The organism is Gulosibacter sp. (genome assembly GCF_052090685.1).
GTDB lineage: Bacteria > Actinomycetota > Actinomycetes > Actinomycetales > Microbacteriaceae > Gulosibacter.
The window spans coordinates 1-114,009 of the sequence record NZ_JBQDBE010000010.1; the positions used below are offsets into that span (position 1 = coordinate 1).

The window sequence follows — 114,009 nt, forward strand, 5'->3', positions numbered from 1 at the left end:
GGGTGTCATCTTCATGGACACCGACACGGCGCTGCGCGAGCACCCCGAGTTCTTCGAGGAGTACTACGGCACCGTTATTCCCGCCGGAGACAACAAATTCGGTGCGTTGAACACCGCGGTGTGGTCCGGTGGCTCATTTGTGTACGTTCCCAAGGGCGTACACGTTGAGATTCCACTCCAGGCTTACTTCCGGATCAACACGGAAAATATGGGCCAGTTCGAACGGACGCTCATCATCGCCGATGAAGGAAGCTACGTGCACTACATCGAGGGTTGCACGGCTCCTATCTACAAGACCGACTCGCTGCACTCTGCAGTCGTGGAGATCATCGCGAAGAAGGACGCCCGCGTTCGCTACACGACCATCCAGAACTGGTCGAATAACGTGTACAACCTCGTGACCAAGCGCGCGATTGCTGAAGAAGGCGCCACCATGGAGTGGGTCGACGGCAACATCGGTTCGAAGGTGACGATGAAGTACCCATCCATCTTCCTCACGGGCGAGCATGCCAAGGGTGAGACGCTTTCGGTGGCCTTCGCCGGCCCGGGGCAGCACCAGGATGCTGGCGCGAAGATGATTCACATGGCACCGCACACGCAGTCTTCGATTACCTCGAAATCGATTGCGCGTGGCGGTGGTCGCGCGGGGTACCGCGGTGAGGTCCGGATTGACGCGAAGGCCCACACTTCGAAGAACTCCGTGATCTGTGACGCGCTGCTCATTGATACCGAGTCGCGATCAGACACCTATCCGGCAATTGACATTCGAGTTGACGATGTGGAGCTTGCTCACGAGGCGACCGTGTCGAAGGTATCGGCGGACCAGCTCTTCTACTTGATGAGCCGCGGCCTTGAAGAAACTGAAGCCATGGCGATGATCGTTCGTGGCTTTATTGAGCCGATTGCTCGTGAGCTGCCGATGGAATACGCGCTCGAACTCAACAAGCTTATTGAACTGAGCATGGAAGGATCGGTGGGCTAACCACATGACCGCGACTCAAACACCGGCTACCAAGCCGGAAGGGAAAATCGTCCCCGTTCAGACCCGATCGGAACGGCCCGCTTCTTTCAAGGTCGAGGACTTCAAGTCCGTCACCGGCCGCGAAGCGGAGTGGAAGTACACCCCGGTCCGGGACATCAAGGATCTCCTCGAAGGCAAACTCGGTGCCGATCTGCCCACGGTGCAGACACCCGAGGTTGCTGGGATTGAAACCTCATTCATCGGACGCGATGATGACCGTCTCGGCACGATTCACGCACCCGAGGACCGTGCGGCTGCCAACGCCTGGGAGTCCTTCGAAAAGGCACTGCTCGTTTCTATCTCTGGTGAAGACGAGAAGGAAGCGGTTATCCGACTCAACGGCTACACCGGTGAAGCGCAGGCCGCGCACACCTTCGTTGACATCGCGCCGCATGCGCGGGCACTTGTTGTGCTCGTTCAGGAAGGGCGGGGACGCGTCAGCGAATCGGTGGAGATCCGTGTTGGTGATGGCGCGAACGTGACGCTCGTCACGGTCGGGGAGTGGGATGATGACGCGGTAAACGTGTCGGCACACCACGCTCGTGTCGGCCGGGATGCCTTCCTCAAGCACATCGTCGTTTCGCTGTCGGGCAAACTTGTCCGGTTGAACCCCTCGATTGCACTTGCGGATTCCGGTGCGGACGCCGAACTGTACGGCCTCTACTTTGCCGATGCCGGTCAGCACCTGGAGCACCAGGTGTGGGTGCACCACATTGCAGAGAAGACCCGTTCTCGCGTCACCTACAAGGGTGCGTTGCAGGGTAAGGATGCGCACACCGTGTGGATCGGTGACGTGCTCATCGACAGCAACGCCGTCGGCACCGATACCTACGAAGAGAACCGCAACCTGCTGCTCTCCCGCGGACCGAAGGCTGATTCGGTACCGAACCTTGAGATCAAGTGCGGCAATATCGAGGGTGCCGGTCACGCATCCGCAACCGGTCGCTTCGAAGAAGAACAGCTGTTTTACCTCATGGCTCGCGGTATCGACGAGCGCGCCGCGCGCCACCTCGTGGTGCACGGCTTCCTCAACGAAATTATTCAGCAGATTGACAATGAGGAAATCACTGCGGAGCTCAACGAGCGCCTAGAGGAGGAACTCGAGATTGCAGACCGCGCATTTGCCGCAGAGGTGAATGCGTAGTGGCTTTTGAACGCGCCTGCGCGGTTGAAGACGTGCAGGTAGATACACCTGTGCGCATCGAACTCGGTGACCAAGCGATCGCCGTAGTCCGTGATTCCGCTGGGGAAGTGTTCGCAATCGGTGATCGCTGCACACACGGCGACATTTCATTGTCCGAGGGATTCGTTGAAGACGACACCCTCGAATGCTGGGCACACGGTTCGCAGTTCTCGCTGCGAACCGGGTGGCCGCAGTCCCTCCCGGCGTTTGAGCCGGTACCGGTCTTCGACGTCAAGGTCGAGGGCGACGACATTCTTATTGATCCGACTCCGATCTACAAGGAGAACAACTAACCATGAGCACACTTGAAATTAAGGACCTCCACGTTGAGGTCGAAACCGACCAGGGCGCGAAGGAAATCCTCCGCGGCGTTAACCTGACCATCAACTCGGGCGAGATTCACGCCATCATGGGCCCCAACGGCTCGGGTAAGTCGACCCTCGCATCGACGGTCGCCGGTCACCCCGCATACGAAGTCACCCAGGGCTCGATCACGCTCGACGGTGAAGATGTCCTGGAGATGTCTGTGGATGAGCGTGCGAAAGCAGGACTCTTCCTGGCAATGCAGTACCCGGTCGAGATTCCCGGCGTGAGCATGTCAAACTTCCTCCGCACCGCAAAGACCGCGATCGACGGCGAAGCACCCGCACTTCGCACCTGGCTCAAGGACCTCAAGGGCTCGATGAGTAACCTTCGCATCGGTGAAGAGTTCTTGCAGCGCAACGTGAACGAAGGCTTCTCGGGTGGCGAAAAGAAGCGCGCCGAAATCATGCAGCTTGAAGTACTCAAGCCGAAAATCGCACTGCTTGACGAGACCGACTCAGGTCTGGACGTCGACGCGCTGCGAGTTGTCTCCGAAGGCGTCAATCGTGCCCACGAGAACAACGGCCTCGGTATCATGCTGATTACCCACTACACCCGCATCCTGCGATACATCAAACCGGACTTCGTACACGTGTTCGTGGCTGGCAAGATGGTTGACCAGGGTGGTCCTGAACTCGCAGACAAGCTCGAAAGCGAAGGCTACGACAGCTACCTGCAGGCTCAGCCCGCACAAGCATAGGGAGACCCCACATGTCACTCGTGTCGCTGGCGCCCGAGCGCTATGACGCAGTCGAAGATGCACTGAAAGACGTTGTTGACCCCGAACTTGGGGTGAATATCGTCGATCTCGGTCTCATCTACGACCTCCACTGGGAAGACGACCTCGACGCGCTCGTCGTATCGATGACGCTGACGTCGGCAGGCTGCCCGCTCACCGACGTCATCGAAGACGAAATGGCCAAGGCGCTCGATGGCGAAGTTGAACGGTTCAAGATCAACTGGGTATGGATGCCGCCTTGGGGTCCGGAAAAGATCACCGATGACGGACGCGAAATGATGCGTGCGCTCGGCTTCAACATCTAGCCGCATCCTCCGAACCACGGCGAGTGGCCGGTCTCCAAACCACGGAGCCCGGCCACTCGCCGTTTCCACTCGCTATTTCCACTCACCATTGCTGAGCCCCACCTTCGGGCGATAAGCAGTTCTGAAAAAGTGCCACGGATGGGTGCGACACGCGACGACACGCCCGGCGAAGTCCCCACCGCGGCACTTTTTCAGACGGGTGGGATGCCTGGGGGAGTTTCCTTGGGATGGGTTGGGTTACCCGGACGCTTGGGGCGGGTTGGCGCGTTGGCGGGTCGGACGCGCTGGCGGAATAATACTGGCCGGTCGGCAGTTTCTCTTCCCGTACGCATTCGCATCCGATTCGAGGAGGCGCCTCGGTGGCATCTCAACTGTTCAGTCCGCTCACACTGCGCAATACGGAGTTCCGAAATCGGATGTGGGTATCACCGATGTGTCAATATTCCGCATTTGAGCGGGATGGCATGCCGACCGACTGGCACCTTGGGCACTATGCCGGAATGGCTCGTGGGGGAGCGGGACTGGTCATTGTGGAAGCCACAGGGGTGGTACCGGAAGGTCGAATTAGCCCCGAATGCCTCGGCCTGTGGAACGACGAACAGCAAACTGCTTTTGCGCGCATTGCGGAACTCGTTCACGCGGCTGGCGCAAAGGCTGCGGTGCAGCTCGGGCACGCCGGAAGAAAAGCGTCGACCTATCCGATGCTTCCCGATGCTAAGGACGGTTCGGTTCCCGAATTAGAAGGTGGCTGGGAGACGGTCGCGCCTTCCTCGATACCCTTCGGCGAACTCACGACACCGCGCGCCCTGTCTGTTGGTGAAATTGAGCACGCCGTGCAAGCGTTCATCACAGCCGCTACGCGCGCGAAAGCTGCCGGTTTTGATGCCGTGGAGATTCATGGTGCCCACGGTTATCTCGGTCACCAATTCCTTTCGCCGCTGAGCAATGTGCGCGAGGACGAGTACGGTGGCGATCTGTGGGGACGTTCACGATTCCTCCGTGAAATTGTTGCGGGAGTGCGTCACGAGCACCCCGAGTTGCCGATTCTCGTGCGACTGAGCGCCACAGACTGGGTTGACGGCGGACTCACCGCTGAAGACATTCGCGAGGTCGCTGGCTGGCTGCAGGAATCGGGGGCTGACCTGATTGACGTTTCCAGCGGCGGCAATGTGCCCTCAGCGAAGATTCCGGTTGGTGCCGGCTACCAGGCTGCACTCGCAGCCAAGGTGCGTGAAGCTGGTCTGCCCGTCGCCACGGTTGGCATGATTACGACCGCGCAGCAAGCGGAGACACTCATCCGAGTAGGTACTGCCGATGCCGTATGCGTGGCACGCGAGTGGCTGCGCAATCCGTATCTAGGACTGCACTGGGCGAAAGAGCTTCGCGGAGATCTTGACAGTTTGCGACCGGCCCAGGTGTGGCGCGCGTTCAGGTAGCGACTTACCGACGCGGCAAAACGCGGTGGTCAGTCCACGCCACGCGCGGTGAGGGCATCCGCCAACTGATCACCGTGCTGCAGCGACGCAACTAATAGCGGTAGCACGATACGGAAGCTCATCCGCGGACCACCGCGCGCGAGCATGGCCTCCCGAATCTGCCCGAATAAGTTCGCGATCACCGGAATCGTGGTGATCGTGAGGGAGAGCAAAAGCCCCACCTTCGTAGGTGACACACCAAAGCGCGCCAAGGGGGATACCAGCCGCTCGATCACATCGAGCAGCGCCGCCATCGGTGTCGTGAGTGTCACGAGTGCGGCGAGCAGGACGACAATGCAGACGCGAGTCGTGTTGATTAGGGCGAGCTCGGGGCCGAGAAAGATCAGTTGCGGAATCACCATAATGAGCACAAGCCATCGCAGTGCGACACACTGCCGCCAGAACTCGCCGATTCCAAATCCGGTAGCGAGGAATCCGGTCCCCACGAGCATCCCGATCGCGCCCAGTACCCACCAATCCTGGGCCCAGAGGGAAATGACCAGTGCTATCAGGGCGAGCAGTGCGAGTTTGACCCAAGCTGGAGCGCGATGCAGGATGCTGTGGCCCGGTCGATACAGCGAAATCACGCGTAGCTCCGGCGGTACTGTGCGATCACTTCATCTGGAGCACCGTCGTTGACGACTCTGCCGTCGGCAAAACATATGGCGTACTCGCACTGAGCTGCTAATTCGAGATCGTGGGTCACGAGTACGACCTGTTGTTCGCTTTCCTCGAGCAAGATGCGAGCGATCGCTTTGGCGTTGCCGAGGTCGAGAAGTGCAGTCGGTTCATCGGCGATGACAAGCGTTGGATTGCCGACGAGGACGGCGGCGAGTGCAATCAATTGCTGCTGTCCGCCCGAGAGCGTATAGACCGAAGCATCCGCGTAATCACTCATGCCAACGCGGGTGAGGGCCGCATCCACTCTTGTCGAAATCGCTATTGGTGACAGCTTTCGACCACGAAGCGTGAACGCGAGGTCCTCTCGCACTGTCGGCATAATGATCTGTGCGGCGGGATTGCTGAAGACCATGCCGGTCTGTTTGCGGAGTTGTTTGCCGTCGCGACGCGGATCGAGACCGTGCACCAGGATGTCACCGGAGGCGATCGGCACAAGTCCATTGAGGATGCGTGCGAAGGACGATTTGCCGGATCCATTCGCGCCGATGACGGCTATTGTTCGTGCCTTCAGCGACAACGAAAGGTCATGCAAAACGGTGCGGCCTTCACGAACCACAGTGACCTCGCGCAGCGTGATCTTGCGTAGCTCGGTCATCTCGTTATGCCTCGTCATTGCCTCGGTCTCGAGAGCAGCGTCATGTCTGGATGCGGTCATGGGAATAGTCAGCGGTGCAAGCGGCCTAGGCCTGGGCGGCATTCTTCGGTTTGGGTTGCGACCACGCAAATGCGCGGGGGTAGGCACGCCACAGAGCCATCGTAATGATGACGGCAAGCACCACTTTTACGAGGTCTCCAGGCAGAAACACAAGGCTTGCAATGAGAGTTTCTCCGAGCGGGAGCCCGGTGAGTGCGGATTGGATTGGAATCCCAAAAAGGTAGATCACGAGAATGCCACCGACCACCGAACCGAGCGCTACCCGCCACCACGTTGGTTTCGAGGCTCCGAGCCGCACGATGAGCCCAATCACGATGACGCCGAAGAACCAGCCGATCAGATATCCCGCGGAAGGCGCCACGAACACGCCTAAGCCACCACGACCACCAGAAAGAAGCGGGAGACCCACCGCGACAAGCACCATGACGACGAGTACCGCGAGCCCGCCTCGTCTCGCACCCAGGATTGTGCCCGCGAGCATGACACCGAGGGTCTGGGCCGTGATGGGAACGGCGCCGACGTTGATCGCACCCGGTAGCCCAAGTACCGCGATCAGTGCGGCAAATACCGCGATGCGGGCAATGTCGGCGGCTTCGAGCCGACGACTTCGAGCTGCTGGTGCAGCGGATGCGACGTTCACGGAAACTCCTCGTTGAAATTCTCTCCTGAACGGTGTTCAGGTTGTACGATGGGAACGATAATACAGATTCGTGGAAAGGGAAACATGGCGGCGACGCGCGAATCGCGAGTGAGACACACCCGTGATGATGTCCTCGCCATGGCGCTCCGTCTGCTTCGCGAGTGCGGTTTGCCGGAGCTGTCTATGCGCGCTCTCGCTCGCGAATTGGATGTGCAACCGAGCGCGCTCTACTGGCATTTTGCGAGCAAACAGTTGTTGCTTGCGGGGGTCGCGGAAGAGATTCTCTCGCCCATGAACGCTCTCGATGAGAACGCCGATGCTGCCGCAGTGGCCACGGTGTTTCGCGACGCGATGCTTTCGGTGACCGATGGTGCCGAAGTTGTGGTGAGCACGGTTGCGCTCGGACTCGGGGCAGACCGAGCATTCGAACGGCTTCGTGACGCGCTCATCCGTGAGCACCACGAATTTGATCGCGCAACCTCCATTGCAACGACGCTGCTGCACTATTGCATCGGACACACCTCGCACGAACAGCAGCGAGCACAGGCCCTTCGTCTCGGAGTCGAGCTCGAAGACAGCCCGATCATGGCCAACAAGGACTCGTTCCTCGACGGTCTCCACCGCATCCTGCACTCGCCTCAATCGAGCGCCTGACCTCGGTGCCAGCTGACCTGGGTATCACCCGAAATCGGTATCACCTGACCTCGATTCCGAGTGGCCTGGGTGCCAGCTGACTTCGGTACCTCGTGACCTGGGTACCACCCGTAGTGCGGTTTACCACTTTCCTGAAGGTGGTAAACCGCACTACGGGTGGTCGCCGGGAAGAGTGTCGGGGAACGGCAGCAAGGAATGGTGAGCTGGGCGTGATCGATGGGCCTGATGGCTGGGCGTGATGGATGGGCGTGATCGCTGGGAGTGATCGCTGGGCGTGGTGAGCGAGAAGAGGCACGGGCACGATGGGCGGAGGAGGAAGTGATGCTTCCGCTGTCGACGCAGTATGAGAAGTTGGTAGTATTGATCGGTTGACCATCGCGTGATGGTCGCTTTGCGTTCAAACTGAGGAGTCCCACAACGTGCTAGCCGTCCACGATCTCGAGATCACCGTGGGAGCACGCACCCTCATGAGCGAAGTCAACTTTCGTGTGCAAGACGGTGACAAGATCGGCCTTGTCGGTCGTAACGGTGCCGGAAAGACCACGCTCACCAAGGTCCTCGCGGGATGGACCCAACCCACTGACGGCAAGATCGAACGCGTGGGCGAAATCGGCTATCTGCCGCAGGACCCTCGAAGCGGTGACCCGGAACAAACTGCGCGAAATCGCATCCTGGATGCACGAGGCCTAGGCTCGGTGCGTGATCGGCTTTCGGAAGCAGCCACGGCAATGTCCGAGGCTGAAACGGATGCGGCGCGGGAGAAAGCGATGCGCCGCTATTCACGACTCGACGATGAGTTCGTGACGCTCGGCGGCTACGCAGCAGAATCAGAAGCGGCAGCAATCGCGTCTAACCTCAGCTTGCCCGACCGCATCCTGGATCAAAAACTCGAGACCCTATCGGGCGGGCAGCGGCGTCGAATCGAGCTGGCGCGCATCCTCTTTTCGGATGCCTCGACCATGATTCTGGACGAGCCGACCAACCACCTCGACCTTGACTCGGTGATCTGGTTGCGCGAGTTTCTCAAGGGCTATCGAGGCGGACTCATCGTGATTTCCCACGATGTTGAACTTGTTGGTGACACGGTGAATCGAGTGTTCTACCTCGACGCGAACCGCCAGCTGATCGACGTGTACAACATGGGCTGGAAGCAGTACCAGCGCCAGCGCGAAGCCGATGAAGAACGGCGCAAGAAGGAACGCGCGAACGTCGAGAAGAAAGCATCGGTGCTGCAACAACAGGCTGCCAAGTTTGGTGCAAAGGCGACGAAAGCCGCCGCCGCACATCAGATGCAGCGGCGTGCCGAGAGGATGCTGGGCTCCCTCGAAGAGGTCCGGCAACAGGATCGCGTAGCGAAACTTCGTTTCCCGACACCCGCCGCGGTGGGGAAGACGCCCATTCAGGCACAGGGACTCTCAAAGTCCTACGGCTCACTAGAAATCTTTGCGGGTGTGGACCTCGCCATCGACCGCGGCTCACGCGTGGTGATCCTTGGGCTCAACGGTGCGGGTAAGACCACACTGCTGCGCATTCTTGCGGGTCAGGATGAGGCGGACACGGGAAAGATTGTTCCAGGGCACGGACTGCGAGTCGGCTACTACGCGCAGGAGCACGAGACCCTCGACGTCGATAAGTCTGTCAAGGACAACATGATGCGCGTCTCCCACCACCTCACTGAAACCGAGGCGCGCAAGGTGCTCGGTTCCTTCCTGTTCACCGGTGACGACGTCAATAAGCCCGCCGGGGTGCTTTCCGGCGGTGAAAAGACGCGTCTTGCCCTCGCGATGCTGGTGGTGTCGAGCGCGAACGTACTGCTGCTAGACGAACCGACGAACAACCTCGACCCGGTATCGCGCGAGCAGATTTTGGATGCATTAGCGCACTATGAGGGCGCGGTCATCCTCGTCTCCCACGATGAGGGAGCAGTGAGCGCACTCAATCCAGAGCGAGTACTCATCATGCCGGATGCGATCGAAGATCACTGGAGCCCTGAGTATTTCGACCTCATCGAGATGAACTAGCGTGGCAGGCGCTACGCGTCTTCGTAAGAATTGAGATCCTCCACGACCGGAATATCGGTGCGGTCGTGCGCGACCGGGCTCGGCACTCGCTCGTGCGGGTCAATCAGGGTGACCACGTGACCATCTTGGCCGAGCCTTCGGAGGCCTTCGCGGAGCATCCGATCGCCGACCTTGTTGATGCGTGATACGAAGGTCAGATCGACCACCACTTCGGTTTCGTCCTGGGGGATCTCTTCGAGGCGACGCAAGACGAGCTCGGCCGTCGGAAAGGTGAGTGCACCCTGGACCGCCACGAGACGCGCACCGGACTCTGTCCTGGATTGCTGACCGATCTCTTCGATCGACGGTGCCGGCAGCTCCATGATGTGGAGGCCCAAGTCTCTCGAAATGCGCTCACATGCCTCCACACCGCGGACACTATTGCCGTGCTGATCAAGCCGCGGTGAGAACGTGCCAATACCGATCTGACCGGGAAGCGCTCCGATGATGCCGCCGCCGACACCGCTCTTGGCGGGGATCCCGACGCTGGATAGCCAGTCACCCGCGGAGTCATACATGCCGCAGGTCGCCATGACACTCAGCACCTGGCGACACACCCACTCGGGCACCACCCGTTCGCGAGTGACGGGGTTGATGCCACCGTTGGCGAGTGTCATCGACATTACGGCGAGGTCGCGGGCCGTTACGATCACGGCACTCTGACGGGTGTACCCCCACACCGCGTCATCCGGTTCGATGCCGATGAAGCCGTTACTGCGCATCATTGAGGCGAGGGCGACGTTTCGGTATCGATGCGAGTACTCACTTTCGAGGACTTCTTCGTTGACGGCGAGTGTTCGCCCGGCGAACTGCGACAGTACGTCGATGATCTGATCCGAGCGTTGCAGCGGGGTGAACTCCGGCTCACCCACGAGGCAGTGGGTCGTGATGGCGCCCATATTGATCATGGGGTTGCTGGGTTTGCCGGTTTCCGGATCCACCGACATGGCGTTGTAGGGGTCACCACTCGGTTCGACATCGACGTAGGCATTCACCACTTCAAGTCCGCGGTCACGGAGCGCCATCGCATACACAAACGGCTTCGAGACCGACTGGATCGTGAATTCGGACTGCGCGTCACCCTCTTCGTAGACCGTGCCGGCTGGCATGCAGATTGCCATGCCGAACTGATCTGGATTCACGCGAGCAAGCTCAGGGATATACGAGGCGACCTCACCCTGATTGTAGAACTGACAACTGCGGAGGATCTCGTTGAGGTAGTCGGGAACCGGTGTGTGCACGCTGCCATCCTTAGTGCCGTCCTGGGCTAGTGACTAACCCTGTGAATCGATGAGTTCGTCTTCATAGTCTGCATCAGTCTTCTTTGCGCGAGCCGCACGAAGCCGGTCCCGCTCGCGCGATTTGACCACGCGAGGGTCATCCTCGTTCCGTTCGCGGAACTCTTCTCGAAGTCCGTAGATGAGTCCTACCAGAGCGATGATTGCGAAAATAATCCACTGGAACGCATAGCTGAGGTGGTTGCCCTCAGTGGGCTCGGGTTTGGGTACGAGCGCGCCGGTTTCGGCGTTGGCAGACTCACTACGAAGCAGCCCATACGCACCGGTGTACGTGCGGTCTTCCCCCAGTGCTGCCGCGAAGGACTCCAAGTGAATGGTGGCGATCTGCCCCTCTGGTGCACCGCGGCCGGGGATCTCCGGCTCACCCGGCTTGAGCCTTGCCGACACGGTGGTCGGACCTTCTGGCGCTGCCGGACGGTGGTCGGGCAAATCCTGTTCCTCACCCGTTGCGATCCAGCCACGGTTCACCACGAATACGGTGCCGTCATCGGTGAGAAACGGCGTGAGTATTTCAAATCCCGGCATGCCGTCTCGAGGACGTGCGCGGACGAGCAATTCTTCCTCCACGAGATACTCGCCTTCGAGCAACACGGGGAACCATTCTTGATCGGCTGCGAAGGAATCAAGTTCGGGTAAGACCTCGTCAACAGGCTGCGGCTCGGCATCGAAGTTGGTGGCCACCAAGTTATTTTGGTCGACGCGCTGATCGCGCCGGTCAAACTGCCAGGAGGACAGAAACCCGCAGGCAATAGCGAAAACAACGAGGAGCGCAATGTAACCAAGCCAGCGTCGGCTGAGCAGAAACCGCCAGCCTTGAGATTTGGAAGACTGTGCTGTGGAACTACTCACTGAATCGGGGCCTCATCAACTGGATCGTGGATGTCGTGTACTCGGACTGGGAAATCACGACTATTGAGAAAAGCAAGCAAAAACTCTTGGTGTTCTGTGCATGCAAGCCATATCTTAATGCGCTCTTCCCCGTGAATCCGGGGATTACGCCATTCTATGCGGCTTACTGCGGTGAGGTCGCAACTCGCTCTCGAACACGTCGGAACGCTGGATTCTTGGGGGAGATACCCGGCAAGCCTGCCTCGAAGGTCAAATTCCCCGGAACTCAATTTGGTGCCTCCTTGCTTTTCTGGGTGTGATCCTCGGCATTTTTCGATGTGCCAGCATCCTGGTCGTCATCATTGACGTCTCGCTGTGGCTGCCACTGTTCCGAAACCACGGGCTCGTGATACACCACCACTGCGGCTCGGTCTGGGCTCTCCACTGGTTGTAGCTTTCGCTGCCGAACGTGATTGGCAATCACCACGGCAATCCAGGGCAGGAAGATGGCGCCAGCCGCCACGAACCAAAGGAGTGGACCGCGAACGAACACCATGAGGAGAACGCACGCAGTACGGATCGCCATCGTCATGAGATATTGGCGAGTCCGGTGCTGGCGTTCTTCCTCTGCCGACTCCTCCATGGAGGTAATGTTTGGCACCTGCCGGGTCATAAGTGGTAACTCGCTCCGTTCGACTCCTCCAGACTACTCCTGTGGCCAGTACCATGGCGAGATATCCCTCACTGGACTAGGAGCATAATGACCACGCAACGCACTGTTTTGATCACTGGTGGCAATCGCGGTATCGGCCGCGCCATTGCGGAGGAATTCGTGGCTGCCGGTCATCGCGTTGCCGTCACCTCGCGATCCGGAGAGGACGGTCCTGAAGGTACGCTCACCGTCGCCGCCGATGTCACCGATGCTGCTTCTATCGACGAAGCCTTCAAAGTAGTGGAAGCGGAGTACGGTCCCGTTGAAGTGGTCGTTGCGAACGCGGGCATTACGAAGGATGGGCTGCTGCTGCGAATGAATGAAGACGACTTCACGAGCGTGCTCGATACGAATCTTTCGGGAGCGTTTCGCATCATTAAGCGCGCCACGAAGGGGATGCTTCGCGCAAAGTTCGGACGCGTTGTCTTGATCTCTTCGGTGGTTGGCCTCTACGGATCACCCGGGCAGATTAACTACGCCGCCTCAAAATCTGGGCTCGTTGGGATCGCACGTTCGCTCACTCGCGAACTTGGTAGCCGCGGCATTACCGCGAACGTGATCGCCCCAGGATTTATCGAGACGGAGATGACTGCGGTACTGCCCGAAGATACGCAGAAAGAATATCTCGCGTCGATTCCCGCCGGTCGCTTTGGTCAGGTGGATGAAATCGCCAAGGCGGCGCGTTGGATCGCATCCGACGAAGCGGGATATATCTCCGGTGCCGTGATCCCGGTGGATGGTGGCCTTGGGATGGGGCACTAGGGGACACCGGCCAGACCAGCGAGATTAGCCGCGCAGGCCCAGGAGTGGAAGCAACTGGGTCATGTCGCGGTCTTGAAGCACCACAGAAGCCTGCTCGCGAACAACGGGTTTTGCGTCAAAGGCGACGGACAATCCGGCGATCTCCATCATGCCGAGATCATTTGCGCCATCCCCGACGGCCATCGTGCGCTCCATGGGTACACCCAGCGACTGTGCCCAACTGCGCAGGGTGTGCGCTTTTGCTTGCTTGCCGATAATTGGGCCGGTGACTGCACCCGTGAGGTGACCGGACGCATCCACCTCGAAGCGATTCGCGCGCCAGAGGTCGAGTTGCAGATCCGCGGCGAGGGAATCGAGAATCTCATGGAAGCCGCCGGAGACGGCGCCCACTCGGCCGCCGCCTGCGTGTACCGCCTCGATCATTTCGGGGACGCCACGGGTCACGGTAATCCGCTGGCGCACTTCGGTGACCTGATCAACCGTGACACCTTTGAGGAGTGCCACGCGCTCTCGAAGGCTGCCTTCAAAATCAAGTTCGCCGCGCATCGCGCGCTCGGTAACTTCAGCGACGCGATCACGAACTCCGGCGTAGTCGGCAATGAGTTCGATGACTTCGTCTTCGATCAGTGTGGAATCGACGTCCAGAACTACGAGGAATTTTGCACCAGAGGTAACTCGCCCTTCGCCGTACTTTGGCGAAAGGCTGAACTGCGCGCCGCTCAACGTTCGATCACTGCGTTTTTCGGCACTACCGTGATGCCGGAATCGGTCACGGTGAAACCACGAGCACGATCGAGCTCAACGTTTTCACCCACCGACGCGCCTTCGCGAACCACGACGTTCTTGTCGAGAATTGCGCGCCGGACAACCGCGCCGGGCTCAACCTGCACTCGGTCGAAGGTCACTGAATCCAGTACCAAGGCACCGGACATCACACGTGTCCAGGGCCCGAGCACGGAACGCTCGACATGGGCACCGTTGATCACGGAACCAAGCGAAATGATCGAATCAATCATCGTGCCGGTGGAACCGCGACCGTCCCGCACAAACTTCGCCGGTGGCGAGTTGAGCTGCTGCGACATGATCGGCCATTGCTCGTTGTAGAGGTTGAAGATCGGCAGCGTCGCGATGAGGTCCATGTGCGCGTCATAGAAGGAGTCGATCGTACCGACATCGCGCCAGTAGTCGCGGTCACGGGCAGTGGACCCAGGCACGTCATTGTGGATGAAGTCGTAAACGCCAGCATCGCCGGCATTGACAAAGGCAGGGATGATGTCCCCACCCATGTCGTGCTTCGAGGTCTCGTCCTCGGCATCCCGAGTGACATATTCGACGAGCTTGTCCGCGTCGAATACGTAGTTACCCATGGAAGCAAGAATCTCGTTCGGGCTATCCGGGAGTCCCTCTACGGTCTCGGGCTTCTCCAGGAACTGGCGGATGCGTGTCGGATTATCCGGCTCAGTGTCGATGACACCGAAGGAGGTAGACATTTCGATCGGCTGACGAATAGCAGCGACTGTCGCGCCCAAACCGGATTCAATGTGCTGCTGCACCATCTGCGAAAAGTCCATGCGGTACACGTGGTCGGCACCAACCACGACCACAATGTCGGGCTTTTCATCCTGAATGAGGTTGAGTGACTGGAAGATCGCATCCGCCGAGCCGGAGAACCAGTGCTTTCCACGACGCTGCTGCGCCGGCACACTCGATACGTATGCGCCCAGAATTGCCGGCAGGCGCCAAGTTTGGGAGATGTGACGGTCAAGTGAATGGGACTTGTACTGCGTCAGGACGACAATTTGATTCAGTCCCGAGTTCATGAGGTTCGCGAGTGCGAAGTCGATGAGGCGGTACTGCCCGGCAAACGGTACAGCGGGCTTTGCCCGATCCGCGGTGAGCGGCATGAGCCGTTTTCCTTCGCCGCCAGCCAAAACGATTCCGAAGACTTTTTTCTGCGCCTGTGCCATGTGGCCATCGTAGACCGGAAAGTGAACGAGTTTCGTAGGAATTGTCACGTACGCTGTGGCCATGAAAATCGACGTGATTTCTCGAGAGTATCCGCCGCAGGTTTATGGGGGAGCGGGGGTGCACGTCACGGAGCTTGTGAGAGCGATGCGCGAGGACATTGAAGTTCGAGTTCGTTGCTTTGGCGAGGATCGAGACGAAGAGAACACCTTTGCCTATCCAGTTCCGTCGGCACTCGCTGATGCGAATGCAGCCCTTGGATTCCTGGGCACCGACCTGCTTATTGCGGGTGATATTGAGGGTTCCGACCTTGTCCATTCACACACCTGGTACGCAAATCAGGCCGGAAACATTGCAAAATTCCTGCACGGAATTCCACACGTGATTTCAGCGCACTCGCTAGAACCGCTTCGACCATGGAAAGCGGAGCAGCTCGGTGGCGGCTACCGCCTCTCGAGTTGGATGGAGCGTGATGCGTATGCGAACGCCGATCGCATCGTGGCGGTGTCGAACGGAATGCGCGCCGATATCCTCCGCAGTTATCCGGATCTTGACCCTGACAAAGTGGTGACGATTTACAACGGAATCGATATTGATGAGTGGCAGCCCACGCACGACCCTGAGTCGGTTCGCGCACTCGGGATCGACCCGGATGCGCCGACTGTAATTTTCGTTGGTCGCATCACCCGCCAAAAAGGTCTGCCATATCTCCTTCGGGCGCTTCGCGAACTGCCCAGGGAAGTACAGATTGTCTTGTGCGCCGGCGCCCCGGACACCAAAGAGATTGAGGAAGAGGTTCGGAATCTCGTCGCAGAGCTGCAGACCGAACGCGAGGGCGTGCACTGGATTTCGGAACACCTGCCGCGTCCGAAGATCATGGCGCTGCTCACCGCTGCGGATGTATTCGTCTGCCCGTCGATCTACGAACCGCTCGGCATCGTGAACCTTGAAGCGATGAGTTGCGGAACTGCGGTTGTCGGGTCCGGAACCGGCGGCATCCCGGAGGTTGTCCAGGATGGAGTGACGGGCCGGATTGTGCCGATTGAGCAGGTCTCGGACGGCACCGGTACGCCCATTGATCCGGATAAGTTCATCGGGGACCTCGCGGCCGCGCTCAATGAGGTGTTGAGTGATCCGGATAAGGCGGCCGAATACGGCCGGGCAGGTCGCGAGCGTGTGGAACGAGAGTTCACCTGGAAGCAGATCTCGCAGCAGACCCAAGCGCTGTACCGTTCGCTCATCGACGGATAGCGTTCGCGAGTCACCCGATGCAACACACCAACGCGCGTTCACGGAGTTTTTCGCTGTCGCGCCGGTAGCCTTGGCTCATGGCAGAAGTGGTGAAATTCGAGGACGTCCGGGTTATTCGATCCGGACGTCCAATTCTTGATGGAATTAATTGGACTGTTGATGAGCGTGACCGCTGGGTGATTCTCGGTCCAAACGGTGCGGGAAAATCCACACTGCTCGGGATCGCGTCGGCCGCGTTGCATCCGACTTCCGGCACCGCGACGATTCTTGAGGAGCCGCTGGGGCGCACGGATGTGTTTGAGCTGCGTCCTCGAATCGGCATCGCTTCGAGTGCAATGGCAAAGCGCATCCCGGACAACGAAACGGTGCTCAACTCGGTACTGACCGCGAGCTATGCCGTCACCGGGCGCTGGAACGAAGAGTATGACGAGATCGACCTCGAGCAGGCACAGACCATCCTCTCAGAGTGGCATCTCGAGGCCTTTGCAGAACGCACTTTCGGCACGCTCTCCGATGGTGAGCGCAAGCGGGCGCTTATTGCTCGCGCGGTGATGACCGATCCTGAGATTCTGCTGCTCGATGAGCCGAGTGCCTCGCTCGACCTCGGAGCTCGCGAGAATCTGCTCGCGTCACTGACCGAATATGCGGCGAGTGACTTTGCTCCCGCAATTGTGATGGTGACCCACCACGTCGAAGAGATCCCGCTCGGTATCACTCACGCGCTCCTGCTCAAGGACGGGAAGACCGTGGCGGCAGGGCCACTCGAATCGACACTGACTGCAGAAAACCTGACACGGACATTCGGGATCCAGCTCACGCTCGATCAGCATGACGGACGTTACGCGGCCCGTGCCGCGAATTAGACCTCAGACTCAGAGACGTGCCGGGCAAATGACCCGCCGGAGAACGCAAATGCGTGCTAAACTCGTCTCTTGGCTTGCCTCAGGATTGCTGCAATAGACGTCGCTCTGATTGCGCAACTCCCCGGCACTTGTATATTTACCCGACTTTTTCAAAAGGAAACCCGATGAAGGCAGACATCCACCCAAGCTACGACTACGTGGTGTTCAATGACCTCGCCTCGGGTGAGAAGTTCCTCACCCGTTCCACGGTGAAGTCAGACAAGACCATGGAGTGGGAAGACGGCACCACGTACCCCGTGATCGACGTCGAGATCTCGAGCGCCTCGCACCCGTTCTACACGGGTAAGCAGCGCATCATGGACTCGGCAGGTCGCGTCGAGAAGTTTAAGAACCGCTACGCCAAGTTCGGTAAGAAGAACTAACACTCTGATAAAACTGGCCGGGTCTCGTGTGCGAGACCCGGCCAGTTTTTAGTTTGCCGAGGATGGAGTAGCGCGGTACTGCACCGGGCTATCGACGTACCGGCCAGTCGCCGTCCGCCGTGAAGTTTGGATCCTTGGTGCGGCGCATGTATGACTGAAAATCTTCCGCTTGAGCACGGGCCCAGTCCACCTGCATCCGATGCAATTCGGCGATTGGCACCTCGAGCTGGTCCGGATACTTGCGCGCAATGGCCTGCGCAATCTGACCCGCGGCAACTGAGTCCGCCGCGGCGTCGTGTGCACCGATCAGTTCCACCCCGTACACCGCGGCGGTATCGGTGAGGGTACGCTTGCCTTTGCGGAACTTGTCTACGGCCCGGTCAATGATGAGTGGATCCACAACCTGCTCGCCCAGAGCCGGGGGAGTGATGCCGTGGCGTTTGCACTCGGCCTCAATCAGGGTGAGATCAAAGGGTGCGTTGTAAATCACGAGCGCGAGATTGTTCTTCGCGATCCAGTTCAGTGACGCGACGACCTTTTCGAGGACAACTGCGACTGGCTCACCATTCGCCTGCGCAATTTCAGTCGTAATGCCGTGGACAGCGGCCGCCTGCTCCGGAATCTCAACGCCCGGGTCGGCGAGCCAGTCCGTACCGCGTTCAATATCACCGTTCGCATCCAGCATCCCCACAAAGGCGGTGACAAGGCGTGCCTCCGCGGGGTTGACACCTGTGGTTTCCGTATCAAATACTGCAATCTTCTCGGTCCAGCTCACGCCGCATCCTCACCTTCGCTCTATTGGGTCGCATACACTCTTCCACGATGACCCCTTTGAACCCGCTGCAAACGCTCCTTAAAGAAATTCCAGTCAGAACTCGTACCCAGTCTCTGCGTGGCAGTTCGACGGCGATTTGGGAGTTTGGGCCGGCGGATGCGGAACACACGGTCGTGATCGTCCACGGGTTTCGGGGCACGCATCACGGGCTCGCCAACCTCATCGCGCTGCTTCCCGAGGTGCGGTTCATTGCCCCGGACTTGCCTGGTTTTGGCGAGTCCAGTCCAATGGTGGGAGATCATTCGGTGAAGGAGTACGCGCACTGGTTGCTTGAACTCCTCGCCATCGAAGATGATGATCACTCGAGCACTGTGCTTGGGCATTCGTTCGGGTCGATGATTGTTGCTGCGGCAGCAGCGCAACTCGAAGGTCGAGACGTGATTCTCGTCAACCCCATCGCGGAGAATGCCTTACAGGGGCCGGAGCGGATACTGACCAACCTCGGCATTCTCTACTACCGCTTGGGTGCAGCATTGCCGAGCAGCCTCGGTCAGACCCTTCTCGCTTCACCCGTAATCACCCGTGTGATGAGTGAAGTGATGGCGGTGAGCCGCGATCGGAATCTTCGAGCCTGGATCCATGCTGAGCATGAAGCCCACTTCTCCGAGTTCGCAAATCGCGAGGTACTGCTCGACGCATTCCGTGCCTCGGTATCCACCGACGTGAGCGCCTTCGCGAAAGATCTGCCGAGCGGCACGACGCTGATCGCGGGCGAACGGGACCAAATCGCGACCTTGGATGCGGCCAAGCGCCTGCACGCGAACGTGCCAACCTCGACCCTGCACGTCATCAAAGGTGTTGGACATCTCATCCACTACGAAACACCGAAGCCGCTCGCCAGACTCGTGTGGGCGCACCTCGACGCCAAATCAATGCGCGTCACCGACGAGAACAGAAGGACTCCATGATGAACGACTCAACCCCCACCCTTTCGCAGCCCCTGCCTAACGACGTCGCCATTGTCGGTGGCAGCGGCCAGATCGCTCGACTGCTCACAGAGCTGCTGGTTGCGGATGGCGTGCAGGTGCGATCGATCATTCGTCATGAGAAGCACTCCGAAGCAATCCGCGCGCTCGGTGGGGAACCGGTGCTGTGCGATATTGAGTCGGCTTCGGCAGACGAGCTCGCAAACGCATTTGGGGATGCGGAGGCGGTCGTATTTGCTGCGGGTGCCGGGCCCGGGTCGGGAGCACCGCGAAAATACACGGTGGACCGCGATGGCTCCATCAAGTCTGCGGAAGCGGCTCTCCTGTCCGGCGCGATGCGATTCGTGCAGATCAGCTTCATCGGGGCCGGTGGCCCGACTCCCGAATCTGGGGATGAGGTGTTCGCCGCCTATTGGGATGCGAAACGGGAGGCCGACCAGCACCTGCGCGCGGCTGCGCTCGATTGGACCATCGTGAACCCCGGCGGCCTCATAGACGACCCGGCCACGGGACGCGGCGAGGTCTCGGTCACCGGCCTCGAACGTGGCGTCAAGACACGCCGAGGTGACGTGGCGCACCTGATACGGATCGCACTCGCCCATCCCGGTACCATTTGGCGCGACTTGGACCTTGCAGAAGGCGACGCGCCACTCTCAGAAGCGGTCGATGCCGCACTTGCTGCGGCACCACCCGTGGCATAAGCGCTAGCGAGTGGCCGCCAGCATCTCTTGTGCGCCCGCGACCACTTCACTGATCCCCGCATCCACCCGGAATGAAGCAAGGTGGTCAACCGGTGTCGCACCTCGATTCACGATCGCGAGGGGCTTGCCCTGCCGGTGAGCGCGATGCACCAGCCGCACTGCCGTATTCACGGCAAGGGATGAGCCGATCACTACAAGCGCCTCGGCTTCATTCACGAGATGTTCGGCGGCACGGGAATCTTCTGCGCGGACGAACTGACCAAACATGATGACATTGGGCGCCAACATGCCACGACACACCAGGCAGGTCGGGATCTGAAACTCGTCGACGATTGCCTGCGGAATCTCCGCGTCGCCGTCGGGATTCTGTTCGGCCTGATGCGCAATTGGTGCAATCGCCGGGTTCAAAGTGCGAAGTCGAGCGACGATTTCATCGCGGGGTTCTTGCGCGCCGCAGTCAAGGCAACGCACCGAGCGAAGATGGCCGTGCAGCTCAATGACGCGGCGCGAGCCAGCACGGAGATGGAGTCCGTCAACATTCTGCGTGGCGATCCCGTTCACTCGGCCGCTCGCCTCAAGCTCAGCCAGCGCGAGGTGGCCAACATTGGGGGAGTATTCCTCAAATTTGCTCCAACCGAGCGCGGCCCCGGACCAATACCGGCGGCGGCGTTCCTGAGAACCGGTGAAGTCCTGCCACGTCATGGGCGTGCGTTTCGGCGCGCCAGGGGAGCGATAGTCGGGGATTCCCGAATCGGTGGAAAGGCCCGCGCCGGTAATGACCGCTGAAACGTGGGATGCGAGAAAGTCGGCGAGTTCCTCGGCTCCGGCTCGGATATAGCCCGCTTCATCCACGTCATACCTCCTCAAGAACAAGTCATTTGAACATACCGGGACCCACCGACATAGCTCGTGAGAAAATCGGGGGATGCGCATCCTTCCGATTACCTCCCTCGACGAGCCCGGCCTCGAGGACTATGCCCGCCTCACGGACGTGGCGTTACGCCGCAAACTGGAACCAGCGGGCGGGCTGTACATGGCGGAATCTGAGAAGGTCATTCGGCGCGCTTTGGCGGCCGGCCATCGACCGCGATCGCTGCTGACGCAGGAGAAGTTTCTGCCACAAGCGGAATCACTGTTCGCCAAATTCGATGATATTCCGGTCTATGTCGGTAGTGAAGCGCTTCTCGAACAGCTCACGGGATATCGGATGCACCGGGGCGTGATGGCAGCGATGCATCGGCCGGTCATGCCGGATCCGCGCACGATCCTGCGGGAGGCAAACACCGTACTTGTCCTCGAGAACATTGTTGATCACACCAATGTCGGGGCGGCATTTCGCAACGCTGCGGGGATCGGCGCGGATGCGGTGCTGGTGACGCCGGAATGCGCGGATCCCCTCTACCGCCGCAGTGTTCGAGTGTCGATGGGTACCGTGCTGCAGGTGCCGTGGACTCAACTTCCGGAGTGGAAGGAAGCAGGGCCGTTCCTTCGCGAGTACGGTTTCGAAATTGCCGCACTCGCCCTCGACGATGCGGCCGTGACCCTTCGCGAGTTTGCCCGAAACCGGCCGGAACGGGTGGCATTACTCCTCGGCACCGAAGGGCACGGGCTCACGCAGTCGGCACTTCGCGAGGCGGGGCATAAGATTGTCATTCCCATGCACCACGACGTTGACTCGTTGAACGTCGCCGCTACCTCCGCAGTGGCACTCTACGCATTGCTCGATGACATGTCGGTGGCTAGGGATACGGTGACTACGTAAGAATTTCAATCACGAAAGCGAGGCCGAGTAGCTGCATGAGTCACGCTCCTTCCGGAACGAATCGTTCAGCTCATCAGGTTGGCACCTACGCTGCCGAGCACCTCTCTCCGGCGTTCCCAGGGCGCGCTCCTTGGGGGACAGCGGGGAATCTGCGTGCTTGGCAGCAAGAAGCAATCAGCCTCTACATGGAGACCCAGCCGCGCGACTTTCTCGCATCCGCAACACCGGGCGCTGGGAAGACCACCTTCGCCCTGCGACTTGCCACCGAACTGCTCGCCGACTCGACGGTGAACCGCATCATCGTGGTCGCGCCGACTGAACACCTCAAAACGCAGTGGGCAGAAGCTGCCGCCCGTGTCGGCATCCGGCTTGATCCAAAATTCTCCAACGCACAGGGCGGAATCTCGCGTGAGTACCACGGCATCGCGGTCACCTACGCGCAAATTGCCATGAAGCCCTACCTGCATGAGCACCTCTGCGGTTCGGCGCGCTCACTCGTGATCATGGATGAGGTCCACCACGGTGGTGACAACCTTTCCTGGGGTGATGCGCTTCGTGATGCCTACGAACACGCCGACCGCAGACTCGCACTCACCGGTACGCCCTTCCGATCGGATACTTCACCGATTCCATTCGTGCGGTACGAACCCGACAGCGCGGGAGTCCGAGTCTCGAAACCCGACTACAGCTACGGCTACGGTCGCGCGCTTGCGGACGGCGTCGTCCGTCCGGTCATGTTCATGTCCTACGCCGGAAATGTGCGCTGGCGGGATACCTATGGCGAAGAGATGGCCGCGGGCCTCAGCGATGACAATACGAAGGACATTATTTCCCAGGCGTGGCGAACCGCGCTTGACCCAAATGGTGACTGGATGCAGCAGGTGCTGCACGCAGCGGACCGTCGTCTGAGCGAGATTCGCGAAACGGTGCCGGACGCCGGTGGGCTCGTGATTGCCACCGATCACCAGGCGGCGCGCGGCTACGCGGCGCTGATCGAACACGTGACCGGCGAGAAACCCGCACTCATTTTGAGCGATGATAAGGGCGCCTCAGATCGCATCTCCAGTTTTGCGGCGTCTCAGGAACGCTGGATGGTGGCCGTGCGAATGGTGTCCGAAGGCGTGGACGTGCCGCGCCTCGCAGTAGGCGTATATGCCACGAGTTCTTCTACTCCACTGTTTTTTGCCCAGGCAATCGGACGCTTTGTGCGCGCCCGTCGCCGTGGCGAGACCGCGACGGTGTTTATCCCATCCGTGCCAAAACTCGCCGCACTTGCGCACGAACTCGAGCTTGAACGCGACCACGCGCTTGATCGCCGCACCAAGGATGACGAAGACCTCGGTGCGGGTATGACGCCCGAGGAAAAGGAACTCGCGGAGGCGCAAAAAGAGGAACAGGCCTCGAGCGAACTGACGAATTTCCAATTCGAAGCGCTCTCTTCCGAAGCACAGTTCGACCGCGTGCTCTACGACGGTGGCGACTTCGGCTATGCCGCGGAAGTGGGCTCCGTAGAAGAGCTCGAATATCTTGGGCTTCCCGGCATTTTGGAAGCCGATGAAGTCAGTGCGGTGCTCAAAGCACGTGCTGAGAAACAAGAAAAAATTCAGCAGTCGCGCGCAAATAAGCAGTTCCATGACGGCCACAAAACCGTGCAACCGCTCCACCGCTCGCTTAAAGAGCAGCGGTCAGTGCTCAACTCGCTCGTTGGCCTGTATGCGCGACAAAAGGACATGCCCCACGGGAAGGTTCACGGTTGGCTCCGCGCGGCGTGTGGCGGCCCCGCCGTCGCGCAGGCTACGTCACATCAAATTCAGCAGCGGATTGACCTGCTGCGAAAAAAGCTGCATTAGCCCTTCGAGCGCTGCTCGCGCCGCGCCTTGATGATCTTGTGCACGATGTACCAGATCACGAGCGCCACGACGGCGGCGATGACGATGTACTGGAACCAGCCGGCAACCTCCTCTAGGACCTGCCAGTTATTGCCGAGCACGAATCCGCCGTATACGAAGATTGTGTTCCAGATGGCAGAACCCGCGAACGTGAAGAGTCCAAATCGCCACCAGGACATCCTCTCGACGCCCGCGGGGATGGAGATCAGCGACCTGAAGATTGGCACCATTCGGCCAACGAACACCGTCCAATAGCCGTGCTTATTGAACCAGGCGATGGTTTTATCGATGTCCTCGCGATCCACCAGCGGCAGATAGCTCAAGAGCTTTACGGTGCGATCGTGTCCCAGCCAAGCGCCGAGCCCGTAGAGCAGGTAGGCACCGATGACCGAACCGGCAGTTGCCCAGATCAGGGCTTCCACCCAGGTGAACGATCCGTCGGGGCTACCGGCGGTAAATCCTGCGAGCGGGAGAATGATCTCGGAAGGAATTGGTGGAAAGAGGTTTTCGAACAGTACGAGTAAACCGACTCCCGGAGCCCCGAGGAAATTCATAATGGACACGGCCCAGTCGCCGATCGCGCCGAAGGCGGAGCCACCGTCGGCAGCTGGGGTCAGGGGAGCGAGAGTCTTAAGCACCTGAGCAGCCTAACGAAACGGGCATCTGCAAACAGTGGGGTTTCCAGGAATCTTGCGGTCTGGCGATCCAGAATCGGTCCGTCTGAGTCGCCGTTTAGGCCTCAGCCGGATACTCGAAGCGGACCTTTCGTGTTTCGACATCGGCCTCGACGAGTCGCACTTGGATTGGTCTACCGTGCGGGACATCCCCGCGGCACTGCGCAATCACCGGCGGATTGAATACAAAGATTTCGGCGTGATGTTTCTCATCGGCGCTGCGAAGGAGTCCGGCGTCGAATACTTGACCCACGGCATCCTGCAGTGCGACTGCCTCAGCGAGGTTGATTGCTTCATTGTCAACCGAATTTGCTTGCTGAGAGGAACGCTTGAGGAGTCCGGGAAGCTCTGGCAGCACGGCGACAACATCCGCCGGAACAGTGCCTTTGAGCTGCTCGTCTCGATTGCTGAGATTCACCCAGTCGCGGCCGAATTCGAGGCACGCCTCGCTCGCGTATCGATCGCCCAATCGGCGGATGGGTGCCGTGGCGTGCGCGTACTCACTTGCCACACCGGCATGCCACGCTTCTGGGCGCTCAGGCACAGGTTGATCGGCCACATCGAAGGCGAGATAACCAGAACCGCGCAACAGTTTCGTGGCTGCGGAATGCAACGCCATCGCGCTGAGATCCGCGGGGTCGAGTGAGGCGAGCAGCGTACCAGGAGATTCCGATTCCTCAGTTGCAATGCCAAGGGCACGCGCGGCGGCAAAAAACTGCGCGACCGTCTCTTCGTTCGGTGATGGCAAGGTACGCAGCAGCCCCGTGCCGCCGGCGAGCATGATCCGTGCCGCAGCGAATCCGGTGGCGAGCGAACACTCGGCATTCCAGGCATCCATTTGTGTGCGTGGCTCGAGCCGAAGCGTCCAATTCTGACCGTCAAAACTCAGATCCTGTTCGGGAAGCTGGAGTTCAACCGCACCACGCTCGCGGGCACGCTGCTGTCTGACTGTGCCGAACTCGGGCAATGCGGAGATCGGCTCGGGCAGCGGCTCGCCGACATCGTATCGAGCTTGCAGGGCAGGGTAGTCGAGCCGTTCGCGCACGTGCACGACGGCACGACGGACGCGTCCCCGCAGCAACGCACCGTCCGCCGCGGTTTCGAGCTGCCACAGGACGGCCGGTCGGTCCTGGCTCGCGACAAGACTCGCGATTTCTTCGGTGAGGATGCGCGGGTACAGCGGAACGCTGCCGTCCGGCAAGTAAATGGTTTCGCCACGTCGACGCGCTTCCACGTCGAGCGCGCTGTCAACCGGAACGAACGCCCCCACATCGGCAATCGCGTAGAACAGGGTGAACCCCTCGGCACTGTCCTCGGTGCCGCGTTCAATGCGAACGGCCTGGTCGAGGTCCTTTGAGCCCGGCGGGTCGATCGTGACCAGCTCGAGATCGCGCGCGTCGAAGCGCTCCGTGCTAAACGCATCCGACGCTGCGGCTGCGGCGTGTTCAAGCTCGGGGACGAACTCTGCGCTGAGCTCGAATTTCTCTCGGATGTACTGGAAATCGAGTTCTGCCATACTCCGGGGTGGTGCGCCAAGGCCGTTCTCGACGCTCGATTCCTTGGCATTGCCGGGAGTGTGAGTCATGCGGGGAGGCTACCGCACCGTCGCCGAATTAATACCGAATTCTTTGGGCTCTACACTCCGGAAGGTGACCACGATGCGGCAGCAGCGCACGGACGATGACTCGGCGAGCGCCGTCACCAGGGGCCCTGCGCCGAAGAGTCCATCCCTCGCAGCCAACCTTCCTCGAATCATCGCGGCGGTACTGAGCGGTGTATTGCTCGCCTGGTCATATGCCCTGGAGCCGAGCGTGGTGGCGGCATGGTTCGCACCGATTCCCCTGCTGATCGCGGCAATGCGGGTTCGCTGGACGCATTCGCTCGCCTTGGGTGCTCTCGCGGGCGCAATCGCATCCGCCTCGCTGTTTGGGTACATGGTCGGGCTTGGCGGCCCGGTGGATGCGCTGCTCATTACCGTCGCTCGTGCGGCGCAATGGGCACTCTTCGCCGTCATTGCCAGAGTGGTCGCGGTACGACTTCGATCGGCACCGGGGGTGTGGGTGCTGCCGGCGCTCATGGCCGGTTTCGAAGTGCTTACGGCGGCGGTATCGCCCCACGGTTCGGGCGGCTCGATTGTGTACAGTCAACTCGACGCGATACCGGTAATCCAGATTGCCTCCGTCGGGGGAGTTGCCGCGATCGCCTTCCTACTCGGTCTGTGGGCCAATATCGTGGCCTATCTCGCGGTGCTGGGTCTCGAACATCGATGGCGCGAGCTACCCAGTGTGGTGGCTCACGTACTGATCGTCTTGCTGTGCCTCGGATACGGTAGTTGGCGAGTCGCCGCACCATCGCCGACAACTGAGGCGAAGGGTCCGGTTGTAGCCATGATCGGGACAAGCCGATTCGAAGGCGTCCCGGAGAATTGGCAAGAGGTGTGGGAAGCGTATATCCCTGCTATCACCTCGGTAGCCGAAGAACAGGGCGCTCAGATCGCTGTGCTTCCCGAGAAAATCTTTCAGGTGGATGCGGATGAAATCAATCTCGTCCTCGAGGAATTCCAGGGGCAGGCAGCACAAGACAACCTCACGCTCGTGGTGGGCGTCGACGAACGAACCACGGCGGCGGATGGCAGTGAGATCGCCTACAACCGTGTCTATTCGGTCTCACCGGAGGGGGAGATCGCCGTCTACGACAAGCGGCACATGATCCCCGGAGGCGAATCGCATTTCACTACCGGTTCCGGTCCCAAGGTGACCAGCGCTGCAGGAGCGTCAGCGAGCTTGCTGATCTGTAAGGACATGGACTTCCCGAATACGGTGCGCGACTCCGTTGCCGGGGCGGCAGTGATATTGGTACCGGCTTGGGATTTTTTCGAGGATGCATGGTTCCATTCCCGGATCGCGGTGCTGCGCGGGGTTGAAAACGGCGTGCCGATCGCGAGAGCCGCGCGGGATGGCTTCCTTACTCTGAGCGATGCGACCGGCCGCATCATCCTCGAGGAGACCGCTGAAGTTGAAGAGGTCCGCGCGTTAGTCGGGCGGATCCCGCCTGCGACACCGACGGCCTATGCCTTGGTGGGGGATGTATTCGGTTGGGCTGCGCTGGGCTTTTTCGGTGTGGTGATGCTGGTCTTGCTCAGCCGGAATCCTCACCGAAATGAGCATCCTTCGAGGGAATCAACAGGAGCGACGCCAGTGGAGCAACCGCAAGTAGCGCGAAACTGATCGGATAGCCAACCAGCGTAATGAGCGCACCGAGTGCGGGCGGCGCCACGGAAGTGGTGATGAATTGCCCGGTGTTTTGAATGCCGAGCGCTTTACCGGACCATCGCGGTCCCGCAGCTTCCGCGACGGAAGTGAAGGCGAGTCCGTTATCGGCAACGCTGATCGTGGTTGCGAGGATGAACAGCACGGCAGCAGCAACCTCAATTTGTACTGCTGCGACACCAGCGAGTGCGAGAAACAGCAGGATTCCCGTGAGCGCAACCCAGCGCAAGACTCGTACTCGACTTCCCACTCGGTCGCTCAGCGCTCCAATGGCGATGCGGCCGAACGCACCCACAAACTGTGCCGCAGCAACAATGCCCCCAGCGAGCGCAGCATCCATTTCGAGACCGACCACAAACCAGACCAATCCGAAGGTGGACAGGGTGAACTGGGGCACCACCAGCAGCACCGATACGGTGTGAATGCGCAGGAGGAATGTGCTGCGCCGGTAGGGGTTGGTCGATTTTCCGTTCATCACTGTCCCACCCGCGGTAACCGTGGTCGCGATGATCGGCGGATTGTGAATGCCAATCAAACACACTACGGCGAACGCGAGTGTAACGAGCCCGGAGACCAGCAGCGTGGCGGATATTCCATGGGCCTCGGCGGCAGGTGGAATAACGAGCGCCGCGATGGCAACGCCAAGTGGCTGAGACATCTGGCGTATGCCCATGGCGAGGCCGCGTCGGTGTTGCGGAAACCAGCCGACGACCACGCGACCGCTTGCGGCATTCACGCTGGCGGCACTCGCACCGACAAGGACCAGCACCGCACCGAGGAGAATGAAGTTGGCGGCGAGCGGCGCGAGCATCGCGAACAGGCCAGCGAGCCCGGTACCGAGCGCGATTACCATCCGCTCGCCTCGGCGGTCGGCAAGCCAGCCCCAGGCAATGAGCGTGAGCATCATGCCGAAGTTTGGCGCCGCGGCAAGCAGGCCTGCTTCCGCGAGGGTCATGCCCTCTTGAGTGTGCAGCAGCGGTATGACGAATACCGGAACCGAAACGAGCACGGTGCCCGCGGCCTGGGCGAGGACGCTAAGGAGAAGTGCCCACCAGGCTTTGGGATGGATCATATTCCCCGATAGTAGTGAGCGACGCGAATTCCCGCGTAGGCATTGCACCTAGCGCTCATCATGGTTCGTACTTCAACCATGATGAGCGCCAGCTGCAATGACAACGGCGCCCAAACCCACCACTGGAAAACAAAAATCTCGGCACACCGTGAGAACGATGTACCGAGATTCCACTTCGTGCGCGAAGGGGGACTTGAACCCCCACGACCTAATGCGGTCACTAGCACCTCAAGCTAGCGCGTCTACCAATTCCGCCATCCGCGCGAAGTGTGTCTGACATAACTTTCGTTGTGTCGGGCACGAGGAACTACATTAGCACCGTATTTTCGAGATCTGCAAATTACGTCGGTGTGACGCCAAAATGACTCCAGCCAACGCCAATCTGTGCGCCTCAGTATGGTTGGCATTATGACCTCTGAAAATCCGCTGCTTAACGACCCAACGGTGATCGCAACGCGAGAGCTGATCCGCATTGACACCACGAACTGGGGCAACGGTCGAAGCGAGGGGGAGCGGGAAGCCGCGGAGTACCTCGACGCGCGGTTGAAAGCGATGGGGCTGGAAACCACGGTGTTTGAATCGGAGCCGAGGCGAACATCCCTTGTCGCCCGCGTCCGCGGCGCAAACCCGGAAAAGCCCGCGCTGGTCCTGCACGGACACACCGACGTCGTGCCGACGAATGCGGCGGATTGGAGCGTGGATCCGTTTGCGGCCGAGGTGAAAGACGGCTGCATCTGGGGCCGCGGCGCGGTCGATATGAAAAACATGGATGCGATGATCATCACCGCTCTCGAGCAGATTTTTGCGACAGGAAAGCTCCCAGAACGGGATCTCATCATCGCGTTTTTTGCGGATGAGGAAGATGGCGGAAAGCTCGGCGCGCACTACGCGGTGAATGAGTTCCCCGAGCTCTTCGAAGGCGCAACCGAGGCGGTGAGCGAGGTCGGTGGCTACTCAATCGCGATCGATGGGAAACGGGCCTACCTCTTGCAGACCGGCGAGAAGGGAATGGTGTGGCTCAAGCTGCGGGCAAAGCGCCCAGCAGGGCACGGCTCCCGATTCGTCGCCCGTGAGCACAACGCGGTGACCAGTCTCGCCGAAGCGATCGTTCGGCTGACACATCACGACTGGTCGCTGCGGCTGACCGACACCACGCGAGACATGATCGACGCACTGTGTGCCCTCACCGGCGAAGACGCCACCCAGATCTCACCGGATGAGCTGGTGTTGCGCACCGGCTCCGCAGCGAGCTGGCTGACCGCGGCGCTGCGAACGACCGTGAACCCGACCCAGCTTGATGCCGGCTACAAGCACAATGTCATTCCTTCGGAAGCAACTGTGGCGATTGACGCCCGTCCGCTTCCCGGTGAGGAAGAAGCATTCCTCGAGACCGTTCGCGAACTGGTTGGGCCCGGTATCGATGTTGAAATTGACTGGAAATTCCTCGGTGCTGAAGCCCCTTCATCCGGCCCAATCGTCGACGCCGCCACGGCGGCACTCGACCGTCATGACCCCGGCGCCATCGTGATTCCATATCTCCTTCCCGCGGGAACGGACAATAAATCCCTCGCGCGACTGGGCATTAATGGCTACGGCTTCGCACCGTTGAAGCTGCCGCTGGATCTGGATTTCCCCGCAATGTTCCACGGGGTGGATGAACGGGTGCCGCTGGAATCCCTCGTGTTTGGCCGCGAGGTGCTTGCCGACTTTTTGCTCAACTATTAGGGCGTAGACTCTCTCGCTGGTCATTACGCAAATAGAAAGCTGAGCGCATGAGCTGGTTTGATGCGATCATCCTCGCCATCGTGCAGGGTCTCACGGAGTTTCTCCCCATTTCTTCGAGCGCGCACGTTCGGATTGTGGGGGAACTCGTCGGCACGGCCGACCCCGGTGCGACCTTTACCGCGATTATCCAGATCGGTACGGAACTTGCCGTGCTGGTGTACTTCTGGAAGGACATCGTTCGCATCATCAGACAGTGGCTTGGTTCGCTGCGCGGCAAGGTGCCTCGGAACGACCCGGATGCCCGAATGGGCTGGCTGATAATTATCGGCTCGATTCCGATTGTGGTGCTCGGCGTGCTGTTGCAAGACCTCATTCGCGATCAGTTCCGATCCCTGTGGATCATCGCCACCACGCTCGTCGTGTTCGGTATTTTCCTCGGCATTGCGGATGTGCTGGGCAAACGCGAGAAGCAACTCGACAAGCTCAATATGAAAGACGGCCTGATCTACGGATTCGCGCAGGCAATGTCCTTGATCCCCGGTGTGTCCCGATCGGGTGGCACGATTACCGCAGGACGCCTGATGGGTTACGACCGGCCATCGGCGGCGCGATATGCATTCTTGCTCGCCGTCCCCGCAGTGCTCGGCTCCGGTGGCTACGAGCTCTATAACGCACTCACCGAGACGAGTGAGGCAACGGCCATTGCCTGGGGGCCAACGATCCTGGCGACGATTATCGCCTTCGCGGTCGGCTGGGCCGTGATCAAATTCCTCATGAAGTGGATCGAAACCCGTAGCTTCATGCCGTTCGTGATCTACCGAATTGCGCTCGGGACGCTGCTGTTTGTGTTGCTCGCCTTTGGCGTAATCGACCCGCTTTCCGGTACTGCCTAACAACTGCGTAGACTAGGCGAGTGATTCGCACTACGACTTGGACTTCGCCTGAGGTACCCAAACTCTCAGGAAACCCCGTTCCCGTTTCGCTGTTCAATACCGCGACCGAGGAAATCGAGCCGGTAAAGACCGTGTCGGGGGTCGCACGCTTATATGTCTGTGGCATCACCCCCTACGACGCGACTCACCTCGGGCATGCCGCGACCTATCTCGCGTTTGACACGCTGGTGCGTGCGCTCAAGCAGGCCGAGGTGCAGGTCGAATACTCTCAAAACATCACCGACGTTGATGACCCACTCTTTGAGCGTGCGAATGCCACGAATGTTGACTGGCAAGAGCTTGCTGCGAGCCAGACGGATCTTTTCCGCGGCGATATGGCAGCGCTTCGGGTGGTGGCGCCCACGGATTATGTCCGCGTTCAGGATGTCATTCCTGAGATCGCGGAAGCGGTCGGCGTCTTGCTCGAAAAGGGCGTGGGCTACACCGTTGCGACACCCGAGGCGACGGGGGAGGACGTCTATTTCGACCTCGCCGCAGCGCAGCAAGGTGATCTCTATGACCTCGGTGGCATGAGCCACTTCTCCCCAGAACAACTCGCGGAGTCTTTCGTCGAGTTTGGGGGCGACCCCGAGCGACCTGGCAAGCGTTCCCCCCTTGATCCGCTGCTGTGGCGTGCGGCGCGGGATGGCGAACCGAGCTGGGATTCGCCCGCGGGAATGGGGCGTCCCGGATGGCATGTCGAGTGTGCCGTCATCGCGACTCGTACCCTCGGGGATTCGGTCAGCGTCCAGGCAGGTGGCCGCGACCTGCGGTTCCCGCACCATGAGATGACCGCCGCGCACGCGGCCGCGATCACCGATGAACGTTTTACCGAGCACTACGCACACGCGGGACTGGTTGCCTTCGAAGGCACGAAGATGTCGAAATCCCTCGGCAACCTCGTGCTCGTCTCGAAGCTGACGGAAGCCGGTCACGATCCGGCCGCGATCCGGTTGACGGTACTCGCGCACCACTACCGGGAGAACTGGGAGTGGTTCGACACCGAACTGCTGAGAGCAACCGAGCGTCTCGAGACCTGGCGCGCCGCGGCGAAGCGCGCCACACAGTCGGAGGAAATCACTTCGGCTCCCGATAGCTCGGCACAGATTCGGGCAGCAATCGCGAATGACCTTGATACGCCGCGGGCGATCGAGCTGGTGGATGCGTGGGCTGCTGTGGAGCACCCGGATGCCGCGCTCATCGAGGTCGTGGACGCGATACTCGGGATCGACCTGGCGGGCTAGAGTTCGAAACGCGCTGTGCAGCGCTTATTCGCTCCGTAGCGCCGTGACCTTCGGCGAGCGCTAGCGCTCCCTAGCTCCGCGGTTCGTTGCCGCGACCTGCAGCCCCGTCCTCGTCATCGTCTCGAGCGAGGAAGCGCTCAAATTCGGCCGCGATCGCGTCACCGGTGGCCGCATCCGAGTCAACAACGTCTCGAGCCTCTTCGAGATAACGCACGTAGGTCTGCAGATCCTCGTCAGACTCCACCGCATCCGTGATCTGTTTCTCCCAGGTGATCGCTTCGGCGAGCAGTTCACTGCGATCAAATTCGAGACCGAGCAGATCGCTGAGCTTGTCCATGATCGCCAGCTGCGCCTTCGGCGAAGAGTTCTCGGTGCCGCCGGTGTAGTGGGGCACCGACGCCCACATCGACACGACCTGCATGCCAGCTTCGCGGGCAGCGTGTGCGAGCACTCCGGGGATCCCGGTCGGCCCCTCGTACTTTGACTCTTCAAGTGCGAGTTCCGTACGGGTCTGGTCGTTATCGCTCGTGAGGAAAACCTGGATATCGCGGGTGTGCGGCGCATCCGCGAGCAGCGCCCCCACGATGACGATGCGAGTGATCGACTCTCGTTCGCACGCCTCAATCACCTCGCGAGCGTAGGTGCGCCAGCGCATGGACGGCTCGGTACCGGTCAGGGTGTAAATCCGTTGCGGTTCGGGCGAAATCTCGGCGTCATCGATACTTTGCGGAACAATTGGGCCGGTCAGCGTGGTCGCTGGCCAGCGGATGACACGCCGACCTTCGTCGTTGAACTCTGAGCGGGGTCGATGCGTCGCGTATTCGTAGTAGTCCTCATCGTCGATGCGTCGGATGACACGATTCACGCCGATGTGCCGTCGCAACTCTTCGACGGCCTCGCTCGCAGCTTCACCAGCATCACTCCATCCGAGCATGGCGAGCACGAGCGTGCGACCTGCGCGAAATGAGTTGGGGGTGGCGGAATGAGGCACAGTTAAAACTCCTGAAGTGGTTAAGCGGTTCTCTCCAGCCTAAACGCGATCACGGTCCCGCGTAGACTAGGGCGCTATGACCGCCAATTCTCCGGCGGCCGTTCTCTGGGATATGGACGGCACGCTTGTCGAAACCGAACCCTATTGGATCACTGCCCAATCAGGCCTTCTGGAACGCCACGGGCTGCCACCACTGACACCCGACCAAGACCTCCAGCTCGTCGGGAGTTCGCTTCCCGCTGCTGCAGAGCTTTTTCGCAGCCTCGGAGTGCCCATGGCCATCGAAGAAATTGTGGCCACCATTTCCAATGAGGTCATTGATCTCATCAGCGGTGGCCTTATCGTCCGCCCAGGTGTGCACGAGCTGCTCGCAGAATTGCACGCACATGACGTGCCGACCGCGATCGTCACGAATTCGGGTCGAGACCTGGTGGATGCGGTGCTCCCGCACCTGAATGGCCACGAGTTCGACACCATCATCACCAGCGAAAGCGTCAGCAACGGCAAGCCCCATCCCGAGGGGTACTTGCTCGCGGCTGAACAACTCGGCGTCAGGAGCGAGCACTGCGTCGTTCTCGAAGACTCAGTGAACGGACTCGGGGGCGCGATTGCGGCCGGTGCGGTGCCAATCGGGATTCCCTTTGAGATAGCCCTCGAACCAAACCCAAGTTTCATTCGCGTGGAATCGCTCGAAGAGTTGGACTGGATCTCGCTCCAGGCCCTCTTTCGAAATTTCCTCAGTGCCGGCGCTCGTCGCTAGCTGCCACACCACTATCTTTGCCACCCCAATCAACGAAACGAGATCAATGCACGCTGCCCCAGCATCCGGCCCTTTTCGAGCCGGAGAACGAGTTCAACTCACCGATCCAAAGGGTCGGCTCACGACCATCTGGCTTGAGTCGGGGAAGCAGATGCACTCGCATCAGGGCACGATTGCGCACGATGAGCTAATCGGCCTCGCGGATGGTTCGGTCATCGCCAGCAGTGAGGGCACTCAGTACTTGGCGCTGCGGCCACTGCTGACCGACGTCATCATGTCGATGCCACGAGGCGCCGCGATCATCTATCCGAAGGATGCGGCCATGATTCTCGCGAAGGCCGATATCCGGCCCGGTGCGCGCGTGGTGGAAGCGGGAGTTGGTTCCGGGGCACTGTCACTGTGGATTCTGCGAATGCTTGGCGGTACAGGATCACTGAAGAGCTTCGAGCGTCGCCCCGAATTCGCCGATGTTGCCCGCGGCAACGTTGTCAGTGTTACGGGCGCCGAACCCGAGAACTGGGAGATCGTGCTGGGCGATCTTCAGGATGCGCTTCCCGGCGCCTGTGAGCCCGGCTCCGTCGATCGCGTGGTGCTGGACATGCTCGCGCCATGGGAATGCTTACCTGCAATCTCAGACGCGCTTGTCCCGGGCGGTGTGCTGCTCTGCTACGTCGCCACGGCAACCCAACTTTCGCGCGTGGCGGAGGAGATTCGCGCATCGGGAAACTACTCGGAGCCGGATGCGGAAGAAACGATGGTGCGCGGCTGGCACGTGCAGGGACTCGCTGTCCGCCCGGACCATCGGATGGTCGCCCATACCGGATTTCTGATTTCGGCGCGTCGGCTCGCCCCCAACACCGTGCTCCCGGCAAAGCAGGTGCGCGGGTCGAAGACTCCCGCTTCGCTGGCGGATACCGAAGCCTGGACCCCGAGCGATGATGCGGCGTGGACCTCCGCTGCACTTGGTGAGCGCCAAGTCAGCGATAGGGTGCTCCGTAAACGCGGACGAGAAGCCACCAACGGCGCGGAACGAACCCGCGCGGCAGCTTCGGGGGACATAATGGACTCCGGCAGCCAACAGCCAACCGAACACAACGAAGGGAAGGCGACCGAGTGATCGTCGCGAAATTCCGTAAGCCAGCCATCGCAGCCCTGGGAGTAGTGGCACTTGCCGGACTCACCGCTTGCGCACAGATTCCCGCGAGTGACAACGTCACCAATTGCGAGCCGGCGACAGCCTTCGCGGTAGAAGTGACCGGGGATGGCGAAGGCCAGGTCATTAACGAGAATGCGATCGCTTCGTTCGGACTCTCCATCGCTCTGGAAGACGGCACCGAGATTGTCTCGCCGACCGAACTCATGCAGATGCCCGACGGCACGGTGGGTCCGGTAAACCTCAACTACCTGAGTAGCTTCCCCGCACCCATGTTTGGCGGCATGCCCGTGGACTTCTCCTCGGTGGGTGAAGCAATGAAGTGCGCTCAGGCGGGCGAACAGGTTAACGCGACGATGCGAGTTGACCAGCTCTTCCCTGAAGAGATGGCGGCGTCGCTTCCGGAAGACCTTGCCTCCCAGTCAGCCATCGTCTCGGTCGACGTCAACCAGGTCTATCACTCCGCTGCATCCGGTCGTATCAGCCCCCAGCAGAATGGCATTCCCGCCGTTGTCACCGCACCCGACGGCACTCCCGGAGTGACGATGCCGCAGGAGCAAGCACCGACTGAGCAGCGAGTCGGTGTCACCATCAACGGCTTCGGGCCCAAGGTTGAGGAAGGGCAAAAGCTCACCCTGCACCTGAGTGCATTTGGTTGGACAGACGGAACCCAGCTGCTGACCACCTGGGGCAACCAGGGTCCCGCGCTCCAGCTTCCCGCCGGTCCTGGCGACGCGGTATACGACATTACGACGCAGCTGGTTGGCAAAAGCGTCGGTTCCCAGGTCGTCGTAGTGGTGCCTGCGAGCGCGATCGCCGCGGCGCCGGATAGCTCCTTCGGTCCGGACCTGGGTCAGGGCGACGCTGTCGTTTTTGTCGTCGACATTCTCGGGGCCGAATCGCTCGACGCACAGTAGCGCAGCGTCGAGTAATTCACCTCACTGCCACGGCCTCAGCGGCACACCGTCGCAATCAACACCTCGTAGAAATTGGACCTCATGCGTTCTCGCTCATCACTACTCGTTGCTGGTGCACTCAGCCTTGCGCTCATCCTTAGCGGATGCGCCGGCACAGACCCGGAGTCTTCGACCGGCCCGACACCAGATATCGGCGCGTCACCGAGCTTCGAGATCATCGAGGACGGTGAAGCCATTTCCAACGCGGTCATTTCAGAGAACTTCGGCGACACTCCCGAGGTGACGTTGCCAGCTGCAGATCTTGTGGGCGAGCAAATGGAACGAACCATTGTCGTGGAGGGCGACGGCGAGCCACTGACCAGTGAGTCGATGGTCGTCATGAAGCAGGGTGTCTACGACCTGGGCACCGGCGAGGGCGGTGAGTTCATGCCAATTCAGGGTGGTGTGCAACTCAACAATCCACAGCTTCCCGCGTATATGGCAGCAATGCTCGCTGATGTGCCGGCAAACTCGCGAATCGGGGTGATTGTTCCGGCCGAAGTCATGCTTGGCAGCACCACGGGTGCCGAAAATGTGTCGCCGATGCTGCTGGTCCTCGATGTGCAGAGCATCGCAGCCGGGGACGCTGCCGATGGCGAACCGCAAGAAGCAACCCAGGATCTAGTGACGGTCACGGGGGAACCGGGTGCGCAGCCCACCATCGAGGTGCACTCGGATCAGCCGGAACCCACCGAGCAGGTCATCGACGTCACAATCAAGGGTGACGGTGCCACCGTCGAGGCCGGTGACTTCGTGACCGTGCAGTACACGGGCTTGCTGTTCAGCGACGGCACGGAATTCGACTCGAGCTGGACCAACGGGGGGACTCCGATCTCCTTTGAAACCACCGGGGTAGTGGAGGGATTTGCCAACGCACTGGTAGATCAAACGGTCGGCTCCCGTATCACGACCGTGTTCCCCTCGGAGCTGGGCTACGGCGACCAAGACACCGGCACCATCCCTCCCGGTTCCACGCTCGTGTTCGTCGTCGACATTATTGCCACGATGTAGCGTCGAATTATGGCCGCGAAACCAAACCCCGCCCTTTCTGCAAGCCACCAACGCCAGATGCGATTGCTCGTCCGACTGCTCGAGGCCCCGCATCCGATCACCTCGGAAGAAATCTACCAGTCGGTCGCGGAATATCGTCAGCGTTATGATGCCGAAGGCCGAAGCGACAGTCTCGAGAAGATGTTTGAGCGCGACCGAGCGCTGCTGGCAGATACCGGCATTGAGATTGAAACCGTGGCCGATCCAACAGCTCCGGGGGATCGCGCGCGCTATCGGTATCAGGTGAAGCAGGATGCGGCCGGTGGTACCAGCATTGAACTCACAGCCGAAGAGATTTTGCTGGTCAATGAGGCCACTTCGGCGTGGCTCGACCCGAACCTGCAGTCTGCCGCTCGCCAGACCTTCGTAAAGCTGCTCGGTCAGGGCGACTCGGGCGCCGAACTCCAGCCATCCTCGCCCCGCACGGTGGTCTCGACTGCGCCGCAGTTTGGTGCGCTTCGTGACGCGGTGGCGAATCGACGCCGGATCGGATTCGAATACCTGAAGCAACAGAGCGCCACCCCTGAGCAACGGGACGTGGATGCCCTGCACCTCTTTGTCCACCGCGGCCGGTGGCTCCTGCACGGCTATGACCACCATCGGAGTGCACCGCGAAACTTCCTCCTCACGCGCATCCTCTCGGACATCACCGATCTCGGTGCACACGATCGAAAGTTGCCGCGCGATAGGGATGTCGTCGCCTCGCTGGAGGCTCTCGCGGAAGAGAATCCGGTTTGGGTGCAAGTGAAAGTCGGCAGCGAGGCACAGGTCCGCCTCAGCGCGCGGGGAGAGCCGGTGTCGACGGCGGACAACCACGATGGTTGGCAAGAACTCCTCGTACGCGATTGGGACCACGGTTTGCTCACGGATGAGCTCGCCGGTCTCGGTACACAGGTGCACGTGGTGAAACCAGCTGCCGTGCGCGATGGCGTCCGCGAACGACACGAAACAATGCTGCGCGTACATTCCGACGCCGCGGCAGCGCATCCGAACCCGGCGGAAGAAGGCGAGTGATGGCGCAATCAACTCGAATTGACCCGGTGCTGATCATGTCGGTGCTCACCTTCCTTCGCCGACACGAACACGGCTACGATCTCGCCGACATGGCGAGCTATTTCGGTGTCAGTAGCGAGCGGATGCTCGAGGTGATCGAGTTTCTTTGGGTACTTGAATTCCCGGACACGGTGCTGAGCGGTTCGGAGAACATGTTTGACTTCGATGCCGAGGGACTCGAGGCGGAAGAACCGTGGGTGAAACTCACCCACGATCCCGCTGCCAGAGTGGCACGACGTTTCGACCCGCAGGAACTCGCGACGGTGCTGATTGGACTCGACGCGATTCGAGAGCACCGAAGCGAATCCGAACGGGAAATCATTGACCGGCTCTCCGCGAAATTACTCGGTCGTGATCCCGAGACCGGTGCGAAAAACCGTGACGAGAACCCGGTGATCACCGCAATGCGTCGTGCACTTGATCGTGGCACGCAGCTCGAACTGGACTATTTTGCTGAACACGCCGATGCACCTGAACGACGGGTCGTTGACCCGCTTCGACTCGAAGTACATGGTGCGATGGTCTATCTCAGCGCCTATTGTCATCTGCGGCAGGGGATGCGCTGGTTCCGTCATGACCGGATTCTTTCCTTCAAAGAGCGTGACGAGCCGATCGGGACGTACAGCGAGACTGAACGCAATCACCCGCTTCAGGTGCGGGGAAAATCGATGCCGGAGCTGGAGCTAGCGATCGCACCGAGCGCGTTCTCCACGTTGCGACCGTATTTGAACGGCAAGAAGTTTCCGCCGCTCGACGCGGATGGCTTCTCACGCTGCCGAGTCTTCTTCCGCTCGTATCACGTGGCGGCAAAACTCGCTGCCGAGCATGCCGGTGCCGTCATCGTAGAAGGGCCGCCCGAGGCACGCGCATTTATGGCCTCTTGGGCACAAGCGGCACTTGCGAATGAGCGCACGGAATCCTAGTAGAGCGCGTAGACTTGATGAATTATGTCGTGGTGGTCGTGGGTGCTCATTTGGACGGGACTCGTAGTCCTGCTCATCGCAGTGCTCGTGATCGGTGCGCTCTGGCTATGGCGGAAGCTCACGGCGCTCATGCCGGAAATTGACCGACTGCAGCTGCTGAACGAAGAACTGGGCAGGCTTGCTGAAGAAGCCGCAGTGCCATACGAACCCCGTCGATCTGCCATCCTGCGACCTTCGCGCGAGGTGTTTGATGAGCGGGACGCGTTCGTCGAAGCAAGAGACGCACGCCGAGAGGAACGACGCGAGCGAAAGCTCGAACACGCAAATACACTGATACACGCCGATCCGATGCAGTACGCATATTTGGTCGAGCACCCTAGGAAGGGACAATAGATGCCACTGGGAAATATGGGGGGATGGACTTTTGTCATCCTCGTCATCATTATTCTGCTGCTCTTTGGCGCCACTCGACTGCCGAAATTGGCCAAGAGTCTCGGGGAGTCGATGCGTATTTTTCGCGGTGAGATGAAGTCGATGAATGCTGATGACTCAAAAGCCGGTACCGAAAATGGCACCGCACAACGAGCGTCCGACGCGGGCACGGCACCGAACAGCGCATCCGACACAAGCGATCGGAAGCCAACCGACTCCGCTTCGGACGGCCCCGACACCGCAGCTAGGTAGCGTCGATGGCGGCTACGCCGCGGAAGCGATCGAAATACTCGAATAAACGCAATCCGGAAGGACGGATGCGGTTTGTCGAGCACCTCATCGAGTTCCGCAACCGACTGATCGTGTGTGCGATCGCGATCGTAATCGGCATGATTGGCGGATTTCTACTTACCGACTCGGCGCTCGATCTCATCCGTCGCCCCATCGAAATCATCTCGGAGTCTCGCGACGGTCGAGTCTCAATCAACTTTGCCAATGTGACCACCGGCTTCGATCTGCGCATGCAGATCGCGTTGACGCTTGGCATCGTGATCGCATCTCCGGTGTGGCTCTACCAGGTGTGGATGTTTCTCATGCCCGGACTCAAGAAGACTGAGCGACGCTACGCCATTGGCTTCCTTGGCGCCGCGATCCCACTGTTTCTTGGGGGAGTTGCGCTCGGCTTCGTGCTGATGCCACGCATGATCGAAGTGATGGCGATGTTCGTGCCCACCGAGGATACGGTGTTTTATGACGCCAAGACCTACTACTCCTTTGTATTGACCCTGTGCCTGGCCGTGGGCGTGGCATTTGTCGTGCCGGTCATTCTGGTGATGTTGAATTTCGCCGGTCTGATTTCGGGAAAGTCGATTTTGAGTGGCTGGCGCTGGGCAGTGCTTATCGCGGCACTCTTTGGCGCGATTTCGACCCCGGCAGCGGATGTCCTGAGCATGATCCTGCTGATGATCCCGATGATCGCGCTCTACTTCATTGCGGTTGGAATTGCCCTCTTGCATGACCGGCGACAGCGAAAACGGGATGAGAAACTAAGTAAAGACCTTCTGAGCAACACCGAGGTGGGAGAGTAGCTTGACTGAGCCAAGCGCCGCTGAACGGTTCGCCCGTGCAAAGAAGCGCGCGACACTTCCCGAGCTTGAACTCTTTCGAAGCCTGCAACGCTTCGACCTCGACGACTTTCAAACAGCATCCTGTGAATCGCTCGAAGCGGGCCGATCGGTGCTCGTTGCCGCACCGACGGGTGCGGGAAAAACGATCGTTGCCGAGTTCGCCGTATTTCTTGCGATGCGGGACCCGAACGCCAAGATTTTCTACACCGCGCCCATCAAGGCGCTCTCGAATCAAAAATACCGCGAGTTCGTTGCCGACTATGGCCCGAGCGAAGTCGGGCTGCTCACCGGTGATGTCAATATCAACTCCCAAGCGCGCATTGTGGTGATGACCACCGAGGTGCTCCGCAATATGATCTACGCGGGCAGCGAGCTGATGACCGACCTCGCGTACGTGGTGATGGACGAAGTTCACTATCTCGCGGACCGTTTCCGCGGCGCGGTGTGGGAAGAAATCATTATCCACCTGCCCAGTGAAGTCCGGTTGGTGTCGCTTTCGGCTACCGTCTCGAACGCGGAGGAATTCGGCGATTGGCTCCAGGCCGTGCGCGGTGAGACCGACGTGATTGTGTCGGAGGTTCGACCAACACCGCTGTATCAGCACGTCCTCGTCGGGTCGCGACTGCACGACCTCTTCCGCACCAAACGCGAGCAATTGACCGACCAGGTCAACCCGGACCTCGTTCGAGCGGTGCAACAATACCGGGGCACCGGCGGCTACGGCCGGTCACGTCGCGGGCGAGACGTTCCACGGCACACCCCCAGGCTCGATCGGGGACCGTTCGTTGACATGCTCGACGAGTATGAGCTGCTTCCCGCAATCTTCTTTATTTTTTCTCGAGCCGGATGCGACGCTGCCGTGCAGCAGGTGGTTCGCACCGGAGTGCGGTTGACCTCTCGTCAAGAGCAAGATGAGATTCGCTGGATCGTGGAGGAACGCACGAGAAATATTCTCGAGGAAGACCTCGCGGCACTCGGTTTCTGGGAATGGCAGGATGCGCTGGAACGCGGCGTCGCAGCGCACCACGCGGGACTCTTACCCGCATTCAAAGAGATCGTTGAGGAGCTGTTTCAGCGCAAGCTCGTCAAGGTCGTCTTCGCCACCGAAACGCTCGCCCTCGGCATCAACATGCCGGCACGCACCGTGGTGCTCGAGAACCTCGAGAAATTTAATGGTGTCTCACGCGTGCCCATCACGCCGGGGGAGTACACACAACTCACCGGCCGCGCCGGACGCCGAGGAATCGACACCGAGGGGCACGCGATCGTGCAGTGGCGTGAAGGCGTGCAGCCCGAGGGTGTGGCGAGCCTGGCATCCAAGCGCTCGTACCCGCTCAACTCTTCATTCCGACCTACCTACAACATGACGGTGAACCTCACTGATCGCTTCGGACGTGAACGCACCCGGGCACTACTGGAATCATCATTCGCTCAGTTTCAGGCCGATCGAGCGGTCGTGGATATTGCCCGGCGAGTCAAGCAGCAGCGCGAAGCATTGGCTGGGTACGCCGAGGCAATGCACTGCGATCGCGGTGACTTTCTCGAATACTCGAAGATCCGCCGCCAACTCAGCGAACTCGAGAAACAAAAAATCCTCAAGGACGATCCGAAAGCGAATGCGCGTCGCGAGGAACGCAGCCAGGAGTTGCAGGCGCTGCGGTCCCAAATGCGCAAACACGGCTGCCACGACTGCCCAGAGCGAGAAGACCACGCCAGGTGGGCAGAACGCTATTGGAAGCTCATGCGCGATACCGATCGACTCAGCAATGAGATTTCCCGTCGAACCGGCGCGGTTGCGCGAACCTTCGACCGGCTCACCGATCTGCTTCTCGAACTTGGCTATCTCAAACAGGGAGAGACCGAGGATGAACTCAACACCACCGCACACGGGCAGCGGTTGAAACGGATCTTTGGTGAGCGCGATCTGCTGGTTGCCGAATGCATCCGCCGGCAGGTGTGGCTCAACCTCGAGCCGGAAATGCTCGCCGCGATGGCCTGTGCGCTCACCTATGAACCTCGCCGCGAAGAAGAAAATCCGCCCATTGGCCACCTGCCGAAGGGCGCATTTCGCGAGTCGCTCGCCCGCACTGAAGAGCTCTGGGAGCGACTCGACCACCTCGAACACGAGCACCGAGTGCCGCGTACGAACGAGCTCGCAACCGGACTCGTGCCGGCAATGTACCGGTGGGCCTGCGGTTTCCCGCTCGATCGGGTGCTTGAGAAAGCCGATTTGGCGGCCGGTGACTTCGTGCGCTGGTGCAAGCAAGCCATAGACCTACTGGACCAGATTTCCCAAGTGGAAACCGGCAAGCTGTCGACCGCAGCCCGTAAGGCTGGGGAGCTTATTCGACGCGGCATCGTCGCCTACTCCGAGGCGAATCAGTGAGCCAAATGCTCACGCAGCGAAGCCCATCGCTCACCGAGCACTCATTGGCTACGGTTCGGCACCCGACTCGGCCGCTCGCCATGCCAGCCGCAATAGCGGCGAGTCTTGCCGGGGCGCTGATTCTTCCGCTCGCGTTCCCGGATCGAGGTTGGTGGCCCTGCGCCTTCATTGGTGTCTTCCTTATTCTTTGGGGTGTCCGAGGGCAACGACCAAGGGATGCTGCCTCGCTCGGTTTCGTCTCCGGCCTCGTGTTTTACCTGTCGCATGTGCTGTGGACCTCACTGTTCTTGGGGCCGGTGCCCTGGATAGCGCTGTGCGTGCTCATGGGGCTCTGGTGGGCGGCAGCGTTTCCGTTTATCGCCCTCGCATATCGACGCCTACCCTCCCGCGCGGGAATGCTCCAACCGCTCGGTGCGCTGCCACTGGCTGTGGCCGGGTTGTGGACGCTCCGTGAGGCACTGTCATCGACCGTTCCCTACGGGGGATTTTCGTGGGGGAGACTCGCTCAGTCGCAATCGGATGCGCCCTTTGTGGAAATAGTGTCCTGGATCGGCCTCAGCGGACTCAGCTTTGTCATGGTGTGGTTGTGTGCCTTTGCGCTCGAGCTCGCGCACCTACCGAAGCGCACACCACTGGTGCCGAAGGGAACACCACTGAAGCCGGAGCGAGGCTTCGTGGAGCCGTTGTGGCGTCTTGGCGTATTCGCTTTGATTGCCTCCCTGCTCGCAGCCTGGCCGCTGTGGCCCACGCACGAAACGGGCACCGTGCGCATCCTCGCCGTGCAGGGTGACACACCCGGCGCGAGCTATTTCATCAGTTCGGAACGGGGGGAGATCCTCACCGCGCATGCCGATCAAACCATTGCTGCCGAAGACACGAGCGATATTGACCTGGTGTTGTGGCCAGAGGGTTCCGTCGACGTGAGTCCCTGGTACTCAGAAGCCTCGGCAGGCATCCACGATCAAATCGCCGAGTACCTCGATGCGCCGATTCTGGCGAACACCGTGACCATGACTGGCGACTACAACGACCCCGACACTGAGTTCTTTAATACCCAGTATCTCTGGGTCGCGGGCGAAGGACCGGTGACGGGCTATGACAAAGCGCATCCAATTCCCTTCGGTGAGTACGTGCCGCACCGTGACTTCTATATGGCGCTCGCCCCCGATCTGGTCGGGCTCATTCAGCGCGAGTACACGCCGGGAACCCGCAGCAATGTGATTGCGAGTGAAGGAGTCCGATATGGAGTGTTCATTTGCTACGACATTGTTGATGACGCGCTGATTCGTGCAGCGATTGATGATGGTGCCGAGGTGCTGCTGACTCCCACCAATAATGCCGATTTTGGGTATACCGATGAGTCCGGGCAGCAGCTCGCCACCGCACGGCTGCGAGCGGTAGAGACGGGTCGGGCGCTCGTGCAGGCCTCGACGGTGGGATGGTCGGCGGCCTACCTTCCGGATGGCAGCGAAATTGCCGCGCTCGACTGGTATACGCCGGGATCCTTCACCGCGGAACTCCCGACGACGGACCACACCACGCTCGCGATGTTCTGGGGCAAGCACCTCGAAGTGTTCCTCGCGGGCCTGGGCCTGGTTCTCGTGCTGACCAGCCCGAAAATCCGGAAGCGGGCTTAACTGCAGGTGCCCCCGTTCGCTGAGAACGGGGGCACCTGCAGTCTCGAAGGTATCGGAAGAGCGCTACTTCTTCTTGGCTGCCGCAGCAGCCTTCTTGCGCTTTGCGGCCTTCTCCGCCTTCTCGGCGGCGACCTTTTCTGCAGCCGTCTGCGCCCGGGCGCGGTTTGCGAGTTCCGGGACGTTTTCGGGCACGCCTGCGCGACCGGAGGTCTGAGGTGCTCCTGCGGTTGGTTCGCGACGGTCGGCACGCTGGGTACCGCGTCGCTCGCGGAGGTGGTCGAGACGAATCTGCAGGACTTCCTCGAGTTCCTCAGCGGTGCGACGCTCGAGGAGCATGTCCCAGTGCGTGCGCTGTGCTTTCTGCTCGGGAGCCTCGTAAGGAACGAGGTCACCTTCCTCATCAAGGAGGCGTCCCTCAACACCGGTCTTTGGCGAGACCCATACCTCGGGGGCCTCTGCATCCGCCGCGAATGTCACGACGAAACGTGTGCCATCCTCAGCGCGGTAGGTACGGAGCTGGTGGTCAACAAGTACCACGCCCTCATCGCTCTGGAGGCTCTGCGATCCAAGTCGCATGCCGCGCAAACTGCGATCTGCCATTGCGGGCTCCTTTCACATCAAAAACGTGTGGGCAAGGGATTGCCGCACACACATCCATCAATTCTAAACGCATTGGGGCTGGAAAGTATTCCAGCGGCCGACTACGTCACTAGTGGGATGGCGCGATCCGCTCGATCCGTGACGATGCCGTCGACGCCAGCGTCGAGCCACTGTTGCATCTCAGCGGGATCATTAATGGTCCAGACGTGTACTTCTTTGACATGTCGCTTGTATGCGGCCAAGCGCGTCGGTGTGAGGAGCTGGATGCGCGCCATCTGTGGTGGCACCTGGACTACGTCACATTCGCTCAAGATTCTTGCGAGCCGTCGTTCATTCTTTTGCGCAATCGCAATGAGCGCCATCACCATCCGGCGCGACGAGGTGCCGTGGAAGGCGAGGGGGAGTAGCTCCCGCATTACCCTGCAGGTGCGTTCGGTGAAGGAAGTGAGCACCACGCGATTTTGTGCGTTGACCCATTCGATCCCCTCGCATACCGCTTCTGCGGCATTGACGTCCTTTACATCAATATTGAAGTTTGCCTCCGGCAGCGCCTCGAGCGCTTCAGCGACAGTCGATATTTGATGCTCTTTCCGGCCGCGCTGTTGCAACTCACCGAGGGTGAGATCCGAGATACGAGCTCGTGTGCCATCCCAGCGCTCGAGCGTGGGATCGTGCCACAGTACGGCCACACCGTCTCGAGTAATTTGCGCATCCGTCTCCATGTGCGTGATGCCAAGATCGAACGCGGCCCGGAACGCGGCAATCGTGTTTTCGGGTACTTCGAGGGCCAGCCCGCGATGCGCCAAAATACGCGGAGGCGCCGGTTCAAAATAGCCCATGGCTCTAGTGTGCACCCGCACCAGCCACTTTCTCGTGCGACTCGCCTTGAAGCGTGCGTGGAACTGCACAGTAGAATCGCACTCATGTCTGAAGCTATTGAAAATCCGCTCGCGCCAGGTTCGTTGAATGGTAAGCGCGTGCTCGTGACCGGTTCCTCGCGCGGTGTCGGCGCCGACACTGTGCGTTATTTTGCGCAGGCTGGCGCGAACGTGGTGGTTAACTACCGCAATAAAGAAGCTCGCGCCAAGAAGCTCGTTGACGAAATCAACGCAGCTGGCGGTACTGCGATCGCCATTGGTGCCGATCTCACGGATGAGTCCTCAGTCAACGCGATGATTGCGACCATTCGGGATGAGTTCGGCGGTCTCGATATTCTCGTCTTGAACGCATCCGGCGGAATGGAGGCGAACCTGGGGGAGGACTACGCGCTTCGACTCAATCGCGACGCTCAAGTAGGGATGCTGCAGGCAGCCCGAGAGATCTTCTCGGCCGACGCACGCGTGGTTTTCGTGACGAGCCACCAAGCTCACTTCATCAACACCACGCCAACGATGCCCGAGTATGAGCCGGTTGCACGGTCGAAGCGCGCGGGGGAGGATGCGCTGCTGGCGCTCGTGCCGGAGCTTGAAGCGTCTGGAATCGGCTTTGTTGTGGTGTCGGCAGACATGATCGAGGGCACCATCACCGCGACACTGTTGAATCGGCTCAACCCGGGTGCCATTGATCAGCGCCGGGAAGAGGCCGGAAAGCTGCTGAACGTGGCCGAGTTTGCCGCTGAGGTCGCGAAAGCCGCCGTAGAACCGGTACCTGCAGATAATCTGCGGCTTATCGGCGACATTTCTAGTTTTAACGCGGAATAAGCTGCGTCGCCGCGGATAGTTCGCGCGCCAACATTATGACAATCTAAGTGCGTTCTGCAGGCAGAGAATGGCCTGTGGAACGCACTTTATTCTCGCGGATGGCTTCCAGCTATTTGTCGAGGTGGTCACTCAGCGCCGCAAGGAAGTCGCGCCAAAAATCCTTCGATTCTGCGACGATGCGGTGACTGTTACTCGTCTCGGGCAGGCCAGATTCTACAAGCCGCAGGCGCGACTTATTCTTCAGCTGCGAGACATAGATACGCAGCTCGGAGCGGAAATTATCCGGCTCGGATTGCAATGCAATACGGATCTCTTCACCGGGGATGACCTTGGTGATGGCGCCGCTGATCCGCGAGAAATGCTTGCCCTTGGACTTACTTTGGCTCTTGATGGCGAAGCTGCCCTTGGCATTGTTCTTGATACGGATGCGGTAGCCGGGCCACCACTTGGATGCGTTTTCTTCGTCGGTCAGTGCCGACCAGACCTCTTCGGCTGATGCCCGAAAGCGGACCGAGATGTCAAGGGAAGGTTCGAAAGCCATAGATTGCGGGTGGAGCGGTCGTAGGGACTTCGGACTTAAACCAATACGCCACCTCTCAATGGGTGGCGCTTGGGGTTTTGACTTTGAATTAGAGCTTATTTTCGACTGCGGCCGACGACCTGCCAGGGGATGAAAAATGCCAGGGAATTCAGGAGCACTCCGGCGATGAAGACGAGCAGCGACAGCGTGTCGGACTCCATGTGGAAAGCGAGCGGGTAGCAAGCAATACCGGCAGCGAATACGAGCATGCAGCCAATGGCGATGAGGGCGCTCACAGAGAATCTCCCAACGTGACGATTAAAAACTTCTCCGCATGACTGCGGCGACAATGGACATACTACGCGATTTCACAGCTTCGGCGCGCACGTAGGGACAGCGAGCCGCGAGCTCGATACCTCCAAGTAATATCCGATAATGCACATTATGACAATCTAACTTCGGTGCCACTCTCCCCGGGGCACACGATCCGGTCTGCTCATATGTGGGACTCCGTACGCGTAGGGTTGCACGACGCCCTACCGCGTGCAGTCGAGCTTTGGAATGCCCGTTTAGGAAGCCTCGGAAAGTGAGTCATGAACCGCCGCGATATTCGTTCAATAGCCGTCTTCCTCATCCTTGCATTTGGCCTGTCTTGGCTCATCGCATTACCGCTGTGGCTTGGCGAAGGGCTCCTGAGCCCATGGTTTCCGCTCATTTCCCTCGCAATGATGTTCACCCCCGCCATCGCCACGCTTCTGGTCGTGTTCTTCATTGATAAGCCGTCCCGTAGCGTGCGAGCACTCGGCATATGGCCATTGAAACCGGTAGGAAGATTTATCGGTTATCTCGCCCTCGGGCTCATCGTGCCGGTCGCGCTCGTCTTGATCGCACTCCCCATCGGCGCCGCGCTTGGCCTCTACCCCGCGGACTTCGAAAACTTTTCTGGATTCCAACAGCTCGTGGATGCGCAACTTGCTGACGCGGGAGTGTCCGACATGGCGATTCCAATCGGTGTCTTGGTCGCGGCACAGCTCGCCAATATCCCGATCGGCGCGGCGATCAATCTCATCCCAGCACTCGGCGAAGAGCTCGGCTGGCGCGGCTGGCTCCTCCCCAAGCTGATGAAGCTCGGCACAATCCCTGCGCTCCTGCTCTCCGGCGTGATTTGGGGGCTCTGGCACGCACCGCTGATCTTGCTGGGGTACAACTACGCCGGTGCGCCAGGCTGGCTGGCCCTCATCATGATGGTGGGCATGTGCATCATCATCGGTGCCGTATTTGCCTGGCTGCGCTTGCGATCAGAATCCGTGTGGCCAGCAGCGTTGGCCCACGCCGCGTTCAATGCCGCCGCAGGTGCCCACCTGGTATTCGCACAAGCAGGCGCAGAAATTGACACCACTCAGGCCACGATCCTCGGCTGGTCGGGTTGGATCGTGCCACTGATCCTCGTGGTGGTGCTGCTTGCGACCGGGCAATTCACACCGGCTCCGCAAAAGCGTCGCCTGGAAGAAGAAAGCACACACCTCCAATAACCAAGGTGCTGGCGTTCGTGTGCACAACGAGCAACAGGCGAACACCGACGCTGAGAAGCAATATTCAGTGTTATCTGCTTCACTGGCTGATTTCCAATTGCCGATTCAGTAGAGAAGTGTGATGTCAGTTACTAGCGAGATCATTCGCGAGAGTAATGCACCAGCAGCAACGCGCAAGCAATCGGGATCTTCCTTCCGCCCTGACATCCAGGGACTGCGCGCGATTGCTGTGGGCGTGGTGCTGCTCTATCACGCCGGCGTACCGCTATTTGGCGGTGGCTTTATCGGCGTCGACGTGTTCTTCGTGATCTCAGGATTCCTCATCACCGGCGGGCTTTTGCGCTCCAGCCTCGAGACCGGTCGCATCCATCTCGCCGACTTCTACGCAAAACGGGTACGGCGCATTATTCCTGCGGCGACAGTCGTGCTCGCCTTCACTGCGCTGGCAACCCTTGCAATCCTGCCAGTGACGCGTTGGCAGGACATCGGCAACGAAATCATCGGTAGCGCGTTCTACTTCGCGAACTGGGTCTTTGCGAGCAGCACCAATTACCTCGACGCGGAGAATGCAGCAAGCCCGGTTCAACACTTCTGGACGCTCTCCGTCGAAGAACAGTTCTACATCGTCTGGCCACTCATTATGATCGCCGGGCTCTGGTTCGCGCGGAAAGCCGGACGACGTAACGGGGCGGATGTTCCTGACGGTGCCCGAATTCGTCGATACCTTGAGATCGGCGTATGGATTGTAATCATCCCCTCGCTTGCCTGGTCCATCTACGAAACCGCGACCAACCCGGCCCCCGCCTACTTTGTGACCAGCACACGGCTCTGGGAACTCGGTATCGGAGCGGCGATTGCGATCTATGCTCCAACACTTGAACAGATCGGCGATCGACTGGGCCACCTGCTCGGTGTATTCGGACTCGGGGCAATCCTGCTGGCTTCAGTCTGGTTCACGGCCACTACCCCACCGTTCCCCGGTGCCGCGGCACTGCTCCCAACCCTCGGTGCCGCCGCCGTGATAATTGGTGGGATGCGAGGCCGCGCCACTCAAGGCGTCGGGAGCCTACTTTCACTCCGGCCAATGCGATGGATCGGTGACCTGTCCTACTCGCTCTACCTCTGGCACTGGCCGCTCATTGTGCTCGGCACGTTCCTCTTCGGTGGCTCGATCAACCCCTGGCAGGGGCTGATGATCGTGGCAATTTCCTTCCTGCCAGCCTGGTTGAGCTATCGGTATATCGAGGTGCCATTCCGCAATTGGGAGCTGCTCAAGCGACGGCTGCATTCGGCCTTGCAATTGGGACTCGCCTTCATGCTTGCGGCCGCACTTCTTGGTGCAATGCTCATTGCAATTCCCCACCAGCAAGCGGTGGCCGCCGCGGATGCTGCCGGGGCCGAAGTGCTTGTGGATGATCCCGATGCTGCCGAACCCAATGATCAGGCGGCCGCTTTCGCACCCTCACTCGCCGAGGTTGATGAGGATCTCCCCCGGATCTACGCCGATGATTGCCACGAGTCATCCGAGAACGCGGTCGCCAATCCGTGCGTGTACGGAGACCCAGACGGCGACACGACCGTGGCGTTGGTTGGCGATTCACATGCCGCCCAGTGGTTTCCCGCGCTCGAGCAGATCGCTGCAGATGAGGGCTGGCGACTCGTGATCTACACGAAGTCTTCATGCCCGCTGGTGGATACTCCCCTGCTCGATGGTGAAGATCGCACCAACACCGGTTGCGTGGACTGGAATGAACGCGTCCAAGAAGAACTCACCGAGAATGCGAAACCCGACCACGTGATTGTGAGTTCCTACGGCTATACGCCGGCTGAAAAGGAGTCCTTCGCCGATGGTCTCGCGGGAGCCTGGCAGCCGCTACTCAACGCGGATATCGAGTTGACGGTCCTCGTTGACCCACCGGCGGCGGGAGTGAACGTCCCCGAATGTGTGGCAACCAACCTCAGTTCGCTTTCGAACTGCACGCTCCCGCAGCATTCGGGAAATGCCGGTGGTGCTGAAGCGCAATTGGAGGCTGCGGAGGAAGTGGCTGTCCCGACCGTCGACATGAGCGAAATGGTGTGCCCTCGTGAAGAGTGCTCCCCCATCATCGGTGAGGTACTCACCTATCGGGATCAGCACCACCTGACGGCCACCTACGTCGAAACGTTGAAGAATCCGCTCGCGGATGCGCTTCGAGAGCAGACCTCGCTCCCCTTCGACGCTTAGAACCAGATCACCCTGGAGAACTCGGCTGCGACGACCCCGGTTGCCAGTGCGCAGACCAAGGCGAAGCTGAGATTCCAGATGAACTTCGGGACCGAGGTGAGCTGAGCGAGCACACCCGGGTCACTTTCGGGTCCGCCGCCAAGAAACACCGCACCGAGGTGACGCCACGCGCCGATGACGAGCACCGTCCCGAGCCCTAAGAGCACGGGCGCCTGGATTGCGTCTTCTCGCCACCACCACAGTGCTCCGAACGCGGCGATCGAAACGAGCATCACCACCGCGGTGAGAAAGGAGCGCACCCGAAAGAGCGCAATGATAAGGATCAGCAGCACCACCGTGATCACTGGCGCGGCCCACCCCTCGGCACCGAGCCATGCAAAGAGCGCGCCGATCACGGCGGGTGCGGGATAGCCAGCCCAAGTCGTGATGATTCGGCCAAAGCCTTTGACCGGACCCGCGGTCACGGCCGCCCCCGACATATCACCACGCAAGACGAAACCGGTGAACTTTCGGCCCACGAGCATCCCGATCACCGCGTGACCGAGCTCGTGGACGAGCGTGATCAGCAGCCGAAATCGAACCCACACGAAGTGCACACCAACCGCAATACCGGCAACGACCAGGACAATGATCAGCGTCTCGGCTGGGATATCACCGGAGTCACCGGTAGGTGCGATCCGCGCCCAGAGTTCCTGCAGCCAGGGAGTGTCGAAGAAATTCACGATGCTCGACGTTAGCCAACGCACCTGCGAACCACGAATGACACCCAGCTGCCGCGAGCGGGTACGGCGCGTGCGCCAGCCACCGCGCGCTACCCTGAGACGATGGCGATACTGATCGACCCGCCCCGTTGGCCCGCCCACGGCATCCTTTGGAGTCACCTCATTTCAGACTCAAATCTGGATGAGCTGCACGAATTTGCGGCTCGACTCGGTGCGCCCCGACGGAGCTTTGACCTCGACCACTATGACATTGGTGAATATAACTACGACCGGGCGATCGCACTCGGGGCCCGGCCCGTGTCGGGACACGACCTCGTGCGAGCGCTGCGAGAGTCCGGGCTTCGAGCCCGACAGATTGATCGGCCCCGTCTCGAACCACAGCATCGCCGCCGGTTTCTGGAGCAGGAATGGCGCCGACTGGGTGGGCTCTTTCACCTCAATCGAAGCACTGACTGGAATGCGCTCGGAACTGAGTTGCTCCAACGATGGAGCGAATCTCACCGGAGTTATCATGATGAGCGGCACCTGCAGGATGTCTTGCTCTCCTTGAATCACCTGCAGACGCTCGGGGAACGGATCTCCCCCACGACCCTGCTTGCCGCGTGGTATCACGACGCTGTGTATGCCGGCAGCGTGGGCGAGGATGAGCGCGCTTCGGCGCAACTGGCAGTCGCATCCCTCGAAGCGATCGGGCTCGACCCCGTGACAGTCACCCGGGTTCGCGATTTCATCCTCGCGACCACACCGGGTACTGATACTTCGAATGCTCCGCTCCCCCTTGCACACCTCTTGGATGCGGACCTTTCCATTTTCGGCGCGGGCAGCAAGCGCTACCGGGAGTACACGGAATCGGTGCGCAAGGAATACGCCCACGTCGACGAGAAAGATTTTCGGGCGGGGCGAGCGCAGATTCTCCGCAGCTATCTAGACCGACCCACGATCTATCGACTCGAGGCATCCATTTCGCTTTGGGAAGCCCGAGCTCGACAGAATCTCGAGGACGAAATTGCCACGCTGACCGCATGACGCACACGACGCAACTAGCACGAAAAACCTTGAGCCAACGCAGCGGTGGCCAGCGTCTTTTAATGCTTGAAGGAGTAACTTCACTTCCATGACCGTTGACGACTCCCAGCAGGGTAATCAAGCGAACGGTATGCCGCCACTGCCGCCTATTCCGCCGCAGTACGGTGTTCCGCCTGCTCCAGAACAATCTAATATCGCGGAAGGTGGCACCGACTCTTCGGGCCACGGGCAGGCACCGGGTTATGGTCAACCGCAAGGCTATGGGCAGCCGCAGAGTTACGGCCAATCGCAACACTACGGTCAGCCCCAGACCTACGGGCAACCACAGGGCTACGGACAACCACAGGGCTACGGACAGCCCGCGCAGCCCAATAGCTACCAGGCCCAGGGTCAACAGGACGCTAACGCAACCGCCGCGTACGGGTACACGTCCGCCGCACCGAGCTTCCAACAGCGTCCCGGGGGTGTTGATGCTGCGACCACGCGCGGCTCCACGCGGGCTAAAAAGCCTCGACGAAGCGGACCCTCTTGGACGGCAGTGATTGCTACCGCTGCAGTCGCCGGACTCATTGCCGGCGGTGCGAGCGCCTACGCAATCAATCTCGCGCAACCGATTATCGAAGGTGCATCCCCGCAGGTAATTCAGGCGGAAGGCGCAAACGTCGATTGGTCGGCCGTTGCTGAAGCGGTCTCGAGCTCGGTGGTGTCGATTCAGGTGTCGAGCCAGGATGGTGCCGGCCAGGGTTCTGGTGTGGTGTGGGATGAAGCGGGACACGTGGTCACCAATCACCACGTGGTGGAGACTGCCGCAGATGCCGGTCAGATCGCGATCATGATCGGAAATCGTGCCTACCCCGCCGAACTCGTGGGCTCGGATGCGGCAACCGACCTCGCGGTGTTGCAAGTAGATGACCCACCCGAAGGGCTCGCGGCGATCTCAAGAGGCGATTCGGAAACCATCGAAGTCGGCAGCGACGTGATGGCCGTGGGCAGCCCGTTAGGACTCTCGGGTTCGGTGACCACCGGTATCGTTTCTGCGCTGGAGCGACCGGTCTCCACGGGCCAGATTGAAGACAGCCTCGTGGTGACCAATGCCATCCAGACTTCGGCACCACTCAATCCGGGTAACTCCGGCGGTGCGCTGGTTGATGCCGCGGGTCAACTCATTGGTATCAACTCGTCGATTGCGACGCTCGGTGAGGCTGGCGGTACCTCTGGCAGTATCGGCATCGGCTTTGCGATTCCGGTCCAGCTCGTGGAAAACATTGCCGGACAGATCATCGAGACCGGCGAAGTGCAGCATGCATTCCTCGGCACGTCCACGACCACCGGTCAGGCGTCACTTCCGGATGGCAGCGTGGTCATCGGTGCCGAAGTGGCTGAGGTGATTGAGGATGGGCCGGCGGCAGAGGCCGGTATCGAGGAAGCGGATCTTATCGTCGGCATCAACGATTCCCCGATCACCAGTTCGGAGCACCTCGTGGGTACTGTGCGCGCGCTGAGCGTGGACGAGACCGCAACATTTACGGTCATTCGTGACGGCGAGGAAGTGGACGTCGAAGTAACGATGGGAGTCTCCCCCGATCTCGGTGGTTAGGGCTACCCTGACTAGACAATGAGTCACGACCACTCTCATCATTCGACGAACCGGATACGCCTGGCGTTTGCCTTTGGCATCACTGTTGTCATTTTGATCGCCGAACTCATCGGTGCCGTGATTACCGGCTCGCTGGCGCTGCTCGTCGATGCCGGACACATGGTCACCGATGCCGGTGGCTTGCTCATGGCGCTCGTGGCAGCATCCCTCATGCTGCGGCCGCCAACGAATCAGCGCACCTGGGGATTCCGCCGTGCCGAAGTGATCGCCGCGGCAGCCCAAGCCTCGGTGCTGCTCGTGGTTGGGCTCTATGCCGTCTACGAGGGGATTCGTCGACTCTTTGAACCCGTCGAAGTGCAATCGGCGGGGCTGCTGATTTTCGGGATCGTTGGCCTGGTCGGCAATATTGTTGCGATGGTCATCCTCGCGGGCGGTCGCAGTAGTTCGCTGAACATGCGGGCGGCGTTTTTAGAGGTTGTGACGGATGCGCTTGGCTCGGTCGCAGTAATTATCTCGGCAGTGGTCATCACGCTCACGGGCTGGACCGGAATCGATGCGGTCGTGGGTCTGCTCATCGCGGCACTTATCCTGCCGCGGGCCATCCGTCTCCTGCGCGAATCAACCGGTGTCCTGCTCGAAGAAACTCCGCCGGAGCTGAATCTCGACGACGTTCGAAAGCACATCCTGGAACTGCAGCACGTTATCGACGTGCATGACCTGCACGCTTCTCGAATATCGACCGACCTTCCAGTGCTCACCGCGCACGTGGTCCTCGACGACTCGTGTTTCCATGACGGGCACGCCACCAGAATTCTCCACGATCTCCAGGAATGCGTCGCGAACCACTTCCCGGTTTCGGTGAAGCACTCGACCTTCCAGCTTGAGCCAGCCGGCATGGTCGACGTGGAAGATGCCTGCATTGCCCCAGAGGCTCCGGATCAAACTCTGCCCAAACCGTGAAACAAACTTGCGCGCAGCTGCGCAAGAATATGGGTATGACTGTGCGACACGTGTTCTGGGACCTCGGCGGCACCCTCGTAGACAACTATCCCTCGATTCGGCGAGCATTTCTCAATGTGCTCAATGAGCACGAGTCCGCCATCTCCGAGTCCGAACTGCAGCGCATGTTGAACACCTCGATTCAGAATACGATCGACACCCTCGCCGAGCGATTCAATATCCCGCCTGAGACTTTTGGGCACGCCTACGAGGACTTGAAGGCAAAGTGGGCATCCAACCCGGCTCCGCTGATGCCCGGCGCACAAAGCGCCATGGCTGAAGTGAAACGGATGCGCGGGCTCAATCTCATCGTCACCAACCGTGACTACGACAGCGCCTCACTGCTCGTGCGGGTCACGAAACTGCGCGCCGATGACATGATTTGCGCATCCGATGAGATGCCCAGAAAACCCGACCCGACCATGCATCGCACGCTCCTCGAGCGTCACAGCCTCAATCCCGAAGAATGTCTCAGCGTTGGCGATCGCGATATTGACACGCTGGCGGCACAAGCAGCTGGGATGCATGCCGTGCAACTTGCGAGCCCCGGCGCGCGGGTGCCGGTGGGAGTGTCAACGATCGGTTCGCTCATCGACATTCATCACTATTTGCGCCCATAGCGGCCTGGCGCGGGTCTTTATCGCCTAGGTATCGATGAGTTGCGAATCGATCTCTTGCGCGCCGTCCACGATGAACTCACGGCGAGGCGCAACTTCGCTGCCCATGAGAATTTCAAATACGCTCTCGGCCTCGGCCGCATCCGACATGGTCATGCGACGAAGGATGCGGTGCTCAGGATTCATCGTGGTGTCCCAGAGCTGATCCTCGTCCATTTCGCCGAGACCCTTATACCGCTGAATCGGCTCCTGATATTTCTTTCCGGAACGCTCCAGCTTCTTCAACAACTGGGCGAGTTCGTTTTCGGAGTACGTGTAGATCGTGTCATTCGGCTTCTTGCCGGGATTCTGCACCACAACGCGATGCAGCGGAGGCACGGCTGCGAAGACTCGACCGTCCTCAAGCATCGGCCGCATATAGCGGAAGAACAGCGTGAGCAGCAGCGTCCGAATGTGCGCACCGTCCACGTCGGCATCGGACATGATGATGACCTTGCCGTAGCGAATCTGAGTCAGATCGAAGGTGCGACCGGAACCGGCGCCGAGCACTTGGATAATGTTCGCGCACTCGGCATTTTTCAACATGTCGGCAAGCGATGCCTTCTGGACATTGAGGATCTTGCCTCGAATCGGGAAAAGCGCTTGAAACTCGGAGTTGCGAGCGGGCTTCGCGGTGCCGAGCGCCGAATCACCCTCGACGATGAACAGCTCGGAACGCTCCACCTCGTTGGTGCGGCAATCCACCAGTTTTGAGGGCAGCGATGAGTTTTCGAGTGCGGTCTTGCGTCGCTGCGTCTCCTTGTGTGCGCGCGCCGCAATACGACTCTTCATCTCGGTAACCACTTTTTCGAGCAGCATCGAGACTTCAGTTTTATCCTGACGCTTGGTCGAGCCGAATCGCTCTTTCAAACCATCCGTCAGGGTCTTTTGCACGATGTTTCGTGCCTGGGGCGTACCGAGGACCTCTTTGGTCTGTCCTTCGAACTGCGGCTCGGGGATGCGCACCGTGACGACCGCAGTCAACCCCGCGAGGATGTCGTCCTTCTCAATCTTGTCGTTACCGACCTTGAGCTTGCGCGCATTTTTCTGCACTTCTTCGCGAATCGTCCGGAGCATCCCGGCCTCAAACCCGGCTACGTGCGTGCCGCCCTTCGGGGTCGCAATGATGTTCACGTAGCTTTTCTGGACCGTCTCGTAGCCGATCCCCCAACGCAATGCGAGGTCGACCATCATCACCCGCTCGACTTCGGTCGACACCATGTGCCCGGTGTTTTGATCAAGCACCGGAATCGTTTCCTTGTACGAACCTTCGCCCTCGATGCGCCACACATCGGTGAGCGACCCATCCGGAGCGAGATACTCGACGTATTCAGAAATACCGCCGTCGTATTTGAAGTCTTCAGTGGTGACATTTTCGGGATCGCGAAGATCCTCCAACACAATCTCGAGTCCGGGCACGAGAAAAGCGGTCTGCCGGGCCCGGTCGCGCAACTGTTCAAACTGAAAGGCCGAATCACGGACGAAAATCTGTGGGTCGGCCCAGTACCGTACCCGGGTACCGGTCACGCCGCGCTTGGTTTTCCCGAGGATGCGCAACTCGGCTTTTCCAGGATGTTCTTCGAAAGGTGCGTCGGGGCTCGGGTCCCCTGAATCCGTGAAGACACCCGCGTGGCCGCGCTTGAAGCTCATCGCCTGAGTCTTGCCACCGCGATCGACTTCGACATCGAGGCGCGCAGAAAGGGCGTTCACTACCGAAGCACCGACACCGTGGAGCCCACCGGCGGCACCGTAGTTTGCGGAACCGAACTTTCCACCCGCGTGCAGCTTGGTGTAGACAACCTGCACCCCACTCCAACCGGTGCGCGGCTCGATATCGGTCGGGATACCCCGACCCTGGTCACGCACCTCGACGGAACCGTCGGGGTGGAGAACGATGTCAATACGGTTACCGTGACCGGCGAGCGCCTCATCAACAGAGTTGTCGATGATCTCCCACAGGCAGTGCATGATGCCGCGTGAGTCAGTGGAGCCGATATACATACCGGGCCGCTTCCGGACGGCCTCGAGCCCCTCCAGTACTTGCAGCTGTGTTGCCGAATATGTATCCGTCACAATGCTCCTTTTCTCAGGCTCATAGGCTATTGCATCCGGGGTTGGGATGCGGGCACCACTCCGTACCGGGCGCGATCTCATGCTCCTGGCGATAAGATCGAGGTTTGGAAGGAAATCTATGAGCGTGACAGCACCCCCACGCGTTGCCGAAATCGACCTCGGTGCGCTTGAGCAGAATCTGCGAAGTCTTAGCCCGCAAGCGATCGACGTTCGCGCCAATGCCTACGGCCACGGTACCGCAACAGTGCTGCGTTGTGCACGAGAGCTCTCGCCTGGGCTGCGGCAGGTGCTGGTGAGTCGCGAGGAAATGGCTGGCATTCCGGCAGTGTTGCTGGACGGGCTCGAAGTCACGCACGCCGATGAACCCTCGCTCGATAGTGCCGCGCTCTACGGGCTCGGTGACCCGGCGTTGACTCCGGTCATGACACTCAAAGCACAGGTGGTGCTGCTCAAACCGATCGCCGCGGGCCAAGGGGTGTCTTATGGTGCGAGCTACCGCCCAGACACGGACACCACTATGGCGCTTGTCGCAATTGGCTATTCGCAAGGTGTGGCGCGGCAGGCCTCGAACCGCTGCGATGTTTTCGTGGCGGGGGCACATTGCCGCATCGCCGGCGCAATTTCGATGGATCTCATTAGCGTGGACGTGGGCGAGCTTCCGGTCCGCCCGGGGGATCACGTGGAATTCTTCGGGCAGCACAGCCTCCTACGAGACTGGTCCGCCGCGACCCGAATTGCGCCGCTCGCGCTGACGAGCCGCATCCAAACCACAATTCCACGAATCGAGGTGCGTGCATGAGCATTGCGACGCTCACAACGGATCTTGAGGCTTTACGGTTCAACCTCCGAACACTCCGCGAGCAATTTGCGCCTGCCCGCACGATGCTCGTGGTGAAAGCGGATGCGTACGGTCACGGGCTGCGCGCGGTCACCGATGCCGCCATTGCGGAACAGGTCACCGACTTTGCCGTTCTGGATGTCGAGACCGGACTCGAACTGCGTAAAGCGGGAGCAACCGGCACGCTCTTCGCGTGGCGGCTGACACCCTCGACGGATTTTTCGGCTGCGAAGCGCCAGCAAATCGACCTCGGAATCCAAAGCCTGAGTCAGCTGGAATTCATCGCGCACACCACACCCACTTCGATTCCGGCACGCATCCACCTCAAACTCGACACCGGCTTACACCGCGGTGGGGTGAACCCCGAGCAGTGGGATGAGCTGGTCATCCGTGCCGTCGAGTTGCGAGAGGCCGGGCTGGTACAGCTTGTCGGCGCGTGGACTCACTTTTCGGACAACTCACACGCAGAAGATCTCGCCTCGCTCGCGCTCTTCCACGAAGCCGTGGATCGTGCGCGCGAACTTGGGGCAGACTTTTCGGTGCTGCACGCAGCGGCTTCCGGTGCGGGTATTGATATCCCCGAATCACGTCTTGATTACGTGCGACTTGGGCTCGGCGGCTACGGAATTTCACCATTTGACGATCGCAGTGGCACCGACTTGGGACTGCGCCCCGCGCTATCGCTCACCACTCGAGTTACCACAGTCACTGACACGACCGCGACCATTGCGATTGGTTTCGGGGACGGGCTGCAGAGTCTGCCAGGGGTCGATATGTGGCTGAGTATCGCGGGCGAGCCGCACCCGATTTCTTCGGTCGGTGTCGATGGGACGCTGGTAGAACGAGTGCCGGGAGTTGAGATTCAGGCCGATTCGCTAGCGTATTGCTTCGGTAATGGCGACCATGGTGAGGCAACTGCTGAACAGTGGGCGAAGGCATTCGGCACCGTGCCCGATGAAATCGTAACCGGCGTCACCTCGCGCGTTCAGCGCATCACCACTTCACACGCGCATTAGTCAACACACAGAGAGCAGATTCTTGAGTATCAATCTTTCTTCCCGAGTGAACTACCTCATCTCGCGCGCCCGCGTGCTCGATTTCGGCAGCGTGGTCGAACGCGCGAAGCAGACCGCTCGGCAGCACTCGCGAAACTGGCCAGTTGTGCTGGGCGACATGCTGGTCGAGTCATTCGTATACGGCACAAACTTCCAGGACTACCTGGACTGGGACTTCGCATTGCTTAAGAAGGCTGAGCGACGCACGTACCTCACGAATGCCATTAGCGCGCACATGGTCAAGAAGTACAACGATCCTGACTTCTACAAGTATCTCGAAGACAAGGTCGAATTCAACAAGCGCTTCGGTGAATACCTGCACCGAGAATGGTTCCTCGTCACCGATCACACCGCCGATGAGCTCCGCGCGTTCATGGAACGCCAAAAGCGGGTTATTGCCAAAGTGCCCGTGAGTAACTCTGGTTACGGCGTCGACCTCTATTTCGCCAAGGATGTCGAGGACTGGGAAGAGTTCCGCGAGTTCCTCATCAAGCGGGAACAAATCCTGCTTGAGGAATACATCATCCAGCACGAAGACATCGCGGCGGTCTCGCCCGGTGTCGTGAACACCACGCGCGTTACGACCTTCCTGCGTGACGGCGAAGTGCACGTGGTCTCTTACGCCCAGAAATTTGGTGTGGGCAATGGTGCCAGTGACCAGCAGGCCTTCGGTGGGTTCTTCGTGTTGCTCGACGAGCACGGCCACGCCATCAGCCCCGGTTACGGTTCGCACCAGCACATTTACGCGCAGCATCCCGAGACCGGCGCTTCGATTGTTGACTTCCAGTTGCCACAGTCGGATGCGGTGATCGCGTTGGCAGCGGAGGTCTCGCGCAAGATTCCAGAGATCCCCTACATTGCCTGGGACATCGTGGTCACGCCAAACGGTCCGATTGTCGTGGAAGGAAACCGCACGCCCGGAGCCTACGAAAACAAGCCGAGCGCAACCGGAGTCTGGACCGGCTCACTCCCCCACGTTCGCAAATTCGCGGACATCTAGGGAGGACACCGCAAGGGAGTCAATTTGGCCCGAATGGGTGTTGATTCCATGCGTACAAGTAAAGAAGGTGGCTTCCCCAAACTTGGGGAAGCCACCTTCTTTACTTGTGGTGCTTAGCTGCTGTGCCTTGCGGCCGCGGCTTACCAGTGCCGCGCTTAGGCAGCGAGTGCCGCGTCCACAGCCTGCTCGAGCCGGTCAAGACCCTTGAGTAGCGTCTCGTCGTCACCAATGAGCGGCGGCATGACCTTGACGACCTCGTCGTGGGCACCGCTGGTCTCGATCACCAGACCGAGCTTGAAGGCCTCGCGTGAGATGGCCGAAGCAAGATCATTGTTCTGTTCCGAGACAAGGCCCTGCAGCAGACCCAGTCCGCGAACCGAGAATTTCCCTTCGTGGCGAGCCGCGATCGCGTTGAGTCGTTCAACCACCATCGCTGAGCGGTGCGCGATCTGCGATTCGATATTGTTCTCGCCGGCCCAAAACTCTTCGAGCGAACGCGCGGCGCCGACAAAGGCGATGGAGTTCCCGCGGAAAGTACCGGTGTGCATGCCCGGCTTCCAGACGTCGAGTTCCGGACGGATCAACACCAGCGCCATGGGGAAACCGTAGCCAGAAATCGACTTCGACAGGGTGACGATATCGGGCACGATGCCGGAGTGCTCGAAGCTGAAGAACTTGCCGGAGCGGCCGATACCGATCTGGATGTCGTCAACGATGAGCACGATGCCCTTTTCAGTGCAAAGCTCCCGAAGATCGCGCAGCCACTGATCGCTTGCGACGTTCACGCCGCCCTCGCCCTGGACTGTTTCCACGATGACTGCGGCTGGCAGATCGAGGCCGCTCGAGGGGTCTTCAAGGTGCTTTCGCAGCAGCGCAACCGTGTTGATGTCTTCGCCGTAGTAGCCGTCGTAGGGATGGAACACGACGTCGTTGAGGCCGACGCCGGCGGCGTCGCGGTACCAACTATTCGCAGTCGCCGCGAGGGCGCCGATGGAGAGCCCGTGGTAGCCGTGCGTGAATGCGACGATAGTGCTGCGGCCGGTGGCCAGGCGCGCGACCTTCATTGCCGACTCGACAGCATTTGCGCCCGTTGGGCCGGAGAACTGGAGCTTGTACTCGAGCCCCCGTGGCTCCAAAATGACATCGCGGAAGAGCTCTAGGAAGCGCTTCTTCACGCCGGTTGCCATGTCGAGCGCGTGCTGAATCTTGTTCCCCGAAAGGTACTCAATGATTGATTTCTGCAGCGCCGGGTGATTGTGGCCGTAGTTCAAGGTGCCCGCACCACAGAAGAAGTCGATGTACTCCCGACCCTCCTCGTCCTTGAGAATCGGTCCCTGAGCGGTGTCGAACACCGTCGGGAATGCCCGGACATAGCTACGCACTTCGGATTCCATGGTGGCGAAGACAGAAAGATCCACAACCACTCCTTTCATCTGAAGCTTCCCGGGGCACACTACCCCGGGAAGCAAAATCAGCTTCTACACTAGCCACCCTCGAACCAGTGGGTCTGAGTGGTGGATGCGTACCCTATCGGTTGGCTTCGGTCTTGCGAAGCACACCCATCGGTGTGGACTGGTGCCCCTGACCGAGCGGGTTGTCGTGGAGTACGCGCACCCAGTGATCGTTGAGCTCGGCATCCAAGGTCGAGCCGAGGATATTGCCGCCGATGTCATTGATGTCGACAACGAGCACGTCAACCTTGTTACCGAGCAAGATCTTGAGGTCACGTGCCACACGCTCCGGCTTGTCCGGACCGAGCACCACCGATTTGTTGTACGGCGGGATGGTATTCGAAGTGGGGCCGTCGATCGAGCGAGCCTTCTCCCCAGCAACGCGGTAAAAGTCACCCTTTCGCCCAAACGGCTTGGTGACAGCGGCGACACCGGCGGCGGCCAGGATGCGCGGAGTTCCGCACTCCTTCAGTGCCATCTCCATGGTCTCTGGCATCGCGAGGCCAATACCGTACGGGGTCTTCGTGACGTACTTCGCGAGGAAGTTTGCGAGCCCGCTTGGCTTGATTTCCTCAAGCAGCATTGAGCGACCCTGCGTAATTGCGACGATTTTCTCGGTCACAAACAGCACGTCACCGTCTTGGATCACTGGCTCAGCGTACTTACGAACGACTTGGTGGAGATCATCATCCGGCATCACAACGTGCGTCTTGATCGGGATGCGCTGGTAGGTCTTTCCATCAACGTTCGATTCGAGAGGCTTGCCTTCGTTTGGCTGCATAGTCCTACTTTTCTATCTAGTGCGAGCTGAGGGAAAGAGACTACTCGAGGTAGTCACGCAGCGATTGGGAACGCGACGGGTGACGCAATTTTGCCATGGTCTTTGACTCGATTTGGCGGATGCGTTCGCGAGTCACCCCAAACGTCTCGCCAATCTGGTCGAGGGTTTTCGGCATGCCGTCGCCGAGGCCGAAGCGCATCCGAATCACGCCCGCTTCCCGCTCGGAGAGCGAGTCGAGTAGAGATTCGAGCTGGCGCTGCAGCATGGTGAAGCTCACCGCATCCGCGGGCACCACTGCCTCGGTGTCCTCGATGAGGTCACCAAACTCCGAGTCGCCATCTTCACCCAGCGGGGTGTGCAGCGAAATGGGTTCGCGCCCGTACTTCTGCACCTCGACGACCTTCTCCGGGGTCATGTCGAGCTCGTGTGCGAGCTCTTCCGGCGTGGGTTCGCGACCGAGATCCTGCAGCATCTGTCGCTGCACTCGAGCGAGCTTGTTAATGACTTCCACCATGTGTACCGGAATACGAATGGTGCGCGCCTGGTCCGCCATTGCGCGGGTGATTGCCTGGCGAATCCACCAGGTCGCATACGTGGAGAACTTAAAGCCCTTGGTGTAGTCGAATTTTTCAACCGCGCGGATCAGACCGAGGTTTCCCTCTTGAATGAGGTCGAGGAACTGCATCCCGCGACCGGTGTAGCGCTTTGCAAGTGATACGACGAGTCGCAAGTTGGCGCCGAGCAGGTGGCTCTTGGCGCGCTTGCCGTCGCGCATGATCCACTTGTATTCGCGCTTGAGCTTCGGCTCAATATCCTGATTGCGCAGCAGCTTGTCTTCCGCGTAGAGACCCGCCTCGATACGCATGGCGAGGTCGACCTCTTCGGCAGCGTTGAGCAGCGGCACCTTACCGATCTGCTTGAGGTAGTCCTTCACCGGGTCAGCAGTGGCACCGGTGATCTGTGCTGAGTACACCGGAGTGTCATCATCATCGGTGTTCTTGAGCACAAGTGCGCCCGCAGCCTTCACTGCGGACTCGGCCTTGACCACGTCTTCCTCGGGGTCCTCGGACTTCTCGTCGCGCTTACCAAGGTCCTCATCCGGATCTTCTTCGGCGTGCTTTTCATCCACTTCGGAGACTTCGATGTCGTCTTCATCGACTTCGTGGTCTTCGTCGAGGTCAATAACGATGTTCTCGCCCTCCTCGCCGGTCTCAGGCTCAGCATCCTTCGCGGATGCGCGCGTCGTTGCCTTCGACGCACCGGTGGCGGCACTCTTCTTGGTGCCAGCGGCACCACCGGCTGCTTGGAATTCCAGGACGGCGTCGACGGTTGCCGCCTTGTTCAGACCGGATACTCCCTTGAGGCCAATTTCCTTCGCAAGGTTTCGGAGGTCGACAAGTTTCATTGCGTTCAGCTCGGACTTGGACTGGCTCATTGATTCTGCTGCCGCTTCGGTGGCAGCGCCCTTCTTGATAGTTGCCATAATCAACCCCTTCGCGTGGTTTGGGCAAAAGGAATGCCCAAGTCAAGCCCTATCTGATTCGATGAGGCCTGTTGGGACAGACAACAAGTATTACACGCGGCCGACCGGTTTTATTCCCAGGAGGGTAAACCCAGCTACTTTCGGCCCCGGCGGCGACGCACTATCACCGTCCACAACGGCGCGACGACAACACCTTCTTCAGCCGCCATTCGTGAGCGTGCGCGGTGTCGCTCAATCAGGATGAACCCGAGTCCGATGGCGGTCACGAGTGGAATTGCCCACATCGCAATTTGGTAGGACTGCCAGGATGACGCGCTGCCAGTAATCCGGTTTCCAAGGTCGATGCCCACGCCGATGAGAAAGAGTGTGAGGCTGCTCGCCGTGAATCCGCCCACGTTCACAATGCCAGAGGCGGAACCGTAGCTGGAGACCGGGTTGAACGTGCGCGCAAAATCGAAACCAATCGTTGACCCGGTGGTGCCCCCGCCCATGATGATGAGCACGAGGATGAAGAACCACATGGGCGGCTCCCCCGGCCAGGTGATGAGCGCGATCCAGCCGAGTGCGACGAGTGCCGCCATCGCAATGACGAGGTTCGATCGACGCAGTGGATATCTCGCCGTGAGCAGACCCAGGAACGGGCCCAACACCATCCCCGCAATCACTGGAAAGACGAGGAAGATCGATGCGAGCACCGGTGGGTAGCCGAGACCCTGCACCATCATTGGGTAGCCCCAGAGCAGTCCAAAGACCGTGCCTGAAAACTGCAGCGTGAAGTGTGACCAAAAGCCAAGTCGAGTTCCCGGACGGGTAAACGAATCGCCAAGCTTCACGAAGGCGCCGCGCAGGGACACGCTCTGCTGGGCATAGCGCTGCTGCGGCGTATCACGGAGCCAAATAAGACCGGCGATGAGCACGATCAATGAGAGCGAAGCGGCCGTGAGGAAGGCAATCGTCCAACCGCTGAGTCCGAGGAGGATCGCAAACGGTACGGCGGAGAGGAACTGTCCCATCTGCCCGACCGTGCCAAAAATCTGCTGCATGACGGGGACACGACGTGGCTTGAACCACGCCCCGATCACGCGCAAGCCCGATACGAAGGTGGTCGCATCACCAATACCTACGAGGATGCGACCCACCACCGCGATTTCAAGGCTCGGCGCGAAGGCGACGATTACTTGACCGACCACCATGAGGAATGCCCCGGCAAGGATGAGCCTGCTCGCACCCACGCGGTCAAGCAGCATGCCGACCGGAATCTGCATGATGGCGTACACAACCAACTGCATCACAGCCAGAGTGGATAGCGCCGTCGCACTGGCGTTGAACATCTCGGCGGCCTCGACTCCCGCGACCCCGAGCGAGGACCGTTGCGTGACCGCGATGATGTACGCAAAGAGGACCAGGGTGAACATCAGCCCCGGAAGACGTTTCGGGATAAGACTCAGCGACTGGGTGTTGGGCAGCGAATCAGACACTCACTCAGTGTGGCACTTTCCCGAACACTTAGCGCTGACTATTCGTCACGGTCGCGACGCGCCGAGAGATAGCGCTCGAGCTCCGCGGCAATTTCGTCCGCAGTGGGAAGCTCACCGTCCGCATCCGCAAACGGATTCTCCTGCGGGGTGCCCTTCAAGAAACCGTCGTGCTGATTCTCCAAGACGGAAATCAGCCGCTGCACTTCTTCATTCGACGCGATTTGCGCATCCACCTCGGCACGAAATACCCGATCCTTTTCGCGCAAATCTTCCGTGGGGATCAGCAATCCCGTTGCGGTGCCGAGTGCTTCGATCAGTTTCAAGGGACCCGCGGGAACGACCCCTTCAGCGAGATAGTGCGGGACGAGCACCACGAGACTCGCGACTGGTTCCTTCGCCTGCATCAAAGCGTGCTCAAGGAGGTGGAGGGCGTGTGCGGGTGCCTCGACTCGCGCCTTCCACACCGAAAGTTGCTCCACGAGATCCTCGCGGTTGCCGGTGGCAGTGAGGCGAAGGGGTCTCGTGTGCGGAACCGGCATCGGGATGGCATGTGCCCACGTCGTGGTGCTAACCCGGAAATGACGCACCAGCGTGACGATAGTTTTCGTGAACTCTTCCCAGCGGAAGTCCGGCTCGTAGCCGCTCAGCAGCAAGTAGCGCTGTCCAAGCGAGTCGTGCATCAGGCGTAAATCAAGTCTCGGGATGCGGTAGTCACGCACCTCGGTGCCGTCGATGGTGACAATGGGTCTGCGCGCACGATAGTCGAGGAGCGCATCCGCACTGAAGGTAGCGACAATATCGCTCTCGCCATGATCGATCATGGTCTCCATGGATTGCCGCACGGTTTGGCCTGAATCGCGATACCCGGTGAGCAATACCACCAGTGGCAGCCCTGCAGGTACATAGCCCCACGCACTCCCTGGGTGCAGTAGCGAACTGAGGCCATCCATAGGCTCCATCGTACGGGTCGGTGTCCTCAACCGCGCGACTGGTTCGCTGTGAGCGTGCCATCCAGGCTGATCTCGATAGGCTCGCAGACATGACCAACGCAGAATTTGAACTTGACGCAAAACCGTACACTTCGGCAACGGTGACTGTGGTGCCGGTACTTGCCGGCGATACCCCTGAGCTCCTCGGTGCGTCCGACCTTGGCCTCACTCCCGAGCGACTTGAATCCCTCGACGTCACCGGAAAGGCCGGCTCGACCCACCGCATCCTCGTCGCTGCCGAGGAAGGTGAGGGTGAGGCGACAGTGCTGTTAGTGGGTATTGGTAAAGAGCGCGAACTCGAAGCACTCCGACGCGCGGCAGGGATTGCCGCGCGTGCACTCAAGAAGAGCGCGGATGTGACCTATGACCTCGTGGCAGCCGCGCCGGAAGAGGCCGAAGCACTCGCGCTCGGACACGCACTTGGCGGTTATTCCTTTGATCGGTTCAAATCAACGTCCAGCGAAGACTCGGAGGCGGACAGTGCCGAAGCCGCGGATGCGGTGCAGCGAATCGGGATCGTCACGAACGGTGAAGACGCCGATGCGGCCGTGCAGCGAGCACGCGTGATTGCGGATGCCGTGCAGCTCACCCGCAACCTGGTCAATACCCCCTCAAACGCGCTGGTGCCGGAAGAGTTCGCGGAGCTTGTCACCGCGGAATTTGCCGACACTGCGGTCACGGTTAAGGTGTGGGACGAGCCGAAGCTTTACGACGAGGGATGCGGTGGCATCGTCGGTGTTGGGCAGGGATCAGTCAATCCCCCACGACTCGTGCACCTCGAATACGCGCCGGAGGGAGCGCAGCACCACGTTGCACTCGTGGGTAAGGGAATCACGTTTGACTCCGGCGGGCTTTCAATCAAGCCCGCAGCATCGATGGTCGGTATGAAATTCGATATGTCGGGTGCCGCATCCGTGGTTGGGGTTATGCGGGCGATCGCTGAACTGGGTCTTCCGGTTCGAGTCACCGGCTGGTGTGCCCTGGCTGAAAATATGCCATCTGCAACCGCCTTGAAGCCAGACGACGTCATCACGACACGGTCGAAGACGACCGTGGAAGTGACGAACACGGATGCGGAAGGTCGCCTCGTGCTCGCCGATGCGCTTGCACTCGCGACTGAGCAGCAGCCCGATGTGGTGATCGATATTGCGACGCTCACGGGCGCACAGGTCGTGGCGCTCGGTGACCGCACTACCGGACTGATGGGCAACGAGGACGACTGGCGTGAACGCATCCTGGCGGCCGCGAACCGCGTTGGTGAGCCCACCTGGTCGATGCCAATTCCGGAAGAGATCAGTGAGAAGCTCGACTCAAATATTGCGGACATTGTGAACGCCAAGCCAGGTGACCGTGCGGGCGGAATGCTGTTCGCCGCGGCATTCCTTGAAAAGTTCATCGGTCAGCGTGAGGACGCGACCGCGGTGCCCTGGGTGCACCTGGATATTGCCGGTCCGGCAGAAACCAAATCGGCATACGGCTATGTGGCCAAGGGAGCAACGGGAGTACCCGTTCGCACGCTCATTGACGCGATCGCCGCTCTGCCAATTGCGGGAAGCGGTAGCGGAAAATAAGAACGCTGCGCCTCGGCATCGGGACATACAGAGATTCAAGATGCCGAGGTGTAGGCTAATCACTGGCTTTTGCCGCGTTTTTGCAATGGGTAATCCCTGGTGCAAGCGCACTGTCCAACTCTTAAAGGGGAGCTTTCCGGGTGTCAGATCACAACTTTGACCTTGTCGTCCTCGGCGGTGGTAGCGCAGGCTACGCCGCCGCTATTCGTGCCAAGCAGCTAGGCCTCTCGGCCGCGCTTGTAGAAAAAGACAAGCTGGGTGGCACCTGCTTGCACCGAGGTTGCATTCCGACCAAGGCAATGCTGCACAGTGCTGAACTTGCAGACACTGTCGAAGAGGGTCTGCGTGCGGGCGTGAATCTCACGCTCGACAGCGTTGACGCTGAGAAGGTTGCAAGCTTCCGTGACGGCATCGTGGCGGGCAAGTTTAAGGGCCTGCAGGGGCTCCTCAAAGCCAATAAGATCGAGATCTTCAGCGGTGAAGGTCGACTCACCTCGCCGACCACCGTTCAGGTCGGTGATGACACGATCACCGCTAAGAACATTGTCTTGGCGACCGGCTCGTACTCAAAGTCGATTCCGGGCCTCGACATTACCGGCAATGTCATCACCTCAGACCAGGCACTGCAGATGGACTGGACGCCTAAGCGCGCGGTCGTCCTCGGCGGCGGCGTGATTGGTCTTGAGTTCGCCAGCATGTGGCGTTCCTTCGGTGCTGAAGTCACGATCCTCGAGGGGCTCCCCAACCTTGCCCCCGCAGAAGATGAGACGATCTCGAAGCAGCTCGAGCGCGCATATCGCAAGCGCGGCATCAACTTCCAGACCAACACGATGTTCGACTCGGTTACCCAGGATGAGTATGGCGTTCACGTCAAGACGAACAAGGGCGAAACCATCGACGGAGATGTCCTCCTCGTGGCCATTGGCCGCGGCCCTGTGACCTCCGGTATGGGACTCGAAGAAGTTGGTGTAGAACTCGACCGTGGCTTCGTGACCGTGGATGAAACCCTGCAGACCACCGTCCCTGGCGTCTACGCTATCGGCGACATCGTTCCCGGCCTCCAGCTTGCACACCGGAGCTACCAGCACGGCATTTTCGTCGCTGAGCAGATTGCTGGACAAAACCCCGTGCTCGTGCCGGACGTCAACATCCCCAAGGTGACCTATAGCGAGCCGCAGATTGGTTCGATCGGACTCACCGAGGCCAAAGCCAAGGAAGCGCACGGCGAAGAGGCGGTGCAGGCATACGAGTACAACCTTGCCGGCAACGGTAAGAGCTCGATCCTCGGTACCTCCGGATCGGTGAAGGTTGTCCGCGTCAAGGATGGCCCAGTCGTTGGTATCCACATGATTGGTGGACGTATCGGTGAGTTGATCGGTGAAGCACAGCTGATCGTGAACTGGGACGCCTACCCCGAAGACGTCGCACAGTTGGTTCATGCACACCCCACCCAGAACGAGTCCCTGGGCGAGGCAATGCTCATGCTCGCGGGCAAGCCGCTCCACACGCTCTAGAACGCGCCCTCGAAGCAGAAAATTTTAGGAGAATTTGTAATGAGTCAGGAAATTACGCTCCCGGCACTGGGTGAAAGTGTCACCGAGGGCACGGTCACTCGCTGGTTGAAGAACGTCGGCGACTCGGTTGAGGTCGACGAGGCACTACTGGAGGTGTCGACGGACAAGGTCGACACCGAAGTTCCCTCGCCTATTGCTGGCGTCATCGAGGAAATCCTCGTGCAGGAAGACGAAACCGTTGAGGTTGGCGCCGTCCTGGTCCGCATTGGCGACGGTAGCGGTGCATCCGATTCGGCAAGTGAAGAGCCCGCTCAGGAGGAGCCTGCGGCAGCAGAGGCACCCGCCGAGGAAGCTCCCGCTGAAGAAGATGCACCGGCTGAAGCAGCACCCGCCGCTGAGTCGGCACCGGCTGCAAGCGGCGATGCGGAAGAAGTGACGCTGCCCGCACTGGGCGAGAGTGTCACCGAAGGCACCGTGACCCGCTGGCTCAAGAGCGTCGGTGACGCCGTTGAGGTAGATGAGGCACTGCTTGAGGTTTCGACGGACAAGGTCGACACCGAGGTTCCCTCCCCCGTGGCAGGTACCTTGCAAGAGATCCTCGTGAACGAAGACGAGACGGTTGAAGTCGGCGCGGTACTTGCGCGTATCGGATCTGGTGCTGCCGCTCCCGCACCAGAATCGACGCCCGAACCAGCCGAAGAATCGAAGCCGGCAGAGGAATCGAAGCCAGCACCGGCAGCGGAAAAGCCAGCTCCGGCCGCACCCGCACAGCCTGCTGCCCCGGCAAAGCCCGCCGCACCCGCTAAGCCTGCCACGAGTGAGTCTGCCCAGGCAGCAGCACCGTCGGCACCAGCTGCGGCAAGCGGACCCAAGCCACCACAGCGTCCGGCAACCAAGAGCGACCCTCGCTACGTGACCCCGATCGTGCGCAAGCTTGCGAGCGAACACGGCATCGACCTCACCCAGGTGAGCGGCACCGGCGTTGGTGGTCGTATCCGCAAGGAAGACGTGCTCGAAGCTGCCAAGGCTAAGGAAACGGCTGCTCCAGTTGCAGCGGCAGCGGGTGCGCCGGCTGCCGGCCCGAAGCCAGTTGAGGTTTCGGAGCTTCGCGGTACCACGCAGAAGATGTCGCGCCTGCGCAAGGTCGTCTCGACTCGCGCCGTTGAGTCCATGACGCAAACCGCGCAGCTGACCACCGTGGTCGAGGTGGATGTGACCAAGGTCGCGAACCTTCGCCAGGCTAAGAAGAATGAGTTCCTCGAGAAGACCGGCTCGAAGCTCTCCTTCCTGCCCTTCTTCACGCTTGCTGCGATTGAAGCGCTGCAGACCTACCCGATCATCAACTCGCGTGTCGAGGGCGATTCAATCGTCTATCCCGACTCCGAGAACGTTGCGATGGCGGTGGACACCGAACGCGGCTTGCTTACACCGGTGATCAAGAACGCTGGTGGCAAGTCGCTCGCAGAGCTTGCGACCGAGATCGATGATCTCGCCTCGCGTAGCCGTGACAACACACTAAAGCCTGACGACCTCGCGGGCGGCACGTTCACCGTGACCAACACCGGTTCGCGCGGTGCGCTCTTCGATACGCCGGTGGTGTTCCTCCCGCAGGAAGCGATCTTGGGTCTCGGCATTGTGACCAAGCGTCCGGTAGTGGTGAAGTCCGCTGAAGGCGACGAGAGCATCGCGATTCGTTCGATGGTGTACCTCGCACTGAGCTACGACCACCGCATTATCGATGGCGCGGATGCGGCTCGGTACCTCGGTCAGGTCAAGCAGCGCCTTGAAGAGGGCGCGTTTGAGGGCAACCTCGGCATTTAGTGCGTGCGGCGCTGGTCGGTAATCAACGTACCGATCGGCGCCGGCACACTTCCTTAACCACACAAAAAAGATCCCCGGTGGGCCAGGAACTCTCCTGGCTCACCGGGGATTTTTGTTGCTTCCGACAGGGGCTTGTCGGAAGCAACAGGGCCGCTAACGCTGTGCGGTCATCGACTGTGCGAAGAAGTCCGTGAGCTCTTCGCGGGCATCTAGTGGCAGGATGTTCGCGACATATTGATCCGGACGGACGATGACGATTGCGCCATCGCGGCTCACACCACGAAGATCATAAATGTCTTCTTCGCTCGTTGCCTCTCCCGCGGTATTGACATCAGTGATGTCACCGATGGAGTGCACGCGGAAATAGTCCTGGAGCTGGAAAGGACCGTTCTTTGGGCGGAACGTGGGGTGCACATCGCTGAAGTCGAACTCCGTGTATCGCTGCTGGTAGACGACATTCACCTCGAAGCGCGAGTTCACGTCCTCCCCTACGGGGGTGAACTTATTCAGCGGTGACTCTGGATCTGAACCGAGCCACTCTGCGAGTCGTTCGGTCGCGGAATCTTCGCCAGCCTTCGCCTGATCGGCAAATACATAGATTCGGTAGCGGCCGTCAGCGAATGCCTGGTGGCCGAGGTATATCGGATTGGCATCACAAATTCGAATCACCGGTGCCGCCTTGAAGCGCTTCCCGAGCGGGAAGCCGCTCGCAAGATGCTGATACTTCGCCTCACCGGTGAGGATTGACGGGGAGTACTCGGTCATGAATCCGGCCGGGAACTCGGCGGTCTTGACATAGAACTCGGCTACCTCATCCGGGCTGTCAAAGTCTTCCGACTTCTTCGCCATGAGTGTGGACCACTCTTTATCGAAGTTGATGAGGTCCACTGCGACCGACTGCCGCTCTGCAGAATAGGTGTCGAGGAGTGATGCAGGTGCGCGACCGGTGAGGACGTGCCCCAGCTTCCACGCAATATTCCAGCCGTCTTGCATCGAGACGTTCATGCCCTGACCCGCCTTGGCGCTGTGTGTGTGGCAGGCGTCGCCGGTAATGAAGACGCGTGGTGAGCGGGTGCCAACTTCGTCCTCGGGCACATCGTCGAACTTGTCGGTGACGCGGTGACCGACCTCGTACACGCTGTGCCAGGGCACGTTCTTCACTTCCAACGTGTAGGGGTGGATGATTTCGTTGAGTTTCTTGACGATGTCCTCAAACGGAGTGTTACGAACAGCGTGGTTGTCGTCCTCGGGCACTTCGCCGAGGTCGACGTAGATACGCGTGAGGTAGCCGCCCTCGCGCGGAATGTGCAAAATACTTCCCGCATCGGAGTGAATAATCGACTTCAGGCGAACGTCGGGATAGTCGGTTTCGGAGAGGACATCCATCACACCCCAGGCGTGATTCGAAGTATCGCCCTTGAGGCGGCGACCAATCGACTTGCGCACCTTTGAGGATGCGCCGTCAGAGCCGACCACGTATTTCGCTCGAACGGTGAGCTCCTCGCCCTCGTGCTCACCGACCGTGCGGCGGAGGGTAACGACGACCGGGTACTCCCCTTCATCTGTGACTTCAAGACCCACGAATTCGTAGCCGTAGTCGGGAACGAGGCGACCCGGGGATCGCTCAGCAAATTCCGCAAAGTAGTCCAGTACTCGAGCCTGGTTCACGACCAGGTGCGGGAACTCGCTGATTCCGGTCGCGTCATCGGCAGTGCGGCCGGTGCGAATAATGTGACCGGGGTTGTCGGGATCAGGGTTCCAAAACGTGGTCTCGGTGATGCGATACGCCTCGGCGATGATGCGTTCCGCAAATCCGTAGGCTTGGAAGGTCTCGACGGTGCGTGACTGGATGCCGTCTGCCTGACCGAGTTCAAGTCGGCTGCCGCGACGCTCGATAATGCGTGTGTTCACGTTGGGAAACTGCGCGAGCTGGGCGGCGGTGATCATACCAGCGGGACCGCTACCGACGATTAGGACGTCGATTTCCTCGGGCAGCTCTTCGGGCCGGTCGAGACCGATGCCAGCGGCAGGTTCGACACGAGGTTCTTGCGATACATAGCCGTGGTGGTGGAACTGCATTGTTCGGAATCCTCCTAGATTATGGGTGTTCGTTGGAGGATCAGCACTCCGCTATCCTGACGCAACACCTCGATCGTATATCATTTGACTGACTTCGCGGTGGATAGCTCAATCTTTGTCTACTTCGCTGCTCATACCTAGAGGATTGAGTCGGAAAACCAAATTTCGCGCAGACGCCATCCTTCAGCGGTGCGTTCTACGGAAAGCGATACCGAGCCGCTGCCGCTAATGAGCTCGATATCGCCAAGGTCTGCGGCAACCACCCACTCATCGGTTTCGATAAGTCGTTGCGATGGATCTTCCCCGCTTGTTACGAACTCATGATCTGTTTCGAGTCCCGGGGCTCCAGGAGCATAGAGCTCATCGAGGCAGGATGCGTTCGATGCTCGTAGGCATTCGTTTCGCGCTGCGATGAGGTGAGGAACTGAATCGATCGCACTTGCCGCGGCACCTGTGCTCCCCTCCCCCTGCGCGTCTTGTGCTCCTTCGGTAACCGCAGGTTCGATTGGTTCGTACTCCGGCTCATCGGTGAGCGCTGGAGATTGAGTTGCCGAGGTTTCGACAGCCGCTTCGCTCGGTGACGGCGAGTTCTCGGCACTTGAATTGGCGCTTCCTAATAGGAGCGCTCCGATCGCAATGAGTACGCCAACGACCGCGGCGAGAGCCCAGAACACTGGTCGAACACCGGCCACCGCACGGCTAAGTCGAGAACCGAACTCACTCAACGCGGTCAGTCGTAATCGCCGTTTGCGCGTGGTTCGTACTGGTGCAGGGAGCAGGGTTTCGTCGTCGCCCGTGATTGCCTCGTCCGAGTCGAGTGCCCGAACGGCGTGATTCGCTGCGCTGCCGAGAACGTCACGACTGCCCTGCCCCGGCAAAACGCCCTCGGCTACCGGAGCCGGTTCTGCCCATTGAAAGAGCGCATCGATAAGTCTGGCAGCCGCATCGGACGGTGTCACGCCATCACAGATCGCGGCGATGAGGGTTTCGAGTTGCTCCGGCGCGGGTGTCGAGGAACGACTAATAATCGCATCCGCCACTTTGCCGAGGGCACGGATGTCAGTGGCCCGAGTGATGTCTGCTCGGGCCGACGACACCCCATCCAATTCAATAGCTTTGGACCAGTGATCGAGCCACGGTCGGCCAAACTCGTCGAGGAGGCAAGCGGCGAGATCGATGTTCCGATGCCCCATACCCGCCTGATGAGCCAGCTGGACGGCCTCGGTGATCGGCACGAGTAGTGTGACCAGCGATCCTGGCGTGAACTGGAAATCTCCGGCCACCAACTCCGACCAGCTGCGGCGCTGTTGGAGCGGAAACACCGCAATCCGCAGGTCATCTTCGGTCAGCGTTTCCTCCGCCAACTCGACAAATTCTGACCCGATCTCGTCGCGGATGGCACATTCTCGAGCAAGCACCTCGGATTCTGCTTGGCCCACGGCAACGCGGATTCGCCGGTGTTCGAGGTGCGGTTGTGCCGGGCTCGCAAACGCCGCCCAGTGCTCGCTTCCCTGTGCCCGCTCATATCCGACAATTTCGCTGACACCCACGAACTCCGAATTGTCCGGCCTAAGCGGGCGCACGAGACGCCAACCCGAAATGACGTCGCCGGCGCGAGGGCGTGCGTCTCGATCGCGTTCTGTGCTGCGTTCCAAAAGCATGCCCGCATCTTGCACGATGCATTTGAGGGCGAAGGTGAAACGCGGCGTTACCTGTTGATAACTGTTGATTCGCCCGATTCTGTGGACAGTTGTCGGCGGGTATTATAGGAGGACTATGGCGAAAAAATCCGACTCAGCTACCAAGGAGCCCGGCCGCTTCCGGCAGCTCATCGACGTCTTCAAGATGACCGCGAAGTACGACAAGGCGGGTGTCGTATTCATCGTGGCGGGCTTCGTGCTGCCGATCATCCTCGCAGTCGTAATGTGCATCGTCACCAATGCGAACTGGCTGATGTGGTTGCTTTACGTCGTTCTGGGCGCGGTGTTCGGTCTGCTCATTGCAATGTTGCTGCTGAACTGGCATGCAGAGCGCGTCGCTTTCGACCAGCTCGAGGGTAGGCAGGGTGCCGCTGGCTCCGTACTCTCCTCCGCAATGCGTGGCAAGTGGCGTACCAGCGATATGCCGGTGGCCTTTAACCCCAAAACGCAGGATTTTGTATTCCGTGCGATTGGTAAGCCCGGCGTTGTGCTGATCACCGAATCTACGAATGCGGCGACGAAGCGCCTCCTTAATGACGAGCGAAACAAGACGAAGCGTCTGTTGCCGACCGTGACCATCCACCACGTTTTGGTGAATAAGGATGAAGGCGGAATCAAGCTTGCGGATCTCAAGAAGACCCTGAATAAACTACCGAAGCAACTGCGCAAGGAAGAGATTCTCGCAGTCGACACTCGCTTGGCCTCACTCAAGAAGAATGAGCTGCCGATTCCAAAGGGTGTTGACCCGAACAAGATTCGACCGTCACGCTCGAATATGCGCTAGCGCGCTGTCCTCGCCCTCGTTCGGGCCTCGGAGCTATCGGAATTTCCGAAGCACGAGGCCCGAAAGCGATTCATGGGCACCGCGTTGGTCGCGATCCATGATCAAGGCAGGCAGTACGAACACGAGCAGCAGCTGTCGTACCCAGGGACGCCACCATCCGGGCGCCTCTCCCTGCACGGTGTTGACCCGCATTCCAAAAATGATGTGGCCGAGGGAGCCGCCGAGCAGCCAGATAAAGATGCTGGTGAGGACCACAAAGATCGCCGCAATTGCGAGGGCGTCATAGTCGAATAGCCACCACGAGAGCAGGCTCGCGATGCTCCAGTCCACGATGAGACCAAGAATGCGCAAACCAAAGCTTGCGACCGAACCTGGACCACTCTCGGGAAGCCCGAGCCGCTCTCCTGGATAATTGCTTTCAGGAACACTGAAGGAATTCGAATCGCGGGTCTCAGCCATTAGCCCAGTCTATCGGTGAGCAACCGGTTCTCGAGGAGGTCGAGGGCTTTACTGAAGGCGTGTCCACTGACAGGCGCGCAATGCTAATGACATCAGACAGAATCGTGTAAACTCACATCACGCCGCGAAACTGGCGGGTAATACTCGCCAGGCGCACGTCGGGACGCGTTCCCGGACACACCAACTGAGGAGGAACTTTTACCCATGTTCACCGAGCCCGCCGAACTTGTCTCTTATATCAAGGAGAAGGGGATCTCGTTCATCGACATCCGCTTCACCGATCTGCCCGGAACTCAGCAGCACTTCAACATCCCGGCGTCGACGGTCGATGACGACTTCTTCAGTAGCGGACAGCTCTTCGACGGCTCATCGATTCGTGGCTTCGCCTCGATCAACGAGTCAGACCTGCAGCTCATCCCGGATGTGACCACGGCATACCTGGACCCCTTCCGCGCCGAGCCAACCATCGTCATTCTTTGCGATATTTTCAACCCCCGTACCGGCGAGATCTATCACCGTGACCCGCGGCAGGTTGCGAAGAAGGCAGAGAAGTTCCTCGCCTCGACGGGCGTGGCAGACACCGCGATTTTCGCACCCGAGGCAGAGTTCTACGTTTTCGATGACGTTCGCTATGAGAACCAGCCCTATCGCACCTACTACCAGGTGGACTCCGAAGAGGGCTTCTGGAACACCGGCCGCGAAGAAGTTGGCGGAAACCTTGCGAACAAGACCCCGAAGAAGGGTGGTTACTTCCCAGTACCACCGGTCGACAAGCAGGCAGACCTCCGCGACGCGATGAGTATGACGCTCATTGAAAGTGGGTTCGAACTCGAACGGGCACACCACGAAGTGGGCTCCGGCGGGCAAGCGGAGATCAACTACCGCTTCAACACGCTCGTGCACTCGGCCGATGACATCCTCAAGTTCAAATACCTCATCAAGGGCGTCGCGAACGACTGGGGAAAGACCGCAACGTTTATGCCAAAGCCAATGTTTGGCGAGAACGGTTCGGGTATGCACACGCACATGTCGCTCTGGCAGGGTGGCGAACCGCTGTTCTATGACGAGGCCGGCTACGCATCGCTTTCCGACACCGCACGCTGGTATATCGGCGGCATCCTCGCGCACGGCAAGTCGCTCGCGGCCTTCACCAACCCGAGCACCAACTCCTACCACCGTCTCGTAAAGGGTTACGAAGCTCCGATCAACCTCGCGTACTCGGCTGGTAACCGCTCGGCGGCGGTTCGCATCCCGATCACCGGCTCAAGCCCCAAGGCAAAGCGCATCGAGTTCCGCACCCCGGATGCGACGGCGAACCCGTACCTCGCGTTCGCAGCCTTGCTCATGGCTGGTCTGGACGGTATCCAGAACCGCATCGAGCCAATGGACCCGATCGACAAGGACCTCTACGAGCTGCCTCCGGAAGAGGCGAAGAACATCCCGCAAATGCCGCTTTCGCTGAGCGAGGCACTGCGCGCCCTGGAAGAAGACCACGAGTACCTGCTCAAGGGCGGTGTCTTCGACGAGGATCTCATCCGGACCTGGATCGACTACAAGACGAACGCGGAGATCTTGCCGATGGCCGAGCGTCCGCACCCCTACGAGTACGAACTGTACTTCGGGGTCTAGCTCCAGAAGGGTTCCGACGCCGTACTCCCGTATCTGCGGAACCCAGTGAATACAGGGATCCCCGGCGGTTTCACACCGACCGGAGATCCCTGTATGTACGGAGGTCTACGGAGTTTGCCGGCCGGATTCTCGCCAGTCAAAACGATGGCTTTTGTACTTCGGGCTCTGAATCCGAGTGGACATCCGCCAGATACTTGCGGGGCTGGCGTCGGGAGTGTCAATCGTGGGTCCCACTCGGACTCTCCGGGTTCTCCGCTTCAAATGCAGCGGCCAGAGCACTCCCGCAACGCGGAACGCCGCTGGTCGTGCACGGTGCATCACGATACACCTGTTTCGACTGCTTCGATTGTTTTGTTTAGGAAGGATGGGCTGATGAGCGACATCGCGACGCTGGTTCCCGAGCCGGCAGACTCCGAGTTGGCGGCCTCTGCACTGCGCGGGCTCGACGCCGCACTCGACGCCGAGGGCCCGGTGCGACTACGCCTGGCGGGCAGGTCGGTGAGGTGGAGGTTCCCCGGTCTGCGCTGGCTGCGCTGGCGCAGGTGCTCGACAGCTTCGCGCACGGCGAGGGCGTGACCGTCCTCCCCTCGCAGGCGGAGCTGACCACTCAGCAGGCCGCGGACGCGTTGAACGTCTCTCGCCCGTTCCTGATCGGACTGCTTGACGCCGGACAGATCGACTACCGCACGGTCGGCACTCACCGCCGTGTGAAGGCCGCGTCCTTGATCCGCTACCTGCGCGAGGATGACGTCCGCCGCCTGGCGGCGGCCGATGCGCTGTCTGCGGAGACTCGCGAGCTCGGATTCGCTTGATGCTGGTCGTCGTCTACGCAGCCGAAGTGGACGGAACGGATTCTCGATGAGGTGTTCCGCAACCTGCGCGTGAACCGCCCCGATCTGGGCCCGGCACGGTTGGACCGTACCCGCCGTTAGATGAACGATGCGATCCGCGACGTCGCGGTGACAGGCTACGAGCATCTGATCGACCAGATCGACCTCCCCGATGCGGACGACCGGCATGTGCTGGCCGCTGCGAATCATGCCGAAGCGGAAGTGATCGTCACCCTAAACCTCCGCGACTTTCCCGCCGACTGTCTGAATGTCTGGGGCGTGCAAGCGCAGCACCCGGATGACTTCCTCGCCACGCTGCAGCAGGATCACCCGAACGTGCTCAACGGTATCGTCATTGCAATCGCCCGCACCTGGGGTGACGACGTGACGCCCGGCGAAATGCCATCCGTGGCACTTTTTCAGGTTTTGACGGCCCAGCGAGCAAGGTTTTGACCGCCCGGTTAGCTCAGTCCCCGTAAAAGAGGGTTTCAAACACAGCCCGCGAACGACGCGTGGCAGTGAGATAGTCATTCTCGAGGTCAATGCCGTGTCCAGGGTCATAACCGAGCAATCTTGCGACACCGTCAAGTTCAAGCGGATCTCCCGGCAACACATCCGTCTGCGCATTCGAAAACAGATACACGGCAGAACGGATTCGAGACGCGAGCAGCCAGGCGTTCCGCAAGATTTCGGTGTCAACGACGCTGACCAGATTGTGTTCCTGCGCGATCGCGAGGGCGTCGAGCGTGGAAGGGGTGCGCAGTTCCGGGATATCGTGCGCATGGTCGAGCTGGATGATCTGCACGAGCCATTCCACATCGGAAAGCGAACCGCGACCGAGCTTGAGGTGACGCTTCGGGTCCGCGCCGCGAGGAAGTCGTTCGCTTTCCATACGGGCTTTAATGCGCCGAATTTCAGTGAGCTCCTGCTTCTGCAGTCCCCGCGACCGATACCGGGTGCGATCGGCAACCTTCATAAACTCATCGAGCAAGGTTCCGTCGCCCGCGACCTTGTCGGCACGTAATAGCGCCTGTGCTTCCCAACCGAGTGACCACTTCGCGTAGTAGGAGTCGTAGGCACTGAGCGAACGAGCCAGCGGACCGGACTTTCCCTCGGGTCTGAGCCCCGCATCCAGGTCAATTGGCATTCGATTGTCATCAAGCAGCTCAGCGATGCGCATCACGAATTTGCGCGCGAGCTTGCTCGCCTCTTCCGTGCCTCGCGACTCGGGGTCATATACGTAGAGCACATCGAGGTCGGATCCGAACCCCAGCTCCGCTCCCCCGAAACGGCCCATCCCGATCACGCCAAAGGGTGGATAGTGCTGCTCGTCATCGATGATCCGGATCGCCTTCTCGGCAGCGCGAATCGTCACATTGGCGATATCGGTGAGGCCTCGTGCTGTGGTCCGCATGTCATTCACCCCGATAATGAATCCGATCGCGATCCGCAAGACTTCACGACGTCGGATACCGCGAATCACCCGGCCAAGCGCGACTTCGTCGTTATAGCGGCCCAGTGCACCGGCGATTTCGTGTTCGAGGGCGGATGCGGTGAGCGGGCTGAGCTTATCGTCGCCATCGAGCCAGATCACGGCTTCGGGAAAGAGCTCCAGGAACGTGGCACAAAACTTACTGCTCGACAAGATGTGGCACAGTCTTCGTGCCGCAAGATTCGAGTCGCGCAGCAGTCGAACGTACCAGGATGCATCCCCCAGCTGTTCGGAGAGCTTGCGGAAGGCGAGCAATCCCTGATCGGGGTTCGCGCCGTTGGTGAACCACTCGAGGAGCACCGGCAGCAAATTGCGCATCATGGTCGAGCGGCGAGAGACGCCGCTGATGAGCGCGCGAATATGGTTGAGCGCACCCTTGGGATCGCGATATCCGATGGTCTTGAGCCTTGCCTGTGCCTGCTCGGTTGTCAGCTGGTAGCTCTCCGTTGGCAACGTGGCCACGGCGGTGAGTAGCGGTCGGTAGAAGACTTTTTCGTGCACGCCACGCACGCGCCGACGCACCGTGGCGAGTTGTTCGCGAAGAATCTTCGGCTGGGTCACGCCAATTGCGCGAGCAAGGATGCGCTGTTCTTCTTCCGTGTCCGGGAACAGGTGGGTTCGCTGCATGTGCCGCAGCTGCACTCGATGCTCGAGTAACCGCAAAAAGCGGTAGTCATTGGTAAATTCCGCGCCATCATCACGACCAATGTGCCCTTCCGCCGCGAGCATACTGAGCGCATCGAGAGTGGTCTGCACACGCACGCTCTCATCCACTTGCCCGTGCACGAGTTGCAGCAGTTGCACCGTGAATTCAACATCGCGAAGCCCACCGGGACCCAATTTGAGTTCGCGGTCTACTTCATCCTTGGCAATGTGGCTGATCACGCGAGCACGCATTGCCTGCACTTGCAGCACGAAGTCATCCCGCCCGGCGGCACCCCAAATCATTGGTTGGAACTGCTCGACGAGTTCCACACCGAGTTCGAGATCACCCGCGAGCGTGCGGGCCTTAAGCAGCGCCATGAACTCCCAGTTATGTGCCCAGCGCTTGTAGTAGGTCAAGTAGCTGTCGACCGTGCGCACCAGTGCGCCGTCCTTACCCTCGGGGCGGAGATTCGGGTCCACTTCCCAGAGGCCGGGCTCGATGCCGTAGTCCGAAATGACATTCATCATCTTGGAGGCCATCCGGGCGGCTATCTCGATCGTCCGGGCGGTACTCAGATCCGAGTCCTCGCGCGGTTCGGCGACAAACATGACGTCAACATCGGAGATGTAGTTGAGCTCCCGGGCACCCCCCTTACCCATACCAATCACCGCGAGCCGAACATCCCGCACTTCTTCCTCGGGGAACCGCCCAAAACCGGCCGGTGGACTGGTCACCTCGGCGCGCGCCACGGCAAGTGCTGCCTCGAGCGCGGCGGAAGCGAGGTCCGCCAGTGCAGCGGCGATGCGGTGCAGTGAGACGGTGGGGTCTTCGAGGCGAGCGTCGTAGAGCGCAATTTTTCCAAGTTCCACGCGATACTCGACGCGCAGTGCGTTGATCGCCGCCTCGTCCGAACGTTTCGCCAGGAGCTGACCGGATTCGGGTTCACGCTCGGCTTGAACTGCTCGCAACAGACGTTCGCGGAGTGTCTCCGGGGATGCGAGCACATTGGCATCGTCGTGCACGTCACGAAGCCGCGATGGGTGACGAATAAAGAACCCCTCAGCGGCAGTGGAAATGGCAAAGAGCGTGATCACCGAGCGAAGGAGCGCCAGGTCCCCCTTAAGCTCAGACACGCATCCGGGTTGCCGCTGAAGGAGCCGAACCAGTGACGCCAACGCGCCATCCGGGTCGGGGTCGATCGGTTCGAAGCAGGCCACGAGCGTTACCGGGTCGAGCCCGAGTAGGTCACCTAGTTCGTCAAGCAAATCGGCAGCTGCGAGTGGATTTGCAAAACCCACGCGAACCAGTCTTGTCCGGATTCCTTCTCGCACCGTTGCTCGCTCCCCTAGTGACTACTACCCACAAATACCGATCGCGAAACCGCTAGAGATTCCGCATCAATTCAAAATCGGTGACCTGTCTGCGAAACCCGAGCCATTCATCCTGCTTATTGCTGATGAAATGCTCAAACAGTTGCTCGCCGAGCGTCTCCGCCACCAATTCGGATTCCTGCGTAACGGCCAGGGCCTCATCAAGGTTCATCGGTAGGTTCTTGTAGCCGAGCACCTGACGTTCGCGGTTCGAAAGATCCCGAAGATCCCCATCGATCTCATTGGGGATTTCATAGCCCTCTTCGATGCCGCGAAGTCCAGCCTCGAGGAGCAATGCGTAGGTGAGGTAGGGATTCGCCGCCGAATCAACGCCACGGTATTCGAGCCGTGCGGATCGCGACTTGTCGGGCTTATAGGTGGGCACGCGCACGAGTGCCGAGGAATTATTGTGGCCCCAGCAGACGTAGCTCGGTGCTTCGTCACCACCCCAAAGGCGCCGGTACGAGTTGACGTGTTGGCAGGTGACCGCGGTGATTTCGCGGGCATGGTGCAGGAGGCCTGCAATGAACTGCCGGCCCGTGCGAGAAAGCTGATGGTTCGCGCCCGCTTCGTGGAACACATTGGTTCCGCCTTCAAAGAGCGACATATGCGTGTGCATGCCGGAGCCGGGCCACTTCGCGCTTGGCTTCGGCATGAACGTTGCGTAAATATCCTGCTCCGCGGCGGCCTCGTCGATGACGGTGCGGAAGGTAATCACATTGTCGGCCATGGTGAGCGCATCCGCATACCGCAGGTCGATCTCGTTTTGGCCCGGGCCCGCCTCGTGGTGACTGAATTCAACGGAGATCCCGAGTTCTTCAAGGAGGCGGACCGAACGACGTCGAAAAAGGTCGACGGTGCTACCCGCGACATGGTCGAAGTACCCGCCCGTATCGACCGGCTCGAGGCCGTTTGGGCCGGGAGTCTTCGATTTGAGCAGGTAAAACTCGATCTCGGGATGAATATAAAAGGTGAACCCGAGGTCGGCCGCGCGGTCAAGGGTGCGTCGAAGCACTTGGCGGGGATCCGCCGCTGCGGGCTGACCATCCGGCGTCGTGATCTCGCAAAACATTCGCGCAGTTTCATCGTCACCGTGCCAGGGCAGGACCTGGAACGTGGTCGGATCCGGGTGCAAGAGCATGTCCGCCTCGGTGCGGCGTGTCAGCCCCTCGATTGAGGAGCCATCGAAGCCAACCCCCTCGTTAAAGGCGCCCTCCACTTCGGCCGGGGCAAGGGCAATCGATTTCAACTTGCCCAGCACATCCGTAAACCACAGGCGAATAAATTTAATCCCGCGGTCACTAATGGTTTGCAGGACGTAATCCTGTTGCTTGCTCACGGATCTGCTCCCTTCCGGTCGACGTTTTCCAAGGCTACCGGCGCCCGACCCTAGAATGTCTCTATGACTGACCAGCAAGCACTAAAGAAGGTGCGTACCCGCCACTTCGCTCAAGCGAAGCAGGACGGACGAAAAATCACCGGTCTCACCGCCTACGACGCGCCGAGCGCTCTGGTATTTGATCAGGCCGGCATTGATTTCTTACTCGTGGGTGATTCCGCAGCGAACGTGATGCTGGGGTATGACACCACGTTGCCAATCAAAGTGGATGAGCTCATCACGATGTCACGATCCGTCGCCCGGGCGGTGAACCGGGCATTCGTCATCGCGGATCTCCCCTTCGGGAGCTACGAGATTTCACCTGAGCAGGCCCTCGAAACCTCGGTGCGGTTCATGAAAGAAGCGGAAGTGCACGCCGTCAAACTCGAAGGTGGAGTGCGAGTCGAGGGCCACATTCGCCGGATCACGGAGTCTGGGATACCGGTGTGCGGTCACGTGGGTTTCACACCGCAGTCCGAACACAACTTGGGCGGTCATGTCATCCAGGGTCGTGGGGATGCGGCGCAGCAGCTTCTCGAGGACGCTCGCGCAGTTGAGCGGGCCGGTGCCTTCGGCGTCGTGCTGGAGATGGTGCCTTCAGATGTTGCGGCCCAGGTCACGGCCGAGCTGTCGATTCCAACCTTTAGCGTGGGAGCCGGGCCAGACTGCGACGGGCAGCTTGTGGTGTGGACCGACGCTTTCGGCTACAGCCAGGGACGAAAGCCAAAGTTCGTGCGCGAGTATGCCGATCTTTCGGGCATCCTTCGCGAGGCAACAAAGGCGTTCATTGCCGATATTCACTCCGGCTCTTACCCATCGGAAGCGGAGTCCTACGACAACACGCAGCCGCAATAGCGGCCAGGTACGAGCCGATTAGTAGCCGTTCTCCTCGGCCTCGCGAGCTTCCTCCGCAGCCCACCGCTGGGCATTCTCGGCGAGCCGTTCATTCGCCCGTGCTGCTTCGGCTTCGGTGGCGAAGGGGCCGATTCGATCGAGCGCGATGGACTGTTTGCCGCGCTCAACTTCACCGGTGCGGGTGTTGTACCAAAATTCGTCTTCAGGCTTCTCGGTCATACACTTGAGGGTATGCCGAAAAACCCTGAAACTGGTCTGCTCATTCCTGGAACTGTCACCCCGATGCGGCCGGTGCCGGCACATATCCCGCGCCCTGAGTACGTCGGTAAGACCAACCCGAATGAACCGGACGGTTCCGGTGACCTGTACACATCCGAAGAAATTGAGCGGGTACGGCATGCCAGTCGGATTGCGGCCGCGACTCTGGAGCACCTCGAACAGTTCGTGAAGCCGGGGGTCACCACCGAGGAATTGGACAAGATCGCGCATGATTTCCTCGTGGCGCATGACGCCTATCCATCCTGCCTTGGCTATCGCGGCTTCCCGAAGGCCTCTTGCACCTCGCTCAACGAAGTGATCTGCCACGGCATCCCCGATTCGACCGTGCTTGAAGATGGCGACATTCTCAATATCGACGTCACCGCGTTTGCCGAAGGAATGCACGGCGACACGAACCGCATGTATCTCGTCGGCAAAGTCGACGAAGAATCCCGGCTGCTGGTCGAACGCGCACACGAAGCGATGATGCGCGGTATTAAGGCTGCGAAACCCGGACGCGAAGTGAATATCATCGGCCGGGTAATCGAGAAATACGCGGGCCGCTTCGGCTACGAATCAGTGCGGGACTACACCGGCCACGGCGTCGGTCGAACCTTCCACTCGGGCCTCATCATTCCCCACTACGACGCACCCCAGTTCAAGGACGTGATCCAACCCGGGATGATCTTTACCGTGGAACCGATGTTGGTCACCGGATCCCAAGACTGGGACCAGTGGGATGACAATTGGACGGTCGTCACCAAAGACGGCTCCCGTTGCGCGCAGTACGAGCACACCATTCTCGTGACCGAAGATGGCTTCGAAATCCTCACGCTGCCTCCCTCACAGCTATAGACCGTTCGCTTTGCTATTTCAGGCTCCTCGATACCTTCTCGGCCTACGATTCTGATCATGGCAAAGAAGCAAGATCGCTTCGCGATCGGGATTGACATTGGCGGCACCGGAATCAAGGGTGGTCTCGTGGACTTGCGCAAGGGCGCCTTGGTCGGCGAGCGCAAAAAAGTGAAGACTCCGAAGGGCGCACCAATCCCGGCGGTAAAGAATGCCGTGCTTGAGGTCTACAACGAGATCCTCAGCCAAAAGGAAGCCAAGGGTCTCGACGTCCCCGTCGGCATCTGCATGCCCTCGGTGGTCCGCCATGGCGTCTCGTATAGCGCTGCGAACATTGATGATGAATGGATCGGCTATCCGGCTCGGGAGGCATTTGCCGACGCGATCGGCAAGCAAGTTTCGCTCGTCAATGACGCGGATGCGGCCGGCTACGGCGAGGTGCGTTTCGGCGAAGCTGCCGACAATATTGGCAGCGTGATCGTCCTCACCCTCGGCACCGGGATCGGCTCAGCGCTCATCCACGACGGGCGGCTTTTTCCGAACAGCGAACTCGGGCACATGGAGCTTGACGGACACGAAGACTATGAGCGATTTGCCTCTTCCAAAGTGCGCGAAAACGAAGGCCTCAGTTTTGAAGAGTGGGGTAAACGCTTGACCCCCTATTTCCAGAAGCTGGAGCAGCTACTCGAGCCCGATGAGTTCATCATTTCCGGTGGCATCTCGAAGCAGGCCGATGATTTCTTGCACCTCATTGAAGTGGGGGTTCCCGTCAAGGTGGCGAAACTGCGCAATAACGCGGGCATCATCGGTGCTGCACTGCTCGGTGCCGAGAATTGGGACTAGCTGCCCGGTTTGCGATCTGCGGCGACTCGATTCAAGTGATGCCGTAGAATTGTGAGGATGAATGGGTCGGCCAGACGGTCGCGCGCCGCGTAAGCGGTCCGAGGAACGTCCGGGCTCCACAGGGCAGGATGGTGGATAACGTCCACCCGGGGTAACTCGCGAGCTAGTGCAACAGAAAGTAAACCGCCCGCAAGGGTAAGGGTGAAAGGGTGGGGTAAGAGCCCACCGGGCGTTCGGTGACGGACGCAGCATGGTAAACCTCATCCGGAGCAAGGCCAACAGGGAACGTCGACGCGGCTCGCCGAGTTCCCGGGTGTGCTGCTAGAGCGGCGCGGTAACGCGTCGCCGAGATAGATGGCCGTCACGACTTCGGTCGGACAGAACCCGGCGTATCGGCCGACCCACTCATCCCTCTTACGGTGCGGGAGGCTGTTCCCGCGCTCGTTCCGATCGCCGTCCTTGCCCCACTTCTACTAAAAGAGACTGGCCTCTTGCCCCGGGATCGGGCCCGCGAACTCATCGGGACGATCCATTGCGAGATTGGCGGCAGCATCCGCCTGCGCATTTTGCGCACGTGGGATCCACGTGAACGTGACCTGATTCCGACCGATCATCGATCTGGCGATCGCCGCGAGCTTCTGCATATCTGGGTGCTTGATCTTCCAGCGCCCCGACATCTGCTCGACCACGAGTTTCGAATCCATCCGCACGTCTACACTTGCGTGCTGATCGCGGGCGAAGGCCGCTTCCAGACCGACCACGAGCCCCGTGTACTCGGCGACGTTATTGGTGCATACCGGCAGTGAGCGGGAGATCGACTCGAGAATCTCCCCTGTATCCCCGTCGATGAGCACCGAACCCGAGCCCGCGGGCCCGGGATTGCCCCGCGAGCCACCGTCTGCTTCGAGAATGAATTTCGCCACTAGCTTGCTGATCTTTCGGTTCGAACGAGGATGGCGCCGGTGTCTGGGCAGAAGAGGACTTCATCTGCTGGTGCCTTGGTGATTCTGGCTAGGTCTGCCGTCTCAATGGTCTCTTGCGATGCGGTCGATACTTTACCAACGAGTTCGGCGGCGCCCACTCCGGCGCGTTTGCGGCGCTCTTCGTAGAGTGCGACAAGTTCGGCGGAAAGACTGTCGACGAGCGTTTTACGGTCGGTGGCGAGTTCCTTCGCCTCTTTCCGCAGATTTTCCCGCGCGAGATCACGCCGTTCCAAGAGATCCGCCGCTTGCGCTTCAATCTCACGCATTGCAGCGACCTTCTCGTCATGCGCCTCGGTGAGTGTTTCGACCTGTTCAAGCTGCGCCAGCTCTTGGTCGTCGAGGGTCTCCTGTCGCCGCGCAATCGTGTCGAGTTCCGCTTGCAGTGCCGCAATGTCCTTAGTCGAAGAAGCGGATGAGAGGCGCTTCTCATCGCGCGCTCGGCGCTCGGCTACCAATTTCGAATCTGACTGGATCGTCGCGAGCTCGGAGCGCGCATCCTCAAGGACACCGAGTGCCTCGGCCGCGGCAGCGCGTCGTGTTCGGCGATCTTGTTCGATTTCGACCAGGTGAATTTGCTCGGGCATATTCTTGGCGAGGTGCTGCAACCGAGCGTGCCGCGCATCGACCTGAGCAAGTTCGAGCAATCGCAGTTGCTCTTTCGGGTGTGCCTTCATCGTTCCATTCTCTCCTGTTATGCGTCCTGCCGAATGTGCCAGGACCAGGGGTCGGTATTCAGTGTCGATACGCGCACCGCAATATCAGGATGCGCTGCCGCGAGTTTTTCAGCGGCGCCCGCCAACCAGAGGTGTTCGCTTGCATAGTGTGCGGTGTCGACGAGTGCGGGTTTGCCACCGTTTATTTTTGCCTGCTCGCGCGCTTCGGATGCTGGGTGGTGGCGTAGATCGCTCGTGAGATACACATCGGCCCCGGTCACGAGCGGGTGGTTCAGGAATGAATCACCGGCACCCGAGCAACAGGCAACCCGTTGCACGAGCATCTCCGGGTCCCCCGCCACGCGCACCCCTCCGGCCGTGACCGGGAAGATTTCGGCGATTTTTGCGACAAATTCGCGCAGGCTGATTGGGTCAGGAAGGTCTCCGACGAGTCCTATGCCGCGCTCCGGTTGATCGACAAGCGGCTCAAACGGGATGCGGTGATCGGGCCCCTGCGGGATGCCGAGCAAATCGAAAATCGTGCCCGTGGGGCCGGACTCTACGACATCTGCGTTCGTGTGGGCCGCATGGAGCGCGCAGCCGCCGCGAATGAGCCGAGCGAGCAGCGCTCCCTTGTAGCGATCCTCGGCGATTGACGTCACACCGCGCAGCAAGAGTGGGTGGTGAGTGAAGAGCAATTGCGCACCCCAATCGAGGGCCTCATCCACGGTGCTGGAAACGGGATCAACCGCTAACAGCACTTTCGTGACCGCTGCGTCTGGATCACCTGTGGTGGTGCCGATCGCATCCCAGGATTCCGCACCTCGCTTGGGAAAGAGCATTTCAATCGTGGATTGCACTTCGCGCAGCGTGGTCATGCAGCCACATTACCTGTCACGCACAGTAGGCTTCTGGCCATGGGTCTTCCACGTCGCTTTCTCGGCGAAAACGAGAACGTTGTTTTTCACATGCGTACCCACTGGAAGCGCATCTTCGGTCATGTCCTGCTCGGGCTGCTCATCATCGCCGCCGCGGTGGCCGGCACCATCTTCATGCCCGCTGAGGCACAGCCAATTGCGTCCTACATCATTTGGGGTATCGCGGTCATCGCGCTCTTTCCGGCAACGATTTCACCGCTACTCAAGTGGTTGTCATCAACCTTCACCATCACCGATCGCCGCATCATAACCCGCACCGGAATATTGCATAAAAAGGGGCATGACATTCCCCTCGGTCGGATTTCGAATGTGTCTTATGAGCACTCAATGTGGGACCGCATTTTCGGTTGCGGGACGCTGATTCTGCAGACTTCCGCTGACGAGCCGCTCCACCTGGATGACATTCCGAGAGTCGAGCGAGTGCACGTGCAGATGACTGAAATGCTGTTCGTAATGGACCAAAACGACCATTAGCGTTCAGCCGAATCACCATCGCCAAGTTCTGCGCCCGATTCAACGCCAATCTCCGGAAAGTGAGCCCACAAAGTGACCACGGCACTCTCTCCTGAACTTCGCAAAGCAGAAGCACGCATCGTTGAGATTCCGGACTATCCGGAGCCGGGCGTGATTTTTCGCGATGTGATGCCGTTATTGAGTCATGCCGAGGACTTGCGGACCGTGACGCAGGCCATGATCGAACCATTCGCGGGCCAGTTTGACGCCGTGGCCGGCATTGAAGCTCGCGGATTCCTATTCGCGGGAGCGGCGGCCATGCTCGCCGGTGTTGGACTTGTCCCCATTCGGAAAGCCGGAAAACTGCCGCGTCCCGCGGCATCCGCCAAATACTCGCTCGAATACGGCACCGCCGAAATTGAAATGCACGATGACGTGGAACCGGGGACGCGGCTGCTCTTGATGGATGATGTGCTTGCCACGGGCGGGACGCTGCGTGCAGCCATGGAGCTGGTAGAAAAAGTTGGCTCGAAGGCCATCGGGATCACAGCCCTCATGGAACTTGACGGGCTTGGTGGCAGAGAGCGGCTTGGTGATGCGCTGCCGCTACACACGCTGTTCCGCGGCTAAAACGAGCTCACAATTCGGGGATCACGCCGGCTGATGCTGCTTTTCCGCGCAGAACCGCTGTCACTTCGGCTGACTCACCGGGAGCTGTAACAAGACTCCATCGTCACAGGCATACACTTTCGTCACACGAGCGAAAGGACCGCATCATGGGTATTCAGGAACGTAAGGCCGCAATTGAATTGCTCGCCGCTATTGTTCAGAGCATCGATGAGCGCGTAAAACGGCACTCGGTGGCGGAGGAAGCGAGCAGTCCCACTACCTCGACTCGGCTGACGATCGATCTCATTGCGATACGCGACAAGATCGCACTGGTCACTGGTGAACTGCTTGAGCCGACGACAGCACTGCACGTGAGTCGTGTTCTCGATCGAATCACGCACGCTGACTACGCGAATCATCCGCACAACCTCAAGGAACTTGTTGAACTCGGCAAGAAGCTCAGCGGGATTGTGAGTGATTTGCGGGTGATCGCGAATCGGAAGGAATTTGAGGGGCTCTCCTAACGGGACTCCGTATCCTTGCTCGGCCGCCTAGTTTTCATTGATGATTCTGCGCGGCTCTCGGGCCACCCTGTTTCTCGCACCGCGGGTGCTTTAGCGCCGCTCGGTGCGATGCCGAGCTTCGACGCCGTGCGGTTTCGGACGGCCATAAATGCCCCGGTCATCGCTCCCCAGACGACCGCGACAAGGACCACCTCCCAGAGTAGATAGGTCGGCCAGCCACCTAGGAGGTCGAGAGCGGATGCGCCATCGGGCTTTCTGTTCAGGTAGCCGTAGTTCGCACCGGTCAGGAGGTTGGTGGCGAGCGCGATAACTGCCCAGACAGCTACGGTGATGAAACTGATGCCGTAGCCGCGCCATGTCGGTCGCCAGCCTAATCCCCACACCAGGTAGATCGGGGCCCACATCACGAGGATGTGGAGACTCCAGTATGAGAAAAGGTGTGCCGCGACATCCTCGCCGTAGGGGATGTCTGGCGTGAGCATGGACATCACATTCAAGGTCAAACCCCAGAACACAGTGACGGCGATTGCCCATCGCTGCCGCGTAATGAGCGCAATCGAGGCAATCAGCCGCAGGACATCGGAGAGATGCAGCGGTATGGACTGCTCGGTGTCCCAGCGCTGCGGGAGCGCCCAGAACACGGTGAAGATGACGAAGTCTGCGAGCAGTAACCAGCCCATTATCGTCGCGACGCGCTCTGGGCTCTGTTGACCTTTCCGGCTTCGGCCGTACCACACGAGAACCCCGGCGCCGAGCGCCGTGAATCCAAGGATGATCCAGTGCCACATCCCGAAGATTGGGAACGCGCTAGTCGCCACCGCCACCACCACCGTCTCCTCCCCCGTCGCCGTCGGACGAGCTGTCGGAACTACTGCCGTCGCCCGCGCTGGAATCTACCGACGCAGCAAAATCTTCAAGCGCGCGGCCGAAATCACCAGCATCCGCGAAATCATTCCCCGTCGAGCCGTCACTGGTGTACCAACCCGGGTCACCGGATCCCCCATCCGCCCCGGAAATATGCGCGAGATCACGAACGAGATTTCCCCATTGCGGGAGAATATTGAAGATCGCAGCAAACGGGAGCAGCGGTTCGTAGAGCCGAAGGAGTTGTCCTGCGTGGTGCGGCTCGCGGTGCGCCGTAGCTGGCGCCTGCAACATTCTGAGCCGATCGGACTCGGCAATCGTCATGAACATCCGCAGCCCTTCGAGTTGCTCGAGGACGCGAAGCCCACCCTCGCTGAGCGACCTTGCGGATACGACCTTCCCCATCCCGACCAGAAACGCGATCGAGGTCAAGGAACACAGCCCTGCGAAGATCAGGGCGACGGTCTCGCTCTCGCGCTCGAAAGTCATGAAACTCAAACCAAACCCCGCAACGCACAGCACGACAATGGCCAGGATTCCCAAACAAGTGCCCCTGCTTTCCGAGCTGAAATATGCGGGGTCCTTCCGAACCGTTGAACTTACTTCGCCAAGAGTCCGCTTCGTGGTGCTTGGCAGGCGCCTCAACTCCACGAGTCCCGTGTACGTACCACCGAAGAATGCCTCAGCGACCCGGCCTGTCGTCCACGCAAGGTTCGGTGGAATTGGCTGCAGCAGTTCAACGCCCCACCGCGTACGGCGGCGACCTGGGCGATCGAACGCAATAATTCTCACGATCCGTTTCACGGCCAGGTCGAGGAGTTCGGAAGCGATCCCGTGCTTACCTTTCGGGAAGATTGCCGCTGCTTGCAGCGGCGACACGCCGTGCGGTGGTTCATACCTCGGATAGATTGTGCGACCGCGGATCGAGTTTCGCTGCTTGCGGCGAATCAGCGCGCCAACGAGCAGTACAACCTGCACAATCGCGATGAGTGCGAGAAAGATGCTCAGCAAGAGGTCCGAAGAGTCCGCGGCACTCAACTCAGTGTTCTCCAATCGTCTACCGTTTTGCCCTGATGCTAGGTGCCGAGCAAGAATCAAGTCTGACTCGAACGCCGGATCTCGCCGCAGAGCGAACTGCATGCGGCGCTCGTATGGATGGGTGAGTTCTTGCTAGAGGGTGGTGCAGCGTGCAGCGAGGAGTTCGAGACCAGCTTCCCAGCTTTGTCGATCTTGCGCAGCGAGGTCTTGAGCTGAACCCAAGCTTGCGTGGAGTTCGTCATATCCGGATTGTCGGACGGTAAAGAGGCATTTTCCACTCTCCTCATCACGACTCAGTTCAAAAGCGACGAGCGTCGCGCCGCCAGATTCCAGATCGGAGTTGGGCTCCAATGCGAGCAGGAATGAGAATCGCTGTTCGCGGACTACTTCCTGGACACGTCCGAGAAATACACCGTGCTCATCCCAACGAAATTCCACCCTGCCACCGACAACGGGGTCAATGTGAGCGCCACCAAATGCGTACCAGCCCCTGAATTCATCGGCGTTGATTATGAGTGGCCAGACATCTTCGACAGAAGCGGGCAGCCACACTGAAAGGTTCACCGTTACCGCCTCGGCATCTTCCCGTCGAGCGCTATTTGCAGATTCTTTGCAACTACCTTCCATTTGCCTCGCACTCTCTATTTGATCAGCAACGTGCGCGGAGTCTCGTGTCGGCTACGCGCTTGATGGCCTATCAGTCACTATTCGCCGCCAATTGTAGGTGCACGGTTGATGGCACGTCTGCGAAGCTGGAGGCATGTGGATTGGGTGGATTGAGTTCGACATCTTGTTGGGAGACGTAGCCTCGCTCAAGGCCAAGCGCTCGGTCGTGCGACCGATCATCGCCGAGGTCCGCAAAAAGTTTCAGGTCAGTGTCGCCGAAGTTGGCCATCTGGACCTGCATCGTCGGGCACTGATAGGCGTTGCGGTGATTGCCGCAGATCGAGCCCACGTTGTCGACGTGCTCGACTCGGTCGATCGGCTCGTTGCATCCCGTCCCGAAGTGGAGTTGCTCTCGGCCAAACAGCAGCTGCGCACCTCAGATGACGACTAATTAGTTGAAGAGAAAGGTCGTTGCGCAGGTGCCGAACAGCACCACGAAGAGCGCAAACATGCTGAGCGTCACCCAGTGGCGGGGTGCGAGATCCTCGGGTTGCTCATCGAGATTGGTGTCGAGCTCCTGCTCGCTGGGATTGCTCATTGGCCACTCACAATCGAATTGATGTCAAAGAAGAGACCGATCGCGAGGACGACGAACACGAAAGCGATAAACCAGGTGTACATCCATTTGCTCTTGTGGTCGCTAATCCAGAACCGACGGACGCTAATGATCCCGCTCACAACCGCGATCGCACAGAGAAGAATGCCGATTGGTGCCGCCACCGCACCAGAAATGTTGAGGATGGGGACGAGAATCGGGATGAGCAGATACATGATGATGCACCGCAATCCCGAGACTACGAGTGAAACCTGAAACCCGCGGTGCGCAACTCGTTGCGAACTGACCGACTTGTCGCGCACCTCCGCGCGCAGCAATTTGCGCATGAACCGGTCGATCGCCGGTTCGCGCCTAGCTGGTGCGACCGGCGATTCAGCAATTACCGGTGTACTCGAACTCAAGAATCTGCTCCCATATGCGTGACCAATTTGCCAAGCGAGTCGCTGGCCACAGCCTCGTCAAACTTCGATCAAGTATAGAGCGTTTATTCCCGCTCGACACAGCGACTGGCCAGAGCTTCAAAATGCTCTTCCATGAGTTCTAACTCGAACATTGAGAACGCCGTTCGCATCGCTTTCGCCTCTTCGTACCAGGCCTCGTATTGGTCGTCCTCGTAGCTCGCGGCGGCGAGGAGTTCGTGGATGGCTGAAAACTCCCAGAGATCAGCACTCTCCATGCTCATTTCCCTCGGGTCGAGTCCGGACTCGTCAAGATGCTCAATGAGTGTGCAAGCACTATCGACGTGGAACTCGCTCATATTCGCATCGGCGCTCGTGTCGAGTTCCTCTTCACCCCGAGCACGAGCCAGCCGAACAGCAGCCCGCCAACGATCCCGATCACCGCAGCCACTGCGATGATTCCCGCGAATGTTCCCCCACGCATCCCTTGACTCGGTGGCCGCGGCGGTACCGACTGGCCATAGCCCGGCGCTGAATACTGCGGCTGTTGAGGCGGCATTGCCCCGTACGTTGGCGTGCTCATGTACTCAATCTACGGGAGCTTGCATCCGATCCATATGCCTCTGCGACTGGCGACTCACGACATCGCCTCATAACCGAAATGCCAAGATCAACACACGCCCAGGCGACCTACATGCTGCACTTGGCTAGTTCATGCGCTGCAGATGCGCAGCGCCCACTAAGCTCGTGTTGTCCGCACCCTCGCCCACCCGCCGAGGTTCGAAGTACGAGTTGGCATGGGCTGAGGCACCGGGGCGATAACTGATGAGGATGGAAAGCGGCTTTTCTGATATGCACAAAAACGAGATCCAAGGCTCCAAGGCGACGCTGAACGCACTGGTCGACATTCTGGGGAAGGCGAATGTGCTGACCTCGGCTCGCGCGACCGCACCGTATGCACGCGGCAACCGGTTCGGATCAGGACAGGTACTCGCGGTACTTCGCCCCGGCAGCTTGGTCGATATGTGGCGAGCGCTCCAGGTGTGTGTGGATAAGGATCTCATTGTCATCCCCCAGGCCTCGAACACCGGTCTCACCGGCGGCTCCGGTCCCGGAGAACAGGACTACGACCGCGAAGTCGTCATTATCTCGACGATGCGGATCAATCAGATTCATCTAATCAACGATGCACGCGAGGCCGTTTGCCTGGCGGGTTCCAAACTCTATGAGCTTGAAGAGGTGTTGGCGCCACACGGGCGTGAACCGCATTCGGTGATCGGGTCCACCTCCGTCGGCGCGTCTGTGATTGGTGGAATCGCCAATAATTCTGGCGGCAGCCAGGTCCGTAAAGGACCGGCCTACACCGAGCACGCGATTTTTGCCCGGGTGAACGAAGACAAGAAGGTTGAGCTCGTCAACCATTTGGGTATCACCCTGGGTGATGATCCCGCACAGGTGCTGGATCGGCTCGAGCGCGGTGACTGGACGGATGCGGATGTCACGCCGCCGCCGGCAGATTCACTCGAGACGGAGTACGCCGATCATGTACGTGAGATCGCCGACTCCCCGGCTCGATTCAACGCGGACCCAAAGTTCCTCTATGAAGCGTCGGGGTCCGCGGGCAAGATCATGGTCTTTGCGGTGCGCACCACGACATTCCCCAAGGATTTCAACACCACCACGTTCTACATCGGAACGAACGATCCGGGTGAGCTTGAGGATCTGCGGCGCGAAGTACTTGGCGCTGATCGGCAACTGCCGATTTCGGGTGAGTACCTCGACCGTACAACCTTCGACCTCGCCGAAAAATACGGCAAAGACACCTTTGTCGGAATGAAATACGCGGGCAGTCGTCAGCTCCAAAAAATGTTCGCATTGAAGACCTGGGCGAACGGAGTCTTCGCGAAGCTGCCATTCTTCGGCCAGACCTTCGCAGACACGATCGCGCAGAAAGCCTTCGGAATCCTGCCACAGCAACTGCCAAAGCGATTGCTCAATTACCGTGACCGCTTCGAACACCACCTGATCATGGAGGTCGGGGTTGCGCAGAAGAAGGAGAACGAAGAGTTTCTTAAGGCTTTCTTCGCCGAACCGGGACGGGGTGGCGGATTCCTGGTGTGTAGTGAGGAGGAAGCAAAGAGCGCGATGCTGCAGCGCTTCGGTGCTGCTAGCGCGATTGGGCGCTACTTCAACCTCAACCGCGAGAAAGTCGGCGGCATGGTGACCTTCGATGTCGCGATTCGCCGCGACGACCAGGACTGGCTCGAAGTTCTGCCCCCCGAAATCGCGAATCAACTCGAGGTGAGCGCGTACTACGGCCACTTCTTCTGCCACGTGATGCACCAAAACCATGTGGCGAAGAAGGGTGTCGACACAGTTGAGCTCAAGAATCAGATGACCAAGCTGCTGACCGACCGTGGCGCGGCAATCCCTGCCGAACACAACTACGGCCGCCTCTACGACGCACCGCCCGCGCTAGAGGAGCACTACAAGCAGCTCGACCCGCGCAACGTGTTCAACGCCGGAGTGGGAAACACCTCCCCGCGGAGGAACTGGGGCTGATCCTACTTCGCGGGGGACGCAGTTCGTCTTCGTGTGGCCAACTGTCACCGTACTTCCGCGCTTCAATCTGAAACAGTGCCACGGGAGAGAACTCTCCGGGCGTGTCGTCGCGTGTCGCACCCCACCGTGGCACTCTTTCATGCGTCGGTGACTCACTGGAAAAACTAAATGACTCGGGGCATAAACCGTCGTCTATGCCCCGACTCATCGCATGGTTGGGCATTAATGGGCACTTCTCAAATCCCAGCAAGCCCCGCAGAACGTGTCATTAAGGGATTGAAGGCGCTAAGGCCACGTCCGTTGAACAACAACGAACCGAGGCGGCACGCCTCTATGAAAAGTGATTAACCCTCTGTCGAGTGGCTGACCGTCTAAGGGTGCCGACATTAGGCCGAGCCCGCAACCAGTGACCTCTCCCGAGGTTTCTGCTATAGGCAACGCATCAGCCTCCCCGGAGGCATTGACACGAGGCAACATTCGCCACCCACAGCCTTGGGCAAGCCTGCTAAGATTGTCCCAATCGTTCAGCCCGCCCAGCCTAGCTGGTGTGGGCTGGATCTCTTTCAGGAGGTTCACGCTGACGTGACACATCGAGTTAAGCCGTTCGCGACCATCAATGATCAGATCAATGTTGGGTTAAGCCCCAAACCCGTCGCTCCGCCTGAAAAACGAAATGAGCCGGGACATTGATTACAGACAATGTCCCGGCTCATCACATGGTGGGCCCTGAGGGACTCGAACCCCCGACCCTCTCGGTGTAAACGAGATGCTCTAACCAACTGAGCTAAGAGCCCCAACCTGTTGACCGGTGCGTTACCGCCGCGGTGCAACTTGGAAACTCTAGCACCTTCTTCCCGAGGCTGCCAATCGGCTCGAACGCATGCGATTGGAACCGTAAAAATGCTGGCTACTCCAAGCCCGCAGCCCACTCGAGGCCGTGCTCGTGCGATTCCATCGCGCGCTGCTCCCCCTCGCCACACGCGGCGGCAAGCACACGACTGCCGTCGGCACGAATCGCCCAGGTGTGCCGACTCGCCGTGCCCGTCTGGCCGTCAAATGCAGCACACGTCCTGGCGATCCGACCGTGCGGCCAGTGATCAGAGATCCCGACGAGGACTCCCCCCGGATCCACCTCGTTGAGCCAGGCAGCGAGTGTGGGAGCAGCATCACACGAGGACACCAGCAGCTGTACGCCAAGTTGGTCAGCGCGATACGCGAGTTGCACGAGTTCGGCAACCTCGTCTCCGCACACGGGCGTAAACGCGGCAGGAATAAAAGCGAGCAGTCGCGGTGTGCCCGGGCCAAGAACCCGAATTCGATCACCCCGATGTGTTGGGGCGTCGAGCGGCATATCAGCGGGTAAAGGAAGCTGTGTCGTCACGCATACAGTCTTCCCCATCACTTCCAATAAGTGTCCCAATTCCCAAAAACTTTCACGTTGAACTCAGCAGCTAAGCATCCTTACCGAGTTCAATCGCTAGGCTGAAGGTTGTGCCTGCCCCCCGAAACCCGGCCGCAGCACAATGCACCTGCGCTCTAGACAATGAAAGAGGTCAACATGGCTGTCAACATCCAGGATCCCTATTCGGAGGACCATGTCGACACCGACCCGCAGGAGACTGCGGAGTGGAAGGAATCGCTCGACGCCGTAATTGCTGAACGCGGAAGTCAACGCGCGCGCGACTTGATGCTGTCGCTGCTGCAGCGTTCGCGTGAACAGCACCTTGGCGTTCCAATGGTTCCGGTTACCGACTACGTGAACTCAATCGCGGTCGACGAAGAACCAGAGTTCCCCGGTGACGAGAAGATCGAACGTACCTACCGCCGTTGGCTTCGCTGGAATGCCGCCATGACGGTACAGAACTCACAGGATGCCGACATCGCCGTTGGCGGGCACATTTCTTCGTATGCCGCTCAGGCAACCCTGTACGAGGTGGGTTTCAACCACTTCTTCAAGGGATATGACCACCCCGAGGGGCCGGACCAGATCTATTTCCAGGGCCACGCGTCCCCCGGTAACTACTCACGCGCCTTCCTCGAGGGCCGACTGAGTGAAGACAACCTTAACGCTTTCCGCCAGGAAGCCTCCAAAGCACCTATCGGGCTCTCCTCGTATCCACACCCCCGCCTCATGCCGGATTTCTGGCAGTTCCCGACCGTGTCCATGGGGCTCGGTCCGATGAACGCCATCTGGCAGGCGCAAACCAATAAATACCTCACGAACCGCGGTATCAAGGATGTCTCCGGATCACACGTATGGGCCTTCCTCGGTGACGGTGAGATGGATGAGCCAGAGTCGCGCGGTCAGCTGCAGTTTGCGGCGAACAATAACCTTGACAACCTCACCTTCGTGGTCAACTGCAACCTGCAGCGCCTCGACGGCCCGGTTCGCGGTAACGGCAAGATTATCCAGGAGCTGGAATCCTTCTTCCGCGGCGCAGGCTGGAACGTCATCAAGGTCGTCTGGGGCCGCGAGTGGGATGCACTGCTCGCTCGCGACGAACACAACGAGCTCGTTAACCTCATGAACGAGACTCCGGATGGCGACTACCAGACCTACAAGGCGGAGTCCGGCAAGTTTGTTCGTGAAAACTTCTTCGGCCGGAAGCCGGAAACTCTGAAGCTGGTCGAAGATTACACCGACGATCAGATCTGGGGCCTCAAGCGAGGTGGCCACGACTACCACAAGATGTACGCGGCCTACAAGGCTGCCACCGAACACAAGGGCCAGCCCACGGTGATCCTCGCACACACCGTCAAGGGCTACGGGCTCGGCACCCACTTCGAGGGCCGCAACGCGACCCACCAGATGAAGAAGCTCACCCTCGACGATCTGAAGACCTTCCGCGACAGCCTGCAGATTCCGATTGCGGACAAGGACCTCGAGCGCGACCTCTACGATATTCCGTACTATCGCCCCGACGAGAACGACGAGGCGCTGCAGTACATGATGGAGCGCCGTCGCGAGCTCGGCGGGTTCGTTCCGGAACGTCGCTCCAAGTACACGCAGCTCGACCTGCCCGAAGACAAGTCCTATGCCCTCGTCAAGAAGGGTTCGGGCAACGCGCAAGTGGCAACCACGCAGGGATTCGTCCGGCTGTTGAAGGAACTCATGCGCGCTGGCGAGTTTGGTCGCCGACTCGTGCCGATCATTCCGGATGAGGCACGCACCTTCGGCCTCGACGCATTCTTCCCGACGGCAAAGATATACAACCCGCACGGCCAGCACTACATGGCCGTAGACCGCGAACTGCTCCTGGCCTACCGGGAATCACCGCAGGGCACGCTCATGCACGTCGGCATCAACGAGGGCGGCGCGGTTTCGGCGTTCACCGGCCTCGGAAGCTCCTACTCGACGCACGGCGAGCTCATGGTGCCGATCTACATGTTCTACTCAATGTTCGGATTCCAGCGCACCGGCGATGGCTTCTGGGCAGCTGCCGACCAGCTCACACGCGGCTTCATCATGGGCGCAACGGCCGGCCGCACCACGCTCGCGGGTGAGGGCCTGCAGCACATGGATGGTCACTCGCACCTCATCGCGTGGACCAACCCCGCGGTCGTCGCCTACGACCCGGCCTACGTGTACGAGATCGCGCACATTGTTCAGGCCGGTATTGAGCGGATGTACGGCGGCAAGCACGAAGATCCAAATGTCATGTACTACATCACGATGTACAACGAACCGATCTTGCAGCCCGCCGAGCCGGAGAACGTGGATGCAGAAGGCATCGTCAAGGGTATCTACTACCTTCGTGCCCCCGAATCGAACGAGGGCCCGCAGGCTCAACTCCTGGCATCCGGTGTTGGTGTGCCCTGGGCACTCGAAGCGCAGCAGATTCTTCGCCAGGACTGGGGCGTCGCCGCACACGTGTGGTCGGTCACCAGTTGGTCGGAGCTTCGCCGCGAAGCACTCGAGGCAGAAGAGCACAACTGGACGAAGCCGAATGAGGATGCGCGCACCCCGTACCTCGCCGACAAGCTGTCAAATTCAAAGGGCGTGTTCCTCGGGGTCAGCGACTACAACCACTCGCTGCCCGACATGATCCGCAAGTGGGTCCCTGGCGACTACGTCACGCTTGGGGCCGACGGCTTCGGTATTTCGGACACGCGTCCGGCTGCGCGCCGCTTCTACAAGATCGACTCCCACTCGATCGTCGTTCGTACCCTGGCTGAACTTGCTCAGCGTGGCGAGGTCGACCGTTCGGTTGTGCAGCAGGCGATCGAGAAGTACGACCTGCACAACGCGCAGGCCGGCACCTCGGGAACCGCGGGTGGTGACTCCTAAATCACATCCTGAGTCCACGTCCGAGCAAGCGAGGAAGGTGCGGGTTAGCCCGTTCCATATATGAGTGACAACACTGACCGTCAACGCGCAGTCGCCTGGCTGCGGAGCATCACCGGGGATCTGTCCACGAGTGTGCTCAAGCGAATGGAGCAAACGCTTCCCTGGTTCGCGGATATGCCGCCGGGCAGGCGCTCTGCCGTTGCGTTGGTCGCTCAGACCGGCATCACCTCGTTCGTATCGTGGTTCGAGGACTCAAATTCAGCTCCCTGGGTGGCAAAAAACGTCTTTGACGCTGCCCCCAGGGAACTGCTGAGGTCGGTCAGTCTGCAACAAACGCTGCAGCTAATTCACGTGGTCGTGGACGTATTCGAGGAACGCACTGTCTCCGCTCCCGCTGAGATTCGTGAGGGCGTCCTGCGCTATTCGCGTGACATTGCGTTTGCTGCCGCCGACGTATACGCCCGTGCTGCGGAACAACGTGGCCTGTGGGATGCCCGGTTAGAAGCGCTCGTCGTGGATTCAATTCTGACGGGCGAAAACGACACTGAGCTGCCCAGTCGCATTGCGGCGCTCGGCTGGAGCGGGCACGGTGAGGTGTCGGTGCTCGTGGGCACCACGCCCAAGGTCTTGGAAGTCGACCAGCTGCGTCGCACCGCCCGTCACAAGGAAGCCGACTTGCTCGTGGGTGTACAGGGCAACCGGCTGGTTCTGGTCATCGGTCGCGCCAAGCCCAGTGCCACGAGTGAAGAAGAAGTGATCCCCTTCGCTGATATTGCTAAGGCACTCGAGCCTTGCTTCGGACCGGGCCGCCTCGTGCTCGGACCGGAAGTCCCCAGCGTGGTCGAGGCATCCCGAAGCGCCCGCGCGGCACTTGTGGGATTCTCGGTAGCCTCCGCCTACCGCCGCCTGGAGCGGCCCGTGTTCGCCGACGATCTCCTCCCCGAGCGAGCGCTCGCTGGCGACCCGCTGGCAAGAAAAACCCTGGTGCAGCGGGTCTATACCCCGCTCGCAGATCACCAGTCGGACCTGCTCACAACGCTGTGGTGCTATCTCGACAATGGTCGATCCCTCGAGGCCACCGCTCGGGAACTCTTTGTACACCCGAACACGGTGCGCTACCGTCTCAAGCGAATTACCGAGATTATTGGTTGGGATGCTACCGGTGCTCGCGAATCGCTGGTGTTGCAATGCGCGCTTATTTTGGGACGAATTGCTGAGGGACAAAGCGCTGAGCCGACACGTCAGGTAAAGTCGCCTCGCCGACGTAACTAGCGCATCCTCACAAGGATTTACGGATTTTCTATGCGCTTCCCCATAAGAGAAGCGGCTCGACCCTGAGAAGATGGAGATTATGACTGTCGTGACATTCCCCGGCCAGGGGTCTCAGAAACCTGGCTTTTTGAGCGCTTGGCTCGAAGACACCGAAAGTCGAACCACACTTGAGCAGCTCTCCGAAACAAGCGGGATCGACCTGGTGCTCCACGGCACTGAGTCCGACGCGGACACGATCCGCGATACCGCGGTGGCGCAGCCGCTTATCGTTGCTGCCGGTATCCTCACGTGGGATGCGTTGCGCACTCACCTCGGCGAGCAACTGACGGATGTTGCGGTCGCCGGCCACTCGGTCGGTGAAATCGCGGCAGCCTACGCCGCAGGAATTTTTGACGCCGCTACAGCGATGCGGTTTGTGACCAAGCGCGCGCAGCTCATGGCAGAGGATGCGGCAAAGGTCACCACGAGCATGGCTGCAATCATTGGCGGCAATGAGGGTGACATCATTGAGCACCTCTCAAACCTCAACCTCTCCCCCGCAAACTTCAACGGTGCAGGTCAGATCGTTGCCGCGGGCGAACCTGCCCAATTGGAGGAGTTGCGAAAGAATCCTCCGGCCGGCACCCGCGTGCTGCCGTTGAAGGTCGCCGGTGCATTTCACACGCACTGGATGGCGGATGCGCAAGAAGCGTTTGCCGCGCTCGAGGAGGAATTCCCCGCAGAAAATCCAACTCGGCAGATCTACACCAACCGTGACGGCAGCGTGGTCACCGACGGTGCCGAGTATCGACGCTATCTCGTCGAACAGGTAAACCGCCCCGTGCAGTGGGACCTTTGCATGACGGCATTCCTCGAAGCTGGGCACTCGGGCTTGATTGAAGCTGCGCCAGCGGGCACGCTGGTTGGGCTTGCAAAGCGCGGCATGAAGGGTGTCCCCGCCGTGGCCGTAAATCTCCCGAGCGATATCGATGCCGCGAGCGAACTCATTCTTGGTGCGTAGCGCCTCACCACTGTTTGTTGAAAGGACAACCGAATACCATGACTCAAACTGCTGAGTTGCGCCAGGCCACCGGTCACCAATACACGCGCATCCTTGGGCTTGGTGCCTACCGTGGTGAGCATCGCGTCACCAATGACGACATTGCAGGCCCGATCGACTCTTCGGATGAGTGGATCCGACAGCGCACCGGCATCATCACACGGGCCCGTGCCGCAGAAGACATCAACATCATTGATATGGGCACGATCGCCGCGAAAGAGGCGATCGCAGCCGCTGGTATTGAGCCTGCGCAAGTGGGTGCGGTCATTCTCGCGACCATCACGAACGTGGTGCAAACTCCCGCGGCCGCGACACGCGTGTGTGACGCAATCGGGGCAACTCCGGCAGCGGCCTACGACATTTCGGCAGGATGTGCCGGCTACTGCTACGGCATCACCCAGGCGGATGCGCTGATCCGCTCGGGTGTTGCTGAGTACGTCCTGGTCATCGGCGCGGAGAAGCTGTCCGATGTCATTGATCCGACCGACCGGTCGATTTCATTCCTGCTCGGCGATGGCGCCGGTGCAGCCTTGATCGGCCCCGCGGACGAACCTGGCATCTCGGAGTCGGTAATTGGCTCCGACGGTGCAAAGTGGGATGCCGTGTCGATGAACCACGAGTTGCAAGAGTATCGCCGCGGCGAAACCGAGTGGCCAACGCTTCGTCAGGATGGTCGCGCGGTCTTCCGTTGGGCAGTCTGGGAAATGGCAAAGGCAGCACGTGAGGTGCTCGACCGAGCCGGCATCGAAGCATCCGACTTGGCCGCGTTCATCCCACACCAGGCAAATATGCGAATCATTGATGAGTTCGCAAACCAGCTTGGGCTGCCCGAAAGCGTGGTAATTGCGCGAGATATTGCCGAAACCGGAAATACCTCTGCGGCCTCTATTCCATTGGCTACCCACCGACTGCTGCAAGAGAATCCCGAGCTCAGTGGCGGGCTGGCGCTGCAAATTGGCTTCGGTGCGGGGCTCGCATACGCCGCACAAGTTGTGCGACTTCCCTAATCAGACACCGGGATTTCGATTCAAATCGGGATCTGTGGGGGAAGTCCGACAAACAGAACCACCGACCGGTCTTACAATTACTTCCGGTCATTGACTCAACCAAAAGGAGAAAGCAAAAAATGGCACTTTCAAAGGACGAGATTCTCGCAGGCCTCGCCGAGCTCGTAAACGAAGAGACCGGTATCGCCGCAGACACGGTGACCGGAGACAAGTCGTTCACCGACGACCTTGACATCGATTCGATCTCAATGATGACAATCGTCGTCAATGCTGAAGAGAAGTTTGACGTGCAGATCCCTGACGCTGAGGTTGAGAACCTTAAGACTGTTCAGGATGCGGTGGACTACATCGCAAACGCACAGGACGCCTAGTTCCTGTGCCGGTGTCGGGTGGGCGTAAACGCGCCTGACCCGACATCCCACCTGCTATTCGCCTAGAGGAAAATAACGAGTTAATGACCAAGAAGATCGTAGTAACGGGCCTCGGAGCATTCTCCCCGCTCGCCCCCACTGCCCGTGGCACCTGGGAAGCTCTGCTTCGTGGCGAGTCCGGCGCTCGTTCGCTGACAGACCAGGCCGAAAAGTACGACATCGACCTTCCCGTTACCTTCGCCGCGACGGTCAAGGAACCTGCCAGCGATCACCTTGAACGCGTGACCGCAAAGCGTTTGGACCCATCGAGCCAATATGCGCTGATCGCCGCCCGCGAAGCCTACGCTGACGCTGGTCTTGCACCCGATTCGGTGGAGCCCGAGCGCTTGCTTGTCGACTGGGCTACCGGCATTGGTGGCGTGTGGACGCTACTCGACGCGTGGGACACCCTGCGAGAGCGTGGCGCACGACGGGTCATGCCGCTGACCGTCCCCATGCTCATGCCAAACGGACCTGCCGCCGCAATCGGTATGGATCTCGGTGCCCGCGCTGGGATCCACACTGCGGTATCCGCCTGTGCCTCGAGCACGGAATCGATCTATAACGCCTACCGGCACCTGCAGTCGGGCGAGGTTGATGTCGTGATTGCCGGTGGCGCTGAAGCGGCGATTCACCCTCTTCCGATTGCTTCATTCGCGGCGATGCAGGCACTGTCTCGTCGAAACGACTCACCAGAAACGGCATCCAGGCCCTATGACGTGAACCGGGACGGCTTCGTTCTTGGTGAAGGCGCCGCGGCGCTCATCCTCGAGACGGAAGAGCACGCGCTTGCTCGCGGGGCACGGATTTATGCTGAAATCGCAGGCGGTGGCGTCACTGCCGACGCTTATCACATCACCGCTCCGGAGCCGGATGGTGCTGGCGCTTCCCGCGCCGTTACCGCCTGCCTGGAAGGCAGCGGTGCATCGCCAGAGGACGTCGTACACATCAACGCCCACGCCACCTCGACACCGGTGGGTGATATCGCCGAATACAACGCCTTCAAGCGAGTATTTGGCGACCGTGTCGATAACATCCCGGTCTCCGCGACAAAGGCATCAGTGGGCCACCTCCTCGGCGGGGCCGGCGCGCTGGAGGCCCTCTTCACCGTGCTCGCACTCCACGAGGGCACGCTGCCGCCAACGATCAATGTTGAAGAGCCGGACCCCGAAATCGGGCTTGACATCGTGACGGAGGCTCGCAAGGTCGAAGTGAAGCCCGGAGACATGGCGATCTCCACCTCCTTCGGCTTCGGTGGCCACAACGCGGTGCTTGGCATTCGCGCGGTCTAACCCGGCCTGCCGCTTATCGAATTGTGGCCCCGCATCCTGAACTGGATGCGGGGCCACAATCATTACTGGAGGGTAGGGCCGGCGCTTTGGCCTATGTCCTGGGCCGTGTCTAGCCGACGCGATGCATCCACACCACGGGGCTCTCGTCGCCCGCCGCGCGGAATGGCTCAAGTTCTTCGTCCCAGGCGTGACCCAGTGCGAGAGCGAGCTCACGGTGGAGTTCGGTGGCATTGCCGCTAGCGATCTCCATCGCGTAGCGCACGCGCTCTTCCGGAACGACGACGTTGCCGCTCATGTCAGTTTGAGCGTAGAAGATTCCCAGGCCCGGGGTGTGCAGCCAGCGACCACCATCCACACCGGGGCTGGGGTCCTCACTCACCTCGAATCGGAGGTGCTCCCAGCCACGAAGCTGGGATGCGATCGCGGCGCCGGTGCCCGGCGTTCCAGTCCAGGTGAATTCTGCGCGCACGGAACCGGGGATTACCGGTTGGGGAATCCAAGGAAGCGAAGCGGGTTCGCCGAGTGCGCGCCCTAGGCCCCATTCAACATGCTGGCAAAGCGCGCGTGGTGCAGAGTGCACGTAAAGTACACCCTGAGTGTGTGGTGCAGCCATTTTCTCCTCCAGTTTCACGGGTGGTACGTCTTCCCCTACGTCCATACGTGTGACTGAGGCCTTGCGGCGACACCGTCAATTATTGAATTCGACGATTAACTCTTTGTCACAGGAATTATGCCTGACATTAGTCCCAAATAACAAGGGTGTGATTCATCTGCGCGGCGTGTTTCCCTAAGGAAAACGATAAGAGGCCGAACCGAATGGATTCGACCTCCTATCGCGGTTTCCGCGGCTAACTATTTCGTGGGGAACCGTACCAAACCGAGTTCGGCGGGTGAACGAAGCAGCTGGTGTTTTGGCACCACGCGAATGGTGTAACCGATTTCACCTGGCTTATCGACTGGCAAATCCACCGCGAAATTTGCTTCGCTGCCGTTTGGAGCCATCTCAACGAGTCGAGGCGTAATCAGCTCACCGTAGTCATCAGTGACGCCGACAACCGCTTCCACCCGAACGTCATCGGTGGTCAGTGCACCGAGTTCGATCGTCGCTTCGAGTCGCACTTCTCCCCCGGCACGAGCTTCACCGTGCACGTTGCGGATCGAAGTGATCGAGACGGCCGACCAGGCTTCAGCCACCTTCTGCTGCCACTGTGCGTACTCGCGGGCATTCTCGAGCTTATTCGCGATTCTCGAGGTGCGGCCAGCCGGCAGGTAGAGCTCGGTGCAGTAGTCGCGAACCATGCGCTCGGCAGCAACCTGGGGCCCAACGATGCTCATCGACTTGCGGATCTTCTCGACCCACGCGTGCGGCACGCCGTGCTCGTCACGGTCGTAGAACATCGGCACAATCTCGTGCTCAAGGATGTCGTAGAGCGCCTGTGACTCCCACTTGTCACGCAGGAATGGATCGGCGTGCGCCGCACTCGGGATGGTCCATCCGAGTTCATCATCGCGGAACTCATCCCACCAGCCGTCGGAGATCGACATCGTGAGGCAACCGTTCATCACGGCCTTCATTCCGGAGGTACCGGACGCTTCCTGCGGACGAATCGGGTTGTTGAGCCACACATCCGAACCGGCGACGAGGAACTTACCCATCGAGATGTTGTAGTCGGGGATAAAGATGATGCGGTCACGGACCCCGGCATCATCGGCGTAGCGAATCAGCTCCTGCAGCAGTTCCTTACCGCCCATGTCGGCAGGGTGTGCCTTACCGGCGATCACAAACTGCACCGGACGGTCTGGATTTGTGAGAATGCGTCGCAGACGCTCGGGGTTCTGCAGCATCAGCGTGAGTCGCTTGTAGGTGGAGACTCGACGCGCGAAGCCAATCGTGAGGGCGTTGGGGTCGAGGATGTTCTTGGTCCAGCCAAGCTCCGCTTCCTGTGCGCCACGGTCTTCCCAAGACTTCAGGGAAAGGTCGCGGGAGCGCTCGACGAGTTCGCTGCGGAGTTCATTGCGCACACGCCAAAGCTCGGATGCGCCGACTGCGTCTGGTGCATTCCAATGGTTCGCGGTGGTGAGGTCACGGTTCCCACTCATCGCGGCGGTGATGGAACGCATCGGTCCGCGAACCCAGGTGCGGATGTGCACACCGTTCGTGATCGAGGTGATGGGCACTTCAGCTTCGTCAAAGTTCGGGTAGAGGTCCTTGAACATCCCTCGTGATATCGCACCGTGAAGTTTCGCGACACCGTTGGCGTACTGCGCGAGGCGTAGGCCTAGGTGCGCCATGTTGAACCGGCTCGGGTCATCTTCCGCACCGAGCTCAAGGGCACGGGCGACCGGCACGCCGGGTGCGAGCCTCGACTCACCGTTCTCATCTGCCTGCAGGTAGCGCTGCGCGAGGAGCATATCGAAGCGGTCAATGCCGGCGGGCACGGGTGTGTGGGTTGTAAAGAGAGTGGATGCGCGGACTACTGCGAGTGCGGTCTCAAAGGATTCGCCCTCGCGGATCAGCTGGCCCATTCGTTCAATACCGGCGAAGCCAGCGTGGCCCTCATTCATGTGGATCACATCAGGCTGCTTGCGGCCGTCGATTTCGCAGAAGCGCTGTACGGCGCGAAGACCAGCGACACCGAGTACGAGTTCCTGCTTGATGCGGTGTTCGGCATCGCCACCGTAGAGACGGTCGGTGATAATGCGGAAGTCTTCCGGGTTGGCTTCGATGTTGGTGTCGAGCAGCAGCAGTGGCGCACGGCCGATGTCGGCCTTCCATACCGCAACCTGTACCTCACGACGGTCGGGGTAGGTCACACTGACGTGCAGCTGTTCGCCCTGCTCGTCGAGCACGGGGCTAACCGCGAGGTCCTCCGGGTAGTGCTCGGTGTAGTGCTCCTGCTGCCAGCCCTCACGCGACAGCGTTTGTTCGAAGTAGCCGAAGGTGTAGAGCAGGCCGATGCCGATGACCGGTGCGCCGAGGTCGGAAGCCGATTTCATGTGGTCGCCTGCGAGCACGCCAAGACCACCCGAGTAGATCGGCAGTGACTGGTGGACACCGAATTCCATCGAGAAGTAGGCCACGGTGGTTTCAGCATCTTCGGTACCAGCGGTCTGCTTCTTGAACCAGCGGTCGAGGGAGCTATATGCCTCAAAGTCTTCGAGCTCTTGCTGCATCCGGTGAAGGAACTCGGTGTCCTTTTCGAGTTCCGCCACTTTGCTTGCCGGGAGGGACTTAAGCATTGTGATCGGGTTGTGGCCGGTTGTACGCCACAGCAGAGGGTCAATACCACGAAATAGCGCGTGAGCCTCATCCCGCCAGGACCAGCGGAGGTTCATCGCGAGCGTCTGCAGTGGCTGCAGCGATTCGGGGAGGAGCGGTGTCACTTCAAGCGAGTCATATGCCTTCACATGGCCAGACTACTCAAGGAAGTAAACTTCGCGTGACCTCGGAGTGGCTGGACAGCATTTCACGAATTTCGGACCGAGAACCATAGTGTCGGTTACGCACGAAGGTAAACTTCAGGCTAAACTTTTTTCGTTCCCGGGGTGATAGCTCAGCCGGTTAGAGCAGCGGACTCATAATCCGTCGGTCACGGGTTCAAGCCCCGTTCACCCCACGGGCTCGGCATCGGCCGAGAACCGCATGAACATGCGGAACACAGACGATAAGACCCCTGCCAACGTATCCAGTGGCAGGGGTCTTATCTTGTTAGCTCTCACAGAACCTCTCACAAACGGCGAAAGTGGTATCCAGTCACTTTCCCCGAGCGATTAGGCCGTGCGAGCCTCGGCAAACGATGCCGCGAGTCGAGCTGAGGCGTTGCGTACACCCGTTGCACCGCCCTCGGGCAAGTACACCGACATAAACACCTCGACGCGGTGACCGAGGAGCGCCGCGGCATCGGTCGGTGGCACCCCAATTCGGATTAGCTCGAACGCGAGCGAATGGCGCAATGCGTGCAGTCGAATCGCGGGTAAATTCGCCGCTTTCACGATCTGGCGAAAGCGATCCGAATACAGTTCCGGATGCGTCGGCTCGCCAAGGGCGTCAACCACAACGAGACCGGAATCAACCCACGCGCCGCCCGCGGCGAGCCGGTCGGCGGCCTGCCGTGCTTTCAGTGACCGAAGCGCAGCAATCGTGCCCGGCCAAATCTCCTCGACCGGTACCGTTCGCACGCGCTGGCGACTCTTTGGCTCGTCGATCACGGTTTCCCCGGCCTGCAGTGCAACGCGGCCTTGTTTCACCGCTACGGTGCCCGTGTCAAAGTCCACATCCTCCCACCGCAAACCGTGCACGTCGGCGCGAGTGAGCGTCGACAACGACAAGCGCCATGCCGCTGCTAAGGGGTCAGCGTCGGCGACCTTGGCAAACGCAATCAACGTCTCACGATCCCAGTGTGGCAATTCCTTGCCCGCGGCCTGGCGCTGGCGCGGCATCTTCGCGAGCCGCACGACGTTTCGCGAAATAACCTCGTCGCGAATCGCGAGGTCGAAGGCCTGGGCCAACCCGGTCAGGCAGTATCGCACCGTACGCGGTGCAAGCGGCCTGCGCGGTCCATCTTTCCTCTTGGCGAGCCCACCCTCGACCAGCGCCCAGGCGATGTACGCCTCGATATCCCCGACGCGCACCTCAGCCACCGACTTATCGCCCAGATACTCGAGCGCCGATCTGAGCGCCGTCTTGTATCCGAGGTGCGAGACCTCACGCACGTCGCGGCGAGTATCGAGCCATCGTGCTGCGAGTTGGCGCACCGTCTCAGCCTCGACCGGGGCGTATCCCCCATCTCGCGCCACCGCGTCGCGCACCTCTTCAACGAACGCGCGTGCCGCGTCGAGCGTTGCAAGTGTTTTCGTTTTCTGCACGCGCTTCGAAGCACCCGTCGGGGTTGCATCGACCACGGCGCGGAAGCGCACCCCGCGCTTTCCCTCGATGCGGCGAATCGGCTCATCGGCGCGCGGGCACGCTGGGCACGTCGTTGAAATCTCGACGCCTTCGCGCGTTGCGAAATGCCACCCGCTGCGGACATTGCCGCGGCGCGTTCCGCACTCGGCGCAAAACTTAAGATCTGCCTTAGCGCTCATCGTTTGCCCCCTTGTTGATAAATAGCGACCGCGCACGACGGCGCGCTCGGTACTCAATTAGGGCGCGCTCTCGCTCGGGCGTGTCCCTCGTTGCTCGATGCCAATCGCGCACGGTGCGCCGTATGGCGAGCAACCGCGCTGCATGGTTGAGCGAGTCGTTGCTCGCGAGAAGCTGCACAACCTCAAGATCGTTTCGAGAACGTAAGTCGGTGCTACTTATTGTTGTTGTCATCGTTATTCCTTTCGATTGACCGACGGTCTAATTGCCGTCGGAAGTCTTGGGCCTCGGCTTGGGGCCCCGCGTACGTGCAGGGAACAGCTCGGGGCTCTCTTGGCGAGCGACCCGCAACCACTGGTCAACCGTTGCCACGGCGCGGCCGTAGCGCTCCGCAATTGCTTGGCGAGACACTCGGGCCCGCACAAGTTCCGCAAGCTCCTCGGCGCTCGGCGGCCGGTCGGCATCTGGCGCGTCGACGCCCCCAACAATTGCACCGTCGTTATCGCCCTGCAGCGCGAGCACCTCAGCGGCCGTTTCCGCGAGCACCCGAGACGGGATACGCCACACGAGCGGGTCGGCGGGCACCTCGTCGGGCACAACCTCGACGGTGCGCAGGTGCACCGCGTCATCGGCGCGCTCAATGGTGACGAAATACGTCACGCCTCGTACCTCGTGACGGATGCGCGCACCGCTCGTGCCGTCGGGGCGCTCGGAGTGCTGCACGAGTGACCGAACGACGCCCGCGTTCATAAGCACGTCCGCATCGTCGCCGAGTGCCACTAGCTCCGCGAGCAACTCGGTGCGCTCTCGCGGCGACATTGGCGGCAAGCGCTCGCCCTCGTCACGCCACCAGGATGCCCCGCTGAAACTGTTTCGAATTGAGTTCATAGCAACAGTTTACACGCGTCAGAACTGTTGACAAAATGGGGTTATCGAAACAACGTGAAACGACTTCAAACCGCTGAGTTTCACGCACTCCAAGGAAAGGAACGAAAGAATGAACGCCACGATGAGTGAAGCGCCCGAGAAGGTGCTCAAGGCCGCCGAGGTCGCGCGGCACCTGAGCTGCACGCCCGAGACTGTTTATCGACTCGTCAATGCGGGCCAGTTACGCGCGATCCGCGTAGGTCGACTGCTGCGCATCCCCGAATCCTCACTGACCGCATTCATCGCTGGGCAGGAGTCAGCATGAGCG

Annotated in this window: 110 protein-coding genes, 3 tRNA genes, 1 other RNA gene and 1 pseudogene (1 of these 115 only partly in view); 66 read left to right on the top strand and 49 right to left on the bottom strand. The window is 60.0% G+C overall.

The window, feature by feature from the left end:
- The 6 genes from sufB to ACTHXA_RS08035 all read left to right on the top strand — a co-directional run.
- A partial coding sequence (sufB, locus tag ACTHXA_RS08010) for a Fe-S cluster assembly protein SufB (protein WP_441671151.1) occupies positions 1-982 on the top strand: 982 nt, incomplete at its 5' end.
- A gap of 4 nt (positions 983-986) precedes the next feature.
- On the top strand, positions 987-2,165 hold the full coding sequence (gene sufD, locus ACTHXA_RS08015; protein WP_441671153.1) for a Fe-S cluster assembly protein SufD: 1,179 nt from the start codon (positions 987-989) through the stop codon (positions 2,163-2,165).
- The gene (locus tag ACTHXA_RS08020; protein ID WP_441671155.1) at positions 2,165-2,497 is read left to right on the top strand and encodes a non-heme iron oxygenase ferredoxin subunit; all 333 of its coding nucleotides are present in this window, start codon (positions 2,165-2,167) and stop codon (positions 2,495-2,497) included. The genes sufD and ACTHXA_RS08020 overlap by 1 nt, the downstream gene beginning before the upstream one ends.
- A gap of 2 nt (positions 2,498-2,499) precedes the next feature.
- Complete coding sequence (sufC, locus tag ACTHXA_RS08025) at positions 2,500-3,267, top strand: Fe-S cluster assembly ATPase SufC (RefSeq protein WP_441671157.1); 768 nt, start codon at positions 2,500-2,502, stop codon at positions 3,265-3,267.
- Positions 3,268-3,278: 11 nt separating this feature from the next.
- Positions 3,279-3,611 (top strand): metal-sulfur cluster assembly factor, encoded by a 333-nt coding sequence (locus ACTHXA_RS08030; protein WP_441671159.1) that lies wholly within the window; start codon positions 3,279-3,281, stop codon positions 3,609-3,611.
- A gap of 359 nt (positions 3,612-3,970) precedes the next feature.
- Positions 3,971-5,047, top strand: coding sequence for an NADH:flavin oxidoreductase/NADH oxidase (locus ACTHXA_RS08035; protein ID WP_441671161.1), 1,077 nt, complete (start codon positions 3,971-3,973; stop codon positions 5,045-5,047).
- Between the two features lie 29 nt (positions 5,048-5,076).
- Here ACTHXA_RS08035 and ACTHXA_RS08040 read toward each other — a convergent pair whose 3' ends face one another.
- The 3 genes from ACTHXA_RS08040 to ACTHXA_RS08050 are packed head-to-tail and all read right to left on the bottom strand — an operon-like array spanning position 5,077 to position 7,062.
- A complete protein-coding gene (locus ACTHXA_RS08040) occupies positions 5,077-5,673 on the bottom strand; it encodes an energy-coupling factor transporter transmembrane component T family protein (RefSeq protein ID WP_441671163.1) in 597 nt (198 codons plus the stop codon).
- Positions 5,670-6,422, bottom strand: coding sequence for an energy-coupling factor ABC transporter ATP-binding protein (locus ACTHXA_RS08045; protein ID WP_441671165.1), 753 nt, complete (start codon positions 6,420-6,422; stop codon positions 5,670-5,672). Before ACTHXA_RS08045 ends, ACTHXA_RS08040 begins: the two co-directional genes overlap by 4 nt.
- Before the next feature lie 25 nt (positions 6,423-6,447).
- On the bottom strand, positions 6,448-7,062 hold the full coding sequence (locus ACTHXA_RS08050) for a biotin transporter BioY (protein WP_441671167.1): 615 nt from the start codon (positions 7,060-7,062) through the stop codon (positions 6,448-6,450).
- An 84-nt stretch (positions 7,063-7,146) separates the two neighbouring features.
- Here ACTHXA_RS08050 and ACTHXA_RS08055 point away from each other — a divergent pair, with 84 nt between their 5' ends.
- On the top strand, positions 7,147-7,716 hold the full coding sequence (locus tag ACTHXA_RS08055) for a TetR/AcrR family transcriptional regulator (RefSeq protein ID WP_441671169.1): 570 nt from the start codon (positions 7,147-7,149) through the stop codon (positions 7,714-7,716).
- 419 nt (positions 7,717-8,135) lie between these two features.
- The gene (abc-f, locus tag ACTHXA_RS08060; protein ID WP_441671171.1) at positions 8,136-9,737 is read left to right on the top strand and encodes a ribosomal protection-like ABC-F family protein; all 1,602 of its coding nucleotides are present in this window, start codon (positions 8,136-8,138) and stop codon (positions 9,735-9,737) included.
- Positions 9,738-9,748: 11 nt separating this feature from the next.
- On the opposite strand, the gene glsA is transcribed toward abc-f, so the two are convergent.
- The 3 genes from glsA to ACTHXA_RS08075 all read right to left on the bottom strand — a co-directional run bounded on the left by glsA (position 9,749) and on the right by ACTHXA_RS08075 (position 12,545).
- Entirely contained in the window at positions 9,749-11,017 is a 1,269-nt protein-coding gene (gene glsA / locus ACTHXA_RS08065; protein WP_441671173.1) for a glutaminase A, read from the bottom strand.
- A gap of 33 nt (positions 11,018-11,050) precedes the next feature.
- Positions 11,051-11,923 carry an SURF1 family cytochrome oxidase biogenesis protein gene (locus ACTHXA_RS08070; RefSeq protein ID WP_441671175.1) on the bottom strand — a complete coding sequence of 291 codons (873 nt, stop codon included), beginning with the start codon at positions 11,921-11,923 and terminating at the stop codon, positions 11,051-11,053.
- Positions 11,924-12,188: 265 nt separating this feature from the next.
- A complete protein-coding gene (locus ACTHXA_RS08075) occupies positions 12,189-12,545 on the bottom strand; it encodes a DUF3099 domain-containing protein (RefSeq protein ID WP_441671177.1) in 357 nt (118 codons plus the stop codon).
- 117 nt (positions 12,546-12,662) lie between these two features.
- On the opposite strand from ACTHXA_RS08075, the gene fabG reads away from it, so the two are divergent.
- Positions 12,663-13,376 (top strand): 3-oxoacyl-ACP reductase FabG, encoded by a 714-nt coding sequence (gene fabG / locus ACTHXA_RS08080; RefSeq protein WP_441671179.1) that lies wholly within the window; start codon positions 12,663-12,665, stop codon positions 13,374-13,376.
- Between the two features lie 24 nt (positions 13,377-13,400).
- Here fabG and serB read toward each other — a convergent pair whose 3' ends face one another.
- The gene (gene serB, locus ACTHXA_RS08085; RefSeq protein ID WP_441671181.1) at positions 13,401-14,099 is read right to left on the bottom strand and encodes a phosphoserine phosphatase SerB; all 699 of its coding nucleotides are present in this window, start codon (positions 14,097-14,099) and stop codon (positions 13,401-13,403) included.
- Positions 14,096-15,343 (bottom strand): glucose-1-phosphate adenylyltransferase, encoded by a 1,248-nt coding sequence (locus ACTHXA_RS08090; RefSeq protein WP_441671183.1) that lies wholly within the window; start codon positions 15,341-15,343, stop codon positions 14,096-14,098. Before ACTHXA_RS08090 ends, serB begins: the two co-directional genes overlap by 4 nt.
- A 61-nt stretch (positions 15,344-15,404) precedes the next feature.
- Here ACTHXA_RS08090 and glgA point away from each other — a divergent pair, with 61 nt between their 5' ends.
- The 3 genes from glgA to ACTHXA_RS08105 all read left to right on the top strand — a co-directional run bounded on the left by glgA (position 15,405) and on the right by ACTHXA_RS08105 (position 17,877).
- Positions 15,405-16,592, top strand: a complete 1,188-nt coding sequence (glgA, locus tag ACTHXA_RS08095) for a glycogen synthase (protein ID WP_441671185.1) — start codon at positions 15,405-15,407, stop codon at positions 16,590-16,592.
- Positions 16,593-16,669: 77 nt separating this feature from the next.
- Positions 16,670-17,455: an ABC transporter ATP-binding protein gene (locus tag ACTHXA_RS08100; RefSeq protein WP_441671187.1), complete on the top strand. Its 786-nt coding sequence runs from the start codon at positions 16,670-16,672 to the stop codon at positions 17,453-17,455.
- A gap of 164 nt (positions 17,456-17,619) precedes the next feature.
- Entirely contained in the window at positions 17,620-17,877 is a 258-nt protein-coding gene (locus tag ACTHXA_RS08105) for a type B 50S ribosomal protein L31 (RefSeq protein ID WP_441671189.1), read from the top strand.
- Between the two features lie 88 nt (positions 17,878-17,965).
- Here ACTHXA_RS08105 and ACTHXA_RS08110 read toward each other — a convergent pair whose 3' ends face one another.
- A complete protein-coding gene (locus ACTHXA_RS08110; protein WP_441671191.1) occupies positions 17,966-18,652 on the bottom strand; it encodes an exonuclease domain-containing protein in 687 nt (228 codons plus the stop codon).
- A 47-nt stretch (positions 18,653-18,699) separates the two neighbouring features.
- Between ACTHXA_RS08110 and ACTHXA_RS08115 the strand changes: the two genes are divergently transcribed.
- Positions 18,700-19,620 (top strand): alpha/beta fold hydrolase, encoded by a 921-nt coding sequence (locus ACTHXA_RS08115; RefSeq protein ID WP_441671193.1) that lies wholly within the window; start codon positions 18,700-18,702, stop codon positions 19,618-19,620.
- Positions 19,620-20,339: an NAD(P)H-binding protein gene (locus ACTHXA_RS08120; protein ID WP_441671195.1), complete on the top strand. Its 720-nt coding sequence runs from the start codon at positions 19,620-19,622 to the stop codon at positions 20,337-20,339. Before ACTHXA_RS08115 ends, ACTHXA_RS08120 begins: the two co-directional genes overlap by 1 nt.
- A 3-nt stretch (positions 20,340-20,342) precedes the next feature.
- On the opposite strand, the gene ACTHXA_RS08125 is transcribed toward ACTHXA_RS08120, so the two are convergent.
- Complete coding sequence (locus tag ACTHXA_RS08125; RefSeq protein ID WP_441671197.1) at positions 20,343-21,191, bottom strand: Sir2 family NAD-dependent protein deacetylase; 849 nt, start codon at positions 21,189-21,191, stop codon at positions 20,343-20,345.
- A gap of 73 nt (positions 21,192-21,264) precedes the next feature.
- On the opposite strand from ACTHXA_RS08125, the gene ACTHXA_RS08130 reads away from it, so the two are divergent.
- Both ACTHXA_RS08130 and ACTHXA_RS08135 read left to right on the top strand, forming a co-directional pair.
- Entirely contained in the window at positions 21,265-22,101 is an 837-nt protein-coding gene (locus ACTHXA_RS08130) for a TrmH family RNA methyltransferase (RefSeq protein WP_441671199.1), read from the top strand.
- Positions 22,102-22,136: 35 nt separating this feature from the next.
- Complete coding sequence (locus ACTHXA_RS08135) at positions 22,137-23,951, top strand: DEAD/DEAH box helicase (RefSeq protein ID WP_441671201.1); 1,815 nt, start codon at positions 22,137-22,139, stop codon at positions 23,949-23,951.
- On the opposite strand, the gene ACTHXA_RS08140 is transcribed toward ACTHXA_RS08135, so the two are convergent.
- The gene (locus ACTHXA_RS08140) at positions 23,948-24,628 is read right to left on the bottom strand and encodes a DedA family protein (protein ID WP_441671203.1); all 681 of its coding nucleotides are present in this window, start codon (positions 24,626-24,628) and stop codon (positions 23,948-23,950) included. The two genes, ACTHXA_RS08135 and ACTHXA_RS08140, sit on opposite strands and share 4 nt — an antisense overlap.
- Before the next feature lie 94 nt (positions 24,629-24,722).
- Positions 24,723-26,249, bottom strand: a complete 1,527-nt coding sequence (locus tag ACTHXA_RS08145) for an RNB domain-containing ribonuclease (protein WP_441671205.1) — start codon at positions 26,247-26,249, stop codon at positions 24,723-24,725.
- A 73-nt stretch (positions 26,250-26,322) separates the two neighbouring features.
- On the opposite strand from ACTHXA_RS08145, the gene ACTHXA_RS08150 reads away from it, so the two are divergent.
- Positions 26,323-27,891 carry a nitrilase-related carbon-nitrogen hydrolase gene (locus ACTHXA_RS08150; RefSeq protein WP_441671391.1) on the top strand — a complete coding sequence of 523 codons (1,569 nt, stop codon included), beginning with the start codon at positions 26,323-26,325 and terminating at the stop codon, positions 27,889-27,891.
- Here the strand turns inward: ACTHXA_RS08150 and ACTHXA_RS08155 are convergent.
- Together ACTHXA_RS08155 and ACTHXA_RS08160 are read right to left on the bottom strand one after the other, a co-directional pair.
- Entirely contained in the window at positions 27,803-29,005 is a 1,203-nt protein-coding gene (locus ACTHXA_RS08155) for an MFS transporter (RefSeq protein ID WP_441671207.1), read from the bottom strand. The genes ACTHXA_RS08150 and ACTHXA_RS08155 overlap by 89 nt on opposite strands.
- A gap of 178 nt (positions 29,006-29,183) precedes the next feature.
- Positions 29,184-29,269 (bottom strand) — tRNA-Leu (locus tag ACTHXA_RS08160).
- Positions 29,270-29,413: 144 nt separating this feature from the next.
- Between ACTHXA_RS08160 and ACTHXA_RS08165 the strand changes: the two genes are divergently transcribed.
- From ACTHXA_RS08165 to mshC, 3 genes are read left to right on the top strand one after another with little or no spacing between them, the layout of a single operon-like run.
- The gene (locus tag ACTHXA_RS08165) at positions 29,414-30,730 is read left to right on the top strand and encodes a M20/M25/M40 family metallo-hydrolase (RefSeq protein ID WP_441671209.1); all 1,317 of its coding nucleotides are present in this window, start codon (positions 29,414-29,416) and stop codon (positions 30,728-30,730) included.
- A gap of 47 nt (positions 30,731-30,777) precedes the next feature.
- Positions 30,778-31,623, top strand: coding sequence for an undecaprenyl-diphosphate phosphatase (locus ACTHXA_RS08170; RefSeq protein WP_441671211.1), 846 nt, complete (start codon positions 30,778-30,780; stop codon positions 31,621-31,623).
- A gap of 20 nt (positions 31,624-31,643) precedes the next feature.
- Complete coding sequence (gene mshC / locus ACTHXA_RS08175) at positions 31,644-32,906, top strand: cysteine--1-D-myo-inosityl 2-amino-2-deoxy-alpha-D-glucopyranoside ligase (RefSeq protein ID WP_441671213.1); 1,263 nt, start codon at positions 31,644-31,646, stop codon at positions 32,904-32,906.
- 70 nt (positions 32,907-32,976) lie between these two features.
- On the opposite strand, the gene ACTHXA_RS08180 is transcribed toward mshC, so the two are convergent.
- Entirely contained in the window at positions 32,977-33,897 is a 921-nt protein-coding gene (locus tag ACTHXA_RS08180) for a PAC2 family protein (protein ID WP_441671215.1), read from the bottom strand.
- 76 nt (positions 33,898-33,973) lie between these two features.
- Here ACTHXA_RS08180 and ACTHXA_RS08185 point away from each other — a divergent pair, with 76 nt between their 5' ends.
- From ACTHXA_RS08185 to lnt, 11 genes are all read left to right on the top strand, one after another.
- Positions 33,974-34,657, top strand: a complete 684-nt coding sequence (locus ACTHXA_RS08185; protein WP_441671217.1) for an HAD family hydrolase — start codon at positions 33,974-33,976, stop codon at positions 34,655-34,657.
- Positions 34,658-34,703: 46 nt separating this feature from the next.
- A complete protein-coding gene (locus ACTHXA_RS08190; RefSeq protein ID WP_441671219.1) occupies positions 34,704-35,774 on the top strand; it encodes a tRNA (adenine-N1)-methyltransferase in 1,071 nt (356 codons plus the stop codon).
- Entirely contained in the window at positions 35,771-36,727 is a 957-nt protein-coding gene (locus ACTHXA_RS08195; RefSeq protein ID WP_441671221.1) for a hypothetical protein, read from the top strand. Before ACTHXA_RS08190 ends, ACTHXA_RS08195 begins: the two co-directional genes overlap by 4 nt.
- A gap of 81 nt (positions 36,728-36,808) precedes the next feature.
- Positions 36,809-37,777 (top strand): FKBP-type peptidyl-prolyl cis-trans isomerase, encoded by a 969-nt coding sequence (locus ACTHXA_RS08200; RefSeq protein WP_441671223.1) that lies wholly within the window; start codon positions 36,809-36,811, stop codon positions 37,775-37,777.
- Positions 37,778-37,786: 9 nt separating this feature from the next.
- Positions 37,787-38,830 carry a helix-turn-helix transcriptional regulator gene (locus tag ACTHXA_RS08205; protein ID WP_441671225.1) on the top strand — a complete coding sequence of 348 codons (1,044 nt, stop codon included), beginning with the start codon at positions 37,787-37,789 and terminating at the stop codon, positions 38,828-38,830.
- Positions 38,830-39,792 carry a helix-turn-helix transcriptional regulator gene (locus tag ACTHXA_RS08210; protein ID WP_441671227.1) on the top strand — a complete coding sequence of 321 codons (963 nt, stop codon included), beginning with the start codon at positions 38,830-38,832 and terminating at the stop codon, positions 39,790-39,792. Before ACTHXA_RS08205 ends, ACTHXA_RS08210 begins: the two co-directional genes overlap by 1 nt.
- A gap of 24 nt (positions 39,793-39,816) precedes the next feature.
- Positions 39,817-40,185 (top strand): hypothetical protein, encoded by a 369-nt coding sequence (locus tag ACTHXA_RS08215; RefSeq protein WP_441671229.1) that lies wholly within the window; start codon positions 39,817-39,819, stop codon positions 40,183-40,185.
- On the top strand, positions 40,186-40,476 hold the full coding sequence (tatA, locus tag ACTHXA_RS08220) for a Sec-independent protein translocase subunit TatA (protein WP_441671231.1): 291 nt from the start codon (positions 40,186-40,188) through the stop codon (positions 40,474-40,476).
- A 5-nt stretch (positions 40,477-40,481) separates the two neighbouring features.
- The gene (gene tatC, locus ACTHXA_RS08225; RefSeq protein WP_441671233.1) at positions 40,482-41,312 is read left to right on the top strand and encodes a twin-arginine translocase subunit TatC; all 831 of its coding nucleotides are present in this window, start codon (positions 40,482-40,484) and stop codon (positions 41,310-41,312) included.
- Position 41,313: 1 nt separating this feature from the next.
- Positions 41,314-43,737, top strand: a complete 2,424-nt coding sequence (locus tag ACTHXA_RS08230; RefSeq protein WP_441671235.1) for a DEAD/DEAH box helicase — start codon at positions 41,314-41,316, stop codon at positions 43,735-43,737.
- Between the two features lie 5 nt (positions 43,738-43,742).
- Positions 43,743-45,374 (top strand): apolipoprotein N-acyltransferase, encoded by a 1,632-nt coding sequence (gene lnt / locus ACTHXA_RS08235; RefSeq protein ID WP_441671393.1) that lies wholly within the window; start codon positions 43,743-43,745, stop codon positions 45,372-45,374.
- Between the two features lie 246 nt (positions 45,375-45,620).
- Here lnt and ACTHXA_RS08240 read toward each other — a convergent pair.
- Positions 45,621-45,974, bottom strand: a pseudogene (locus ACTHXA_RS08240) (RNA polymerase-binding protein RbpA); the annotation flags it as partial.
- A gap of 101 nt (positions 45,975-46,075) precedes the next feature.
- Entirely contained in the window at positions 46,076-46,813 is a 738-nt protein-coding gene (locus ACTHXA_RS08245; protein WP_441671237.1) for a glycerophosphodiester phosphodiesterase family protein, read from the bottom strand.
- Positions 46,814-46,897: 84 nt separating this feature from the next.
- Between ACTHXA_RS08245 and ACTHXA_RS08250 the strand changes: the two genes are divergently transcribed.
- Positions 46,898-47,674 (top strand): SDR family oxidoreductase, encoded by a 777-nt coding sequence (locus ACTHXA_RS08250; RefSeq protein ID WP_441671239.1) that lies wholly within the window; start codon positions 46,898-46,900, stop codon positions 47,672-47,674.
- A 109-nt stretch (positions 47,675-47,783) separates the two neighbouring features.
- On the opposite strand, the gene ACTHXA_RS08255 is transcribed toward ACTHXA_RS08250, so the two are convergent.
- Positions 47,784-48,215 (bottom strand): SRPBCC family protein, encoded by a 432-nt coding sequence (locus tag ACTHXA_RS08255; RefSeq protein ID WP_441671241.1) that lies wholly within the window; start codon positions 48,213-48,215, stop codon positions 47,784-47,786.
- Positions 48,216-48,310: 95 nt separating this feature from the next.
- Complete coding sequence (locus tag ACTHXA_RS08260; RefSeq protein WP_441671243.1) at positions 48,311-48,490, bottom strand: hypothetical protein; 180 nt, start codon at positions 48,488-48,490, stop codon at positions 48,311-48,313.
- Positions 48,491-48,787: 297 nt separating this feature from the next.
- Between ACTHXA_RS08260 and ACTHXA_RS08265 the strand changes: the two genes are divergently transcribed.
- Together ACTHXA_RS08265 and ACTHXA_RS08270 are read left to right on the top strand one after the other, a co-directional pair.
- Positions 48,788-49,726: a CPBP family glutamic-type intramembrane protease gene (locus ACTHXA_RS08265; protein WP_441671245.1), complete on the top strand. Its 939-nt coding sequence runs from the start codon at positions 48,788-48,790 to the stop codon at positions 49,724-49,726.
- Between the two features lie 121 nt (positions 49,727-49,847).
- The gene (locus tag ACTHXA_RS08270; RefSeq protein ID WP_441671247.1) at positions 49,848-51,950 is read left to right on the top strand and encodes an acyltransferase family protein; all 2,103 of its coding nucleotides are present in this window, start codon (positions 49,848-49,850) and stop codon (positions 51,948-51,950) included.
- On the opposite strand, the gene ACTHXA_RS08275 is transcribed toward ACTHXA_RS08270, so the two are convergent.
- A complete protein-coding gene (locus tag ACTHXA_RS08275) occupies positions 51,947-52,672 on the bottom strand; it encodes a M50 family metallopeptidase (RefSeq protein ID WP_441671249.1) in 726 nt (241 codons plus the stop codon). The two genes, ACTHXA_RS08270 and ACTHXA_RS08275, sit on opposite strands and share 4 nt — an antisense overlap.
- Positions 52,673-52,774: 102 nt before the next feature.
- On the opposite strand from ACTHXA_RS08275, the gene ACTHXA_RS08280 reads away from it, so the two are divergent.
- The 4 genes from ACTHXA_RS08280 (at position 52,775) to ACTHXA_RS08295 (ending at position 56,914) form a co-directional block, all read left to right on the top strand.
- Positions 52,775-53,698, top strand: coding sequence for a DUF4031 domain-containing protein (locus ACTHXA_RS08280; protein ID WP_441671251.1), 924 nt, complete (start codon positions 52,775-52,777; stop codon positions 53,696-53,698).
- A gap of 88 nt (positions 53,699-53,786) precedes the next feature.
- Positions 53,787-55,295: a trypsin-like peptidase domain-containing protein gene (locus tag ACTHXA_RS08285; protein ID WP_441671253.1), complete on the top strand. Its 1,509-nt coding sequence runs from the start codon at positions 53,787-53,789 to the stop codon at positions 55,293-55,295.
- An 18-nt stretch (positions 55,296-55,313) separates the two neighbouring features.
- Positions 55,314-56,255 (top strand): cation diffusion facilitator family transporter, encoded by a 942-nt coding sequence (locus tag ACTHXA_RS08290; protein ID WP_441671255.1) that lies wholly within the window; start codon positions 55,314-55,316, stop codon positions 56,253-56,255.
- Between the two features lie 35 nt (positions 56,256-56,290).
- Entirely contained in the window at positions 56,291-56,914 is a 624-nt protein-coding gene (locus ACTHXA_RS08295; protein WP_441671257.1) for an HAD family hydrolase, read from the top strand.
- Between the two features lie 24 nt (positions 56,915-56,938).
- Here ACTHXA_RS08295 and ACTHXA_RS08300 read toward each other — a convergent pair whose 3' ends face one another.
- Positions 56,939-59,023, bottom strand: coding sequence for a DNA gyrase/topoisomerase IV subunit B (locus tag ACTHXA_RS08300; protein ID WP_441671259.1), 2,085 nt, complete (start codon positions 59,021-59,023; stop codon positions 56,939-56,941).
- A 124-nt stretch (positions 59,024-59,147) separates the two neighbouring features.
- Here ACTHXA_RS08300 and ACTHXA_RS08305 point away from each other — a divergent pair, with 124 nt between their 5' ends.
- Genes ACTHXA_RS08305 through ACTHXA_RS08315 form a run of 3 tightly spaced genes read left to right on the top strand, consistent with a single transcriptional unit; the run spans position 59,148 to position 61,916 of the window.
- The gene (locus tag ACTHXA_RS08305) at positions 59,148-59,822 is read left to right on the top strand and encodes an alanine racemase (protein ID WP_441671261.1); all 675 of its coding nucleotides are present in this window, start codon (positions 59,148-59,150) and stop codon (positions 59,820-59,822) included.
- Positions 59,819-60,877 carry an alanine racemase gene (locus ACTHXA_RS08310; RefSeq protein WP_441671263.1) on the top strand — a complete coding sequence of 353 codons (1,059 nt, stop codon included), beginning with the start codon at positions 59,819-59,821 and terminating at the stop codon, positions 60,875-60,877. The genes ACTHXA_RS08305 and ACTHXA_RS08310 overlap by 4 nt, the downstream gene beginning before the upstream one ends.
- 22 nt (positions 60,878-60,899) lie before the next feature.
- Complete coding sequence (locus ACTHXA_RS08315) at positions 60,900-61,916, top strand: sugar-transfer associated ATP-grasp domain-containing protein (RefSeq protein ID WP_441671265.1); 1,017 nt, start codon at positions 60,900-60,902, stop codon at positions 61,914-61,916.
- A 155-nt stretch (positions 61,917-62,071) separates the two neighbouring features.
- Here the strand turns inward: ACTHXA_RS08315 and ectB are convergent, their stop codons facing one another.
- From ectB to ACTHXA_RS08340, 5 genes are all read right to left on the bottom strand, one after another.
- Entirely contained in the window at positions 62,072-63,334 is a 1,263-nt protein-coding gene (gene ectB / locus ACTHXA_RS08320; protein WP_441671267.1) for a diaminobutyrate--2-oxoglutarate transaminase, read from the bottom strand.
- A gap of 109 nt (positions 63,335-63,443) precedes the next feature.
- Positions 63,444-64,148: a coenzyme F420-0:L-glutamate ligase gene (locus ACTHXA_RS08325; RefSeq protein ID WP_441671269.1), complete on the bottom strand. Its 705-nt coding sequence runs from the start codon at positions 64,146-64,148 to the stop codon at positions 63,444-63,446.
- Positions 64,149-64,188: 40 nt separating this feature from the next.
- Positions 64,189-65,631, bottom strand: a complete 1,443-nt coding sequence (locus ACTHXA_RS08330; protein ID WP_441671271.1) for an RNA polymerase sigma factor — start codon at positions 65,629-65,631, stop codon at positions 64,189-64,191.
- 134 nt (positions 65,632-65,765) lie between these two features.
- Positions 65,766-67,109, bottom strand: coding sequence for an MFS transporter (locus ACTHXA_RS08335; protein WP_441671273.1), 1,344 nt, complete (start codon positions 67,107-67,109; stop codon positions 65,766-65,768).
- A 38-nt stretch (positions 67,110-67,147) separates the two neighbouring features.
- Positions 67,148-68,059, bottom strand: a complete 912-nt coding sequence (locus ACTHXA_RS08340; protein WP_441671275.1) for a proteasome assembly chaperone family protein — start codon at positions 68,057-68,059, stop codon at positions 67,148-67,150.
- Positions 68,060-68,148: 89 nt separating this feature from the next.
- Here ACTHXA_RS08340 and ACTHXA_RS08345 point away from each other — a divergent pair, with 89 nt between their 5' ends.
- From ACTHXA_RS08345 to sucB, 3 genes are all read left to right on the top strand, one after another.
- Positions 68,149-69,669 carry a leucyl aminopeptidase gene (locus ACTHXA_RS08345; RefSeq protein ID WP_441671277.1) on the top strand — a complete coding sequence of 507 codons (1,521 nt, stop codon included), beginning with the start codon at positions 68,149-68,151 and terminating at the stop codon, positions 69,667-69,669.
- A 140-nt stretch (positions 69,670-69,809) separates the two neighbouring features.
- Entirely contained in the window at positions 69,810-71,183 is a 1,374-nt protein-coding gene (lpdA, locus tag ACTHXA_RS08350) for a dihydrolipoyl dehydrogenase (protein WP_441671279.1), read from the top strand.
- 39 nt (positions 71,184-71,222) lie between these two features.
- Positions 71,223-73,004 (top strand): 2-oxoglutarate dehydrogenase, E2 component, dihydrolipoamide succinyltransferase, encoded by a 1,782-nt coding sequence (gene sucB / locus ACTHXA_RS08355; RefSeq protein ID WP_441671281.1) that lies wholly within the window; start codon positions 71,223-71,225, stop codon positions 73,002-73,004.
- A gap of 153 nt (positions 73,005-73,157) precedes the next feature.
- Here sucB and ACTHXA_RS08360 read toward each other — a convergent pair whose 3' ends face one another.
- Together ACTHXA_RS08360 and ACTHXA_RS08365 are read right to left on the bottom strand one after the other, a co-directional pair.
- A complete protein-coding gene (locus tag ACTHXA_RS08360; protein ID WP_441671283.1) occupies positions 73,158-75,083 on the bottom strand; it encodes an FAD-binding monooxygenase in 1,926 nt (641 codons plus the stop codon).
- A 137-nt stretch (positions 75,084-75,220) separates the two neighbouring features.
- On the bottom strand, positions 75,221-76,744 hold the full coding sequence (locus ACTHXA_RS08365; RefSeq protein ID WP_441671285.1) for a hypothetical protein: 1,524 nt from the start codon (positions 76,742-76,744) through the stop codon (positions 75,221-75,223).
- A 115-nt stretch (positions 76,745-76,859) separates the two neighbouring features.
- On the opposite strand from ACTHXA_RS08365, the gene ACTHXA_RS08370 reads away from it, so the two are divergent.
- A complete protein-coding gene (locus ACTHXA_RS08370) occupies positions 76,860-77,567 on the top strand; it encodes a DUF4191 domain-containing protein (protein ID WP_441671287.1) in 708 nt (235 codons plus the stop codon).
- A 33-nt stretch (positions 77,568-77,600) separates the two neighbouring features.
- Here the strand turns inward: ACTHXA_RS08370 and ACTHXA_RS08375 are convergent, their stop codons facing one another.
- A complete protein-coding gene (locus tag ACTHXA_RS08375) occupies positions 77,601-78,026 on the bottom strand; it encodes an RDD family protein (RefSeq protein ID WP_441671289.1) in 426 nt (141 codons plus the stop codon).
- Positions 78,027-78,230: 204 nt separating this feature from the next.
- Between ACTHXA_RS08375 and glnA the strand changes: the two genes are divergently transcribed.
- The 3 genes from glnA to ACTHXA_RS08390 all read left to right on the top strand — a co-directional run bounded on the left by glnA (position 78,231) and on the right by ACTHXA_RS08390 (position 80,938).
- The gene (gene glnA, locus ACTHXA_RS08380) at positions 78,231-79,655 is read left to right on the top strand and encodes a type I glutamate--ammonia ligase (protein ID WP_441671291.1); all 1,425 of its coding nucleotides are present in this window, start codon (positions 78,231-78,233) and stop codon (positions 79,653-79,655) included.
- A gap of 572 nt (positions 79,656-80,227) precedes the next feature.
- A complete protein-coding gene (locus ACTHXA_RS08385; RefSeq protein ID WP_441671293.1) occupies positions 80,228-80,467 on the top strand; it encodes a helix-turn-helix domain-containing protein in 240 nt (79 codons plus the stop codon).
- Positions 80,468-80,587: 120 nt separating this feature from the next.
- Positions 80,588-80,938 (top strand): hypothetical protein, encoded by a 351-nt coding sequence (locus ACTHXA_RS08390; RefSeq protein WP_441671295.1) that lies wholly within the window; start codon positions 80,588-80,590, stop codon positions 80,936-80,938.
- 13 nt (positions 80,939-80,951) lie between these two features.
- On the opposite strand, the gene ACTHXA_RS08395 is transcribed toward ACTHXA_RS08390, so the two are convergent.
- Both ACTHXA_RS08395 and ACTHXA_RS08400 read right to left on the bottom strand, forming a co-directional pair.
- Positions 80,952-83,954 (bottom strand): bifunctional [glutamine synthetase] adenylyltransferase/[glutamine synthetase]-adenylyl-L-tyrosine phosphorylase, encoded by a 3,003-nt coding sequence (locus ACTHXA_RS08395; protein ID WP_441671297.1) that lies wholly within the window; start codon positions 83,952-83,954, stop codon positions 80,952-80,954.
- Between the two features lie 52 nt (positions 83,955-84,006).
- Complete coding sequence (locus ACTHXA_RS08400; protein WP_441671299.1) at positions 84,007-85,332, bottom strand: glutamine synthetase family protein; 1,326 nt, start codon at positions 85,330-85,332, stop codon at positions 84,007-84,009.
- Between the two features lie 63 nt (positions 85,333-85,395).
- Here ACTHXA_RS08400 and panB point away from each other — a divergent pair, with 63 nt between their 5' ends.
- Positions 85,396-86,226 carry a 3-methyl-2-oxobutanoate hydroxymethyltransferase gene (gene panB, locus ACTHXA_RS08405; protein WP_441671301.1) on the top strand — a complete coding sequence of 277 codons (831 nt, stop codon included), beginning with the start codon at positions 85,396-85,398 and terminating at the stop codon, positions 86,224-86,226.
- A gap of 18 nt (positions 86,227-86,244) precedes the next feature.
- Here the strand turns inward: panB and ACTHXA_RS08410 are convergent, their stop codons facing one another.
- The gene (locus tag ACTHXA_RS08410; RefSeq protein ID WP_441671303.1) at positions 86,245-86,445 is read right to left on the bottom strand and encodes an SPOR domain-containing protein; all 201 of its coding nucleotides are present in this window, start codon (positions 86,443-86,445) and stop codon (positions 86,245-86,247) included.
- 12 nt (positions 86,446-86,457) lie between these two features.
- Between ACTHXA_RS08410 and map the strand changes: the two genes are divergently transcribed.
- The 3 genes from map (at position 86,458) to rnpB (ending at position 88,587) form a co-directional block, all read left to right on the top strand.
- Positions 86,458-87,339: a type I methionyl aminopeptidase gene (map, locus tag ACTHXA_RS08415; protein ID WP_441671305.1), complete on the top strand. Its 882-nt coding sequence runs from the start codon at positions 86,458-86,460 to the stop codon at positions 87,337-87,339.
- Positions 87,340-87,396: 57 nt separating this feature from the next.
- Positions 87,397-88,179: a polyphosphate--glucose phosphotransferase gene (gene ppgK, locus ACTHXA_RS08420; protein ID WP_441671307.1), complete on the top strand. Its 783-nt coding sequence runs from the start codon at positions 87,397-87,399 to the stop codon at positions 88,177-88,179.
- Positions 88,180-88,241: 62 nt separating this feature from the next.
- Positions 88,242-88,587: RNase P RNA component class A (gene rnpB, locus ACTHXA_RS08425), an RNA gene on the top strand.
- 65 nt (positions 88,588-88,652) lie between these two features.
- Here the strand turns inward: rnpB and ACTHXA_RS08430 are convergent.
- Genes ACTHXA_RS08430 through ACTHXA_RS08440 form a run of 3 tightly spaced genes read right to left on the bottom strand, consistent with a single transcriptional unit; the run spans position 88,653 to position 90,693 of the window.
- A complete protein-coding gene (locus tag ACTHXA_RS08430; protein ID WP_441671309.1) occupies positions 88,653-89,102 on the bottom strand; it encodes a reverse transcriptase-like protein in 450 nt (149 codons plus the stop codon).
- Positions 89,102-89,836, bottom strand: coding sequence for a zinc ribbon domain-containing protein (locus ACTHXA_RS08435; protein WP_441671311.1), 735 nt, complete (start codon positions 89,834-89,836; stop codon positions 89,102-89,104). Before ACTHXA_RS08435 ends, ACTHXA_RS08430 begins: the two co-directional genes overlap by 1 nt.
- A 17-nt stretch (positions 89,837-89,853) precedes the next feature.
- A complete protein-coding gene (locus ACTHXA_RS08440; protein WP_441671313.1) occupies positions 89,854-90,693 on the bottom strand; it encodes a Nif3-like dinuclear metal center hexameric protein in 840 nt (279 codons plus the stop codon).
- 39 nt (positions 90,694-90,732) lie between these two features.
- On the opposite strand from ACTHXA_RS08440, the gene ACTHXA_RS08445 reads away from it, so the two are divergent.
- The 3 genes from ACTHXA_RS08445 (at position 90,733) to ACTHXA_RS08455 (ending at position 92,339) form a co-directional block, all read left to right on the top strand.
- Positions 90,733-91,227, top strand: a complete 495-nt coding sequence (locus ACTHXA_RS08445) for a PH domain-containing protein (RefSeq protein ID WP_441671315.1) — start codon at positions 90,733-90,735, stop codon at positions 91,225-91,227.
- A gap of 72 nt (positions 91,228-91,299) precedes the next feature.
- The gene (locus tag ACTHXA_RS08450) at positions 91,300-91,836 is read left to right on the top strand and encodes an adenine phosphoribosyltransferase (protein WP_441671317.1); all 537 of its coding nucleotides are present in this window, start codon (positions 91,300-91,302) and stop codon (positions 91,834-91,836) included.
- Between the two features lie 146 nt (positions 91,837-91,982).
- The gene (locus ACTHXA_RS08455; protein ID WP_441671319.1) at positions 91,983-92,339 is read left to right on the top strand and encodes a hypothetical protein; all 357 of its coding nucleotides are present in this window, start codon (positions 91,983-91,985) and stop codon (positions 92,337-92,339) included.
- On the opposite strand, the gene ACTHXA_RS08460 is transcribed toward ACTHXA_RS08455, so the two are convergent.
- The 3 genes from ACTHXA_RS08460 to ACTHXA_RS08470 all read right to left on the bottom strand — a co-directional run bounded on the left by ACTHXA_RS08460 (position 92,336) and on the right by ACTHXA_RS08470 (position 94,805).
- Positions 92,336-93,157, bottom strand: coding sequence for a YwaF family protein (locus ACTHXA_RS08460; RefSeq protein WP_441671321.1), 822 nt, complete (start codon positions 93,155-93,157; stop codon positions 92,336-92,338). The two genes, ACTHXA_RS08455 and ACTHXA_RS08460, sit on opposite strands and share 4 nt — an antisense overlap.
- Positions 93,147-94,256 carry a DUF2207 family protein gene (locus ACTHXA_RS08465; protein ID WP_441671323.1) on the bottom strand — a complete coding sequence of 370 codons (1,110 nt, stop codon included), beginning with the start codon at positions 94,254-94,256 and terminating at the stop codon, positions 93,147-93,149. The genes ACTHXA_RS08460 and ACTHXA_RS08465 overlap by 11 nt, the downstream gene beginning before the upstream one ends.
- Positions 94,257-94,373: 117 nt before the next feature.
- On the bottom strand, positions 94,374-94,805 hold the full coding sequence (locus tag ACTHXA_RS08470; RefSeq protein ID WP_441671325.1) for an SRPBCC domain-containing protein: 432 nt from the start codon (positions 94,803-94,805) through the stop codon (positions 94,374-94,376).
- 196 nt (positions 94,806-95,001) lie between these two features.
- On the opposite strand from ACTHXA_RS08470, the gene ACTHXA_RS08475 reads away from it, so the two are divergent.
- Positions 95,002-95,298 carry a DUF503 domain-containing protein gene (locus tag ACTHXA_RS08475; protein ID WP_441671327.1) on the top strand — a complete coding sequence of 99 codons (297 nt, stop codon included), beginning with the start codon at positions 95,002-95,004 and terminating at the stop codon, positions 95,296-95,298.
- Here ACTHXA_RS08475 and ACTHXA_RS08480 read toward each other — a convergent pair whose 3' ends face one another.
- From ACTHXA_RS08480 to ACTHXA_RS08495, 4 genes are all read right to left on the bottom strand, one after another.
- On the bottom strand, positions 95,299-95,445 hold the full coding sequence (locus ACTHXA_RS08480; RefSeq protein WP_441671329.1) for a hypothetical protein: 147 nt from the start codon (positions 95,443-95,445) through the stop codon (positions 95,299-95,301). It abuts the gene before it with no gap.
- Positions 95,442-95,864: a hypothetical protein gene (locus ACTHXA_RS08485; protein ID WP_441671331.1), complete on the bottom strand. Its 423-nt coding sequence runs from the start codon at positions 95,862-95,864 to the stop codon at positions 95,442-95,444. Before ACTHXA_RS08485 ends, ACTHXA_RS08480 begins: the two co-directional genes overlap by 4 nt.
- Before the next feature lie 83 nt (positions 95,865-95,947).
- Positions 95,948-96,220: a hypothetical protein gene (locus tag ACTHXA_RS08490; protein ID WP_441671333.1), complete on the bottom strand. Its 273-nt coding sequence runs from the start codon at positions 96,218-96,220 to the stop codon at positions 95,948-95,950.
- A complete protein-coding gene (locus ACTHXA_RS08495; RefSeq protein WP_441671335.1) occupies positions 96,217-96,444 on the bottom strand; it encodes a hypothetical protein in 228 nt (75 codons plus the stop codon). Before ACTHXA_RS08495 ends, ACTHXA_RS08490 begins: the two co-directional genes overlap by 4 nt.
- Before the next feature lie 269 nt (positions 96,445-96,713).
- Between ACTHXA_RS08495 and dld the strand changes: the two genes are divergently transcribed.
- The gene (dld, locus tag ACTHXA_RS08500) at positions 96,714-98,423 is read left to right on the top strand and encodes a D-lactate dehydrogenase (RefSeq protein WP_441671337.1); all 1,710 of its coding nucleotides are present in this window, start codon (positions 96,714-96,716) and stop codon (positions 98,421-98,423) included.
- Between the two features lie 717 nt (positions 98,424-99,140).
- Here the strand turns inward: dld and ACTHXA_RS08505 are convergent.
- Positions 99,141-99,217 (bottom strand) — tRNA-Val (locus ACTHXA_RS08505).
- A gap of 113 nt (positions 99,218-99,330) precedes the next feature.
- Positions 99,331-99,804 (bottom strand): redoxin domain-containing protein, encoded by a 474-nt coding sequence (locus ACTHXA_RS08510; protein WP_441671339.1) that lies wholly within the window; start codon positions 99,802-99,804, stop codon positions 99,331-99,333.
- Between the two features lie 177 nt (positions 99,805-99,981).
- On the opposite strand from ACTHXA_RS08510, the gene aceE reads away from it, so the two are divergent.
- From aceE to ACTHXA_RS08540, 6 genes are all read left to right on the top strand, one after another.
- Positions 99,982-102,711: a pyruvate dehydrogenase (acetyl-transferring), homodimeric type gene (aceE, locus tag ACTHXA_RS08515; protein WP_441671341.1), complete on the top strand. Its 2,730-nt coding sequence runs from the start codon at positions 99,982-99,984 to the stop codon at positions 102,709-102,711.
- A 60-nt stretch (positions 102,712-102,771) separates the two neighbouring features.
- Complete coding sequence (locus ACTHXA_RS08520; RefSeq protein WP_441671343.1) at positions 102,772-103,983, top strand: PucR family transcriptional regulator; 1,212 nt, start codon at positions 102,772-102,774, stop codon at positions 103,981-103,983.
- A 79-nt stretch (positions 103,984-104,062) separates the two neighbouring features.
- Positions 104,063-104,983, top strand: a complete 921-nt coding sequence (locus ACTHXA_RS08525) for an ACP S-malonyltransferase (RefSeq protein ID WP_441671345.1) — start codon at positions 104,063-104,065, stop codon at positions 104,981-104,983.
- A gap of 38 nt (positions 104,984-105,021) precedes the next feature.
- Positions 105,022-106,029, top strand: a complete 1,008-nt coding sequence (locus tag ACTHXA_RS08530) for a beta-ketoacyl-ACP synthase III (RefSeq protein ID WP_441671347.1) — start codon at positions 105,022-105,024, stop codon at positions 106,027-106,029.
- A gap of 119 nt (positions 106,030-106,148) precedes the next feature.
- Entirely contained in the window at positions 106,149-106,400 is a 252-nt protein-coding gene (locus ACTHXA_RS08535; RefSeq protein ID WP_441671349.1) for an acyl carrier protein, read from the top strand.
- A gap of 83 nt (positions 106,401-106,483) precedes the next feature.
- Positions 106,484-107,731, top strand: coding sequence for a beta-ketoacyl-[acyl-carrier-protein] synthase family protein (locus ACTHXA_RS08540; RefSeq protein ID WP_441671351.1), 1,248 nt, complete (start codon positions 106,484-106,486; stop codon positions 107,729-107,731).
- A 109-nt stretch (positions 107,732-107,840) separates the two neighbouring features.
- Here ACTHXA_RS08540 and ACTHXA_RS08545 read toward each other — a convergent pair whose 3' ends face one another.
- Together ACTHXA_RS08545 and glgP are read right to left on the bottom strand one after the other, a co-directional pair.
- Positions 107,841-108,344 (bottom strand): DUF3145 domain-containing protein, encoded by a 504-nt coding sequence (locus ACTHXA_RS08545; RefSeq protein WP_441671353.1) that lies wholly within the window; start codon positions 108,342-108,344, stop codon positions 107,841-107,843.
- A 239-nt stretch (positions 108,345-108,583) separates the two neighbouring features.
- Entirely contained in the window at positions 108,584-111,139 is a 2,556-nt protein-coding gene (gene glgP, locus ACTHXA_RS08550) for an alpha-glucan family phosphorylase (RefSeq protein ID WP_441671355.1), read from the bottom strand.
- 135 nt (positions 111,140-111,274) lie between these two features.
- On the opposite strand from glgP, the gene ACTHXA_RS08555 reads away from it, so the two are divergent.
- Positions 111,275-111,348 (top strand) — tRNA-Ile (locus ACTHXA_RS08555).
- 154 nt (positions 111,349-111,502) lie between these two features.
- On the opposite strand, the gene ACTHXA_RS08560 is transcribed toward ACTHXA_RS08555, so the two are convergent.
- Genes ACTHXA_RS08560 through ACTHXA_RS08570 form a run of 3 tightly spaced genes read right to left on the bottom strand, consistent with a single transcriptional unit; the run spans position 111,503 to position 113,702 of the window.
- Entirely contained in the window at positions 111,503-112,816 is a 1,314-nt protein-coding gene (locus ACTHXA_RS08560; RefSeq protein ID WP_441671357.1) for a tyrosine-type recombinase/integrase, read from the bottom strand.
- Entirely contained in the window at positions 112,806-113,048 is a 243-nt protein-coding gene (locus ACTHXA_RS08565; RefSeq protein WP_441671359.1) for a hypothetical protein, read from the bottom strand. Before ACTHXA_RS08565 ends, ACTHXA_RS08560 begins: the two co-directional genes overlap by 11 nt.
- A gap of 27 nt (positions 113,049-113,075) precedes the next feature.
- Positions 113,076-113,702: a hypothetical protein gene (locus ACTHXA_RS08570; RefSeq protein WP_441671361.1), complete on the bottom strand. Its 627-nt coding sequence runs from the start codon at positions 113,700-113,702 to the stop codon at positions 113,076-113,078.
- Between the two features lie 109 nt (positions 113,703-113,811).
- Here ACTHXA_RS08570 and ACTHXA_RS08575 point away from each other — a divergent pair, with 109 nt between their 5' ends.
- Positions 113,812-114,006 carry a helix-turn-helix domain-containing protein gene (locus ACTHXA_RS08575; RefSeq protein WP_441671363.1) on the top strand — a complete coding sequence of 65 codons (195 nt, stop codon included), beginning with the start codon at positions 113,812-113,814 and terminating at the stop codon, positions 114,004-114,006.
- On the top strand, positions 114,003-114,009 hold the 5' end (the start) of the coding sequence (locus tag ACTHXA_RS08580) for a hypothetical protein (protein ID WP_441671365.1). Its footprint extends 167 nt past the window's final position; 7 of the gene's 174 nt are visible here — the first part of the coding sequence; its start codon is at positions 114,003-114,005; the stop codon falls past the right edge of the window. The genes ACTHXA_RS08575 and ACTHXA_RS08580 overlap by 4 nt, the downstream gene beginning before the upstream one ends.

Bases quoted from the DNA above. Each gene is read 5' to 3' on its own strand.
- ACTHXA_RS08105 (WP_441671189.1), top strand. From the start codon at position 17,620: ATGAAGGCAGACATCCACCCAAGCTACGACTACGTGGTGTTCAATGAC.
- ACTHXA_RS08280 (WP_441671251.1), top strand. From the start codon at position 52,775: ATGGCGATACTGATCGACCCGCCCCGTTGGCCCGCCCACGGCATCCTT.
- ACTHXA_RS08535 (WP_441671349.1), top strand. From the start codon at position 106,149: ATGGCACTTTCAAAGGACGAGATTCTCGCAGGCCTCGCCGAGCTCGTA.
- ACTHXA_RS08360 (WP_441671283.1), bottom strand. From the start codon at position 75,083: ATGCAGTTCCACCACCACGGCTATGTATCGCAAGAACCTCGTGTCGAA.
- tatA (WP_441671231.1), top strand. From the start codon at position 40,186: ATGCCACTGGGAAATATGGGGGGATGGACTTTTGTCATCCTCGTCATC.
- glnA (WP_441671291.1), top strand. From the start codon at position 78,231: ATGTTCACCGAGCCCGCCGAACTTGTCTCTTATATCAAGGAGAAGGGG.
- ACTHXA_RS08155 (WP_441671207.1), bottom strand. From the start codon at position 29,005: ATGATCCATCCCAAAGCCTGGTGGGCACTTCTCCTTAGCGTCCTCGCC.
- ACTHXA_RS08445 (WP_441671315.1), top strand. From the start codon at position 90,733: ATGGGTCTTCCACGTCGCTTTCTCGGCGAAAACGAGAACGTTGTTTTT.
- ACTHXA_RS08100 (WP_441671187.1), top strand. From the start codon at position 16,670: ATGGCAGAAGTGGTGAAATTCGAGGACGTCCGGGTTATTCGATCCGGA.
- ACTHXA_RS08310 (WP_441671263.1), top strand. From the start codon at position 59,819: ATGAGCATTGCGACGCTCACAACGGATCTTGAGGCTTTACGGTTCAAC.
- ACTHXA_RS08205 (WP_441671225.1), top strand. From the start codon at position 37,787: ATGGCCGCGAAACCAAACCCCGCCCTTTCTGCAAGCCACCAACGCCAG.
- ACTHXA_RS08185 (WP_441671217.1), top strand. From the start codon at position 33,974: ATGACCGCCAATTCTCCGGCGGCCGTTCTCTGGGATATGGACGGCACG.
- ACTHXA_RS08190 (WP_441671219.1), top strand. From the start codon at position 34,704: ATGCACGCTGCCCCAGCATCCGGCCCTTTTCGAGCCGGAGAACGAGTT.
- ACTHXA_RS08265 (WP_441671245.1), top strand. From the start codon at position 48,788: ATGAACCGCCGCGATATTCGTTCAATAGCCGTCTTCCTCATCCTTGCA.
- ACTHXA_RS08560 (WP_441671357.1), bottom strand. From the start codon at position 112,816: ATGAGCGCTAAGGCAGATCTTAAGTTTTGCGCCGAGTGCGGAACGCGC.
- sufC (WP_441671157.1), top strand. From the start codon at position 2,500: ATGAGCACACTTGAAATTAAGGACCTCCACGTTGAGGTCGAAACCGAC.
- ACTHXA_RS08325 (WP_441671269.1), bottom strand. From the start codon at position 64,148: ATGCAGCCAAACGAAGGCAAGCCTCTCGAATCGAACGTTGATGGAAAG.
- ACTHXA_RS08330 (WP_441671271.1), bottom strand. From the start codon at position 65,631: ATGGCAACTATCAAGAAGGGCGCTGCCACCGAAGCGGCAGCAGAATCA.
- ACTHXA_RS08365 (WP_441671285.1), bottom strand. From the start codon at position 76,744: ATGCTTTTGGAACGCAGCACAGAACGCGATCGAGACGCACGCCCTCGC.
- fabG (WP_441671179.1), top strand. From the start codon at position 12,663: ATGACCACGCAACGCACTGTTTTGATCACTGGTGGCAATCGCGGTATC.
- ACTHXA_RS08075 (WP_441671177.1), bottom strand. From the start codon at position 12,545: ATGGAGGAGTCGGCAGAGGAAGAACGCCAGCACCGGACTCGCCAATAT.
- ACTHXA_RS08130 (WP_441671199.1), top strand. From the start codon at position 21,265: ATGCGCATCCTTCCGATTACCTCCCTCGACGAGCCCGGCCTCGAGGAC.
- ACTHXA_RS08215 (WP_441671229.1), top strand. From the start codon at position 39,817: ATGTCGTGGTGGTCGTGGGTGCTCATTTGGACGGGACTCGTAGTCCTG.
- ACTHXA_RS08120 (WP_441671195.1), top strand. From the start codon at position 19,620: ATGAACGACTCAACCCCCACCCTTTCGCAGCCCCTGCCTAACGACGTC.
- ACTHXA_RS08090 (WP_441671183.1), bottom strand. From the start codon at position 15,343: ATGGCACAGGCGCAGAAAAAAGTCTTCGGAATCGTTTTGGCTGGCGGC.
- ACTHXA_RS08200 (WP_441671223.1), top strand. From the start codon at position 36,809: ATGCGTTCTCGCTCATCACTACTCGTTGCTGGTGCACTCAGCCTTGCG.
- ACTHXA_RS08030 (WP_441671159.1), top strand. From the start codon at position 3,279: ATGTCACTCGTGTCGCTGGCGCCCGAGCGCTATGACGCAGTCGAAGAT.
- ACTHXA_RS08520 (WP_441671343.1), top strand. From the start codon at position 102,772: ATGAGTGACAACACTGACCGTCAACGCGCAGTCGCCTGGCTGCGGAGC.
- sufD (WP_441671153.1), top strand. From the start codon at position 987: ATGACCGCGACTCAAACACCGGCTACCAAGCCGGAAGGGAAAATCGTC.
- ACTHXA_RS08135 (WP_441671201.1), top strand. From the start codon at position 22,137: ATGAGTCACGCTCCTTCCGGAACGAATCGTTCAGCTCATCAGGTTGGC.
- ACTHXA_RS08270 (WP_441671247.1), top strand. From the start codon at position 49,848: ATGTCAGTTACTAGCGAGATCATTCGCGAGAGTAATGCACCAGCAGCA.
- ppgK (WP_441671307.1), top strand. From the start codon at position 87,397: ATGGCAAAGAAGCAAGATCGCTTCGCGATCGGGATTGACATTGGCGGC.
- ACTHXA_RS08575 (WP_441671363.1), top strand. From the start codon at position 113,812: ATGAACGCCACGATGAGTGAAGCGCCCGAGAAGGTGCTCAAGGCCGCC.
- ACTHXA_RS08475 (WP_441671327.1), top strand. From the start codon at position 95,002: ATGTGGATTGGGTGGATTGAGTTCGACATCTTGTTGGGAGACGTAGCC.
- tatC (WP_441671233.1), top strand. From the start codon at position 40,482: ATGGCGGCTACGCCGCGGAAGCGATCGAAATACTCGAATAAACGCAAT.
- ACTHXA_RS08115 (WP_441671193.1), top strand. From the start codon at position 18,700: ATGACCCCTTTGAACCCGCTGCAAACGCTCCTTAAAGAAATTCCAGTC.
- ACTHXA_RS08255 (WP_441671241.1), bottom strand. From the start codon at position 48,215: ATGGCTTTCGAACCTTCCCTTGACATCTCGGTCCGCTTTCGGGCATCA.
- ACTHXA_RS08410 (WP_441671303.1), bottom strand. From the start codon at position 86,445: ATGACCGAGAAGCCTGAAGACGAATTTTGGTACAACACCCGCACCGGT.
- ACTHXA_RS08340 (WP_441671275.1), bottom strand. From the start codon at position 68,059: ATGGATGGCCTCAGTTCGCTACTGCACCCAGGGAGTGCGTGGGGCTAT.
- ACTHXA_RS08530 (WP_441671347.1), top strand. From the start codon at position 105,022: ATGACTCAAACTGCTGAGTTGCGCCAGGCCACCGGTCACCAATACACG.
- ACTHXA_RS08370 (WP_441671287.1), top strand. From the start codon at position 76,860: ATGGCGAAAAAATCCGACTCAGCTACCAAGGAGCCCGGCCGCTTCCGG.
- map (WP_441671305.1), top strand. From the start codon at position 86,458: ATGCCGAAAAACCCTGAAACTGGTCTGCTCATTCCTGGAACTGTCACC.
- panB (WP_441671301.1), top strand. From the start codon at position 85,396: ATGACTGACCAGCAAGCACTAAAGAAGGTGCGTACCCGCCACTTCGCT.
- ACTHXA_RS08145 (WP_441671205.1), bottom strand. From the start codon at position 26,249: ATGACTCACACTCCCGGCAATGCCAAGGAATCGAGCGTCGAGAACGGC.
- ACTHXA_RS08435 (WP_441671311.1), bottom strand. From the start codon at position 89,836: ATGAAGGCACACCCGAAAGAGCAACTGCGATTGCTCGAACTTGCTCAG.
- ACTHXA_RS08210 (WP_441671227.1), top strand. From the start codon at position 38,830: ATGGCGCAATCAACTCGAATTGACCCGGTGCTGATCATGTCGGTGCTC.
- ACTHXA_RS08540 (WP_441671351.1), top strand. From the start codon at position 106,484: ATGACCAAGAAGATCGTAGTAACGGGCCTCGGAGCATTCTCCCCGCTC.
- ACTHXA_RS08455 (WP_441671319.1), top strand. From the start codon at position 91,983: ATGGGTATTCAGGAACGTAAGGCCGCAATTGAATTGCTCGCCGCTATT.
- dld (WP_441671337.1), top strand. From the start codon at position 96,714: ATGCACAAAAACGAGATCCAAGGCTCCAAGGCGACGCTGAACGCACTG.
- lnt (WP_441671393.1), top strand. From the start codon at position 43,743: ATGCTCACGCAGCGAAGCCCATCGCTCACCGAGCACTCATTGGCTACG.
- glgA (WP_441671185.1), top strand. From the start codon at position 15,405: ATGAAAATCGACGTGATTTCTCGAGAGTATCCGCCGCAGGTTTATGGG.
- sucB (WP_441671281.1), top strand. From the start codon at position 71,223: ATGAGTCAGGAAATTACGCTCCCGGCACTGGGTGAAAGTGTCACCGAG.
- ACTHXA_RS08375 (WP_441671289.1), bottom strand. From the start codon at position 78,026: ATGGCTGAGACCCGCGATTCGAATTCCTTCAGTGTTCCTGAAAGCAAT.
- ACTHXA_RS08285 (WP_441671253.1), top strand. From the start codon at position 53,787: ATGACCGTTGACGACTCCCAGCAGGGTAATCAAGCGAACGGTATGCCG.
- ACTHXA_RS08345 (WP_441671277.1), top strand. From the start codon at position 68,149: ATGACCAACGCAGAATTTGAACTTGACGCAAAACCGTACACTTCGGCA.
- ACTHXA_RS08565 (WP_441671359.1), bottom strand. From the start codon at position 113,048: ATGACAACAACAATAAGTAGCACCGACTTACGTTCTCGAAACGATCTT.
- ACTHXA_RS08495 (WP_441671335.1), bottom strand. From the start codon at position 96,444: ATGAGCACGCCAACGTACGGGGCAATGCCGCCTCAACAGCCGCAGTAT.
- ACTHXA_RS08150 (WP_441671391.1), top strand. From the start codon at position 26,323: ATGCGGCAGCAGCGCACGGACGATGACTCGGCGAGCGCCGTCACCAGG.
- ACTHXA_RS08490 (WP_441671333.1), bottom strand. From the start codon at position 96,220: ATGAGCGAGTTCCACGTCGATAGTGCTTGCACACTCATTGAGCATCTT.
- ACTHXA_RS08250 (WP_441671239.1), top strand. From the start codon at position 46,898: ATGTCTGAAGCTATTGAAAATCCGCTCGCGCCAGGTTCGTTGAATGGT.
- ACTHXA_RS08480 (WP_441671329.1), bottom strand. From the start codon at position 95,445: ATGAGCAATCCCAGCGAGCAGGAGCTCGACACCAATCTCGATGAGCAA.
- ACTHXA_RS08545 (WP_441671353.1), bottom strand. From the start codon at position 108,344: ATGGCTGCACCACACACTCAGGGTGTACTTTACGTGCACTCTGCACCA.
- ACTHXA_RS08055 (WP_441671169.1), top strand. From the start codon at position 7,147: ATGGCGGCGACGCGCGAATCGCGAGTGAGACACACCCGTGATGATGTC.
- ACTHXA_RS08570 (WP_441671361.1), bottom strand. From the start codon at position 113,702: ATGAACTCAATTCGAAACAGTTTCAGCGGGGCATCCTGGTGGCGTGAC.
- ACTHXA_RS08165 (WP_441671209.1), top strand. From the start codon at position 29,414: ATGACCTCTGAAAATCCGCTGCTTAACGACCCAACGGTGATCGCAACG.
- ACTHXA_RS08245 (WP_441671237.1), bottom strand. From the start codon at position 46,813: ATGGGCTATTTTGAACCGGCGCCTCCGCGTATTTTGGCGCATCGCGGG.
- ACTHXA_RS08170 (WP_441671211.1), top strand. From the start codon at position 30,778: ATGAGCTGGTTTGATGCGATCATCCTCGCCATCGTGCAGGGTCTCACG.
- ACTHXA_RS08440 (WP_441671313.1), bottom strand. From the start codon at position 90,693: ATGACCACGCTGCGCGAAGTGCAATCCACGATTGAAATGCTCTTTCCC.
- ACTHXA_RS08290 (WP_441671255.1), top strand. From the start codon at position 55,314: ATGAGTCACGACCACTCTCATCATTCGACGAACCGGATACGCCTGGCG.
- ACTHXA_RS08525 (WP_441671345.1), top strand. From the start codon at position 104,063: ATGACTGTCGTGACATTCCCCGGCCAGGGGTCTCAGAAACCTGGCTTT.
- ACTHXA_RS08045 (WP_441671165.1), bottom strand. From the start codon at position 6,422: ATGACCGCATCCAGACATGACGCTGCTCTCGAGACCGAGGCAATGACG.
- ACTHXA_RS08295 (WP_441671257.1), top strand. From the start codon at position 56,291: ATGACTGTGCGACACGTGTTCTGGGACCTCGGCGGCACCCTCGTAGAC.
- aceE (WP_441671341.1), top strand. From the start codon at position 99,982: ATGGCTGTCAACATCCAGGATCCCTATTCGGAGGACCATGTCGACACC.
- ACTHXA_RS08390 (WP_441671295.1), top strand. From the start codon at position 80,588: ATGAACGATGCGATCCGCGACGTCGCGGTGACAGGCTACGAGCATCTG.